We start from the raw sequence: 110141 nt of genomic DNA, 5'->3' as shown, positions 1-110141 counted from the left end.
CACAAGCGGATGGCTGATACATCGAATGCTTTCACCAAATAAAATTCGGCACTGACATTCATCGACACACTGTTGAGTTCTCAAAGAACACGCACACACTCGAACCCCACGAACACACAGTCCGTCGGCCTCAAGGGCAACTGTTCCAGCCTATCCCAGCTTGGTCTCGGACACAAGGCCCGACTCTTGGGGGATAAAACCTGCCGAGCCACACGTCCAACCTCGTTCACCCAGTCCGTGAAGACCGGGTCGGTGTCCGTCGCTCTGACTCGACAAAAGTTACGCCACCAACCCCACACACGCAAATCGGCAGGTCAGGGCGCTGCAGACGCGTCGAGCCGGCCGAGACGGCACCGAACGCCTCGGAATCGGCGGTCAACTGGACAAAGCGTCGCGTGCAAATCGACGGGACCAACTCGGTGAGTCCGTTACGGCTTCCCGAAAGTAGAAGCTCGGGCCATGGGCACCGATGAGGTCGAGAAAGCTCATGGTCGTCTGAGCAGCAAACTTCGCGTCGAACACACCGGAATCCTCACTGGCCCAGCCCAATTCGGAGACCGTCTCGATCAGCATCTCGTTGCGGTGGGCCGCTGAGGCCGATGCGGCCAGGGAGATCAGGAACAGCGTCGCGGCATCGGTCTCGTATGTCTCCCTCCCCAGCGGAAGCCGCGAGGCCGCATGCCGCCACATGCCGATCGGGTCGTCGGCCAGTGATTCGCCGAGCTTCGTGCGCAGCAGCCGCCCCTTCGCGATGCGGGTCAACCCGAGGTGTCGGACCGCCTCGCGCAAGTCGGTGACCTGATGGTGGTCGATCTCGCGGCTGCTCGACCCCACCCACCCCAGACCCCAATCGAGCTCGTCGCGGATCGCTGCCACGAACGCGGGCTTGAGGTAGCCGGCATCGGTGAGGACAGCGCCGCCGTCGCCGACCTTTCGGAGGAACCAGGTGAGCTTGGCCATCGCGATCTCGGCAACCGGCAGGTCCACCGAGCTCTCGACGGTGAGCTCGCACCGGGGCAGCAACGCCATCAGTGACGGCACCTGGGTGGGTCGTACTCGGTCGAACAGTCGCCCGATGGCCGGTGCGGCCGCGACAGCTTCGGCGAGCGTGGACCTACCGACATCTGCGGATTGCAGCACGCGGTTGACTGCATCGACCTCGAAACGGGCCGGGTCGAACGTCGGACCCCACTGGGAGAGAAGTTCGGAGTGTTCGGGGTCGGACGAGTCTGCCGCGATGTCCAGCGCCTGGGTATAGCGCGACGGACCGCCCGACGACTCGGGAGGACACGCGCGGGCACCGTCGAGACAGATCGAACGAAGGTCGTCGATATCGGAGTCCTCGTGTTCCAGCTCGACCGTGTGGGTCCACCCGTCACCGAAATCGTATTCGTACGTCATGACGGATCCCGGGTGCGTCAACACCTCGTCGACGCGTACCCGCTCCTCGCTGGAGGCATCGTCGTCCGGTTCGTCGTCGAGGGTCTCCTGCATTTCGAACCGTCGGGTCGCCCCCGCGGTTCTGACACTGAATGCGTGCAGGTGTCGGTCTTCCCAGCCCACGGCGATCTGCAGTACCGAATGCAACTCGGACAACAACAGATCCGATCGCACGCGCACTCGTCGCCAGATCGACGGCCGCGTGTGATCGATACTCACCCTCAGCACCAGATTCGCCAGGCCACGCGCGGCACCCTCCGTTGCGCTGGGTTCGGCCGGCTCGTCGGCTTCGGGGATATCCGGCACCACCGACAGGTGCCGAACGCGGCCGGTTCTGATCGACATGCGAACGACCCTAGCCGGATCGGTGCGGCATACCCAGGTGTCGCTGCCCGGCGCACTCGGACGCCGTCTGCGGCGATAGAGCGGACAGGCATCGCCTACTCTCGCGCGGGGCAGACTCCGTGCGCCCTGGACTGCTGCGGCTCGGTCGCCGGGGCGTCCGCCCGACTGCATCTTTCCCGGCCCGACAGCACGGGGTTGGCATAGAAAATCCGAGTGCCTCTACGCCGCGGGAAGCGTCAGTCCGTCGTTGATCGCGGACACGTCGAATGCGAGCGCATCCAGCTGAGACTCGAGCGTCGTCACGGTCAACTGGACCAAGTACTGGGCTCCCTCGCCGACCACTGCGTAGCGCGTCGTCACCGCAGCCGCGAGCCCTTGGGCGACGTAGGTGCCCCGAATGAACCGTGACGGCCAACCGACCCACGACGCCGTACTCGCCTCCCGCTCGACCCACCCGGGCATCGCGCGCCCGTCACCGAAACCCAACGCCATCAACGCTTCCGGGTCGATGGAGTGAGAGAGCTTCCCGACCAGCAAGACAGCATTCGGCGCGAAACCGTTCTCCACCAGGTTCGGCTCGACCGTCACTTGGGTCGCACCGGGAAACTGTGCCGGATCGAGCGTCTGCCACCCCGCGGGAACCGGCACCGTGATGCCGAGATCGGCCGCCGCAGCGCCGTCCAGCGGCAACACCTGCAGTGCATGAGCGTCGAGATACTCGGCGATCGTGGTGGGTTCGGACGGTCGGGTCGTGGGAGAGTCGTTCACTGCAGGCCCTTCGTGGTGGTCGATTCGGCACGACCGAGGCTACCGGCGTCCGCCGAACCTACCTCGACGACTCCACACAGCAGGTCACTGTTGTTCGGAGACAAAGCGATCTGTTCCGAGACAACGCCATCCGTGATGTCGGACCCAGATGGGTCGAAGGCCGGTCGACCGAGAACAGTATCGCGAACGACTACCGCTGCACTCGACGCTCGGTGAGTTCTTCGAGATAGCGGGCAACCGCATCGTCGTCGTGCGAATGCAGTACACGATCGGCCACAGCGCGCACCGGCTCCGCAGCATTCGATGGACACAGCGCGGTACCGGCCCACGCCAGCATGGGAAGGTCGTTGCGCGCATCTCCCACCGCTGCCACGTCGTCCTGAGCTACGCCCCACTGTTCGCACAACTCCGCCAGAGCAGTGGCCTTGGATACCCCGGCGGCGGACATCTCGATGTACGGTGCCCCGGAGTGCGTCAGCTCCACACCGACGAGACCTGCCTCGGCCACCAACGCGTACAACTCCTCGCTCGGCGTATCACTGTGTCGTGCAACAATTTTGACTGTCGGCTCGATGTCGGCCGACAGACCGTCCTCCGACAGCTCCATCTCGTGCGGGTGGCGGTGATGGTCGGCGAAGACACACAGCTCCGCGTATCGCGACTCGGCGACGAAACGAGTGGCACCCACAGTTGCGAACGCCACGCCGGGAACCAGAGATCGAACGGCGGAGGTGACAGCCGCGACCGTCTCCGTCGGCACCGACCTGGTCGCGACGATGACCGGGCTGCCATCGGCAAGGTCCAGCACCACCGCACCGTTCGCTCCCACTGCCGTACCGGTGAACCCACACGACGCCGCAAGCTCGGCGATGGAGTGCCGCGCCCGCGCCGTCGCCCACACCACCCGGATGCCGGCGGCTTCGGCCGCGGCCATCGCATCTGCCGTCCGCGCCGACACCGTTCGATCCGAACGAAGTAGCGTGCCGTCGAGATCGGTTGCGACTACCTGGATCTCTCCCGTGTGCCTCACCCGTCCGATACTGCCAGGTGCCGACGCGTCAGCCTGCCACCAACGTCAGGACCGAGATCTCACTCGGTGCGAACACCCGGAACGGCGGCCCCCAGAATCCCGACCCCCGACTGGTGTAGAGCTGCGTACGCGCTCCATGCCTGCTCAATCCGTGCACCACCGGCTGGTCCAGTCGAACCAATGCCGCGAACGGCCAGATCTGACCGCCGTGGGTGTGGCCGGACACCTGCAGATCGACGCCCGCTCGGACGGCGTCGCCGATCTGTTTCGGCTGGTGGGCCAGCAGCAACACCGGGATCGACGGATCGGCCCCGGCCAGTGCCCCAGCCAGATCGGCACCGTGGCCGGGGGCACCCGACCCTGCTGCCGTGGCGTCGTCAACACCGGCGATGACCAAGGCATCGTCACCTCGATGCAGCACGACATGACGATTGTGCAGCGCGTTCCACCCGATGCTCTGCATGTGGTCCAGCCACTCCTGCGCCTCACCGAAATACTCGTGATTACCGGTGACGTAGACGCGGGCGGCGGACGCGCGCATCGATTCCAGCGGCGCAGCCTGTTGCCTGCGCGTGGACACGGAACCGTCGGCAATGTCGCCGACGTGCGCGAGCACGTCCGGTTCGAGCGCGTTGACGGCGTCGGTCAGTCGCCTCGACCACACGGTTCGGTTCACCGGACCGAAGTGGGTGTCGGTGACCAGGACGACTCGCAGGCCGTCGAATCGGGCACCGAGCCGGGCAATGCTGACGCTCGTGTGCCGAACGCGCGGAGTGCGCATGGCCTCGTAATGGCCCCAGAGGGCAAGGCCGACGATCACGGTCACCGTCGCCGCCGCCGTTATTCGCGACCGCAATGGATCGTCGACACCGGCCGCCCACAGCCCGAGCCTGAGCAACAGTGAGAGCGCCGACCATACGAACGCGATCCAGGCGAGACCCAACAGGACGTCGCCGAGACGCGCCCAGGCGTCCTTCCTGTCCCCCTCGATGCCGGGCCGGTGACCGAGATACATCGCGGTGGGCAAGGCGAGCGCGGCAGCGATCACCAGTGCCGCGCCGAGCAGCCGAACCACCGGCGGCCAATGCGCACCCGCGAACAGCACGGTCCACATGGGCAGCCCGAACAGCACCGCACACAGGGCAACGACCGTGGCCGGCAGCATGATTCGCCGACGAAGTGTTCGGTCGGGCCGTTCGGGCACCGCCCTGTCGGCGTGCAGCCCCTGCGTCTGTCGATCTGCCATCGGCGGAGACCCTCTTTGCTCGAACGTGCGCGAATACCGCGAACCAGACTACGACGGTAACGAGCTGCACGCTGACGGGCCGCGACTCCCGCGGACTACACCTACGGGCTGCGGCGCGTGGTGTATCCCCGCAGTCCGTTGAGAGGCAGTTGGTGCTCGGCGACCACCTCGTCGACCGAGCTCTCGGACTCCTCGACGCCACCACTCGATTCGACACCGTCGACCGCGCCCCGCACTTCTTCGGAGCTGTCGACCGAATCGGATGCACCCGGTCCGTCCGAGTCCGCATCTGCGGCACGCTCTTTCGGTGCTGTCGGGGGTGTGGACGCGCGCGGACCTCCGGTCGCGTCGATCGTGCTCGAACCGTTCGCAGCACCGGTTCCGTTGGTCGACCCCGACCGTCTGGATGTGCCGGTTCCGTTCGTGGTGTCGGTGTCGGCGGTGTTGTCGCTAGGTATGTCGAGGCGGGGCATCGTCCACAGAGACAGCACCGAATCATGCCGAACGGGTGCGTTCGTTCGTGTCGCAGCCTCGAAAGCCCCGGAATCGTCGAACTGCGAGGACTCGAGCGGTACCGGTGTCCAGGTCTCCTCGGACGCCGTTCCGCCTTCCGCACCAACGGCACCGGGCTTGATTCCCAATCGCGCGAGGGTGAACCACAGACTGTCGAGAGCACCGTCACGATCGAGGTGGTACTCCGATTCCCGCACGCGCCAGAACGTCCACCCGCATCGCTTGAGTTCCTGCTCGCGTTGCAGATCCGCCGATCGTTGCGCGGGGGTGGTCGAGAACGAATCGACGTCGCATTCGACGGCGAGACGTGAGGATTCACCCGTGACGACAAGGGCCAGACGCCGATTGTTCACTTCCACACCGGGATTGACGTGGAACCCGCGCTCGACGAGGTCGTTCCACAACTGCTGCTCCAGCAGCGTCTCGAAAGGGGCCTTCCGTATCTCGCGTGAGACGTTCACCGGCATCGGATCGGCAGGCGCGGGCGAGACGGAGGTGACGTAGCTCAGCAACGAGTTGCGAAGATCCGCGCGCTTGAGCCGATCGACCGTCACCGAGTGGAACAGCCACAGCTGATCCTGTGCTCGCGACGCTGCCACGTTGAACCGCCGCTTGTACTGATTGGCTGTCAGAGTGGCGAAATTCTGATCGGGTGCCACCACCATCGACAGGAACACGACGTTGCGTTCGTCGCCCTGGAAGTCCGGTGGCGTCCCCACGCGAAGCCTGCGCTGTTCCCACTGTTCGATGCCGATGCGTTTGATCAGTTCGTTGCGAATTTCGTCGACCTGCGATTGTCCCTGCAGCACAACCACTCCGAAGGTCAGGTTGTCGTAGGCAGAGTCCTCGAGACACTCGGCGATCTGGTCGGCGATCGCGATCGCCTCGGTGCGGTTGACGAGCGAAGCATTCTTTCCGCTGACCGTCGCTCCGCGAACGTACGTGTGCCGCAACGGCGGCAGCCTGTCCGCGCCGAACTGCCGCACGGGAACGAGCGGGGAATCTCCGTAGAACTGCTGACTCGACCAGTTGATGATCTCGGGCATCGACCGGAAGTGCTCACGCAACCGCACCACCTGACCGAACCTGGTGCGCAGCATGGAGAACAGGCTCGACCTGGGCGTCAGCGTCGCACGCACGTGTTCGGGTAGATCGGGCAGGTAGACGTCCAACCGATCGAACACGTCCTCGAGAGTTCCGGTCTGCGGAACTTCGGCTGGCGCACACTGCCGGTCGTCACCCACCACGATCACGCGGGGAGCAAGGTACAGCAGGAAGAGACTGGTGATGTCGGCCTGACTCGCCTCGTCGACGATGACCACGTCGAAACTGTCCGGCACCGGCGGAATCGATGCCAGCACCTGCGAGAGTGGCATGACCCAGGCGGGCACGGCGCTCTGCGCTTCACGCATCGCCGATCGCGCTGCGCTGCGGTAGGTTTCGGCGTATTTGCCGGCCCCGGAACCGATGCTCGAGATGTGCTCACGGTACGTCTGCAGCGCACGCACCTCGACGGCGGTCATTCGTTCGAGACTGTTGCGCCAGGCACTGGCTGCGGCGAGACGCGTTGTGAGGTAGGCGATGTCGGTATCCGCAGCGGTCAGCTCGGCTTCCAGTTCCTGCTCGAGACCGCCGTGGTGCTGCTCACCGACCCACTCGCGTGCCCGACGCCACGCCCAGGCCTTCGACATCTGCCAGCTCAGCTCGTCCCATTCGACATCGCCGGCGGTGTCCCTGACCAGTTCGAACAATGCGGGTGCCACCTCGGACAGCGACGCCGACATCGAGTCGAGCAGAAACTGATCCTCTTGCTCGGCACACGCCTGCGAATACGCTGCGACAGCGGCCGCCAGTTCCAGCGGATCGGCAGCACTGAACGCACTCACCAGATTCGATCCCTCGGGCGAAGGCCCGGCATCGATGCGAGTGGCCACTGCGTATTGCAGGGCATCGAGCTCGGCACGCGCGGCATCGATGTCGATGCGCGTGGCGATGGCACGGGCGGCCCCGGCGATCTCCTGAGCTTCGGCCAAGCTCCGAATCCACGGTGCCGCAGGCGAAATGGCGTACAGCCGGTGCACCAGGGCATCGCGAGCGGAGACCAGTGCAGACACCAGGCCCAGCCGGTCGGCAATTCTCGCCACGTTGTTGACTCGAATCGAACGCGTGCCGTCGAGCGGAACGACGATGGCAAGGTCGGCCAGCAGCACAGCTGCGGTCTGCACGGTCTCGAGCGCACGGATGTGTTCGGCCACCAGGCGTACAGCCATCGCCGTCGTGGCGGGTTGCCCGTCCACGGTGGCGACGATGTCGAGAGCCTCGACTGCCTTCTGTTCCTCGCTGCGACGGAACCGGGGCTTCCATTCGATACCCGACTCGAGCGCGCCGGCGAGTGCATCCATCGCGGTCAGAGCCGTGGGCGAACTCGAGGAGCACTGGACATCGTGGGCACCGACGTAGCGGTCGGAGGCAGCGGCCGTCTCGACCATAGCGTCGATCCCGCTGACCCGAGACCACAGGTGGGAGGCTTCGCCGGACAACACGGAATCGGTCAGTCGCACGTAGGAACCGTCCAGTTCGGCGACCGCTCGAACCCGGGCCGAAAGCTCCTCGCACAGCTGCCTGATCTCGGAGGACACCGCTGGTTCCACACCGTCGAGCAACGCGACGAGATCGGCTGCGTGCGTCGAGAGAGCATCGATCCGTGCCCCTGCTCGCAGGCAGAGCGACGCGAGTTCGGCCGAGTTCGGCAGCATTGTCTCCGGACGCGGGAGCACCTGACGCGCGCGCAGTTCCCGAGTGCCGTCGGACCCGACGATGAGCGTGCGCAGCCGATCGACCTGGGCACCGTCGAGCGGTGGCCGATCGGCGAGCAGGGGGCCCGGCAGCCATTCGTGGGCGCTCTCGGCCGCTTTGACCTTGCGAACTATCGATGACACCGTGCCGTCGTATCCGTCCGACACGTACTCGTGCACAACGGTTTCGGACTCACGGAGAGCACGGACACGATCGAGCAGGTCGGCCCGCCGAGTCAGAGCTGCTCCGCGCTGCATCGTCAGCGCCTCGATCTTCTGCACCTCACTGGCCTCGTCGAAGGAGGTCTTCCGCTCGGCGATCTTGGCAACGCTTCGGTTGAGCTCGTCCGATCCACCGCGCGAGAGGTCGGTGATGGACACGCAGAGCTCCTGCAGCTCCGGTGGAAGCTTGTCCCGCAGCACCCGCAAAGCTTGTGACTTTTCACTAGTGACCAGGACCCGCTGACCGCGCGCCAACAGCCCGGACATCAGATTCGCGATGGTGTGTGTCTTGCCCGTCCCCGGCGGGCCCTCGACCACGACGCCGCTGTCACGCCCGAGCCGTTCGATGATCTGCGACTGCTCCGCGTTGGCGGGCAGCGGAAACAGCGGGTCCTCGGCCAGTACCGCCGACTCCCCCGCCCCGGTGCGTTCGAGCCACGCCAACCGTTCGGCGGGCTCGATGGCGTCGACCAGCTGCGCGAGCCCCAGAGGCACGGGAGAACCGGCGAATTCGAGGTCGGCGAGCATCTGCTCGTAGTACTCCACCAGCGCGAACGAATCGCGGACCCGGAGAACCAACGCCGGTGAGATGGTCAGAGTTCGGTCGTCGTCGATGTAGGCCAGGGCTCCGGGCGGTCCGAGGTGATCGAGCACCTCGATCTCGTGCCGCGGAATTCGCGCAGCCCAGTTCCTCAAGAACTTCTCGACCCCGGCACCGATCGGCGACGCGACCGTGTCGTGCAGTTCTTCGGCCATCGCCACCGAAACGGACGTATCGAAATCGTCCGAACCCGTCAGCAGCTGGCCGTCCTCCAGCCGCGGGGTGGTGCTGGCCGCGAGGCGAACCAGAAGATCACCGGTACGCACGTCCCGTTCGATGCTGGCCGACTGCGTGATCAGGTGGGTTCGGACGCTGCGCTGCGGATCGGGGCTGCTCGACGTCAGCAGCCCCGAGGCCACCACCAGTTCGATCGACTCGGGTCGCGACGCGAGCTCCTGCATCATCAGTTGCAGAGCCTGGTACAGCGCGGCCTGCGGACGCCGGTCCCGATCCTCCTGCGCCCATTCCTTCCACGACTCCGAGTACTCCTCGAAGGCCTGCTTGATCTCGTAGGCCTTGCGAATATCGAACTCGGCATCGGATTCCTGCGCCTCGGCCCGACGGCGGGACGTCACCGACGCCGCGTCGGCCAGCTCGAGTTCGCGATAACGACTGTCTGCGACGACCTGGGGATCGAGCCAACCCGACAGCAACGCGGGCGGCTCGGGCGGCTCGTCGACGGCGATCCGCGGCGCGCGGAGCACCACACCACCCTGTTTGGCTCGCGGGTCGAGCTGCATGGGAACGTCCCCGGCGTGCACCCACTCGACCTGCACGTGGTCGTCGAAACGCAGCACCGGGTTCGAACGCGCCTCGACGATTTCGCGAAGGAAGCGCAGCAGGCGTTGAACCCTGCTCTTGAGCTCGTCGTCGTGTTCACGACCGGTAGCCGCTGCAGCCGTCACAGTTTCCCCACAGATACTCGAATGGTCGTCCATTTCAGGGACGGTGTTTGCACACCCGGGCCACACTAGCCGTTGAAAACCAGTTGTTCGTCGCGTCCTGAGCGCACAAAATACGTTCTAGTGCTGGGTCACAAAGACCCACTTCGGTCGCTGGATTCACCACAGCGGACGCGTCGGCCCACGGACTTCCCACGGGCCGAACCACGACAGGAGCCGAATGCGCAAGCTGGTCTACTACATCGCCGTCACCCTCGACGGGTTCATCGCCGCGCCGGACGGCACCTACGACAGTTTCGTGATGGAAGGCGATCACCTCGAAGCGATCAAGACCGAACTGCCCGAGACGTTGCCGGTTCACGTACGGGCCGCATTCGGCCTGGACGCTCCGCCCGCTCGATTCGACACCCTCGTCATGGGCCGCGAGACGTTGCAACCAGCGCTCGACGTCGGGATCGCCAGCCCCTATCCCCACCTGCGCCAATACGTTCTCTCTCGCACCCTCGCCCCGTCGGACGACCCGACTCTCACCGTGGTGAACGAGGACCCGATCGGACTCGTCAGAAGTCTCAAAGCCGAGCAGTCCGAGCTCGACGTCTGGATCTGCGGCGGCGGAAATCTGGCCGGTCAACTGTTGCCCGAGATCGACGAACTGTTTCTCAAGGTCAACCCCGTGGTGCTCGGCCGCGGCATCGGCCTGTTCTCGTCCGGCATCGGCCCCGATCCGTTCCCCGCCCAGCTGTTCGAGCACGTCGAATCACGCCAATTCGACAGCGGGGTGAGATTCACCCGGTTCATCCGCCCGGATGCTCGCGAACAATGACGTATAAAGACTGAATGCCTGCCGCGACGGAGCCAGACCGTGAGCTGCCGAATCGGGAGCTGCCGACCACCCCGCGCGGACTGCGAACCCGATCCTCGCTCGTTGCGGCCGCGCGTCGAGTCTTCGAGGACAGCGGCTACCTCGACTCTCGCCTGATCGACATCACCCGCGCCGCTCGATGCTCCGCCGGCACCTTCTACACCTACTTCACCAGCAAGGAAGAGATCCTGGCCGCAGTGCTCGAGCAGGCCAGGGACGACATGCTGCATCCCGGTACCGAGCGAGTGGACCCGCACGACGATCCGGTTGCCGTCGTGGCCGCAAGCAACCGCGCCTACTTCGAGGCCTACCAGCGCAACGCGAAGCTGATGGCACTGCTCGAGCAGGTCTCGAACATCGATCCCGAGTTCCGACGTCTCCGACGCGAACGCGCCGATGCCTTCGTCAGACGCAACGCCCGAAGCATCGAGAGCCTGCAGAGCCGGGGCCTGGCCGACGCCGAACTCGATCCTGTGCTCGCCTCCCGCGCTCTGTCGTCGATGATCAGCAGGCTTGCGTTCAATCACTTCGTCGTCGACGCCGCGGACGACCGCGCACCTGCGGAGTACGAGAGCCTGCTCGCGACGGCTACGAGGCTGTGGGTCAATGCGCTGCGACTGCCGAATACGACCGAAAAGGGCGGGTGAGGGAGACCGCACTCGGCGACCGGACGAGCAGTTTCAGCCGGCGGCTCGGGTTGTACCCGCCGGTAATGTACTCGCCGGTAGCAAACTTGTTCCTCGAATCGCGAATTACGCCTCCCGCCAACGCTACTCGCGAGTACGTTGGCGGGACGTGCAGATGCTCGCGATCCATCTCGAACGAAAGAGCCTGCCACAGAATAGGATTCGATACTTGGTGATCAATCACACTCACGCCGAACGCCGTTGGCGATGCACAGGGCTTGATTGCCGTTAGAATGAGCCAATCGGGGTGCCACATGATGAGCAAGAAATCGACATGCCCGGCACCGATTCACGTTCCATCGAGTGCACCGAGGCGGTGCGCCCACACCGAGCGAAGAGAGATACGTTGTTCAAGCGGATTGCAGTAGTCAACCGAGGCGAGGCGGCTGTACGCCTGATCCGAGCCGTCCGAGAGCTCAACGCCGAACACGATTACGGCATCCGCACCGTAGCGCTGCACACCGAGGCGGAGAAGCGGGCGATGTTCGTCCGCCAGGCCGACGAAGCGGTCACGCTGCGTAAGCCTGCCACCGGATCGGCGTACCTGGACTACGACGTACTCGAAGCAGCGCTGGTGGAGTCCGGTGCCGACGCGGTGTGGGTCGGCTGGGGCTTCGTTGCCGAGGACCCGACGTTCGCGGACCTCGTCGCTCGCCTGAACATCACCTTCATCGGCCCGTCCGCCGACGCGATGCGTCTGCTCGGCGACAAGGTCGAGGCCAAGATCCTCGCAGAAAAGGTCGGCGTCCCCGTCGCACCGTGGTCCGGCGGACCCGTCGAGACCCGCGCGGACGCTCGTCGTCACGCAGCGGCGATCGGCTACCCGCTGATCATCAAGGCCCGCTCGGGCGGCGGCGGTCGCGGTATCCGCAAGGTCTTCCACGAGGACGAACTCGAACTCTCCCTCGAACGCACTCAGGGTGAGGCCGAGCGCTCGTTCGGTGACCCCGTCGTCTTCCTCGAACGTCTCGTCACCGATGCCCGCCACGTCGAGGTTCAGGTGATCGCCGACAGTCACGGCAACGTATGGGCCCCGGGCGTGCGCGACTGCTCGATCCAGCGCCGCAACCAAAAGGTCATCGAGGAGTCCAGCTCACCGCTGCTGACCAAGGAGCAGGCCGATCAGCTGCGCACCGCCTCGGCCGAGCTCGTCAAGGCCGCCGGATACCAGGGCGCAGGCACCGTCGAATACCTGTACCAGCCCGAGCAGAAGATCTTCACGTTCCTCGAGGTCAACACCCGCCTCCAGGTCGAGCACCCCATCACCGAATACACCACCGGCATCGACCTGGTGAAGCTGCAGATCCTCGTCGCCGACGGCCAGGCACTGCCCGGCGAGTGCCCCACCGAATTCGGCCACGCCGTCGAGGCCCGCCTCAACGCCGAGGACGCAGACAACGGCTTCGCTCCGGCTCCCGGCACCGTCGAGCTGCTCAAGTTCCCTCTCGGCACCGGCATCCGCGTCGACACCGGCATCGCGCAGGGCGACGTCATTCCTCCCGACTACGACTCGATGGTCGCCAAGGTCATCGCCTGGGGCCGCGACCGCAGCGAAGCGCTCGCGCGACTGCGCAACGCGCTGCGCGAGACCACCGTCGTCATCGACGGCGGCACCACCACCAAGTCGTTCCTGCTCAGCTTGCTCGACCGCGAGGAAGTCATCTCCGCCTCCGCCGATACCGGCTGGCTCGACCGCACCGAGGCCGGCTCGCAGGTGGGCCCGACGGCCGTGGCCGACATCGCGATCGTCGCCGCAGCGATCGACGCGTACGACGCCGAGGAAGGCCGCGAGCGCACCGCGTTCCTCAACTCCGCCCGCGGTGGCCGTCCGCGCGCCACCCATGCCATCGGCCGCACGGTCGAATTGAACTACCAGGGCCAGGCCTACAAGCTCGAGGTCGGCCAGACCGGCACCCACCGCTACAGCATCGACGGGGACGGCATCGGTGATTTGCAGGTCGACGTCGAACGCCTCGGCGTCTACGAGAGCCGTCTGGTCATCGGTGACCGTCGCTACCAGGTGGTCACCGTCGCCGGACCCGCGCACTTCCTCGTCGAGGTCGACGGCATCAGCCACCAGATCTCACAGGACGAGGCCGGCCTGGTCCGCGCACCGGCACCCGCCGTCGTAGTGGCCGTGCCCGTTGCCGTCGGCGACGAGGTCGAGGCGGGACAGACACTCGTCGTCCTGGAGTCGATGAAGATGGAAACCGCCGTCCGGTCCCCGTACGCGGGCACCGTGCGCGAGGTACTGGCCTCGGTCAACGGACAGGTCGACGCCGGAGCCGCGCTGCTGCGCGTCGATCAGGCCGGTGAGCAGAAGGTCTCCGAGCAGGCACCACGCGTACAGTTCCGCGGTATCGACGACGCAGCGCAGCGTTCTCCGCAGCGTCGCGCCCTGGACCGACTCGACGAACTCGCCGCCCTCATCACCGGCTTCGACGTCAGCGGAGCCCGCGCACGAAACCTGTTGTCCACCTACGAAACTCTGCGCGCCGACGTGCCGCGCAACGATGCAGGGTTGGTCTCCGCCGAGCTGGATCTGCTCAACACGTTCGCCGATATCTGCGAGCTCTCCCGCAACCGGCCGACGATGGACGAGGAGAGCACCGACGAGCGCGTGCACTCCCCGCGCGAGCACTTCCACTCGTTCCTGCACTCGCTCGACGCAGACGTGCAGGGTCTCCCGGATTCGTTCCGCGCCAAGCTCACTCGCGCCCTGGCGCACTACGACGCTGCCATCGACGAGGGTCGTACGCCCGAGCTCGAAGAGGCTGTCTACCGCGTCTTCCTGGCTCTGCAGCGCATGGAGAACCAGGTTCCGGTCATCGCCGCCCTACTCGGCCACTGGCTCAGTGACTGCTCGGCGCAGCCCGAGGCGACTCCGGCCATGGCCGAGGTACTCGAGCGACTGATCGGTGCCACCCAGGCCCGTTACCCGGTGATCGGCGACGTCGCGCGCAACCTGCGCTTCCGGTTGTTCGACGAGCCACAGATCCGCAGTGCACGCGAGAAGATCTACGACGGCGTCCGCGGCAGCCTGCAGTACCTCGCCGAGAACCCCGACGCGGCCGACTACTCGGCCCGTATCGCCGCGCTCGTCGCCACCCCGGAACCGCTCATCGAGCTACTGGCACAACGGATCACCGATCCCGGTGCCCTGCTCGAGGTGATCACCCGCCAGTACTACGAGATCCGCACCCTCGAAGACGTCAAAGCCTTCGACCGCGACGGCAAGCACTTCGTCACCGGCAACTTCGAGCTCTCGGGTGAACGGCTGCATCTGGTGTCCACCGCAACCGATTTCGACTCGCTTGCAGCGACTCTGGACTCGGTCGACGACATCGCCGGACCGGCACCGGAGAACCTGGCCGTGGACCTCTACCTGTCCTGGCCGGACGCTCCCACCGACGGCGACGAGCTCTCGGCCCAGCTTCAGGCCGTCCTCGCCGCCCACCCGGGCACCGGCCGCTGGCGTCGCGTCACGGTGACCGCCTTCGGTTCCGCCGCGCGAAAGATGACCTACCGTCGCACCACGGTCGAGGGGTCCGAGCCGCTCGCCGAGGACACGATCATCCGGGACATGCACCCGCTGACCGGTCAGCGACTGGACCTGTGGCGACTGAAGAACTTCGACGGAGTTCGCCTGCCCGCCAGCGCCGGAACGTACCTGTTCCACCTGACGTCGAAGGACAACCCGTCCGAGGAACGACTGGTCGCACTGGCCGAGATCCGCGGCATCACAACACAGTTGGACGACGCCGGCAACATCGTCGCGGTACCCGAGATCGAACGGACAGTCGCGGCCTGTCTCGACGGAATCCGGCGCGCCCAGGCCGGGCGCGGCAAGAAGCGGCTCGACGCCAACCGCGTCGTGCTCTACGTCTGGCCGGTACTGAACGTTCCCGCAGACCGCATCGCCACCATCGCCCGGCACATCGCGCCGCTGACGATCGGTGCTGGCCTCGAGGAGATCACGCTCATCGCACGTCTGGCCGAAACGCCGGGCGCGACGCCACGCGAGGTCGCACTGCGCCTGTCGTACCGCTCCGGTGCAGGCATCGTGGCCAAGGTGACCCCGCCGCCGACCGAGCCGATGCGTCCGCTCGACGAGTACACCCAGAAGGTGCAGCGCTCGCAGGCCCGCGGCACCGTCTACCCGTACGAGCTGATTCCGTTGCTCAGCAGCAACGGCGGCACGTTCACCGAGTACGACTTCGGCTCCGACGGCGTGCTCGCACCGGTCGACCGCCCCTACGGCCGCAACACTGCGGGCGTCATCGTCGGCGTCGCGACCACACCCACTGCCAAGTACCCCGAGGGCATCACCCGCGTCGCGCTGTTCGGTGACCCGACCAAGGCACTGGGCACCGTTGCCGAGGCCGAGTGCTCGCGGATCGTCGCGGCCATCGACCTCGCCGAGCAGCTCGGCGCACCCGTCGAATGGTTCGCATTGTCCTCCGGCGCAACGATTTCCATGGAATCGGGCACCGAGAACATGGACTGGGTCTCGCGTGGTCTGCGTCGCATCATCACCTTCACGCAGGCCGGCGGAGAGATCAACATCGTCGTCGCAGGCATCAACGTCGGCGCGCAGCCGTACTGGAACGCCGAAGCCACGATGCTCACCCACACCAAGGGCATCCTGGTGATGACCCCCGACAGTGCGATGGTGCTCACCGGTAAGCAGTCGCTCGACTACTCCGGTGGCGTCTCGGCCGAGGACAACTTCGGTATCGGTGGCTACGACCGCGTCATGGGCCCCAACGGCCAGGCGCAGTACTGGGCACCGAACCTGAGGGCCGCGTGCGACATCCTGTTCGCGCACTACGACCACGCGTATGCCGCTCCGGGAGAACGCTTCCCGCGCCGAGCGGCCACCGCAGACCCGACCGAGCGGGACGTGCGCACCTACCCGCACGTGCACCCGTCCAGCGACTTCACCACCGTCGGCGACATCTTCTCCTCGGTCACCAACCCGGACCGCAAGAAGCCGTTCGACATTCGCACCGTGATGCGCGCCGTGGTCGACCAGGACCACTCGGTACTCGAGCGGTGGGCCGACATGGCCGACGCCGACACTTCGGTGGTGTTCGACGCCCACCTCGCCGGGATCCCGGTGTCCGTGATCGGCATCGAGTCGCGGGCCATCCCCCGCAAGGGCTGGTTCCCCTCCGACGGCCCGGATCAGTGGACCTCGGGAACCCTGTTCCCGAACTCGTCGAAGAAGACGGCCCGCGCCATCAACGCCGCCAGCGGAAGCCGGCCGATCGTGGTGCTGGCCAACCTCTCCGGCTTCGACGGATCGCCGGAATCGCTGCGCAACATCCAGCTCGAATACGGAGCCGAAATCGGCCGCGCCATCGTCAACTTCGAGGGACCGGTCGTGTTCTGTGTCGTCTCGCGTTACCACGGCGGCGCGTTCGTGGTGTTCTCCGGAGCACTCAACGACAACATGGAGGTCCTCGCGGTCGAGGGCTCCTTCGCCTCCGTACTCGGCGGTGCCCCGGCAGCCGCAGTGGTGTTCACCCGCGACGTCAACGCCCGCACCGCAGCGGACGCCGACGTCAAGGAGCTCGAAGCACGACTGAACGCAGCCGAGGACGACGCCACCCGCTCGGCACTGCGCGTCGAGCTGGCAACCGTGCGAGCGAACGCCCGCAACGCCAAACTGGGTGAAGTGGCGGCCGAATTCGAGGCCATCCACAACATTCAACGCGCACAGAGCGTCGGATCGGTGCACCACATCGTCCCCGCCGCCGAACTACGACCGCAGCTGGTCGCCGCCGTCGAACGCGGAATGGCGCGGTCGCTGGCGAAGTAGGGCTCAGGCTCCACGCACACGCGCGCGCGTTTGCTGGATGCGAGCGGAATGGTCACCTATTCCGCGAGCGTCCGGCGAACGCGCGCGCGTTTGTCGGTTCAGGGGTTTAGGCGGAGGGCTCGGCTCAAGGCACGCGTTACCAGTAGGTCACGTCCGTTGCGACGATTCCGGTGCACTGTCCGGTGAAGATGGTCACCGAGCAGGCCTCCCAGAGCCGCGACAGCATCTCGAAACCGCCCAACGCACCGCTCGCGCTACCGGTGCTCACGCTTCCGGTATCGGCCACCGCGACCGCTGGCGACGCTATGGCGATGACGGCAGCTCCCAACACAACAGCAATACGACGCTTCACGCAGTTCTCCTCTGTTCTTCCATCGGACATATCTGCCCGTCACGCTAACCTCGCGCCCGAATTGTCACCATCGTCCGAACGAACGATTCCTGAGCGTCAGAGCTGGAGTTCTCGGGCGCTGGCGAATCGCCGCTGTTCGCCGGTGAGCGGGTCGGTGAAGTCCAGTGCCCGGGCCAGGAGTTGCAACGGCCGAGTGAAGTCGTCGGCTGGAGTCGATGTGTACACCGGATAGTACGGATCGTTGACGATGGGAATCCCCAACGACGACAGATGGATTCGCAGCTGATGGGTCTTACCCGTCTTGGGAAAGAGTCGATAGCGGGCGAGGTCGCCGAGAGTGTCGATGAGCTCGATTCTGGTTTCACTGTTTAGCTCCCCCGGCTCCTCGTACGCCGTCATGACACCGTGTTCCTTGAGGATCCTGCTCTGCACGACGCACGGAAACTGCAGTGCTGCATCGAAACCCGCGACGGCCTCGTATTCCTTGGTGACGTTCCGCGAGGAGAAAAGTTCCTGATACGGCCGTCGGGCATGCTTGGTCTTGGTGAAGAGCAGCACTCCCGCGGTGGCGCGATCGAGTCGATGCGCGGGCGTGAGGTCGGGGTAGTCGAACTGCCTGCGTAGGCGCACGGTCGCGGTTTCGGTGACGTGCCGACCACGCGGGATGGTGGCGAGGAAATGTGGCTTGTCGACCACCAACAGGTCGTCGTCCTCGTGCAGGATGCCGATCTCGAACGGCACCGGAACCTCGTGCGCCGGAACACGATAGAAGTACACCTGGCTACCGGCGCGGTAGCGAGTATCCAAAGTTATGGGCCGACTCTTCTCGTCCACCAGTTCGGCGTCGCCGATTGCCCGACGCCAATCGTCGTCGGGCATCTCACGTTCGAGATATTCGACGATGGTGGTGGCCGGATCACCATGCGGCAGAAGCAGTCTCAGAGGCGCAAGACCGTCTCGAAAGGGCAGCATCACTCAGGCGCAGTCGAGACAGATCAACCGCAAACCACGGCCGGCATCACCGTCGAAGTCCTGGTACCGCGAAGTCGGATTGCCACAGGCGCTGCAGCGACCGATGACGGCGGTGTGGTCGGAGAAGTTCTGCGCCATCCGCTTGTCGAACACGAACAGCGAGCCCTCCCAGAGCGCGTCGTCGCCGAAAGTCTCTGCGTACCGGACGATTCCGCCGTCGAGCTGATAGACCTCCTCGAACCCGCGAGCCACCATCAGCGAGGACAACACCTCACACCGCACTCCCCCGGTGCAGTACGTGACCACCGGCGACTTCTTCAGATGGTCGTAGGCACCGGAATCGAGCTGGGACACGAAGTCTTTCGTTGTCTCGACGTCGGGCACCACCGCGTTCTTGAACTTGCCGATCTGCGCCTCGAAGGCGTTGCGGCCATCGAAGAAGACCACGTCGTCGCCACGGGAATCGACGAGCTCGTGCACCTGCTCCGGACTCAGATGAGTGCCACCGCCGACCACGCCGTCGGCGTCGACCTTCAGTTCCCCGGGGGCTCCGAACGTGACGATCTCGTCGCGCACTCGCACGCTCAATCGCGGGAAGTCGTTGCCGAGCCCGTCGGACCACTTGATGTCGGCCGACTTGAAGGCCGGATAGCTGCGGGTGCCGCGGACGTACCTCTTGACGTCGTCGACGTCGCCGCCCACCGTCGCGTTGATGCCGTGTTCGGAGATGAGGATGCGTCCGGTCAGGTTGTTGGACGCGGCCAGCGTCTGCTGCCACAGCCGGATCGCCTCGGGATCTGGCAATGGAGTGAACACGTAGAACAGGACGATTTTCGGTACAGCCACGTCGTCCAGTATGGCGGGTCAGCCCAGTGGCGGTGCCGCCGCCCGAAGCCGCTGGGTGCCGGAGTCGACGGTGTAGCCCGCTCCCCAGTACACGCCGGTCCGCGGATCCTCCTTGGCGGTGAGGAACCAGTGGTCCATCCGAGCCGCCGTCTTGGTGACCTCGAAGACGCCGAAACCGTGACTGTCGAGGTCGACGAACTTCACGTGCTGGTTGAGCGCCTTGAACGCTTCCTCGGCGACCCGGCCCAGCGTGTGCGGCGGAGTGTGCGTCAGATCGTCGATGTTGGCCGAGCTCACCGAGGTGACGACGAGCTCGGTGGCAGCCGGTTCCGTCGTTGCGTAGTGCGCTGCGTCGAGGGGTACCTCGCAGGCCCAAGCGGAGTGGATGTCGCCGGTGATGAAGACGGTGTTGTCGACGCCTGCGTCCACGATCGCACCGAGCAGCTTGCGGCGGTCGGCCGTGTAGCCGTCCCAGGGATCTGCGTTGTAGGGCAAGCCGCCCTCCGGGATTCCGAGGAGCGAGGTGACGGCCTCGGCTGCGTCTCGATCGAGCGGTGGGATCAGAGTGGGCGTGATCATCACCGGGTTGCCGACGATCTTCCACTGCGTCGGCGACGACACGATGCCGTCGGTGAGCCACTGCATCTGCTCGGCACCGGTGATGGTGCGGTTCGGTGAATCGACCTCGGGGCCGTTGAACGGCAACACCTGCTGCGAGCGGTAGGTGCGCAGATCCAGCATCGAGAGTTCGAGCAAGTTGCCGAACCGCAGCCTGCGGTACAGGTGACGGTTGGTGGCAGTGCCTGCTGCGCGGACCGGCATCCACTCGTAGTAGGCCTTCTCGGAGTTGGCCTTGCGCGTGTACCAATCGCCCTCGGTGGCCGGCGTGTGGTTCTCGGCGCCGCCGTCGTACGCGTCGTTGGCCGACTCGTGGTCGTCCCACGTGCAGATCCACGGAACGTCGACGTGGGCGGCCTGCAGATCCGGGTCGGACTTGTACTGACCGTGCCGCTGGCGGTAGTCGGCAAGGGTGACGATCTCGTGGGTGGGCGAATGCTGCCGGACTACGCCGTCGCGCCCCGGAAAGCCGCCCGTCTCGTACTCGTAGATGTAGTCGCCGAGATGGACGATGGCGTCGAGGTCTCCCCTGGCTGCCAGGTGGCGATAGGCACCGAAGTACCCCGATTCCCAGTTGGAGCACGAGACGACGCCGAAACGCACCGCATCGATGTCGGCATCGTTGGCCGGGGCGGTGTGCGTGGTGCCGACGGCCGATGCCGCGTCGCTCGTCCGGAAGTCGTAGAAGTACGTGGTGTCTGCGCTGAGGCCGTCGACGTCGACTTTCACGGTGTGATCGGTGTCGGGGCCAGTGGAGACGGTTCCGGAGGCGACGACGTCGCTCATGTCCACGTTCCGGGCGATGCGCCAGGTCACCGATACCTGCGGGCCGACGCCGGAGCCCGGGGTGGCGTCGGGCGTAGGGGTGATGCGGGTCCACAGAATGATCGCGTCGGGCAACGGATCTCCCGATGCCACCCCGTGCAGAAAGCCTCGGTCGCTGCCCTGGGCGTGGGCGACCGCGGGCAGTGTCGTGACGACTCCGGCCACGGCAACGGCCACCGACGACGAGCGAAGAAACGTTCTTCTGGACAGCGCAGAATCAGCGGGCATCGGGTCAGTCCATGCGATGGATCGTCGGTGGTCAAGTAAGGCGCGCCTGGGTCGGCCACAGTGTTCACCAGCCGGCCATGCTGCGGACGCTGGTTTGCCGTCGTCGCTGCGGGAGAACACTCCGAGAATGGACGCTCTGTGGTTGTTCGGTGATCAGCTCGGCCCGCACTTCCACTCTGTGGACGAGCATGCCGAGCGTGACGTGCTGATGATCGAGTCCCGGCGCGTGTTTCGACGCCGGCGATACCACCGACAGAAGCTCCATCTCGTGCTGTCGGGGATGCGTCATCTGGCCGACGAGCTGGGTGATCGCGTCACTTATCTGCAGACCGAGACGTATCGCGAAGCCCTGGCCGAGTACGGCAAGCCCGTGGTGGTGTTCGAGCCCACCTCGCATGCGGCGGAGAAGTTCGTCGCTGCCTTGCACGAGGAGGGTCTGGTCTCGGAAATTCTGCCGACGCCGATGTTCGCGCTCCCCCGGGCCGAGTTCGCCGACTGGGCGGCCGAGCGCGGCACCTTTCGCATGGAGACGTTCTACCGCGAGCAGCGCAAGAGATTCGATGTGCTGATGGACGGTGCCGACCCAGTCTCTGGCAAATGGAACCTCGACGCCGAGAATCAGTCGCCACCCCCTAAGGGACGGCTGACCCTGGGCGTGGAAGAACCGTGGTGGCCGACCGAGGATGCCATCGACGACGAGGTGCGTGCCGATCTCGATTCGTGGGAGCTGGACACCGTCGGTGTGGACGGGCCTCGCGTGTTTGCGGTGACTGCTTCTGAGGCGTCGGAAGCGTTGTCGCACTTCGTCAATTACCGCTTGGACGACTTCGGCAAATACGAGGACGCGGTGATGGCCGACGACTGGACGATGTCGCACTCGCTGTTGTCGGTCCCGCTCAACCTCGGTCTGCTGCAACCGTTGGACGTGGCGCACGCCGCCGAGGACGCCCATCGCGACGGCACCCCGCTGGCGAGCGTGGAGGGTTTCGTTCGGCAGATCCTCGGCTGGCGCGAATACGTGTGGCACCTCTACTGGCATATGGGGCCGGAGTACCTCGAACGGAACAAACTCGAAGCCCATGAGCCACTACCGGATTGGCTTCTCGAGTTGGACGGCGATGCGGTGGTCGCGAAGTGCCTCTCCAGTACCGTCGACGGCGTACGCGACCGCGGCTGGGTGCACCACATTCCGCGGCTGATGATCCTGGGAAACTTTGCGCTGCAACATGCCTGGGACCCACGAGCGCTGACCGAGTGGTTCGCCACGGCTTTCGTCGACGGATTTGCCTGGGTGATGCCGGTGAACGTCATCGGCATGAGCCAGCACGCGGACGGTGGACTGATCGCCACCAAGCCCTACGCTTCGGGTGGGGCGTACCTGAACCGCATGACCGACTACTGCGGCACATGCGAATTCAATCCGAAAAAGAGGCTGGGTGACGACGCCTGCCCCTTCACCGCGGGCTACTGGGCCTTCGTCCACCGACACCGCGAGATGCTGGCACTGAACCACCGCACCGCGCGACAGGTGTCGTCGATGAACCGATTGAACGACCTCGAGCAGGTGCTGGAACAGGAACGCCAACGCGAGGTGTACTGACGCGCCCTCGACTATCGCGAGCATCGACTCGGGAGGAGGCTCGGCGGCAGTGAGATCAGCCCTGCCTTGCGCGGCGTCGTGGGCACCGACTGCGCGACGCCCACCACGCCGGCTGAGACGCTGCCACGAGGACCGAGCGTGTTCCACCTGTCGCAGCCGACAGTGCATTCAGTCCGCCGCGCACAGAGGATCCCAGAACAACTGAGTAGAGCAGCAGAATTGGCAGATCGCTCGAGCGCAGGTTCGGGCGTCGCCGTCGGCGATACCGAGCGGACTCTTGGGGGCATTGCGCTCCGCACCGAATCGTCATCGCGAGATCACACCGCCGCAGAATTTGACGTCTCACCCCGGCTCGGCACTCGGGCAACGTTCGGGGTCGATGGGTCCGGTCCACATGCACCGATGCTCGGGTGTACTTCTCGTCGAAGTATCGCGGTCTTGTGCGGTCGCCGGAGAGATCGAGCCTTTACCATGCGCCACCGACAGGTTCGGATTATCGAATCCTTATGCACAGCAATAGTTTTCGATTGCACCATCATTGCGTATCGAACGCACGTTCGATACACTTCTTCCTATGACCACGGAGATCTGGCAACTGAGCGAAGCAGAACTGCTCGCCGACGCTGCCGCGGTCTCCCACGACATCCAATTGCTGGAAGCCCGGCGGATCGCATTGGTCGCCGAGATCGACACCCGCGTCTCGCGGGAGAAACTCGGCTTCCCCGGGCCCGCCGGTTGGCTGACTTCGACCACCCTCCTCACCCCCAGCAAAGCGAACAAGATCGTCGCCCTCGCCCGCGGACTGAAGAACTTCCCCGACATCGCCGACGCTGTGAACACCGGCAGCATGTCCGTCGACCACGCCGCCCTGATCCTCACCTTCGCCGAAACACCACCGAAGAACCTCCCGCAAGAGGGTCGCGATATCGCCCGCACCGCGATGATCACCGCCGCCACCGGGCCCGGGGCACGCACCGACAAGATCCGTGAAGCGATCACCAAACTCGAGGACACCTACGGCAGCGACAAGCCGCCCCCTGAGGACACCGACCGCAACGAACTGTTCGCATCGAAGATGCTTAACCAACGCCTCTGCCTCAAAGCCGACTTCGATGCCGTCACCGCAGAAAAGCTATTCACCGCACTCTCACCGCTGACCGAACCCCGGCCCGCAGCCGACGGCACCCCCGACGAACGCAGTCCCGCGAGGCGACGCGCCGAGGCATTCGGGCAGATCCTCGACCACTACCTTGCTACCAAGGATCGCCCCACCGAAGGCGGCGAAAGACCGCACATCAACCTGCACATCCGGTTGCAGGACCTCCACAGCCTGAGCGGTCAGAACACCGACGACATCACCGACGACGAAACCACCCGCACAGCAGCAGAATCCGACAACGCCGATCCAGCCGACCCGGTGGACATCGACGCCGGCAACCCGATCCACTCCGACCCAATACACTCCGACCTGACCGAGTCGGACGCGGCGGATGAACTCCAGACCGGCAGCGCTGTCGGACCGAGCCAGGATCGCAGCGCGTATCGGGACCTGTTCGGCGATGGCACCACCGTCGGGTGGCTGCCCTGGATGGGACCACTCTCGCGCAACACCTCCCGCCAACTCGCCTGCGACTGTGTTCTCACCGCGATCGTCATGGACGAGAACGGCAACCCGTTGAACCTCGCCCGCACCGCCCGGACCGTCACCGCGAAACAGAAACGAGCATTGACTGCCCGCGATCACGGTTGCGCGTTCCCGGGCTGCGGAAAACCCGCCGCCTGGACCGAAGGTCACCACATCTGGCACTGGGCCGATGGTGGCCCCACCGATATGGACAACCTCGTCCTCCTGTGTGGATTTCACCACCGACTCATCCACCACTCCGAGTGGGAAGTGTTCATCGGCACCGATCAGCACCCCTGGTTCGTACCGCCGGCATCCGTCGACCCGTACCGAGAACCCCGGCAATCTCACGCCCGAGCAGGCCCCCACATCGCATAGTCCCCTCGAACGCACACCAGCCCCGCACCGAGAACACGGTGCGGGGCTGGAAGAGATTGCTCAACAGATTGATTCGAGTAGACCACCGTGGGCTTTCTGCACCGTCTGCGGGTCTGGGACTCGATGGGGTCGAGATCAACCGTCTCTTCTACGCTCCGCTCAATTGGTCGAAGACATGCCGGCGTCGACCTTCGCAACAGCCTCGTCGATCATCGGCACGTATCGCTCGAGTGCCCACGGCACTGTCAGCGGGTTGATGATCGACGACCCGGTGACGAAGGACTGATCCGTCGGCGCAACGACCGACCCACGGGACACGGCCGGAATCTGCTTGTACGCAGGCTGATTCTCTGTGTCGGTGCGGTTCTGCGGATCTGAGTAGAAGGTGAAGATCAGATCGGAGTCGTTCAACAGATTCGCGTTCTCCAAGCCGATCACCGATGAGTCGGTGCCCTCAGTCTCGTCGAGCGTGTTCACCACCGGATCGACCTGCAGCCCGAGGCCGCGGACCATCGCGACGCGCTGCTCGTCGGCGAGGAACACTCCGAGCGTTCCGGGGCCGGTGTTGTAGATGTAAGAGAAGCTCACGTCCGAATACTCGGGGTGCTGGGCGGCAGCGTCGGCGAAGCGGTCCTCTATCTTGTCGATCTCATCCGCCGCCTTCTGCTCCTCGCCCATGGCCTTGCCGATGACGGTGATCTGGTCCTGCCACGTCGTGGTCCACGGCTTCTCCTCGTAGGCGACCACCGGGGCGAAGGCACTGAGCTTGTCGAACTGATCCTGCGTGACGCCGGACCACGGTGCCAGAATCAGATCCGGTTCGAGAGCCGCGACGGCCTCGATGTTCAATTCGGTTCCGCCCGTGAACTGCTGAGGAAGCTCGGCACCCAATTCGGTGACCGCGTCGTGCACCCACGGGAGGTAGCCGGTGTCGTCGGCACCCCAGGAATACTCCTCGACGCCCACCGGGACGGTACCCAACGCGATCGCCGTCTCTGCCGAACCCTGCCCGAGCGTCACGATGCGCTCCGGCTTCTCGGTGATGACGGCCTGACCCAGCGCCGAATCGATGGTGACGGCCGCGAAGTCGCTGCCCGCCTGTGGTTCCTCAGCGGTATCGGTACTCGAACACGCACCGACCACAAGGGCCGACACCGTGAGCGCGGACAGCAGGGTTGCGCGGCGCGCAGTCCGTCGACCGGTCGGTGAAACAGAGAACATGGTTACCTTTCGACAAGCAAAGGGACTTTAAAGTAACCCTAGGCTAACCTCTCATCCGGATTCAAATGCGCTGCACAGCGGGCGTTCGCTACGGTGGAGGCATGAGCCTTCCTCGCCCCGCACCCGACCGGACTGCCGTCGTGACCGGAGCGTCTTCCGGAATCGGTGCCGCCATCGCTCGCGAACTCGCCTCCCGAGGTCACGGACTCACCCTCGTCGCCCGCCGCGCCGACAAGCTCGACGAGCTTGCGGACGAGCTCCGCTCGCGGGGAGTTCGCGCCGAGGTGCTCGCAGCAGACCTGTCCGATCGCACCGCCCGCGCCGAATTGCTCGGGCGCATCACCGAACTCGGACTGATACCGGACATCCTGGTGAACAACGCCGGGCTGTCGACGCTCGGCCCGGTCGTCGAATCCGACCCCGAAGCAGAGATGAACATGATCGAGGTCGACGTGGTTGCCGTCGCCGATCTCTGCACTCGCTTCCTCCCCGGCATGACCGAGCGACGACGCGGAGCTCTGCTGAACGTGGCCTCCACCGCCGCGTTCCAGCCGCTTCCCGGCCAAGCGGGCTACGGCGCATGCAAGGCGTTCGTTCTCTCCTACACCCAGTCTCTGACCGGAGAACTGCGCGGAACGGGAGTGACAGCCACCGCGCTGTGCCCAGGACCGGTACAGACCGGTTTCGGCGAGGCCGCGGGCTTCGCGAAAGACGACGCCGAGAAGGCACTACCTTCGATCATGTGGGTGTCGGCAGAAACGGTGGCCAAGACCGCCGTCGACGACATGGCCAAGGGACGGATGGTGTCGATCCCCGGGCCCGCCAACCGCATCGGATCGATCTTCGCCCAGATCACCCCGCGTACATTGTTGGTGCCCATGCTCACTCGTATTCATCCAGGCCTGAAGAACGGCGCATCCTCATGAGCCGCGAGTTCACAGTGTCCGACAGCGTCGTTGTCAACGCCGACGCCGACACCCTCTACGCAGCGATCAGCGACCCCACCAAGATGGGCCGGTGGAGTCCCGAAAATACCGGTGCCACCGTGCACGATCCTCGCGAGAGCGCCTACGTGGGAATGGTATTCGACGGAACCAACAAGCGCGGCCGGGCGAAGTGGATCACTCGCTGCACCGTGACCGCAGCCGACCCGGGCAAGACCTTCGAGTTCCGCGTCCACGCCATCGGTAAGAGCGCTCCGAAGATCAAGGGCGCTAACGCAACCTGGCGATACGACTTCGAGCCGGTCGCGGGCGGCACAAAGGTCACCGAAACCTGGACCGACGACAGAACGAAATGGCCCGATGCCCTGGCGCTCGTGTTCGACAAGATCGTCACCAGCGGCAAGACGTTCCCGCAGTTCCAGCGTCGCAACATCCGAAAGACGCTGGAAAACCTGCAGAAGCGTTACGCCTGACGGCTAGGCCTGCCGGGTGTACAGGCCGAGAACGTACGACGCCTGCCCGGCATGCTGAAGGTCGTCGGAGACCACGGACACCAGGCGCGCACCCAACGTGACCGGCGGATCCCAGTTCTCGTCGACGATCCGGTCCAGATCGTCGGTCGAGATACCGCTCAGGTACGCAACGGTTTTCGAGTGCACGGCGTCGTGGTATTCGCGCAACAACTCGGCGCTCGAGGTGACCTGAGCGACGTCGGAGGACGATTGGCCGAACCCGATGTCGGACTTGTCGAACGGCAATCCGAAACGCTCGAACCACGAGTCCGACGTCCAGACCTGTTCGCTCCCGGCCACACCCGCGATGTGGTCGTCCTGCACCCGCGTGAGGTGCCACAGCAACCACGCGATGCTGTTGGCATCGGCGTCGGGCCGATAGGTCAACGCGGCAGCGGGGATGTCGTCCAACACCGAGTGAACGAGTTCCTTGATCCGGCCGAACGCGTCGGTCAGCAGGTCGTTGTGGTTCATCGAGTACGCCTCTTTCGTCGAGCACTGATAGCCAGCCATGCATACCCCGATTGCCGCGAAGGGAACATCGGGGCCCTCCAGGCGCGTTGAACCCGGTATGACTTCTCCAGCAATTGTGTACACCCGCACCGGCGATTCGTCCGTCCTCGAACCGAAAGATCGCGAGGTGACCGAGCCGGCCGCAGGCGAAGTGCGCGTGCGCGTCGTGGTCTCGGGCGTCAATCCGACGGACTGGAAGAACAGGACCGGTTCCGGACCGGGCGAGAAGCTGGCGTTCGACGAGGTGGTTCCGAACCAGGACGGTGCCGGAGTGATCGACGCCGTGGGCCCTGAAGTCGAGGGGCTGGCCGTAGGAGATCGCGTCTGGGTGTACCTGGCCCAGCATCAGCGCCCGACCGGAACGGCGCAGAAGTTCACCAACCTTCCCGCGTCCCGTGTGGTGGCTCTGCCCGACGGCGTCAGCTTCGACGTCGGCGCGAGCCTCGGCGTACCCGCGATGACGGCACACCGCGCATTGACGGTGTCGGAGGACGGCCCGTCTCGCTTGCATCCCGGGGCGTTGGAGGGCAAGTCGGTTCTCGTCGCCGGTGGCGCCGGTGCCGTCGGCCATGCCGCGATCCAATTGGCCCGCTGGGCAGGCGCGACCGTGGTGACGACCGTCAGCGGACCGGAGAAGGGCGCACTGGCCACCGCTGCCGGCGCGCACCACGTGGTGAACTACAAGACCGGAGACGCCGCCGCTGACATCCGCGAATTGGTGCCCGGCGGAATCGATCTGGTGGTCGAGGTCGCTCCCGCACAGAACGCCGCACTCAACGCGGCCGTGGGAGCGAACCGAGCATCCGTAGCCGTCTACGCCAACAACGGCGGCGACACCATCACCCTCGACGTCCGGCCGAACATGGTGCTCAACACTCGCTACCAGTTCGTGCTGCTCTACACCGTGGGCGACGAGGCTCTGCGCAACGCCGAGGCGGACGTCAGCGCAGCGGCGGCAGCAGGTGTGCTGGAGGTGGGCGAAGCCACCGGCCTCCCTCTGCACCGCTTCCCGCTGAGCGAGACCGCGGCTGCTCACGACGCCGTGGAGAACGGAACCGTCGGCAAAGTGCTGATCGACGTCTCCACCGAATAACTCAGGTGATGACCGGCAACGTGGACCATGGGAAATTGATCCACTTGTCGGTCTCTCGCCACGAGTAGTCCGGCTGCACAATGGTTCTGGGCTTGGTGTAGATCACGGCCGACCGCACTTCGGCCGTGTGCGCCTTCAGTAGATCGATCACCAGCGCCAGGGTGCGGCCGGAATCGGCGACGTCGTCGACCACGAGCAGCTTCTTGCCGACGATCGCGTCGGTATCCAGAAGTGGTTCGAGCACAACGGGATCAGGCAGGGTCTCTTCGATATCGGAGTAGAACTCGACGTTGAGGGTGCCGGCAGCCTTGACGCCCATGGCGTAGGAGATGGCACCGGCAGGGATGAGTCCGCCGCGGGCGATCGCGATGACGATATCCGGAACGAACCCGTCGCCCACGATCTTCTTCGTCAGATCGCGCGAGGCGTCTCCGAAGGTCTCCCACGTCAGTACTTCGCGTTCCGGTTCGGTCATGACGGATTACTTTACCCAAGGCCTATTTTTGCCGAATGAGCAAATTCGTTTGCGCTCGGGGACGACAGCGGGCAGTCTCGAACCATGGCCGACCACACACCTGCGCACACTCATCCAGCCGACCCGACCCACCCGGAACCGGATTTCGAGAACGGTGCCTTCGACGAATCGTTCTGGGACAACCTCTACAACCAACGCACCGCCATCTGGAGCGGAAATCCCAACGCCGTGTTGGTACAGGAAGCGTCCGAGCTGATTCCGGGCCGCGCCCTGGACATCGGCTGCGGTGAAGGTGCCGACTCACTCTGGCTGGCCGGCGAAGGATGGAACGTGACCGGCGTCGACATCTCCGATGTGGCTCTCGGCCGCGCTCGCGCCGCACAGCAGGCACTCGGGTCACAGACGCTCGCGGTGGATTGGCGTCAGGAAGACGTTCTGGACTGGACTCCCCCGGCCGCGGCGTTCGATCTGGTGTCGGTGCACTTCTTGCAGGTGCCGCCGGACGAATTGGAACTGACCACCCGCAGGTTCGCCGCGGCGGTCGCGACGAAGGGCCGTCTACTGATCGTCGGGCACAGTCCCAGCGACAGCCACGCCTCGCAGCATCCGGCCAAGCACCGACTGTTCGCACCGGAACCGGTCGTCGCTGCGGCGGGCGACGGGTTCGAGGTGATCCACGCCGAACACCGCACCCGGACGACGCCGGACGGCGACGAGCGAATCGACACAGTGGTGGTGCTGCAGCGCCGGTAAACTCTTCGCAGTGATCTCGCAGTCGACGTACCGAATTCCCCTGGCCGTCACGTTCGTCGTCGCGCTGATCGTTCTCTTCACCCCCGCGTCCGGGGTGCCTTCCGGCTTTCAGCACAGCGACAAGATCATTCATTGCATCCTGTTCGCTGCTCTCGCCTACACCTCCCGACTCGCCGGCGTCGGCTGGGTCAGCACCGCACTGTGGGTGTCGGCGTTCGCAGTGGTATCGGAGTTCCTGCAGGCGATCCTGCCGCTCGGTCGCTCCGGATCGGCCGCCGACGCACTCGCCGACGCCGTCGGTATCGCACTGGGCCTGGTCGCAGCGAGCAGGGTTCTACCGCAGCGCGTCCGCAAGGCACCGCACCTGCACTAGACTGAGACGGCACCGGGGTTCCTCGGCCAGCGCGAACACTCCGGAAGGAACGTCATCACCTCGTCTTCTGCCCCGCACGATATCTACCTCGTTCCACCGGAGCACGAGACCAACGATGCCGTCACCCGAGAATCCGACGCTGCCGCCGCGCGCTTGAGCGAACGGTCCGACGTCGTCAGCCACGACGGCCGCTACGCACTGACCATCACCTCGACCACCCCGCACCAGGCGATGGTCGAAGATCTGCTGTTCGTGCGCGCCGTGCTCGACGCCGCGCGGATCAAGTACCTACTGGTGCGCGGCAACGACGAGCGTCCCGTCATCGCCATAGAACTGGCCGCTCGCGAGGCACTGACCACGGCCCTGGTGCATGCCTGCCGCGCCGAGCCCTTCTACTCCAAGACCGTCGACGCCCGCGGAAAAGCGGTACTGGTAGCCGATGGCACCTTGTCGCCGTCGTCGAACGCGCGCATCGTGCGGCTCTACCGCCCACGTGTCGAGCCGTTCAGCGGGCTCTACTACGGCGCATCGACCGCGGTGCAGATCGAGCTGTGGTCGTTCTCACCGTCCGAGATCGTGCTGCCGATCGAGAACTCGCTCACTCGCCGCAACATCCGGCCCGACGAGGCCGTCCGCGGCACCGTCGAGCGCTTCGGCCGAACCTGGCCGACCATCGAGAACATGTTCGCCGACCACGCGTCGGACATCAATTTCGACATCGACATCGTGTTCTCGTGGGTCGACGGTTCGTCCGCAGAATTCCAGGCTCAACGCGCCCGCCGGATGGCGAACTACGTCGTCGGCGAAGGCGACGATTCGGCCGCCCGGTACCGGCAGATCGACGAACTGAAGTACGCACTGCGGTCGATTCACCTGTACGCGCCGTGGATCAGGCGCATCTTCGTCGCCACCGACTCACCGAGGCCGGCGTGGCTCGCCGACCATCCCAAGGTGACGTTCGTGCCGAGCGAGGCGTTCTTCGTCGATACCTCCGTACTGCCGACGCACAATTCGCAGGCCGTCGAATGCCAGCTGCACCACATCCCCGGGTTGTCCGAGCACTTCCTGTACTCGAACGACGACATGTTCTTCGGTCGCCCCGTCAGCCCGTCGATGTTCTTCTCCCCCGGCGGAATCAGCATGTTCATCGAGGCGACGACGCGAATCGGATTGGGCTACAGCGACGCCGACCGCAGCGGCTTCGAGAACGCGGCACGCGTGAACCGTCGGATCCTGCAGGACCGCTTCGGGATGACGACCACCCGGCACCTCGAGCATGCGGCAACGCCGTTGCGCCGCAGCGTGATGCAGGAAATGGAGAACGAGTTCCCCGACGAGTTCGCCTCCACCGCTGCCAGTGCATTCCGCGCGAGTACGAACATCTCGGTCACGAATTCGCTGTACCACTACTACGCGCTGATGAGCGGACGCGCCGTGGTCCAGAAGGATGCGAAGGTTCGGTACATCGACACCACGTCCGTCGCGGGTCTCGAGTTGATGGAGAAGCTGCTGCCCAAAAGATCGGTCGACTTCTTCTGCCTCAACGACGGCAGCTTCCCGGAGGTCGACCTCGATCTGCGCACGCGCACCGTGACGCAGTTCCTGGACAAGTACTTCCCCATCGTCGCCCCCTGGGAACGCACCCAGAACTAGGCGTCGCTGAACAACTTTCGACGGGCGCTGTCGGCAATGGTCACTCCCGCTGCGTCGAGCCGACGCGCGGTCTCCTCTGCCGACACTGCCTCTCCCACAGTGTCGTACGAGCCCGTCGGTACCACCGAATGGACGACGGTGTCGTCGTAGAGGTGAACCAGGTTGTAGCCCTGGGCTCCGTCGCGACCGCGCAACCCGCCGGCGGGGACATTGAGATCCTGGGTGTAGCACGTGGCCGACGCGACCGAGACGGGAATGCCCGCGAACGTCGCTGTCGTCGAATAGTGCAGATGTCCAGCGAGTATCGATCGCACGTCGCTGCCGCGCAGCACGTCCGCCAGGCGCGGCTGATCGATGAGCTCGACCAGAACTGCGAGATCGAGCACGGTCGGTACCGGCGGGTGGTGCATCGCCAGGATCGTGCCGAACTCGGCAGGGGTTACGAGAGTGTTTGCGAGCCAGGCCAATTGCTCGTCGGCGAGCTCACCGTGATGCTTTCCGGGGACGGTCGTATCCAGGGTGACGATGCGAAGCCCGTCGACGTCGTGCACGCGATCGATGGACTGCCCGCTCGGTTCGGCGTCGAGCAGGGTCCGACGGAACGTCGCGCGGTCGTCGTGATTGCCCATCGCCCAGACGATCTGCGCGCCGAGCTCCTCGGCCACCGGCTCGACCAGAGCGCGGAGCTTCTCGTAGGCGCCCGCCTCGCCCTTGTCCGTCAGATCACCGGTGAACACCAACGCATCGGGCCGCACCCCCGAGTTCCGAACATCGGTCATCACCTGTTCGAGCCGCAACTCACTGTCCACGCCGCCGTACAAGCGACCGCCGCCGTCGACGAGATGCGTGTCGCTGATGTGCAACAAGCAGTGATGGGGACGTGGGTACTCGGCCATCCGAGACTTCATCGAACTCTCGCTCACGATCGGACCTACCGTTTCACGATCACCCGGTCGGGCGAACGCCACTGCCACAAGCCAAGCATACGAGCGTTCACTGAGAAAAAGCTGGTCGAATCCGGACGGTGAACACCGTGGAAACTCCTGGCGTGTGGCAGGTTGAGAACATGACGTCTTCCAAGTGGACCTCCCTGCTCGCAGCCGCGGCACTGACCGTGGGCACGATGCTCGGGATCGGGGTGGCTCCGGCCGCTGCGCAGGGCCTGCCGACCGTTGTCCTCGTGCACGGTGCCTTCGCCGACAGCACCAGCTGGGACGGTGTCGCGGCCAACTTACGCGGCTGCGGCTACCCCGTCGTCACCGCCGAGAACTCACTGCGCGGCCCCGCGATCGATGCGGCCTCGGTGACCGACGTCGTCGAGAACATCGACGGGCCCGTGGTGCTGGTCGGCCATTCCTACGGCGGCACGGTGATCAGCAACGTGCACGCGGACAACGTGGAGGCTCTGGTCTACGTCGCGGCGTTCATGCCGGTCGAAGGCGAACCCGTCGCCCTCGAACTCGACCCGTTCCGATTCCCCGTGACGGCTCTGGTCCCACCCGTGATCGGGCTGTCGATCGTCGACGATTCGACCAACCTGATCGGCAAGAACGTCGACTCGTACATCACGCCCGCGCTCTTCCGTCCGTTCTTCGCCCCCGATGTCACCGAGGAGCAGGCCGCCCGCATGGCGGCGCACCAGAAGACCATCGCTGCCGGTGCCTTGCTCGAACCGAGCGGTCCGCCGTCCTGGGCGCATACGCCGTCGTGGGCGCTGATCCCCCAGCAGGATCAGATCATCCCGACGTCGGCCGAGCGGTTCATGGCGCAGCGGGCCGGCGCCCGGGTGACCGAGGTGCCGGGCTCGCACGCCATCCTGGTCTCGAACCCCGCGGCTGTGGCCGACCTTGTGGTGCAGGCGGATTCGGGTAGCTGACGCGTCCGACAGACGACAACGGGCCCGACCACCTGGACGAGGTGGCCGGGCCCGTGTTCTTCTACCGGATCAGATTCCGATGAGGTCGTGATCGCCGACCTTGTCCGACAGGATGCGCAGGTGCTCGTCGGCCCCACCGAGAGTGTGCTCGATGGCCACGAGCCGACTGGTGTAGTGCCCGACGGGATATTCGGCCGTGACGCCGATTCCGCCGTGCAGCTGAATTGCCTCCTGGCCGATCTTGCGACCGGAACGCGAGATCTGCAGCTTGGCGCGCGAGGCGATGGTCGTGTCGACATTGCCGTCCGCCAACGACATCGTGGCGTAGAGGCTCATGCTGCGGGCCAGCTCGAGTAGCACGTACATGTCCGCCGCACGGAAGGTGAGCGCCTGGAACTTGGCCAGCGGAACCCCGAACTGCTTGCGCTGCTTGAGGTAATCGGTGGTCAGCCGCAGCGCCTCCTCCATTGCTCCCACTGCCTCGGCACACAGTGCGGCCTGTGCGCGCACCTCGGCACCGGTGATCGCAGCGGCTGCGTTCTCGGCCGAACCCAGCGGTTCTGCAGCAACGTCGGAGAATTCGATCTGCGCGGCGCGCTGCCCGTCGTGGGTGGCGTACGACTTGCGGGTCAGCCCGGTCGCGTCGCCGTCGACGACGAACAATCCGGTTCCACCGCCGGGAAGCACGGCACTGACGACGATGACGTCAGCGCTGCCGCCGTGCGGAACCGGGTTCTTGACGCCGCTGATCGACCACGATCCACCGTCCTCGGTCGCCGTGGTGGCGACCTCGACGTTGGGCCAGCGACTGCCGGATTCGTTGTGCGCGAACGCCAACATCGACGAGCCCTCGGCCACGGGTGGCAGAAGTCGCTTGCGCTGATCGGCTGAGCCGAGCTCGGAGATGAGCCCGCCGGGCACGAGAACGGCGTCGAGAATGGGCTCCGGCGCGAGCCGGCGTCCGACCTCGGTCATGACCGCCATGATCTCCACGGGACCGGCATCCATCCCGCCGTCGTCCTCGCTGAACGTCAGACCCAGCAGACCGACCTCGGCCAGTTGCTTCCAGACGTCGGTGCTCCACCCCAGCTCACCGGCCACGATCTTGTTGCGCTTCTCGGTGTCGTAAGCGCGCGAAAGAACCTCACGGGTGGTGTCGCGCAGCAGTTTCTGCTCTTCGTTGAGTTCGAAATCCATGTCTTCAGATGCTCCCTTACAGTCCGAGAATCGCCGACGCGATGATGGTGCGCTGAACCTCGTTCGAGCCGCCGTAGATCGAGACCTTGCGATAGTTGAGGTAGTTCGGTACCGACCGCTGCGCCCAACCGTCGCTCTCGATGTCCTCGCCTGCCTCGTAGGGCAAGGAGTCCGGCCCGGCGATGTCCATCAGCAATTCGGTTGTGGTCTGCTGCAATTCGGAACCCCGCAGCTTCAGAATCGACGATGCCGGGTTCGGCTTGCCGTCGTCCGAGCTCGAGACCATCCGCAACTGGGTGAGCTCGAGGGCGAGCAGTTCGTTCTCCACCTCGGCCAGCTTGGCCGCGAACAGTGGATCCTCGAGCAGCGTCCCGGTGCCGACCTTCGTCTGCGCGGCGTGCTTCTTCGCCTGTCCCAGTCGAACTTTGGTGTGTCCGGCGCGGGCGACGCCGGTGCGCTCGTTGCCGAGCAGGAACTTCGCGTAGCTCCAGCCCTGGTTCTCCTCGCCCACGAGGTTCTCGGCCGGGACGCGGACGTTGTCGAAGAACACCTCGTTGACCTCGACGCTGCCGTCGACCAGCTTGATGGGACGCATCTCGATGCCGGGGGTGTTCAGATCGATGAGCAGGAACGAAATTCCGGCCTGCTTCTTCGGTGCATCGGGGTTGGTGCGTACCAACGCGAAGATCCAGTCGGCGTACTGGCCGAGAGTGGTCCACGTCTTCTGGCCGTTGACGATGTAGTCGTCACCGTCGCGGATGGCAGTGGTGCGCAACGACGCCAGGTCGGATCCGGCCTCGGGCTCGGAGAACCCCTGACACCACCAGATGTCGAGGTTCGCCGTCTTGGGCAGGAACTTCTCCTTGATCTCCTGCGAGCCGAAGGTCGCAATGACCGGGCCGACCATCGAGGCGTTGAACGCCAGCGGCTCGGGTACCGAGGCCAGCTGCATTTCGTCGAGCCAGATGTGCCGCTGGACAGCGGTCCAGTCGCGCCCGCCGAACTCAGCAGGCCAGTGCGGCACAGCCAGGCCGTTCTCGTTCAGGATTCGCATGGTCGTAACCACCTCGTCCTTGCTCAACTCCTGACCCGTCGCGTTCTTCTCGCGAATCTCGGCGGGGATCTTCGTGGTGAAGAACGTCCGCATCTCGTCGCGGAACGCGGCCTCTTCTTCTGTCAGGGCAAGATTCATCGACAATCCTCCGTGCTCGTTCGCTTATCTCGGTATCGACCGTACTCCCTGGTAACTCTGGGATATTCTCCGCTCACTATGACTTTTCTGGCACTGGTTCGGCACGGTGAAACGAACTGGAATCTGCACGGGCGTCTACAGGGCTCTTCGGACATTCCTCTCAACGACACCGGCCGTGCTCAGGCCCGTGAGGCCGGCTACCAATTGGAGTTCCGTACGTGGGATCACCTGATCAGTTCGCCGCTGATCCGGGCCTCGGAAACCGCGGACATCATCGGCGCTCACCTGGGCCTGACCCGCACCGTCGAATTTCCCGATCTGGCCGAACGACACTTCGGCGACGCCGAAGGATTCACCGACTGGGACGCGTACTCGCACTGGCCGGACGGCCGGTACCCGGGCTTGGAGCCGCGTTCGAACCTGATCGTGCGCGGTGTGCGAGCCGTCGACGAGATCGCCTCGCGCTATCCGGACTCCGCGGTGATCGCCGTGGCCCACGGCGGCGTCATTCGAGCCATCTTCGACGCCATCCGTCGACGACACTCCCCCCGAATACTCAACGCCGGTGTGTCCACACTCGAACACGACGGCACCCGATGGACGGTTCGCACCATCAACGGCGTTGCGGTCTGACAGGATTTTCGTCCATGGAGATCGAACGTCGCATCGCCGAACTCGGCTTCGAGCTGCCCGGTGAACCGAGCGCACCACCGGGATTCGAGTTCTCCTTCGACTGGGTTCGCGTGCGCGGCAACCGAGTCTTCGTCTCGGGTCATTCGCCGCTCGCACCGGACGGAACCCTCGCCGGTCCGTTCGGTGCGGTGCCGTCCGAAGTCGACCTCGACGCCGCCACCGACGCCGCGCGTGACACCGCCCTCGCGGTTTTGGGCAGCCTCGCCCGTGCCATCGGAGATCTCGATCGAATCAGCGCGTGGCTGACCGTCACCGGCTCGGTCAATGCCGATCACGGCTTCACTCAGACCACCACCGTCGTCAACGGGTTCTCTGATCTGGTGTTGGCGATCTTCGGACCCGAAATCGGTGCGCATGCGCGGACTGCGCTGGGAGCGGCCGCATTGCCGATGAACAACACCGTCGTCGTGTCAGCGGAACTGGAGATCGACGGGTAGGTTTTTCTCCACTCGTCATTACAGCGAAAGCAGGCCTAGATGGTGCGCAGATCCACTCTGGTTCTGGTCGCGATTCTGATCGGCATACTCGGATTGTCCGGGTGTAGTTCGTCGTCGCAATCCCTCCTGGACCGAGTGCGCGACGACGGTGTACTCGTCGTCGGCACCGAGGGCACGTACAGCCCGTTCAGTTATCAGGGCGGGGACGGCCAACTCACCGGCTACGACATCGACGTCATCAACGCGGTCGGCGACGAACTGGGCGTCCGCGTCGACTTCGTGCAGACCCCCTTCGACTCGATCTTCGCCGGGCTGCAATCGCAACGCTTCGACCTGATCGCGAACCAGGTGTCGATCACCCCCGCCCGGCAGTCGACCTACGACCTGTCCAAGCCGTACACGGTGTCCGAAGGCCAGATTCTCACCGCCGCGAACAACACCACGATCACCTCGACGGCCGATCTGGCCGGCAAGACCACCGCCCAATCGTCGACGAGCAACTGGGCCGAGGTCGCTGCAGACGCGGGCGCGAACGTCGAGGCGGTCGAGGGATTCGTCCAAGCGGTCGCGCTCGTCAAGGACGGCCGGGTGGACGCCACCGTCAACGACTCGCTCGCCATCGCGGAATACCTGCAGCAGACCGGCGACACGGGAGTGCGGGTCTCCGGAAACACGGGCGACACGACGCTGCAGTCCTTCGTGGCCCGCAAGAACAGTGGCCTGATGGACGAGGTCGACGCGGCGATCGACACCCTCCGTGACAACGGCACCATCGCCGAGATCTCGAAGAAGTACTTCGGCAGCGACGTCGCGGCACCGACCTCCGACACCGCGGCACCGGTGAGCGAGGACGCAGGAACCACTGCGCCGTCGAAGATGCAGTTGGTACTCGACAACCTGTGGCCGATGCTGAAGGCGACGGTCACCATGACGATCCCGCTGACCGCCGTCAGTTTCGTTGTGGGACTGGTCATCGCGCTGGCCGTGGCACTCGCCCGGATCTCGTCGATCAAGCCCCTCGCCGCAGTGGCCCGGTTCTACGTCTCGATCATTCGCGGCACTCCCCTACTGCTGCAGCTGTTCATCATCTTCTACGGCCTGCCGCAGTTCGGCATCGTGATCTCGCCGTTTCCGGCGGCCGTCGTGGCGTTCTCGCTCAATGTCGGCGGCTACGCGGCCGAAGTCATTCGCGCTGCGATACTGAGCGTGGCCAAGGGCCAGTGGGAGGCCGCGCAGACGATCGGCATGGGTTACCGAACCACGTTGCAGCGCATCGTGCTTCCGCAGGCACTGCGCACCGCCGTGCCGCCGCTGTCGAACACGTTGATCTCGCTGGTCAAGGACACCTCGCTGGCATCGACCATCCTGGTGACCGAACTGCTGCGCGTCGCGCAGCTGGCGGCGGCTCCGACGTTCGACTTCTTCACGCTGTACTCCGTTGCCGCCCTGTACTACTGGGTGATCTGCATAATTCTCTCGTTCTTCCAAGGTAAACTCGAAGTCCGACTCGACAGGTACGTGGCGAAATGACAGACCTGCTGGAAGTATCCGCACTGAAGAAATCGTTCGGACCGATCGAGGTACTGAAGGACGTCTCGTTCACCGTGCCGTCGGGCACCGTCACCGTCATCATCGGGCCGTCCGGCTCCGGCAAGACCACAGTGCTGCGAACGCTCAACGCTCTCGACCGAGCCGATGCCGGCCTGATCCGCATCGGCGACGTGTCGGTCGACTTCGCCGAGCCCGTGGACGCCGCGCGACTGCGCCACTTCCGCGCGCAGAGCGGCATGGTGTTCCAGAGCCACAATCTGTTTCCCCACAAGACCGTGCTGCAGAACATCATCGAGGGACCGGTGATCGTCCAGAAGCGGTCCAAGGACGACGCCACTCGCGACGCACACGCGATCCTCGACCAGATCGGCCTCGACGCCAAGTCAGATCAGTACCCGTTCCAGCTTTCCGGTGGCCAACAGCAACGCGTCGGAATCGCCAGAGCCCTCGCCTTACGACCCAAGCTGATGCTGTTCGACGAGCCGACCTCCGCGCTCGATCCCGAACTGGTCGGCGAAGTACTGGGCGTCATCAAAGGCCTTGCCGCAGAAGGATGGACGATGGTGATCGTCACCCACGAGATCCGTTTCGCCCAGCAGGTGGCCGATCAGGTGTTGTTCCTCGAGAACGGCATCGTCGTCGAACGCGGGACACCCGAGCAGGTTCTCGCGAACCCGACCGAGCCCCGCACCCGACAGTTCCTACAGCGGATTCTGGCGTAGAGGGGCTGCGCCCCCTGTGAGTGGAGCCTGCGAAACGAATCCGTTGAGGCAGGTGAGTGGAACTTCGTAGCAGGGGTCGAGTTTCCACTCACATGCGGCGACGACGCTCTAGAGGTGCGGTAGCACCTTGTCCAGGGTGATCGGGAGGTCGCGGACTCGGACACCGGTGGCGTTGTAGACCGCATTGCCGATAGCTGCCGACGAGCCCACCGCACCGATCTCACCGATTCCCTTACCGCCCATCGGTGCGAGCTCGGTGTCGACCTCCTCGATCCACACGGCCTCGAGATCGGTGACGTCCGCACAGGCCGGGATGTGGTACTCGGCGAGGTCGTGGTTGGCGAAGCCGCCGAATTCGTGATCGACGACGCCGCTCTCCATCAACGCCATTCCGAGTCCGAACGTCATGCCGCCGATGAGCTGCGACCGGGCCAGTCGTGGATTCATCACCTTCCCGATGCCGAACACCCCCAACATCCGGCGCACGCGTACTTCACCGGTGTCGACGTCGACTGCCACCTCGGCGAACTGGGCACCGAACGCCATGCGCGCCAACTCTTTCTGGGCCTCGACGTCGTCGGTTGTATCGGCCTCGGCGGAGTTACCCGGCTGCAACGGTCCCTGGTCCCGCAATGCGGTGCAGACCTTGGTGACCGCCCAACCCCAGGAGGAGGTTCCCGAGGATCCACCGGCACCGGGGGCCTTGGGCAGAGCGCTGTCGCCCAGTTCCAGTGTGACGGCATCCGCGTCGACCTCGAGCGCATCGGCGGCAATCTGTCGCAGCACGGTCCGCGCACCGGTTCCGATGTCGGATGCAGCGACGGACACCGTGATCGTGCCGTCCTGCTCGACGCGAGCCGCCGCGGTACTCGGCGAGATCAGCACCGGGTAACTCGCTGTGGCGACGCCCATTCCGAGCAGAGTATTGCCTTCTCGGCGTCGGCCCGGCGTGGAGTCTCGACGGTCCCAGCCGAATCGCTCGGCACCCTCGCGCAGGCACTGCACCACACTGCGGGAGCTGAACGGATTCCCACTCGCGGGATCGACGTCGGGTTCGTTGCGGATCCGAAGCTCGATCGGATCGATTCCGGTGGCCGTTGCCAATTCGTCGATCGCCGTCTCGACTGCAAACATGCCGGGTGCCTCACCCGGGGCTCGCATCCAGCGCGGGGTGCCGACATCCAGCGCGGCGAGCCGATGCGTTGTGGCGCGGTTGGGCGAGGCATAGATGTGCCGGGTCGATTCCGACGTCTGCTCACAGAACTCGAAGATCGTGCTCGTCTGTTGGAAGGAATCGTGAGCGATGGCCTGCAGCCTGCCACTCGAATCCGCACCGAGGCGAACGTGATTGAGGGTCGGGGTGCGGTATCCGACGACATCGAACAGGGCCTGCCTCGGCAGAACCAGCTTGACGGTCTTGCCGGTTGCTCGCGCCGCCATCGCAGCGAGAACTGCGTTGGGCCGAGTACTGCCCTTCGCTCCGAAGCCTCCGCCGACGTTCTCGGCAATCACGCGAACATTCGCGGGTTCCAGTCCGAACGCCGTGGCAAGATCCCCCTGAACTCCCGACGGTGCCTGCGTCGAATCCCAGACCGTGAGTACACCATCGGACCATTGAGCCGTCGTGGCATGCGGTTCCATCGGACTGTTGTGCATCGGAGCCGTCGAGTACCAGTTGTCGACGACGTGCTCGGCCGTCGTCAATGCAGCGTCCGGATCACCGACCGTGACGTCGGTGGGGAACCCCGCGTTGACGGACTCGGGCGCATACAGCGAGCTGTGATCGGCGCTCAGGGTGTTGTCGGGTGAGCGAACGTCGGCGTATCGCACCTGTACTCGGGCAGAGGCCGCGCGGGCATCCTGGAGGGTGTCGGCCAGAACGACGGCCACGATCTGGCCGCGGTAAGCAACGGAATCCGATTGCAGCACATGCAGTTCCGCATCTTCCACCTCGCCCAGCTTCTCGGCGTTGCCGTGCCACAGGAGCGCGTGGACCGCCGGGCCCCCGTCAGCGAGTTCAACGTTCTCGACCGTCCCGACGGGAACCGTCGCGGGCACGTACCATGCGTACACCTGGCCGGCGATCGGCGGCTGCTCGGCGGCGTAGCGCGCTCGGCCGGTGACCTTGTCGACGGACTCGGTGCGCTGAATCGACTGGCCGATCGACGCAGTCATGACCGATCTCCCAACTCTTCGTGTGTGCCCAGCTCTGCCAATTCCACCAGAGTGCGCGTCACCAGATTCGTGACCAGCGGAACTTTGAAGGCGTTGTCTCGCAGGGGCTCTGCTGCCTGCAGTTCCTCGGTGATCGCAGCCCGGAACGACGCCTCGTCGGGCGCGGTTCCGAGCAGTGCATGTTCGGCGGTTCGGGCCCGCCACGGTCGATGCGCGACGCCGCCCAGCGCGATCGACACCCCACGTACGATTCCGTCCTCGACGTCGAGCACAGCACCGATGGACGCGACCGCGAACGCGTACGACTGCCTGTCCCGTACCTTGCGATACGTCGAGACAGTGCCGTCGGCAGCCTTCGGAATTTCGATGGCGGTGACGATTTCGTCTCGGGCGACAGTGTTGTCCCGCGTCGGATCATCGCCGGGCAAACGGTAGAACTCGTCCATCTCGAGTTTCCGTTCACCGTCGACTCCGCGGACGACGATGCGCGCGTCGAGAGCCGACAGCGCGACGGCCATGTCGGACGGATGCGTCGCCACGCACGACGACGAGGCTCCGAGGATGGCGAGGTTTCGATGCTCGCCGTTACGTGCCGGACAACCCGAGCCGGGTTCGCGCTTGTTGCACGGCTTGGATGCGTCCATGAAGTAGACGCATCGGGTGCGCTGGAACAGGTTTCCACCGGTGGTGGCCATGTTGCGTAGCTGGCCCGAGGCCCCGGACAGCACTGCCCGCGAGAGCACCGGATACCGCTGGCGGACAACCGGATGCACCGCGAGATCACTGTTGGACACCCCGGATCCGATCCGCAACGCTCCGTCGTCGGCGACGTCGATGTCGTGCAACGGCAATCGCGTCACATCGATCAACGCCGATGGTGCGGCCACACCCAGCTTCATCAGATCGACCAGATTGGTGCCGCCACCGAGCAACATTGCGTTCTCGTCCCCCGCCAGGCGTTCGAGAGCGTCGTCGATCGCAGTGGCGGTTCGGTATTCGAAGGTTCTCATGACGCGTCCTGCACTGCGGGAACGATGTTCGCGTACGCACCGCAGCGGCACAGGTTGCCGCTCATGCGTTCGCGCACTTCGCCGGAGTCGAGTTCGACATCGGTGGCCTCGAGGTCGTTGGTGACCGCGCTGGGCCAGCCCTGTTTCGCCTCCTCGATCACCGCGACCGCCGAGCAGATCTGCCCGGACGTGCAGTACCCGCACTGGAACGCGTCACGATCGACGAAAGCCTGCTGCACGGGATGCAGAGTGTCGCCGTCGGACAGTCCCTCGACCGTGATGATCTCGCGCCCGACCTGCGCGACGGCGAACGTGAGGCAACTGTTGATTCGCCGGCCGTCGACCAGGACGGTGCAGGCACCACACTGACCGTGGTCGCACCCCTTCTTGGCCCCGACGAGATCCAGGTTCTCGCGAAGTGCGTCGAGCAGAGTGGATCGAGTGTCGCAGTCGATCTCACGATCGGTTCCATTGACACGCAGAGTGACGTTGGTCATGCACGTGCGGATACCCGGGGCCTGAGCCATCAAACGCTCGAGCCGGCGGGTCGTGCGCGGAACTTCGTAGCGGGCTACGAAGTTCCGCGCACGTGGTGCTAGCGCTTGCCCTTGAACTTTCCGCCGCCGCGCGGACCGCCACTGCGTCCGGGAGGACCGGAGTCGGGCTGCAGCTGAATCAACACGCCGCTGATGCGGGTGCGGCGCAGCGCCTCGACCGTCTCGTCGGCGAGGTCGGCAGGCAACTCGACCAGCGAATGGTCGGGACGAATGCTGATGTGCCCGAAGTCGCTTCGACGCAGACCGCCTTCGTTGGCGATGGCACCGACGATGGCACCGGGAGCGACGTGATGACGCTTACCGACGCTGATGCGGTACGTCGCCATTTCCTGGCCGGTCTTGCGGTGGTGCGAGCTGGCCGCATCCTCGTCGAACGTCCGCGGTGGCCGCGGCTCCCGAGGCTCGCGGGGTGCCCGCGGCGGGGCAGGCGGCTCGGGCTTGAGCAGGAAGGCTTCGCCGTCGCGCGACTGGATGGCCAGCGCTGCTGCGATGTCGACCAGCGGCACGTCGTGCTCGCGCTCGTAGTCCTCGATGAGACGGCGGAACAGCGCCAGATTCTCGTTGCCGAGGCTCTCGGTGATGGAGTCCTTGAACTTCGTCACGCGTTGCGCATTGACGTCGTCGACGCTGGGGAGCTGCATCTCGGTGATGGGCTGCCGCGTCGCGCGCTCGATGGCCTTGAGCAGGTGACGCTCCCGGGGCGCGACGAACAGCAGAGCCTGACCGGCGCGACCCGCGCGGCCGGTACGACCGATGCGGTGCACGTAGGACTCGGTGTCGTGCGGGATGTCGTAGTTGATGACGTGCGAGATGCGGTCGACGTCGAGACCACGAGCCGCAACGTCGGTGGCCACCAGAATGTCGATCTGGCCGTTCTTGAGCTGGCCGATGGTGCGCTCACGCTGTGCCTGCACGATGTCGCCGTTGATCGCGGCGGCGGAGAATCCCCGGGCGCGCAACTTCTCGGCAAGCTCTTCGGTGGCCTGCTTGGTGCGCACGAACATGATCATGGCCTCGAACTCTTCGACCTCGAAGATTCGAGTGAGCGCCTCGAGCTTGCGCTGATGCGCCACCTGCACGTATCGCTGCGTGATGTTCGGTGCCGTCGACGTCTTGGTCTTGACGGTGATCTCCACTGGATCGTGCAGGTACTGCTTGGAGATCTTGCGAATCGCGGCCGGCATCGTGGCCGAGAACAACGCGACCTGCTTGTACTCGGGAGTGTCGGAGAGGATGCGCTCCACGTCCTCCTGGAACCCCATCTTGAGCATCTCGTCGGCCTCATCGAGCACGAGGTACTCGAGCCCGGACAGGTCGAGCGTGCCCTTCTCGAGGTGGTCGATGACGCGACCCGGGGTGCCGACGATGATCTGCGCACCCTTGCGCAGGCCGGACAGCTGGATCCCGTAGGCCTGGCCGCCGTAGATGGGCAGAATGTGCAGACCCGGGATGTGGGTGGCGTACTTGCCGAACGCCTCGGCCACCTGCAGCGCGAGCTCGCGGGTCGGTGCCAGCACCAGCGCCTGCGGCGTCCGACGCGAGACGTCGAGACGGGACAGGATCGGCACTGCGAACGCAGCGGTCTTACCCGTTCCGGTCTGCGCAAGGCCGACGACGTCATTGCCCGCCATCAACGGCGGGATGGTGGCCGCCTGGATGGGCGACGGGCTCTCGTATCCGACGTCGCGCAGGGCCTTCAGGACCCGCTCGTCTATTCCGAGATCGGCAAAAGTGATGTCGTCATCCGCTGTCGAAGAAGACTCACCTGCGTGGACGGGAGGGGAGGAACTCGTCTCGTCAGACGTCACGGCGGCATCCTGATCAGATTCTGAAGTGCTCATATACACCCGAGTTTAGTACCTGCCCGGCCCCCGCGACTCCTTCTGCGCTGATCAGGTGACGAAAACAGCGGTGATGGGGGCACGCACACACGGCCCTGCAAGGGCGACCCGACGGAGACACACGACCGGACACCGTTATGTTGTACCCCGAGTCACACTCACCTCCCCCGAAAAACGACCGAAAATTCACAAAGCGGACAACCTCGGTGGTGCGTTACGGACTCGGGTGTGATGAAATGCACAACTACCACGCTATTTATCCGTAAGGGGTCCAGCAGTGCGCGAATATTCTGTGCCGGCGTCATTCACCATTCCCGACGACGCATCCATGGCCGACACCGTCTTCCGGTACCAGAAGGAAGCACCGAACTTCGTCCCGTTCCAGCGCCTGGTGAACGGCACCTGGACCGATGTCACCGCGGGTCAGTTCGCCAAAGAGGTCACCGCGGTGGCCAAGGGCCTGATCGCGTCGGGCGTCGAACTCGGCGACCGCGTCGCCATTCTCAGCGCGACCCGCTACGAGTGGGTCGTCCTGGACTACGCCATCTGGACCGCCGGCGGATGCACCGTCGCGATCTACGAGACCTCGTCTGCAGATCAGGCGCAGTGGATCCTCGAGGACTCCGCGACCAAGCTGCTGATCGTCGAGACCGCGTCGCACGTCTCGAACCTGAAGGACGTCACCGACGGGGCCGCCGACTTGCGTGAGGTACTCCAGATCGACGGCGGAGCCATCGACGAACTGACCACGCGCGGCGCAGGAGTCAGCGACGAGGACGTCCATACCCGTCGACACCAGGTCACTGCCGCCTCCCCCGCGACCCTGATCTACACCTCGGGCACCACCGGCCGCCCCAAGGGTGTGCAGCTGACACACGCGAACTTCTACGCCGAGGTCCAGGCCACCCAGATCGCGCTGCACGACTCCATGCGCGAGGGCAACCGCACCTTGATGTTCCTGCCGATGGCGCACGTGTTCGCCCGCGCGGTGTCGTTCGGCTCGTTCGAGTCGAAGGTGACCGTGGGCCACACCTCGGACGTATCGACCCTGGTGGATCAGTTCGCCGTCTTCAAGCCGAACTTCATTCTGTCGGTGCCGCGCGTGTTCGAGAAGGTCTACAACTCGGCCAAGCAGAAGGCACACGACGGCGGCAAGGGCAGCATCTTCGACAAGGCCGCCGCGACGGCCATCGAGTGGAGCGAGGCCCAGGAGAAGGGCGGCGCAGGCCTGGTCCTCAACCTCAAGCACACCGTCTTCGACAAGCTCGTCTACTCCAAGTTGCGGGCTGCGCTCGGCGGCAACTGCGATCGTGCGGTCTCGGGCGGCGGCCCCCTCGGCGCTCGCCTCGGCCACTTCTTCCGCGGCGCAGGGGTACCGGTCTACGAGGGCTACGGACTGACCGAGACCAGCGCGGCCGTCACCGTCAACACCACCAAGGAACAGCGCGTGGGCACCGTCGGCAAGCCCATCGACGGCCATGCGGTCAAGGTCGCCGAAGACGGCGAACTGCTGCTCAAGGGGCCGGTGGTGTTCAGCGGCTACTGGCACAACGAGAAGGCCACTGCCGAAGCGATCGTCGACGGCTGGTTCCACACCGGCGACCTCGGCTCGATCGACCAGGAAGGCTTCGTCTCGATCACCGGCCGCAAGAAGGAAATCATCGTCACCGCAGGCGGCAAGAACGTCGCCCCCGCGGTGCTCGAGGACGCGCTGCGCGCCAACGCGATCATCAGCCAGTGCCTCGTCGTCGGTGACGCAAAGCCGTTCATCGGTGCGCTCATCACCCTTGACCCCGAAGCAATGCCGGGCTGGCTCGAACGCCACAACCTCGCTGCCGACATCCCGTTCTCGGAGCTGTCGAAGAACGCCGACCTCGTCGCCGAGATCGACAAGGCCGTGGCCGAGGCCAACAAGAAGGTCTCCAACCCCGAGCAGATCAAGAAGTACACGATCCTCGAGAACGACTTCACCGTCGAGACCGGCGAGCTGACTCCCACGATGAAGCTCAAGCGCAACATCATCCACACCGAACGTGGCAGCGACATCGAGGCCATCTACTCGTAGATCTCCCAGCACGAGTGCCGAAGGGCCCGACGCGAGCAATCGCGTCGGGCCCTTCGTCGTACAGCATGTGATCGTCAGTGCATGTGGTCGTCAGTGCATGTGATCGTCGAGGAATTCGGCGACCACCGTGGTCACGGCCTGGTGAATCTTTTCGTGCAGCAGATCGTGTCCGCCGTCCTCGAACTCGCGCAGGCTCGCCTGCGGAACGCGTCCGATCCATTCACGCACGGCATCGACCGGTGCCAGACGATCGTCGACGCCGTGCACGGCCAGCAACGGGATGACGTTGTCGGACAGGTCGTCGACAGAACCGGTCACGGACTTGGGCGTGCCGCACAGGATTGCGCATCGGACGGCCTCGGGATGCGCACCCAGCGCTGCGATGGCCGTCGCGGCACCGAGCGAGTGGCCCATCAGGGCGAACGACAGCTCGGGGTGCTCGGCCTCGGCGATGTCGATCAACTGCAGCGCGTTCTGGGCGAGACCGGGGATCTGTGCTGCGTCGGTCAGTTCACCCTCGGTCAGGCCGTGCCCCACGTGATCGACCGCCCACACGTCCACCCCACGCTCGTTCAGCAGCCGCGCGAAGCGGTGGTAATGGGCGCTGTTCTGGCCGAGACCGTGCAGGAAAACGAGACCGAATCGAGCGTCGGCGACGGTCCAGGTTCGATAGTGGACAGCACCGGTGGCTCCGTCGAAAAAAGGCATTGGATCATTTTGCCTGTTCCCGCCGGCTTCCGCGCGCAACGTGACCGGTGCCGCTGTCGCGGGTCGCTAGGGTGGACGCTTGTGTTCCTCCTCGGCGATCAGGTCGTCTACAGCGCCAGCGACCTCGCCGCGGCGGCGTCCTGCGAATTCGGCCTGCTCCGACGACTGGACGCTGTCACCGGCCTGATCCCCCGGCAGAGCGTCGCAGCCGACCCGATGCTCGACCGCACGTCCACGCTCGGATTCGAGCACGAACGACGCCAACTCGAGGCGTTCGAGCAGCGTTTTCCCGGTGGCGTCCTGACCATGGACCGACCGGGCCGCACCGCACAGGAACTGGCGGACGCGGCGTCGGAGACCTTCACTGCCCTGACCTCACGCACGCCGGTGCTGTACCAGGCCACCTTCTTCGACGGACGGTTTCTCGGTTTCTGCGACTTCTTGGTTGCCGACGGTTCTCGTTACACCGTCTACGACACGAAACTGTCGAGACATGCAAAGGTGCCGGCGCTGCTGCAGTTGGCCGCGTACGCCGACGCGCTGCAGGCCGGGGGTATCACTCCGAGCGAACAGGTGCATCTGATGCTCGGCGACGGCAGCGACTCCGCGCACGCGCTGGCCGACATTCTTCCGGTCTACCGGCAGTCGAGAGCACACCTGCAGCACATTCTCGACGAGCATCACGCCGAGGGCTCCGTCGTCGAGTGGTTCGATCCGCGGTATTCGGGATGCGGGCAGTGCGATGCCTGCACCGCCGAGGTGGAGCAGCATCGCGATCTGGTGCTCGTCGCCGGCATGCGCGGCAGCACCAGGGACCGCCTACTGGACGCAGGTATTTCATCGATCGACGAGCTCGCCGAGTCGAGTACCCCGGTGGACGGCATGTCCTCCCGGACACTGGAGAACCTGCGGTCGCAGGCGGCCTTGCAGGTACGCCAAGAGCGCAGCGGGGCAGCCGAATTCGAGATCTTCGACGCCGAGGCACTGGGGGTGATTCCCGAGCCCGACGACGGGGACATCTTCTTCGACTTCGAGGGAGATCCGCTGTACGCGGAATCCGGTTCGTCCGACTGGGGTCTCGAGTACCTGTTCGGCGTCTACACCGCGGACGGCGACTTCCTGCCGTTCTGGGCGCACGACCGTGCGCAGGAACGTCGTGCGCTCATCGACTTCCTCGACTACGTCGCCGCCCGCCGAGTCGAGTATCCGAAGATGCACGTGTATCACTATGCGCCGTACGAGAAGACGGCTCTGCTGCGGCTGGCCGGCCGGTACGGGGTGGGCGAGGACGCCGTCGACGATCTGCTGCGAGAGAACGTTCTGGTGGACCTCTACCCCGTCGTGCGGTCGGCTGTTCGGATCGGTGCCCGCTCGTACAGCATCAAGAAACTCGAACCGCTGTACATGCCCGCGGCCCGTGACGGAGACGTCACCGACGCGGCGGCGTCGATCGTCGAATACGCGCACTGGTGCGAACTGCGCGACCGAGGCAAGGACGCCGAGGCGGCAGCTCTGCTCGCCGACATTGCCGAGTACAACCGCACCGACTGCGAATCGACACTGCGACTGCGTGATTGGCTGCTCGATCGGGCGTCGGACGCTGGAGTGGCACCGCGGTCGCCGCAGCAGCTGGACCTCGAGGAGGTCGTCGACCGCACCGCGACCCCACTCGAACTCGAACTGGCCGAGCACTCCGGACTGCCGTGGGATCGCACGCCGACGCAGCACGCGCTCGGATTGTTCGCCGGTGCCATCGGATATCACCGACGAGAGAACAAGCCGTTCTGGTGGGGCCACTACGACCGTCTGACCCATCCGCTCGACGAATGGGCCGACGCCGCGGACGTATTGAAGGTCGAGCGCGCCGAGCTGGTGCACGACTGGATGAAAACTGCACCCGGACAACGGGTGCTGCGTCGTCAGGTCAAACTGGTCGGGCACCTGAGCAACGGCGTGCTGTCCGGCTCGAAGGTGAAGCTGCTGTACGAGAACCCGGCGCCGGAGGGGTTGACGAAGCAGCAACCGACGCATCGGGCCACCACATCGGTCGAGATCGTGCAGACCGGGTACGAGGGAACCCTGGATGTGGTTGTCGTACAAGAGAATCTACGCAAGGGCGTGGAGGAGTACACCGATTTCCCGGTTGCCACCGCCCCCGAGCCGCCGCCGAACACCAAGCATCTCGAGCAGGCGATCGTCTCCGTCGCAACCGAGGTTCTCGGCGGGTTGCCGGAACTGCCGCGAACTGCCGTCGCCGATCTGCTGATGCGCTCGACGCCTCGAACCCGTTCCGGCTCCGGCCTTCCTGCGGTCCACGACAACGACTACGCACACGCGATCACGGCCGCGCTGCTCGATCTCGACCATTCGTACGTCGCGGTGCAGGGCCCGCCCGGCACCGGGAAGACCTACACGGCGGCGCGCGTCATCGAACACCTGGTGAACACCCATCACTGGCGGATCGGGGTGGTCGGCCAGTCGCATCACGTGGTGAACAACCTGCTCGACACCATCGTCGGGGCCGGGGTCGACGCCTCGAAAGTGGGCAAGAAGGCCCCGACCGCGCACACCGTCGTGGACATCGCCGGATACTCGCACTTCGTCACCGAGGCCGACGAGGGCTGCGTCATCGGCGGCACCGCTTGGGATTTCTCCAACCCCGGCCGAATACCACCCGGCTCCCTCGATCTACTCGTCGTCGACGAGGCCGGTCAGTTCTCCCTCGCCAACACCATCGCGGTCTCGGTATCGGCGCGCAATCTGCTGCTTCTCGGCGACCCGGCGCAGCTCCCCCAGGTCAGTCAGGGCACCCACCCCGAGCCCGTCGACGAATCGGCCCTCGGATGGCTGACGACCGGGCACGCCACCCTGCCCGCCGACCGCGGCTACTTCCTGGCGACGACGTGGCGGATGCATCCGGATCTGTGCGCGCCGGTGTCGACGCTGTCGTACGAGGGCAAGCTCGAATCGAACAAGCATGTGACACAGTCACGTTCGCTGTCGGGTCTGGAACCGGGCCTGCACGTCGTCCTTCTGGACCACCACGGCAATTCCACCGACTCGATCGAGGAAGCCGACGAGATCGTCACGCGGGTCCGGTCGTTGCTCGGTCGGCCGTGGGTGGACCCCGCACACGGCAGCGACCCGCGACCGATGCAGCAGTCCGACTTTCTGGTGGTCGCGGCCTACAACGCGCAGGTCGCCGTCATCGTCGAGCAACTCGCAGCCGCCGGGCTCGACGAGGTGTCGGTGGGAACCGTCGACAAATTCCAGGGCCGTCAAGCGCCCGTGGTCCTCATCTCCATGGCAGCGTCGGCCATCGAGGACGTGCCCCGGGGAATGGGATTTCTGTTGTCGCGCAACAGACTCAACGTCGCCATCTCCCGCGGTCAGTGGGCCGCGATCCTGGTGCGCTCGCGCGCGCTGACCCACTATCTGCCGTCGACCCCGGACGGACTCGTCACGCTCGGCACGTTCATGCGGTTGTGCGAGAACGCACGTCAGCCGAACGCCATACCCTCGCCGCGGTAGGTGGGAACGGCGTCGACCGATCCGTCGGAATGCACCAGAGTCAGGGTGTCGAACCGCTCGCACAACTCCCCGGCCTTGGCGTGGCGGAACCAGATTCGATCGCCGATGCGCACCTCCTCGGCGCCGCTCACCGGGGTCTGCACCTCCCCCGCGCCCTCGTTGCGCAGCAGTTTCAGGCCCGACGCGACAACGCCCGCTGCCCTCCTGGACCAGCCCACCGGTCGGGGTGATCGCGACCAGGACGCCGGGCCCGACGCGATGTAGCCGCCGCCGAACGCGGTGGCGATCCGCGGAGTCGGCTTGCGCACCACCGGCAGTGCGAAGAACAGCGAGGGTTCGGCCGAGAACGCGCGATACCGATCGAACAGGGTCGGCGCGAACAGACCCGAACCCGCGGTGACCTCGGTGACGGCCGGATCCGCGGCAGAGAAATCGATCGACCCGGTACCACCGCTGTTGACGATCTCGAGCGGCCCGATCGCCGCGGTCACGGCGTCCACCACTGCTGTTCTCCGCGCACCGATCTCACGAGACGACAGCGACTTCATCAGCTCGACAGCGACGTTGGCGTCGGGAACACCGGCGATCTGCGCCTCGTAGAACATCAACCCCACCACCCGGAACCCCCGCGAGCGAGCCTGACGGGCGAACTGCGCCACCTGCTCCGGATCCCGAAGCGGAGAGCGCCTGACCCCGATGTGCAGCGGCCCCACCCGCAACGATGCGTCCACGTCGATACAGATGCGGGGCTTGAGCAGGTCGCTCCGAGCGGCGTCTCGGACGAGGTCCAGTTGCGCGACGTCATCGACCATCAACGTGATGCGCCCCGACAGCACGCGGTCGTTGACCACCTCGGCGAGCGCCGTTCGATCGACCGTCGGGTACCCCATCAGAATGTCGTCGACGCCGTCCCGCGCCAACCAGATCGCTTCGCGCAGCGAATAGGCCATCACTCCGGATACACCCTGCGCCGCGAGGACCCGATTCAACACGGCTCGGCACCGCACCGACTTGCTGGCGATCCTGATCGGTACACCGTTCGCGCGGGCGCGCAGTGCTGCAGCATTGGCATCGAGAGCTGTCAGATCGACTGCTGCCGAAGGAGATTCGAGACCCTCGGTGGCTGCGGCAATGCGGGACAGCGGGGTCGTAGCGGTGGTGGTGTCACCGGCGATCGAACTCATTCGGCACATTCCTTCGTCGTCGTTGCCGGGCCGACACAGTCAAACACTCCGCAGCCGAGAAGTCCCGTCGAGCGGTTTTCCACTCAGCGATCTTCTGCCTTCGCGGCGATCAACCCGGACAGGTCGTCGATCTGGGCCAACACTTCGAGATCGTCGCCGTCGACCAACCACCGCAGCACCAAACCGTCGAGGGTCGCCATCCCGAAGCGGGCGATCGACTCCACCGGTTCGAGCCACCGCGTGCCGGTGTGGTCGGAACAATTCTCGAAGAACAGCTGCGCCTCGGAATCCCGGATTCGATACTGCCCGCTGGCGATCTCGGCGGCCGTGGCCGAACCCAGTGCGCGATGCCGCAACAGATACGTCTTGATCTCGTACGCCAACAGCTGCCGACCGTGCGATTTCTCGATCAGCAGCCACACCGCGCTCAGCCCGCTGTGCACCAGCTCGCGCAAACCCCGAACACCGGGTAGTTCGTGTGTTCCGACCGCGCTGTCCAACGCGGCATGCAGTATCTCGGTGACGTCGACGATGAGGTGCTCGCCCATCGCGATCACCAGATCCTGCTTGGTCTCGAAGTGGTATTGCACGATGCCTTTGGTGACGTCGGCATATTCCGACAGCGCCCGAACGGTGAGCGACTCGATACCGACCCGCTCGGCGACATCGATTGCCGACTGCACCAGTTGTGCGCGGCGCACGTCGGCGGGCAGCCTCGATTGCATGACCCGATACTAGGTCGCGGTCGACATCTGTGCCTTGGATTGCCCCAGGGGAGCGCGCTGCGAGATAGTGATTCGATGATCGAGCGGTCGTGGCAGAACTGGGCGGGCAATCAACATGCATTCCCGGCGCGTCGAGCCGAGCCCTCGTCGGTCGAGGAGATGCGTGCGATTCTGCGCGATGCCGCCGAACGCTCTCTGCCGGTGCGCTGCGTCGGGGCAGGGCATTCCTTCACTCCCATTGCCGTCACCGACGGTATCCAGATCGCCTTGGATGCGCTGAGCGGTATCGAATACGTCGAACGCGCCGACGACGGATCTGCCCAGGTGACGGTGCTGGCCGGCACTCGACTCCGGGAGTTGTCGGCGCGGTTGTGGGAGCTCGGTCTGGCGATGACCAACCTGGGCGACATCGACGAGCAGTCCGTCGCCGGGGCCATCTCGACGGGCACTCACGGAACCGGTGCCCGGTTCGGCGGCATCGCCACCCAGGTGCACGCGCTGGAGCTGATGACCGCGGACGGACAGTCGGTGCAGTGCTCCCGAGACGAGAACACAGAACTGTTCGACGCGGCCCGCATCGGTCTCGGCGCTCTCGGCGTCATCACGCGTGCGACGTTGAACTGCGTCGGGGCGTTCGCGCTGCAGGCCGTCGAGACGCCGTCGACGCTGACGGCGACGCTGCGTGATCTCGATGCCACCGTCGCCGGCGTCGACCATTTCGAGTTCTATTGGTTTCCGCACACCGATCGTGTGCTCACCAAACGCAACACCCGCCTGCCCGGTGACACCGATCTGCGTCCGCTGGGCAAGGTGCGCTCATATCTCGACGACGAACTGCTGTCCAACACGGTCTTCGAGGGCCTCAACCGAGTGGTGACGCGAGTGCCTGCGTTGATTCCCAGGGTGAACGCGGTCTCGGCCCGAGCACTGTCGGCTCGCGAGTACACCGACCGCTCGTACCGGGTGTTCGCGTCGTCGCGGACGGTCAAGTTCGTCGAGATGGAATACGCCGTGCCCGTCTCCGAGATCGCCTGGGTGCTCCGCGAGGTGGATCGCTGGCTCGAGCAGTCCTCGATATCCATCGCGTTCCCCGTCGAAGTACGATTTGCCGCCGCCGACGACATCTGGCTCTCCACGGCCTATGGACGCCCGACGGCCTACATCGCCGTGCACCAGTACCACCGCCGCGATCACCGGGAGTATTTCGACGCCGTCGAGACCATCTGCCGCAGTGTCGGCGGCAGGCCGCACTGGGGCAAACTGCACTCTCTCGGCAGCGCCGAGCTGCGTGATTCCTACGAGCACTTCGACGATTTCCTGCGCATCCGCGATTCCCTCGACCCGACGCAGCTGTTCCGCAACGACTACTTGGCGCACCTGCTGTCGTGAGCGGTATCTCGTACCCTGCTACGAAATACCGCGCACGACGAGTTCGCTTACATTGGACTCGGTGAGCACAGGAAAACGCGCGCTGTCCGGCATCATCGCCGCCGGAGTCGTCCTCGGCGTCGGCGAATTGATCGCCGTCCCCATCGGACCGAACTCGTCACCACTGACCGCCGTCGGATCCTCGGCGGTCGACAACAGTCCGGCACCGGTCCGTGAATGGGCCATCGACACGTTCGGCACCTCCGACAAGCTCGCCCTGTTCCTCGGTATGGCCGTGGTCATCGGCGCTATCGCGGCCGCGGCAGGAATCGCTCGCAAACCGATCGGGGCCGCGGTGTTCGCCGCCTTGGGCGTAATCGGCGTCCTCGCCGCGGTGACCCGACCCGACGCGACGGTGTTCTATGCAGTCCCGACCATCGGCGGCGTCATCGTCGGCATCGTCGTGCTGCACGCCCTCATCGGATCCGCCACCCCGGCGACCGACGGAATGAACCGACGCAGTTTTCTGACCCTCGCCGCCGGTGCCGCAGTACTCGGAGTCGTCGCAGGGACGGCCGGACGAATGCTCACCTCGGCGCGAGCGGTCACCGCCGATCGACTCGGCTTCATGCTCCCGACCCCGACGCCGCAAACGCCGATACCGGCGGGGGCGGACCTGAAGATCGACGGCCTCGCGTCGTACATCACCCCGAACGAGGACTTCTACCGCATCGACACCGCGTTGGTCGTGCCACGCGTGGCGTCGGATACGTGGTCGCTGCGGATCCACGGCATGGTGGACCGCGAGATCGAGTTGACTTTCGCCGATCTGGCACAGCGTCAGGCGGTGGAGAAAACAGTCACGTTGACGTGCGTGTCCAACATCGTCGGCGGCGACCTGGTCGGCAACGCGACGTGGATCGGCTACCCACTGAAGGACATCCTCGAAGAAGCGGGCATCTCCCCCGACGCCGACATGGCCCTGTCGTCCAGCAGCGACGCCTTCACCGCAGGCACTCCCCTCGAGGTGCTGCTCGACGGCCGCGACGCACTGTTGGCCGTCGGGATGAACGGCGCCCCGCTACCCGTGGAGCACGGTTACCCGGCCCGACTGGTCGTGCCCGGACTGTACGGATACGTCTCGGCCACCAAGTGGGTCACCGACATCGAGATCACCCGATTCGACAAGGTGACGGCATACTGGACCGACCGCGGCTGGGGCGTACTCGGTCCGATCAAGACCGCTGCCCGCATCGACACCCCGCGCTCGGGCAGCTCCGTGTCCGCGGGAAAGACCGTGTTCGCGGGCGTCGCCTGGGATCAGCACACCGGCATCGAGGCCGTCGAAGTACAAGTGGACGAGGGCAATTGGATGCCGGCAACCCTGTCGGAGGAGTACTCCAAGGACACGTGGAGGCAGTGGATGATCGAGCTCGACCTGCCGGCGGGCCAGCACGCGATCCGCGCCCGGGCCACCAACTCCGCCGGGGAGCTGCAGACCAACAAGACTGCAGACACCGTCCCCGACGGAGCAACCGGCTACCCGAAAATCTCGGTGACGGCGAACTGATTCAGGTTGTCGCGAAGCTGGCGCGAACCGAGTTCTCCGCCAACTGCTTCCGCTCGTCCGCGGTCAGACCCATGCCCTCTTCCAGCGCGACGAAGTTGTCGTCGACGTACCCGCCGAAATAAGCGGGGTCGTCGGAATTGATCGACACCGACAACCCACGGTCGAGCATCTGCCGTAGCGGCAACTGCGCGACGTCGTCGATCACCTTGAGCCGAACGTTGGACAACGGGCAGACGGTGAGCGGAATCTGTTCCTCGACAAGTCGATTCACCAGCGCCTCGTCTTCCAGGCACCGGACGCCGTGATCGATGCGCTCCACGTTCAGCAGATCCAGTGCCTGCCAGATGTAGTCGGGCGGGCCTTCCTCACCGGCGTGGGCGACCACGTGCAGGCCCTCGGCGCGTGCCTTGGCGAACACGTCGACGAACAGCGACGGCGGGTAGCCGACCTCGGCGGAGTCGAGACCGAGGCCGATGATCGGTGCCTTCATCGCCAACAGGTCGTCGAGCAATTGGTTGGCGTGCAGCACCGGCTTGTCTCGCAGGATCGACGCGATCAACCCGCTGGTGACGCCGAATTCGCGCTCACTGGTCGCGCAGGCGTCGGCCAATCCCTCGACGACGGCCTGGAGCGGTACACCGCGCTCGGTGTGCGCCTGTGGATCGAAGAAGATCTCCGCATGCGTCACCCCGGCCTGCGCGGTGCGGCGGAAGTACGCGCGCGCCAGATCGGCGAAGTCCTCGGCGGTGCGTAACACGGCCATGTTCGCGTAGTACAGATCGAGGAAGGACTGCAGGTCGGTGAACTCGTACTTCGCCTGCAGTTCGTCGATATCGTTGTACGGCAGCGTGATTGCGTTGCGCTCGGCAAGATCGAAGATCAGCGGAGGCTCGAGCGACCCTTCGATGTGCAGGTGCAGTTCGGCCAATTGATCAATACTCACTCATACGATTCTACTTGCCGGTGTACGTCGCCTTACCCGGGCCGACCTCGAGGAAGCTCGTCACCGCACCGCGCAGATCCTCGGTCTCGAACAATGCGCCCGACACCTCCGACGTGATGTCGTCCGCGTGCGCCACACCGCCCGAACGCCACGCCGCCACAATCTGTTTCGTGGCCGCATGGGCGACGGTAGGGCCGTCGGCCAGTCGGTGTGTCAACGCGAGCGCCGCGGCATCGACGTCGTCGTGGATCTGGTTGACCACGCCCCACTCCTTCAACGTCTGGGCGTCGTACAGATCACCGGTCATGACGAATTCACGTGCCCGACCCGACCCGGCCCGCTCGGCCAGACGCTGCGGTCCGCCCATCGACGGCGTCAACCCGACGACGGTCTCGACCAGACCGAACTTCGCCTTGGGTCCGGCCAGAACGATGTCGCAGGCCAGCGAGATCTCGAACGCCGCGGTGAGCGTCAAACCGTGCGCGGCGTAGATCACCGGACACGGCAACGCCTCGAGCGGGTGAATGATGCCGGCGAACAACCCACGCCACAGATCGGCACCCTCGGCCGCGGACAATCCCTCGAACACGTGCACGTCGACGCCCGCCGAGTTGACCTTGCCCTCGGCACGCAGCAGAACCGCACGCGGCGGGTTCGCGGCCAGATCGGCAACGTTCGCGGCCACCGCGTCGAACATTGCCTGATCGAACAGATTGAGGGGGCCGTGATCGAACGTCAGGACAGCGACCTCGGCGCCGGCCGCAGTGGTCGATCGGACGAGCGAGGTAGGTGCGTCAGCCATGCCTCGCATAGTGCCATACGCGTTCCGGGGCGTAGTTACCGACGAGTATTGTGCGCGTATCAGCCGTTACCGAGAGGAACAAGTAAGTGAAGCGCAGCCTGTTCGAGTCCGACCACGACGACTTCCGCGCATCGGTACGCGAGTTCGTCACCAGGACGATCACACCGGTCGAGGAAAAGCTGATCGAACAGCGATACATCGACCGCGAGATCTGGCTCGAAGCAGGACGCAACGGTTTCCTCGGCCTCGAGGTGCCCGAAGAATACGGCGGCAGCGGAGCCGAGGACTACCGATTCAACGCCGTCCTCGGTGAGGAACTCGCCCGCTCGAGTGCCGCGGTGGCGTCGTGCTTCGGTATCCACGTCGACATCGTCGCGCCCTACCTCGTCAAGCTCACCACCGAGGAGCAGAAGAAGCGCTGGCTGCCCGGGTTCTGCAGCGGCGAGATCCTCACCGCCATCGCCATGACGGAGCCCTCCGGCGGCTCGGACCTCGCCGCGCTGAAGACCACCGCCGTCAAGGACGGCGACGACTTCATCATCAACGGCTCGAAGACGTTCATAACCAACGGTAATTCCGCCGACCTCGTCATCGTCGCCACGCGCACCACGCCGGAGAAGAAGGCCAAGGGCATCACGCTGTTCGCCGTCGAGAACGGAACCGAAGGATTCACCCGCGGCCGCAAACTCGACAAGGTCGGCCAGCCCGAATCCGACACCGCGGAACTGTTCTTCGAGAACGTGCGAATACCCAGCGCCAACATGATCGGCGAATTCGACGGCGGCTTCATTCACATGATGCAGCTGCTCCCCCAGGAACGCATCAGCTGCTCGGTGGCCAACCTCGGACACGTACGGCCCATTCTCGAAGAGACGCTGCAGTACGCCAAGGACCGCAAGGCATTCGGTCAGCAGATCGGCTCGCTGCAGTGGAACAAGTTTCTGCTCGCCGAGCTCGTCACCAAACTCGATGTGGCACAGGCATACATCGACAACTGCATCGTCGCCCACGGCCAGGGCGAGCTGACGGCCATCGATGCAGCCAAGGCCAAGTGGTGGAGCTCGCAGGTGCAGAACGAAATCCTCGACCACTGCGTCCAGCTGCACGGCGGCTACGGATTCATGAACGAATACCGCGCCGCCCGCGCCTGGAAAGACGCTCGCGTGACCAAGATCTGGGCCGGATCGAACGAAATCATGAAGGAACTGATCGGCCGGGATCTGGGGCTGTAGAGCGGCTTCGCCGCATGTGAGTGGAACTTCGTAGCAGGGGTCGAGGTTCCACTCACATGGGTTTCTCGAACGCGGGCCGGGCGTAGAAGCAGACCGCGACCATGCCGACCAGGAGCACGACGGCGGGCAGAATCAGCGACTGCGCCATGGCGGTGGTGAAGCCGTCACGCAGCATCTCGGGCACTCGGCCGGCGAATTCGTTTGCCCCCGAAGCCGATCCACCGGTAGGTAGTTCGGCGGCCAAGCGCGATTGGATGAGCGCGCCGATGCCCGCGCTGCCGAGCACGGACCCGATCATGCGGGTGGTGTTGTAAATTCCCGAACCTGCACCCGCCTGGCTCATCGGAAGATTACGAGTGGCCGTCGCTGCCAACGGAGACCAGATCAACGCATTCGCCACACCCATTGCAGCGACGGGGAGCAGCAACTTCCAGATGGCCGTCGTGGGCGTCATCTCGTAGGCGAACCACAGCAGCGACGCGGCGAGGATGAACAGTCCCGATCCGGCGATGTACCGCGGATGCGTCCTGTCGACGAGCTTGCCGATATTGGGTGCGAGCAGTCCGGTGAGCAGCGCCATCGGAACGAACAGCAGTGCCGATCGGGTGGGCGTCAGACCGGTGACGCTCTGCGCGTAGAACATGATCGGCAGCATCATGCCGGACATCGCGAAACCCATTGCGGCGATACCGATATTGGACAGCGAGAAGTTGCGGTCGCGGAACAGGGCCAAGGGCACCAGCGGCTCGCTGGTGTTCACGGACTGCCAGTAGACGAACCCCGCGAAGACCAGCAGACCGACACCGATGAGGATCCACACGCCGGTACCCCAGTCGTACTTCTGACCTTCCTGGATACCGAAGACGATGCAGAAGAGTCCGACAGCGCTGAGCGCAACGCCCAGCAGATCGAACTTGTGATCGTGGGTCGGCAGCACCGGAACGAACTTCAGCGCCAACGCAATTGCGAGAATGCCCACCGGCACGTTGATGAAGAAGATCCATTCCCAGCCGAGCGAGTCGACCAGCACACCGCCGAGAATCGGCCCGACGAGCGTAGCGACGCCTGCGACGGCACCCCATGCCCCCATCGCCGTTCCGCGCTTCTCCGCCGGGAACACGCGAGTGATCACCGCCATCGTCTGTGGGGTGATCATCGCCGCGCCGAGACCTTGAACCGCGCGCGCCGCGATGAGCATGTCGATCGATCCCGACAGCCCACACCACACGGACGCGAGAGTGAACAGCACCAGGCCGGCGATGTACAGATTCCGCGGACCGAACTTGTCACCCAATCGGCCCGTGACCAGCAGTGGAACGGCGTAGGCGAGGAGATACGCGCTGGTGACCCAGATGACGTTGTTGATGTCGGTGTTCAGCCCGGTGAGGATCGCAGGTTGCGCGACCGCGACGATCGTCGTGTCCACCAGGATCATGAAGAAGCCCAAGCACAGTGCCCACAGCGCCGGCCACGGTCTGATCTCGTGCTGCGACGGGGCAGTCTCGACGGAATTCATGTAGCGCTCCCTATCCCCGAAGTCGGGTTCGTGTGATGTGCGGAGATGTGATGCGGCCAGTCGAGCTCGCCGCTGTCGATCCGATCGAGGTAGCGCGTCAGCCACTGCACTTCTGCGCGCAGCATGTGGTGAATGTAATCGATTCCGGCCCAATAGATTTCGGATATCTGGCGATCTGCTGCGAGCTGTTGATAGCCCGACAGTTCGTCGATGTCCGCGGTCAGGTCCACGATTCGCTCCCGCAACAGGGCGGTCGCGTCGGATGCGGGTAGGTTGTGCATTTCGGACAGGCCGAGGACGAACTGCGGGTATTCACGCACCGGGGTTCTCAGAATTTCGGTCAGCCGATCGGTCAGCACGTGCCGTCCGGCCGAGGTGATCCGATAGGTGGTGCGCTCCGGACGGTTGCCACCCCGGTCGGTTCCGACCTCGTCGACCAGTTCCTGCTCATGCAGACGTGCGACCGCGTGATAGAGCGAACCCGGGCGAATCTTGACGATTCGATCTTCCTTGCGGGAGAGCAGCAATTGATACATCTCGTAGGGATGCATCGGGCCCTCCGAGAGCAGAGCCAGAATCGAGACGCCCAGCGGATTGACGGTTCCAGCTCGCATCGATCCCCCTGTCACCTATCCCGCGCGAATTATTCCAACTGGAATATAGGGCCGGCGGCAGCCTCGGAGCAACCCGGACAATGCGCCCACCAGGGAACAAAGGCATCTTTCGACGCAAAATGGGCACCGACCGCGGTCGATGCCCTCACCGAACAGACGAAGGCCGGACACTCGGAATTACTTCCGTGTATCCGGCCTTGTCACCGAGTTTCTGGTGCTGAAAAAATCTAGAGTTTCAGTCCACCAGGAGAAATCGGGTTACGAAGCTTGAATCAGATGGCGCGGACGCCGGTAGCCTGGGGGCCCTTCTGACCCTGGCCCACCTCGAACTCCACGCGCTGGCCCTCGTCGAGCGACTTGAAGCCGCTACCCTGAATCTCCGAGTAATGAACGAAAACGTCCGGTCCGCCACCATCCTGCTCGATGAAGCCGAAGCCCTTTTCGCCGTTGAACCACTTCACACTGCCCTGCGTCATTCTGTAAACCTTCTGTAAGCGAGCTAGATCTTCACGTCGAAGCTCTAATCTCAAAACCGAGTCTGCCATCTATCGGCGCTGAGCGAAACACCGGGGGCGAAAAAGTTCGAAAGATTGCTTTGGGACGGTGAAACAGAAATGCCGCCACAGCTGCCGCAGCCCGTCGGTTCAAGTGCCGTCGCTACTGTCGAACCGTGGAATTGCCTGCCTACGATGCCGACCGATTCGATCCCCACCGACTCGACATCGTCCGACTCGCCTGGTGCCGACGGCTGTCGTTGGACGACCGTGCCCTCGATACCACCGCGGACCGCGTCGAACATCGGACCGACACCGAGAACATCGTCGTACTCCGACTGGCGCAGACCACCCTGATCGTCGGGCCGTCCTGGGCCGTGGACGCCGCACGCGGCATCGAGGGCCAGGCAGACACCGGTCGGACGTGGTTGTCGACGCTGCTGGGCGATCGCGTCGAGCAGTACGAGATCGACTCCCACACGCTGGCCTACGGATCCGAGATCGGCCACACCATCGACGTCCACGATCCGCTGATCTCCCACGACGCAGAGCACGCCCGCGCTCTGGCGGAGCACTGCAGCGAGGCCGACGTGACGGAGGCATTCGGCGAGCCGGTGTCGCGGCACTGGTTCACTTTGCTCGGAGACGACCGACCCGCGGATTCGGCGCGATCCCTGGCCTCGGCCGGGTACTCGGAAGAAAACATGATCCTGGCCGACATGCGCGTTCTCACCGACCCGGACCACCGACGACACGGATACGCCGCGGTCGTCGGGCGGCTCGCGACCAACGATGCCATCGACGACGGCCTGATACCGCAGTGGCGCGCGCGACCGGAGAACACGACCGCTCGACGCCTTGCCGCCCGGCTCGACTACGTGGAGATCGGCGCCTGCCACACCGCCGTGCGTCGAACCTAGGCGCTTGAATCCGGTCCGGACTGGGTAGCGTTCGTGAGACCGACCGATGTGAGGAGTTCGATCATGGCCGAGGACGCCACCTACGTGAAGCCGGGCGAGGAATTCAAGCGCGATACCAACTACATCCCGACGCGCATCACCGCCGACGGCCGGGACGGGTATCCGGTGGAGCCCGGGCGTTACCGGTTGATCGCGGCGCGGGCCTGCCCGTGGGCCCATCGATCCATCATCGTGCGTCGACTCCTCGGACTCGAAGATGTTCTGTCCCTTGGCATTCCGGGTCCGACCCACGACCCGCGCAGCTGGAACTTCCAGGAGGAGCCGGGCGGCGTCGACTCGGTTCTACAGATCCCTCGGCTGCAGGACGCCTACTTCGCACGGTTCCCGGACTACGAACGAGGCATCACCGTGCCGGCGATCGTCGACGTTCCCACCGGCCAGGTCGTCACCAACGACTACCCACAGATCACCCTCGACCTCAGCACCGAGTGGACGCAGTACCACCGCGAGGGCGCGCCCGATCTGTACCCGGAGGCGCTCCGCGGCGAGATCGACGAGGTGGCCGATCTGGTGTTCAAGGACGTCAACAACGGCGTCTACCGCTGCGGATTCGCCGGCTCGCAAGAGGCCTACGAGAAGGCGTACGACCGCCTGTTCGCTCGCCTCGACTGGCTCGTCGAACGGCTGTCCACCCGGCGGTATCTCGTCGGCGAGCACATCACCGAGGCCGACGTGCGACTGTTCACCACCCTCGTCCGTTTCGATCCCGTCTACCACGGCCACTTCAAATGCAACCGCAGCAAGCTCACCGAGATGCCGGTGCTGTGGAACTACGCACGCGACCTGTTCCAGACCCCCGGATTCGGTGACACCGTCGACTTCGATCACATCAAGCGGCACTACTACGAGGTGCACACCGACATCAATCCGTCGGGCATCGTGCCGAAGGGGCCCGATCTGGCCGGCTGGCTCGAACCGCACGGACGTGAATCACTCGGCGGATCGCCCTTCGGCGACGGCACCGCGCCGCAGCCGCCGAAGCCGGACGAACTGGTCCCGCCCGAGCACTGGGTGTAACAGTGACGGCTATGCCCCGGCGTAGGTACCGAAGCTCCAGTAGACCCCCTCGGCGTCGCGGCAGGTGAAGCCGCGGCTGCCGTAGTCCTCCTCGCGCAGGCCCTGCGTGACGGTGCCGCCCGCCGCGACGACGCGATCGTGGATGCCGTCGGGGTCGTCGGTGACAATGTAGATCGACCCGACACCCGGCGGCAGTTCGCCGATGGCACTCCCGTCGCGAACACTGCCCAGCATCACCCCGCCGCCGTCGGGCCAGCGCAGTTCCGCATGATCGACGCGGTCGCCTTCGCCGTGAACCGCGCACTCCTCGAATCCCAACACGTCGACGATGAATCGAATTGCGTCGCGTGCGTTGTCGTACTTCAGAGTGGGCCAAATGTGTGTGGTCATGACGCCATACCTTCCTCGTCGGCCGCGCGGATCGTCACCGGCGACGCCGCGATGGGACAGAGTCTCGAACATGCCCCCACCCCGACGCGGCGCGCGCCACCGGACACCACCCAGCTCGCAGGAATCTGCACGCCACGAGTCTAAATTGCCCCGTACGTGTGCATTCAAGAATTCGCGGGTAACTCCCCCGACCAGCGTCACCGACGCTCGCAACCGAAAGAGGTATCGATGGCAGGCAAGAAGGACGACGCTCAGGTCGAGATCTCGAGCGGAGGCAAGCTCGAACGGGCCCTGGTCAACATCCTGGACAACGCCAGCCGCCTACAGGGACCCGCCGTCGACAAATACGTCGCGCACGTGCGTCGAGCACACCCGTACGACACCCCGGCCCAGATCATCGAACGGCTCGAAAAGCGATTCCTGCTGGCGGTCACCGGCAGCGGATCGGCAGTGGGAGGCGCAGCGGCGGTCCCCGGAATCGGTACGGTCGCATCGCTCGCCGCCGTCGGTGCCGAGACCGCGTTCTTCATCGAGTCGTCGGCTCTGCTGACGCTGTCGGTCGCGTCCGTGCACGGCATTCCCGTCGAGAATCACCAGCAGCGACGCGCGCTGGTGCTCTCGGTGGCACTGGGCGAATCGGGCATGCAGATCGTTCAACGAACAGTGGGCAAGACAGCCAAGAACTGGGGCCCACTCGTCACCTCGCGCATCCCGGGCGGCTCGATGGCCAGCATGAACAAATCGCTGGTGAAGAAGTTCGTCACCAAATACCTGGCCAAGCGCAGTGCACTGCTGGTCGGCAAGATGCTTCCCGCCGGAATCGGCGCGGCGATCGGCGGCGCGGGCAACCGAGTGGTCGGCAAAGGCGTCATCAAGAACGCCCGTGACGCCTTCGGCCCGCCGCCCGCACGGTTCCCGGAAAATCGCATCATCGAACCGGACGAATGAGAATGCCCGGAATCTTCGAGAGGCTGCTGCGTTGACTTCGAACATGACTTCCACACCTGAACTCGGCAAGTACGGCGTCTGGCGACTGCACTCGGCGTTCACGCCGGAGTTGTCCCGCGCCATCGAGTCCTTCGGCTACGGGACCATCTGGCTCGGCGGATCCCCGCCCGCGGACCTGACGACCACCGAGGAGATCCTCGACGCCACGGACACCATCGTCGTCGCCACCGGCATCGTCAACATCTGGTCCGATGCAGCCGCCGACGTCGCCGCGTCGTATCACCGCATCGAGAGCAAGCACCCCGGACGGTTCGTCCTGGGCATCGGTGCCGGTCACCCCGAGGCCACCCAGGAGTATCAGAAGCCGTACGACGCATTGGTGAGCTACCTCGACGACCTCGACGAGGCCGGAGTCCCGATGGAGCGTCGGGTCCTCGCCGCGCTCGGCCCCAAGGTTCTCGCGCTGGCCGCGAGCCGTACCGCAGGCGCGCACCCCTATCTGACCACTCCCGAGCACACCCGTGAAGCCCGAGAAGCAGTGGGGCCGAACAAGATTCTCGCTCCCGAGCACAAGGTGGTGCTCGAGACCGATCCGGAGAAGGCACGCGCGATCGGTCGGCCACCGGTGAACAATCCCTACCTGCATCTGCGCAACTACACCAACAATCTGAACCGGCTCGGCTACTCGGACGAGGAAATCGGCGACGGCGGCAGCGACCGACTGATCGATGCCCTCGTCGCACACGGAGATGCCGACGCCATCGCTGCTCGACTCGACGAACACCTCACCGCCGGCGCGTCGCACGTGACGCTGCACGCGCTGCCCGACGACGCCGACCCGCTCGAGACGTACCGGGAGATCGCTGCGGCGTTGCATCGCTGAAACCGGGGTCATCCCGCCCGTCGGTTCCACCCCGTAACCTCGTGTACCGGTTGCCGCCAAGCAACCGGCACACGAGGTGCACCGACGGCCAGGGGGACACCGCACAGATGACCAGCTACTCGGCTCCGGCGCTGGAAGCGCAGGCTCTGACGAAACAATTCGGTACCGTTCGCGCGGTCTCGGACCTTAGCTTCGTCGTTCCACGCGGAACCGTCACCGGCTTTCTCGGGCCGAACGGCTCCGGCAAGTCCACTACACTGCGGATGCTGCTCGGCCTCGTCGCCCCGACCTCGGGCGTCGGCCTCGTCAACGGCGTTCCGTTTCGTACGGCGACCCACCCGGCCCGTACCGTCGGGGCCGTTCTCGACTCGCTGAGTTTGCACCCCAAACGCAGCGCCGAGCACCACCTGAAGATCTACACCGCGGCGATCGGGGTACCCGACAGCCGCGCCCTCGACGTCCTGAACCTCGTCGGTCTGGGCGACGCCGCACACCGCGCAGCAGGCGGGTTCTCTCTCGGCATGCGTCAGCGACTGACCTTGGCAACAGCTCTACTCGGCGATCCCGAGATCCTCGTACTCGACGAACCCGCGAACGGCCTCGATCCCGAGGGGATCGCCTGGCTTCGAGACTTCCTCAAAGCGTTCGCGGCATCGGGGAGAACCGTCCTGGTATCGAGCCACATCCTGCGCGAGATCGAGCAGACCGTCGACACTCTCGTCATCGTCAGCGCCGGCACCCTGATGTACCAGGGATCCATCGCTCAGCTGCGATCCACCCGCCCGAGCCGCGTGCTCGTCGCCGCGTCCGACCCGGCGAAACTGGCTCTGGCTTTGGCGTCCACCGGACTCACCGACACCCAACTGCTGCCCGACGGCCGCATCGGCGTCGCGGGTGCCGACGCCGCCACCGTCACGCGCATCGCGGCCGACGCTGGGGTCACGGTCTTCGGCACCACCAGCGAACACGTCGACCTCGAGCAGGTGTTCCTGTCCATGACCGCCGGGCAGTACACCGCAGCACCCGTCCAACCCACTGCATACGGACCGCCTCCTGGATATGGGCCGCCGCCTGGTTACAACCAGGGGTACTCACCGCCGCCACAGAACTACGGACCACCGCAGAACTGGAACGGGGGTTCGCGATGAACGCGCTGTTGACATCAGAGATCCGCAAGGTCACCACACTGAAGTTCTGGTGGGCGCTGGCGATCGCACCGATCGTTGTCGGCGTGTTCGCGTCCGTCATCACCTCGGTGATCGCGAACCAGCTGGGCGAGTTCGAGGAAGATCTTCAGATCGCCGGCGGTGTCGCCTCCATCGGCCTGTACGTCGCCGCCGGTGCCGCCATCCTGTTCGCCGGCATCTTCGGCGCAGTCAACGCCGGAACCGAGTTTCGACACAAGACCATCACCACCAGCTTCCTGACGGCCCGCGGCAGGGACGGCGTCGTTGCCGCCAAACTCATCGTCACCGCGCTGTTCGGCCTGGGGTACGGCCTCGTCGTGCTCCTGGCGAGCCTGGTGTGTCTGCTGATCTTCAGCCAACGAACAATCGTCCTCGACGGCGCTTTCATCGGCGTCGTCGCGTCGTGCTTGCTCGCCGTGGTGCTGTGGTCGCTCATCGGAGCCGGGCTGGGACTGCTGCTCAAGTCCCCGACCTGGGCCGCCATCGTGCTCGTCGCCTGGCTGCCGTTCGGTGAAGGACTGCTGTCCCTGATTCTGTTCGGAGTCGGTTTCGGACCGGTGGCAACCGCGCTGCCGTCGAACCTGACATTGCCGACGATGGCCGCGACACAATTGGACGATGCGGGCGACCTCGCGTCGTGGCCGTGGGCTCCGCTCGGACTTGCCCTGTGGGCCGTGATCCTCACCGGTGGCGGGTGGTTCCTGGCCCGTACCCGGGACATCGACTGACCACCGCATCGGCGGGGATGTTCGCCCGATCCTGCTGTCGGTAGCCGGGTCTACCGTGTGAATCGATGGCACACAGCGAATACGTGAAGGATCGAGCAGCGTCGGGCAGCAATACGGGCAGTACCCGTCTGCTGGAAACCGACCCCGGCTCGTCCGGCGTACCCACCGACTCCCGGCCGACCACCGCGTCGTCGATCACCGCGTCGTCGATCACACGGCGTGGCTGGATCAGACGTCTGCTCGCGCAGTGCATGTTGCACCGGCGGACGGCACTCGGCGCACTGGGCGTGACGATGATCGCCGCCCTCATCGACATCTCGTTTCCGCTGCTGACGCGCCTCGCGATCGACGACGCCAGCGCAGGCAAGAACGACGTGATCGCCGGAGTCGCGATAGCCATCGCACTGCTGGGTGCTCTCCGGTTCGCCTGCCAATTCGGTCGGCGCATGCTCGCCGGGCGCCTGTCGATCGATGTCCAACACGATCTGCGGATGGACCTGCTGGCGTCGCTGCAGCGACTCGACGGTCGCAAGCAGGACGAAATCCGAACCGGCCAGGTCGTGTCGAGATCGATCACCGACCTGCAGTTGGTGCAGGGTCTGCTCGCCATGGTGCCGCTGTCGGCCGGGGCAATTCTGCAGTTCGTCCTGGCCCTGGTCGTGATGGCCTACCTCTCACCGCTGCTCACCCTTGTCGCGGTCGTCATCGTTCCCGCGGTCAGCGTCGTCGTCTACCGAATGCGACCCACCCTCTTCGCTGCCACCTGGTCAGCACAACAGCGCGCCGCCGATCTGGCCCAGCACGTGGAGGAGACCGTCACCGGAGTCCGGGTGGTCAAGGGCTTCGGGCAGGAAGCGCGTGCGGTGGATCGCATCGAAGCTCTCGGGCGCAGGCTGTTCGCCGAACGCATGCGCTCGGCCCGCATCAATTCACGGTTCGCACCGACCATGGCAACCATTCCTCAGCTCGGACTGGTCGGCGTCATCGCTCTCGGCGGCTGGTTGGCACTGCACGGCCACATCACCATCGGCACCTTCCTCGCCTTCGCCACCTACGTGGCCACGCTGTCCGCCGTCACCCGAACCGTGTCGTCGGTGGTGATCATGGCGCAGCTCTCCCGCGCGGCCGTCGAGCGCGTCTACGAAGTGGTCGACACCGAGCCGACCGCACCGGAACCGGCGCACCCCATCGCACTGCCCGACGGCCCCCTCGGCGTCCACCTCACCGGCGTCACGTTCGGATTCGAGGCAGAGCGCAACGTTCTCAGCGACCTCGACCTGAGCATCGCCCCCGGGGAGACGGTGGCCGTCGTGGGACACGCGGGCTCGGGAAAGACCGCGCTCTCCCTGCTGCTCCCCCGCTTCTATCGCCCTACTCGCGGCCGGATCGCGGTGACCTCCGGGGACACGTCCATCGACATCGACGACCTGGATTCCGCGTCACTGCGCGAAGCGGTGTCGTTGGTCTTCGACGAGCCGTTTCTGTTCTCCGACACCATCGCCGCCAACATCGCGCTCGGCAGGCCCGAGGCAAGCGCGGAGGAGATCGAACACGCGGCTCGGCTGGCTCAGGCCTCGACCTTCATCGACGCTCTGCCCGAGGGCTACGACAGTCTCGTCGGCGAACGCGGCCTCACCCTCTCGGGCGGGCAACGCCAACGCATCGCCCTGGCTCGCGCCCTGTTGGTCGAGCCGCGGATTCTCGTCCTCGACGACGCCACCTCCGCCGTCGACGCCGAGACCGAGGCCGCCATCTTCGACGCACTGCGCGGCGTGCGTACCCGGGCGACCCTCGTCCTCGCACACCGCCGATCGACGCTGACGTTGGCCGACCGAGTAGCCGTCCTCGACGGTGGACACATCATCGACACCGGCACAGTCGACGAACTCGACGAGCGCTGCCCACTGTTCCGCGCTCTCCTCGCGGGCGGAGACGAGAACGAACACAGCGACGCCGCACCGGAACCGCGCACGGAACCGTCGGCGGCGATGCTCTGGCCGGACGATGCTCTGGAAGCCGCATCGAACCCCGGTGGCGCGATGCCGCCCGCAGGTGCCGGAGGCGGAGGCACCCACGGCGCAGCGATGGCCGGCGCATTCGGCTCGTTGGCACCGACGCAGGCCATCTCCGACGCGGTGGCAGCCCTGCCACCGGCAACGGAGGAACCAGGCGGATCGAGACAACAGTTGCGTCGACCCGACCCGGAATTCCGGCTCTCACGACTGCTGAGTCCTGTCCGGCTGCTGCTGGCAGGTGTCGTGGTGCTGCTGGCGCTGGACTCCATCGCCTCGATCGCCTTTCCCTCACTCGTCCGGTACGCGGTGGACAGCGGCGTGGCCCGCGGGGACTCCGACACCCTGTGGATCGCAACGTCGATAGGCGTCGCCCTGGCTGCTGCCAGCTGGTTCGTGGTCTGCGCGACGACCGTGCTCACCGCACGAGCCGGCGAGCGGGTGCTGTTCGGATTGCGAGTACGCAGCTACGCGCACATTCAGAGACTCGGGCTGGACTACTACGAACGCGAGCTGTCCGGGCGCATCATGACGCGAATGACCACCGACGTCGATGCGCTGTCGTCGTTCATCCAGACCGGCGCGTCCACGGCCGTGGTCAGCGTGCTGACCGTCGTCGGCATCGCGATCGCACTGCTCGTCACGGATACGACACTCGGGCTGGTCGCCCTGGCGGTCGTGCCGCCGCTCGCCGTCGCAACCGCCGTCTTCCGACGCATCTCCTCGGCTGCGTACTCGACCTCGCGCGAACGCATCTCCATCGTCAACGCCGATTTCCAGGAGAACGTCACCGGACTGCGCGCAGCGCAGGCATACCGACGTGAGGAGTACGCAGCCTCTCGCTTCGCCGAACGCAGCAACCGCTACCGAGCGAGCCGCATGCGATCGCAGACCGCAATCTCGGTGTTCTTCCCGTTCATCACGCTGCTCTCGGATGCCGCGCTGGCCGTCGTCGTCTTCGTCGGTGCGCATCAGATCGCCACGGGCACCGCCACCGCGGGCACCCTGGTGGCGTTCGTGTTGTACCTCGGACTCCTCTTCGGCCCGATCCAGCAACTCTCGCAAGTATTCGACGGCTACCAGCAGGCCCGCGTCGGCGTCGGCCGAATCGGAGACCTCTTACGCACGACGAGTTCGATCGAAACAGCGACAGCGACCGGGTCCGGTGCAGTCGTCGGCGATCGCCTGCACGCCGACATCGACCTCGTCGACGTCAGCTTTCGGTATGCCGGAGCGCACTCCGACGCGCTCAGTGAGGTATCTCTCAGCATCCCGGCAGGCACCACCGTCGCATTGGTCGGCCGCACCGGGGCAGGCAAATCCACCGTCGTGAAGCTGCTCGCTCGGTTCTACGACCCGACCTCGGGATCGGTACGCGTGGGTGGCCACGACCTCCGCGACTACCGGTTGTCCGACTACCGCCACCGGCTGGGCGTCGTACCGCAGGAAGCCCACCTGTTCACCGGAACCATCGCGTCGAACATCGCGTACGGCAGGCCCGACGCCAGCAGGGCCGACATCGAGAACGCGGCACGCTCGGTCGGGGCCCTCGACACCATCGCTGCACTTCGCGGCGGTATGCAGCAACCTGTCGGAGAACGCGGCCAAGGGTTGTCGGCCGGCCAGCGACAGCTGATCGCACTGGCCCGCGCCGAACTGGTGGATCCCGATCTACTCCTGCTCGACGAAGCGACCGCGACCCTCGATCCGGCCACCGAACGCAAGGTCCTCGAAGCCAGCAACGCCGTTGCGCGGACCCGCACCGCAGTGGTCGTCGCGCACCGATTGGCCACCGCCGCACGAGCGGATTTGATCGTGGTCGTCGACGGTGGTCGTATCGTGGAAGTCGGACGACATTCCGAACTTCGCAAACGGGACGGCTTCTACGCCACATTGTGGGCTGCAGCCGAAACGAACCGGGGGAATAATTCGATAGTCAACGGGGTCATCGACAACGAGGCCGATGGTTACCGGTGAGTACATATCACAGCTACGTCCCGGACGCACGCGATCTCGACCGGAGGTCTAGCCTGGAGTCGTACGCGCGCTGATCGGGAACGAAGACAGAAACGAGGCGAACTACTGCCGTGAGCAGCAGCTCTACTACCCAATTCGGACAAAATCAATGGCTGGTCGACGAGATGTACCAGCGGTTCAAGCAGGACCCGTCCTCCGTCGACGCGAGCTGGCACGAGTTCCTCACCGATTACGACCCCGAAGCCGTGATCGACGAGAACCCCATCTCCAACGGTAAGTCCGGTTCCAACGGCTCGGCCTCGAACGGCAGCTCGGCCAAGTCCGCTCCTCCCGCAGCACCCGCGCCTCCTGCGAAGCCCGCCGCCTCGGCCGCGAAGACCGAAGCCCCGAAGACCGAAGCTCCCAAGAAGACCGAAGCCCCCGCGAAGGCCGCAGCTCCCAAGTCTGCTGAATCCAAGCCTGCTCCGGCGAAGTCGGCCCAGGCCAAGCCGGCCGAGAAGAAGGCAGCCCCGGCCAAGCCCGCCGCTGCCGAATTCGGTGAAGAGTCGAGCAAGATTCTGCGCGGCGCAGCTGCAGCGGTTGCCAAGAACATGTCCGCTTCGCTGCAGATTCCGACAGCTACCAGCGTGCGAGCCATCCCGGCCAAGCTCATGGTCGACAATCGCCTCGTCATCAACAACCACCTCGCGCGTACCCGCGGCGGCAAGATCTCGTTCACGCACCTGCTCGGCTACGCCATCGTGCAGGCCGTCAAGGCGTTCCCGAACATGAACCGCCACTTCGCCGAGGTCGACGGCAAGCCCAATGCCGTCACTCCGGCGTCGATCAACCTCGGTCTGGCGATCGACCTTCCCGGCAAGGACGGCAACCGTTCCCTCGTCGTCGCGGCCATCAAGAACACGCAGGACTTCACGTTCACGCAGTTCTACAACGCGTACGAGGACATCGTCCGGCGTGCCCGCGACGGCAAGCTCACCGGCGAGGACTTCCAGGGCGTCACGATCTCGCTGACCAACCCCGGCGGAATCGGCACCGTCCACTCCGTCCCGCGCCTGATGAACGGCCAGGGTGCCATCATCGGTGCCGGTGCCATGGAGTACCCGGCGGAATTCCAGGGTGCCAGCGACGAGCGTCTCGCCGAGTTCGGCGTCGGCAAGCTCATGACGCTGACCTCGACGTACGACCACCGCATCATTCAGGGTGCGGAGTCGGGCGACTTCCTCAAGACGATCCACAATCTGCTGATCAGCGACGAGTTCTACGACGAGCTGTTCCATTCGCTCAAGATCCCGTACGAGCCGATCCGCTGGCGCAAGGATCTGCCCGAGGGCACCGTCGACAAGAACACCCGCGTGCTCGAGCTCATCGCGGCGTACCGCAACCGCGGTCACCTGATGGCCGACACCGACCCGTTGCAGTTCACCAAGGACAAGTTCCGGATGCATCCGGACCTCGACGTGATCAGCCACGACCTGACGCTGTGGGATCTCGACCGCGAGTTCAAGGTCGGCGGATTCCACGGCAAGGACAAGATGAAGCTGCGCGACGTGCTCAGCGTCCTGCGCGACTCGTACTGCCGCCACGTCGGCGTCGAGTACACCCACATCCTCGAGACCGAGCAGGTCTCGTGGCTGCAGGAACGCGTCGAAGCCAAGCACGTCAAACCGACTGTGGCGCAACAGAAGTACATCCTCAGCAAGCTCAACGCAGCCGAGGCCTTCGAGACGTTCCTGCAGACCAAGTACGTCGGACAGAAGCGCTTCTCGCTCGAAGGTGCCGAGTCGGTCATCCCGATGATGGACTCCGTCATCGACCAGAGCGCCGAGTACGCCCTCGACGAGGTCGTCATCGGCATGCCGCACCGCGGTCGCCTGAACGTGCTGGCCAACATCGTCGGCAAGCCGTACTCGAAGATCTTCACCGAGTTCGAGGGCAACATGAACCCGGCTGCCGCACACGGCTCCGGTGACGTGAAGTACCACCTCGGTGCCGAGGGCACGTACATCCAGATGTTCGGCGACAACGACATCAAGGTCTCGCTCACGGCGAACCCGTCGCACCTCGAAGCCGTCGACCCCGTTCTCGAAGGCCTCGTCCGGGCCAAGCAGGACCTCCTGGACAAGGGCACCGGCCAGGGCGGTTACTCCGTGCTGCCGCTGATGCTGCACGGCGACGCGGCCTTCGCAGGCCAGGGCGTCGTCGCGGAAACGCTGAACCTGTCCGATCTGCGTGGCTACCGCACCGGCGGAACCGTGCACATCGTCGTCAACAACCAGGTCGGCTTCACCACCTCGCCGGAGTTCTCGCGCTCGTCCGAGTACTGCACCGACGTGGCCAAGATGATCGCCGCGCCGATCTTCCACGTCAACGGCGACGACCCCGAGGCATGTGCCTGGGTGGCTCAGCTGGCAGTGGACTTCCGTCAGAAGTTCCACAAGGACGTCGTCATCGACATGATCTGCTACCGCCGTCGCGGACACAACGAGGGCGACGACCCCTCGATGACCCAGCCGGCGATGTACGACGTGATCGACACCAAGCGCAGCGTCCGCAAGAGCTACACCGAATCGCTCATCGGCCGTGGCGACATCTCGCTCAAGGAAGCCGAGGACGCGCTCCGCGACTACCAGGGTCAGCTCGAACGCGTCTTCAACGAGGTACGCGAACTCGAGAAGTACACCCCGGAGCCCAGCGAATCGGTCGAACTCGACCAGCAGTTGCCGACCAAGCTCACCACCGCCGTCGACAAGGCCGTACTGCACCGCATCGGTGATGCGCACCTCGACATTCCCGAGGGATTCAACGTGCACCCCCGCGTCAAGCCGGTGCTCGAGAAGCGTCGGGAAATGGCGTACGAGGGCAAGGTCGACTGGGCCTTCGGCGAACTGCTCGCACTCGGCTCGCTCGTGGACGAGGGACGTAACATTCGTTTCTCGGGCCAGGACACCCGCCGCGGCACGTTCACGCAGCGGCACTCGGTGATCATCGACCGCAAGACCGGTTCCGAGTACACGCCGCTGCAGAACATCGGCAGCGACAATCCCGGCAAGTTCATGGTCTACGACTCCGCACTGAGCGAGTTCGCGGCCGTCGGCTTCGAGTACGGCTACTCCGTGGGCAACCCGGACGCACTGGTGATGTGGGAAGCGCAGTTCGGCGACTTCGTCAACGGTGCCCAGTCCATTATCGACGAGTTCATCTCGTCCGGTGAAGCCAAGTGGGGACAGCTCTCCGACGTCGTGCTGCTGCTCCCGCACGGCCACGAGGGTCAGGGTCCGGACCACACGTCCGGACGCATCGAACGCTTCCTGACGCTGTGCGCCGAAGGATCGATGACCGTCGCACTCCCCTCGACCCCCGCGAACTACTTCCACCTGCTGCGTAGGCATGCGCGTGACGGAATCCGTCGCCCGCTGATCGTCTTCACCCCGAAGTCGATGCTGCGCAACAAGGCAGCAGTGAGCAACATCGAGGACTTCACCGACGGCAAGTTCCACTCGGTGTTCGACGAGCCCACCTACGACACCGGCACCGGCGACCGCAGCAAGGTCAAGCGCGTGCTGATGGTCAGCGGCAAGCTCTACTACGAGCTCCTCGCTCGCAAGCAGAAGGACAACCGCGACGACGTCGCCATCGTCCGAATCGAGCAGCTCTACCCCGTGCCGACGCGTCGAATCCGGGAAGCACTCGAGAGCTACCCGAACGCAACGGAATTCCGCTGGGTTCAGGAAGAGCCTGCGAACCAGGGTGCCTGGCCGTTCTTCGGTCTCGCACTGCCCGAACTCATGCCCGAAAAGCTGGTCGGCATCAAGCGCATCTCCCGTCGCGCCATGTCCGCACCGTCCTCGGGATCGAGCAAGGTGCACGCCGTCGAGCAACTCGAAATCATCGACGAGGCCTTCAACAAGGTCGGCGAAGACTAGATCTCCGACAGCGACAAGCGGCCCACTCCTTCGGGGGGTGGGCCGCTTTCGTCGTTTCTGTGCGCTCCCGGGTTGGGATCAATGTGGGATTCAGTCGGTCAGACTGCAACAAAGCCGCATTCATTCGGCTGTGGCCTCGGCCGCACTTCGGATGAATGCGGGATTCAGTCGGTCAGACTGCAACAAAGGGACATTGATCCCAACTGGGGAGGACCTGCAACCGGGGAGGACGTCGAACCGGGAGGACGCACACTAGGGCGGGGCTCAGGCGTCGGCGTCGGCTCCCAGGAGTGCGGAGATCATGCCCGGGGCCAGGGCCACAGCAGGTAGGGCGTTGACGTTCAGGTCGATCAACTCGTCGCGAGTGATCTGTGGATTTCTGAGCCAGGTGATGGTGGCTTCTTCGACGAAGGCGATCCACCCGCGGACGGCGAGATCGATGGTGGCGGTGACATCGACGTCGAGTTGAGCGAGTTGGACGAGAGTGCGATCGGCCATGGTGGTGCGGGTCTGCTCGAACACCTCGCGCATCTGGGGGTCTCCGCTTGCCGTGCCGCGGAGCAGGGAGATGAAGGTGTCGCGTTTCTCGCTGACGTAGTCGACGTAGTTGGCGATGGAGTCGCGCAGAATCTCGAAGGGTTCGAGGTCGGGGTCGGGTGCGGTCCGTTCGATCATCGACCGCGACGCCTCGCGGACTATTTCGAGGTGAAAGTCCTGCTTGGACGCGAAGTAGTGGAACAGTAGACCTCGGGAGACTCCGGCCTGATCGGCGATGTCCTCGACGGAGATCTGTTCGAGTGGCCGATCGGCGAGCATCTCGGTGCCGAGCTCGATCAGCTGCGCTCGTCGTTGCTGCGGACTGAGTCTGGTCCTTTTCGTCGTCGATACTCCAGCGCGGTTCACATCCGCCATGCAATCATCCTATTGAATAGTAGTCAATAACTATTGACTCACACTCAGTAAGCTTCTAGTCTGCTCTACATGAGTCTTCCCGTAACAGATACTTCGGACCGCGCAACGTCGCCGCGTCACGTCGATACGCTGATCATCGGCAGTGGTTTCGCCGGGCTCGGAGCGGCGATCAAGCTGACCAAGGCAGGCAAGAAGAACTTCGTCGTCGTCGAACGCGGCCACGATGTGGGCGGTACCTGGCGCGACAACACCTACCCCGGTGCAGCCTGCGACGTGCCCTCGCATCTGTACTCGTACTCGTTTGCGCTGAACCCGGAGTGGACTCGTTCGTTCTCCACCCAGCCCGAGATCCAGAAGTACATCGCCGGAGTTGCGCGCAAGTACGGCGTCATGGACAAGCACGTCTTCGGCACGGACGTGACGTCGGCGCGATGGAACGCCTCCACCAGCCGCTGGGACGTCGAGACGACCACCGGCAACTACACCGCCAAGATCGTCGTCTCGGCCGTCGGCGCACTGTGTGAGCCGAACCTGCCCGATATAAAGGGAATTCACGACTTCGAGGGCGACGTCTTCCACTCCGCTCAGTGGAACCACGACGTCTCGCTCGCCGGCAAGCGCGTCGCCGTCATCGGGACCGGCGCATCGGCGATCCAGATCGTTCCCGCCATCGCAGGCCAGGTCGAGCACCTCGACGTCTACCAGCGCACCGCGCCGTGGATCCTCCCTCGCGCCGATCGCCCGTACACCAAGCTCGAGCGCTTCGCCTTCAAGCACGTGCCCGGCTTCCAGCGCCTCGCCCGCGCCGGCATCTACGCGATGCGCGAGACCCAGGTCGTCGGGCTGGCGAAGAACCCCGCGTTCATGAAGCCGCTGCAGTGGGCGTCGGAGAATCATCTGCGTACACAGATCAAGGACAAGGCGCTGCGCGCGAAGGTGACCCCGAACTTCCGCATCGGCTGCAAGCGCATGTTGATCTCCAACGCGTACTACCCGGCTCTCGCGCAGAGCAACGTCGACCTCGTGACCGACGGCATCGCCGAGATCCGCACGGGATCGATCGTCACCAAGGACGGCACCGAGCGCCCGATCGACGCACTCGTCGTCGCCACCGGCTTCCACGTCACCGATTCGCCTGCCTACCAAGCCATCGTCGGCAAGGACGGCCGAACGCTGGCGCAGACGTTCGACGACGGCGGACAGCAGGGCTACAAGGGCGCTGCGGTGGCGAACTTCCCGAACATGTTCTTCCTCGTCGGCCCCAACACCGGCCTCGGGCACACCTCGATGGTCTTCATGATCGAGTCGCAGATCAACTACCTGGTCGACGCCTTGAACACCATCGACAAGCACGACATCGGGACCATCGAAGTGCGCAAGGACGTGCAGGACGAGTACAACGTGACCCTGCAGGACCAGCTCGCCAAGAGCGTCTGGATGAACGGCGGCTGCGCCAGCTGGTATCTGGACAAGCACGGAAACAACACCACCCTGTGGCCCGGGTTCACGTTCGAGTTCCGTCGTCAGACCAAGCATTTCGATCTCGATGCGTACCGTAGCGTCGCAACCGCAGATCTGACCTCCGCGTCGGCGAGCACGGCCGCCGGCAACAACACAGACAAGGTGTCCGCACGATGAGCACATTCACAGGCAAGGTAGCCGTCGTCACCGGCGCGGGTTCGGGAATCGGCCGGGCCCTGGCCCTCGAGCTGGCCGGACGCGGAGCCAAGCTCGCACTGTCCGACGTCGACACCGCCGGACTCGACGAGACGGTGCGCCGCGTCGAAGCACTCGGAGCCGAGGTGAAGTCCGATTTCCTCGACGTCTCGCAGCGCGAGACCGTGCTGGACTATGCCGAGGCCGTCGTCGCGCATTTCGGCAAGGTCAACCAGATCTACAACAACGCGGGCATCGCCTACCACGGTGACGTGGAGAAGTCCTCGTTCAAGGACATCGAGCGCATCGTCGACGTCGATTTCTGGGGTGTCGTCAACGGCACCAAGGCATTTCTGCCGCACATCAAGGCCTCCGGCGACGGCCACATCGTCAACATCTCCAGTCTGTTCGGCCTGTTGGCGATGCCGTCCCAGTCCGCGTACAACGCTGCGAAGTTCGCCGTCCGCGGATTCAGCGAGTCGCTGCGCATGGAGATGTTGATCGCGAAGGCTCCGGTGAAGGTGACCGTGGTGCACCCCGGTGGCATCAAGACTGCCATCGCCCGCAACGCCACCGTCGCCGAGAATTTCGACCAGGCCGACGTGGCGAAGTTCTTCGACAGCAAGTTGGCGAAGACCACCCCGATCGACGCGGCCAAGACCATTCTCAAGGGCGTCGAGAAGGGCCGGGGTCGCGTGCTCATCGGTTCCGACGCCATCGCGCTCGATCTGCTGCAACGCATCACCGGCTCGCGGTACCAGGGCCTGATCGCAGCGGTGTCCAAGCGGGCCATGCCACGGTCGAAGAAGTAGGCGGGTCGCGTCGTGAAAGCCTTCTACGTTCCACTGCCGATCGTTGCGGCGGCGCTCAAGCCCTTCTACCGCCTCGCGCTGAATCCGCGTCTGTCCTTCCGGGCGCAGCGGGCGGTCCTCGAGGCCGCGGCTCCCGTGCAGACGCTCCCACACGGGACCGTCGCGCAGAAGCTGACGCTCGCGGGCAGGCGAGCCGAGCGCATCACCGTCGGAGCCACCGAACGCGACACCGCCATCCTGTACCTCCACGGGGGCGCGTTCACGATCGGTTCGATCAACACCCACCGATCGCTCGCCGCCCATCTGGCCCGAGAGTCGGCCAGCGCCGTGTACGTACTCGACTACCGACTGGCCCCGGAGAACCCGTACCCGGCCGCGCTCGACGACGCCGTGGCGGCGTTCCGAGAACTCGTGCGTTCGCACGGCTTCACCCCGGATCGCATCGCCATCGCCGGCGATTCGGCAGGCGGTGGTCTGACCGTCGCGACGGCGAGGCGGCTGGTGGACGACGGCGCGAGGCCGGCAGCCCTCGGATTGATCTCACCGTGGGTCGATCCGGGCGCACGCGATGCGGTCAAGCCGCGCGACCTGGTGGTCAACACCGGGTGGTCGAACTCCTCGGCCGACGCATATCTCGGGGCGGGCGACCCACTGGATCAAGGCTTCGCGCCGCTCCAGGGCAACCTCGACGAGCTGCCTCCGGTCGTCATGCACGTCGGGACGGACGAGGTGCTCTATCCGCAGATCACCGCATTCGCGGACAAGCTGCGCCTGTCCGGCGTCGAACTCGAGTACATCGAGTACAAGAAGCTCTGGCACGTGGCGCATCTGCAGGCGTCGATCCTGCGGGAAGCAGCCGAAGCCGTCCAGCACATGGGTGCGTACCTGGGCCGCAAGCTCAGAGCAGAGCAGAAGTCCGACGTGTCAGAGGCTGTGCTCGCCGAGCCAGCGGCCGGCGACATCGCCTGACGCAGCACCGCCGCGGACCTCGCCGATCATGTCGGCGAGGTCCGCTGTCGTCAGCTCCCCCGCCACCACCGAGAACGACTTCACCGCACTCTCGTCCAGCACACCGGTGCGGTACAGCGGAACGACGTTCTGCGCTGGATACACGTGATCGTCGTCGGGCAGAGTCGTCAGATCCTTGGCCAGCGGACCGAACGACGCAGTCCGAATCGCGAGAGCATCCACCGCACCGGAATTCAGGTCGTCGACGGCGAACTGCGCATCCGGGTAGACCATGAACTCGGAGAAACGGGCCCTGGTGAAGCTGGGACTGCCCATGCCCTCCGTCCTTACGTCCATCGGATCGACCTCCCCCTCGACCGTTCCGACGGTCACGTCGTCCCGACGCAGAAAATCGGCGACGTTCGGCACCTCGTCCGAGATCGCGTCTGGAGCGATTGCAAGGGCCAATCGATCCTCGGCGGTTGCGTAATCTCCCACCGACAGTCCGGCGGGCAGCGATCGGTTCAGTTCGGTGAACACGTCCTCCGCTTCGGTTGCCCCGGCCAGGGTGTCGAAGGTGCGCAACAGGTCCCCGGTCAGGTCGGGGATCATCGATACCTCGCCGCGGTCCAGCGCCGCGAGGTACGCCGTCCGATCCCCCAGGTTCTCGGCGACGGAGACCTCGGCTCCCGTCGACCGGAGTCCTCCTGCGTAGATCTGTGCGAGCAACCGGGAGAGGTCGGAATTCCCGGCTCCGACGACGACGGGCATGTGCCCGGGTTCGGCCCGGTCGGCCGCACTGCACCCACCGACGGAACCTGCAATAGTGACCGCGAGGGCCGCTGCCAGAATCGACGAACGCACTCTCATTTTCTCCTGTTCACTGCCCGTGGGGTTTACCGATCCCGACCGCGGGGCACAGATGCGAACGAGAGGGTAGTCGAACCAACCTTATGGGCACGGCGACGTCGACTACCATCCCGAGCAGCCCGAGTCCTGGTTCGGCGGTGTCCCCGGTGATCGGGCGGCACCCGTCGGAGTTGGGGCTTCGTCTGTGCCCGAACCGATGGAAGGACACCATGACCACCTCCCGAATCACGCGCGCGTTCTCCGCCCCGAAGGCAGTGGCGGCCGTTGCCGCGCTCGCCCTGTCGGTCACCGCACTGACCGCCTGCGGCGGAAATTCGGATCCGCTCTCGAGCGGAGGCGGCGAGAGCAACGACGACACGAACTCGATCATCGTCGGCTCGGCCAACTTCCCGGAGTCCGAGACCGTCGCGAACATCTACGCAGAAGCATTGCGCGCCAACGGTTTCGAGGTGAGCACCAAGCTCAACATCGGTAGCCGCGAGGCGTACATTCCCGCCGTCCGCGACGGCTCGATCGACCTGATTCCCGACTACACGGGCAACCTGCTCCAGTACTTGGACGAATCTGCCACGGCCACCTCGTCCGAGGACGTGCTGGCGGCACTGCCCGCCGCACTCGGCGACGACCTCTCGGTGACGGCCCAGGCACCCGGCGAGGACAAGGATGCCGTCGTCGTCACCCGCGCGACCGCAACCGAGCGCAATCTCAAGACCGTCGGCGATCTCGCACCGTTCTCCTCGGAGGTGACGTTCGCGGGCACGCCGGAATTCCAGGAGCGCGTCGGCGGACTGCCGGGCCTGAAAGCGAAGTACGGCCTGGACATCTCCCCCGGTAACTACGTGCCCATCTCCGACGGCGGCGGACCGGCCACGGTCGAGGCACTCGTGTCGGGCCAGGTCGTCGCGGCGGACATCTTCACCACCTCGCCTGCCATCGCGCAGAACGATCTCGTGGTTCTCGAAGACCCGGAGAACAATTTCGCCGCTCAGAACGTCATCCCGGTGCTGCGGGCGTCCAAGCAGTCCGACAAGCTCACTCAGGTTCTCGACGCCGTCTCGGCGCAGATCACCACCGAAGAGCTCATTGCACTGAACACGTCGGTGTCCGGCGACCAGAAGGTCGAACCGGCTGCGGCGGCAACGGCGTGGGTCAAGGACAAGGGTCTGGACCAGCCGGTCAGCTGATGATCACCTTCGAGAACATCACCAAGACGTACCCGGACGGCACCACGGCAGTCGACTCGTTGGACCTGGTGATCCAGCCACACTCGTTCACCGTGTTCGTGGGGCCGTCCGGCTGCGGCAAGACGACGTCGATGCGGATGATCAACCGGATGATCGCGCCCACCTCGGGCGTCATCACGGTCGACGGCCGCAACATCGCCGACACCGACGCGGTGAAGCTGCGCAGGGGAATCGGCTACGTCATCCAGAGTGCCGGGCTGCTGCCCCACCGTTCCGTCGTCGACAATGTTGCGACGGTTCCGGTGTTGAACGGTCAGTCCCGGCGCGCGGCCCGCAAGGCGGCGCTCGAGGTACTGGAACGAGTGGGCCTGGATCCGGCTCTCGCGTCCCGCTACCCGGCACAGCTGTCCGGCGGGCAGCAACAGCGCGTCGGGGTGGCCCGCGCGCTCGCCGCGGACCCACCGATTCTGTTGATGGACGAACCCTTCAGCGCCGTCGATCCGGTGGTGCGTGAGGATCTGCAGACCGAGATGCTCAGGCTGCAGGCCGATCTGAAGAAGACGATCGTGTTCGTCACGCACGACATCGACGAGGCCGTGCGGCTGGGCGACCACATCGCAGTCTTCGGACCGCAGGGTCGTCTGCAGCAATACGACAAGCCCGAGACCGTGCTCGCGGCACCGGCGACGTCGTTCGTGGCGTCGTTCGTCGGCCGCGACCGCGGCTACCGAGGCCTGTCTTTCCGCTCCGCGCAGTCGGTGACGATGCATCCGATCCATACCGCGACCGAGGACGAGATGAGCACCCTGCGACTCGACCAAGGGCAGTGGGTTCTGGTCGTGGACTCCCAGCGTCGTCCCCTCGGCTGGATCGACGCCACCGGCGTCGAGAAGGTACGCGGCGGCGGCAGCCTGGACGAGAGCACCGCGGCCGGTGGGTCGCTGTTCCTCGAGGGCGGCGATCTACGGCAGGCGCTCGACTCGGCGATCTCGTCTCCGTCGGGAATCGGCGTCGCCGTCGATTCGACCGGTGCCGCCGTGGGCAGCGTCGACGGTGCGGAGATTCTCGAAAACCTGGCCGTACAGCGCAAGTCGGAGGACGAGGAGCGCAATCGCCACCACTTCGGCGCGACCGGGAACGACGCACAGTGACCTGGCTGTTCGACAACTTCGGCGTCGTACTCGGGTACACGAAGACACATCTGTATCTTTCGCTCGTGCCCCTGCTCATCGGACTGCTCATCGCCGTTCCGGTCGGCACCCTGATTCGCAACACGCGGTGGGTCCGCCGAATCACGTTGACGGTGGCCAGCATTGCGTTCACGTTGCCGTCACTGGCACTGTTCGTCACCATTCCTGCGGTCGTGGGACTGCCTGTGCTCGATCCGCTGAACGTGGTGATCGCACTGACGGTGTACTCCACGGCTCTGCTCGTTCGCGCGGTTCCGGAGGCACTCGATTCGGTTCCGTTCGCCGTCGTCGATTCGGCTCAGGCCATGGGCTTTTCGTCGTTACGCCGGGCGGTGACCGTCGAGCTACCGCTGTCCTTGCCGGTGCTCATCGCCAATATTCGAGTTGTCACGGTCACCAACATCTCGTTGGTCTCGGTGGGTTCGGTGATCGGTATCGGTGGTCTCGGCCAGCTGTTCACCCAGGGCTACCAACGTGACTATCCCGATCAGATCTTCGCCGGCATCATCTCGATCGTGTTCTTGGCGTTGATCTTCGACGCCGCCCTGTATCTGGTGGGCCGTCGACTCACGCCGTGGACCCGGCAGGGCACGAGCCCGTCGACGAGGAAGGCGCGCGCATGAATCTGTTCTCCGAAGCGTTCTCGTACATCCTCGACGGCGCGAATTGGGCCGGGCCGACGGGAATCGGCGCTCGATTGCTCGAGCACATGTGGTATTCATTGTTGGCCGTTGTGCTTTCGGCCGCTGTCGCGATTCCCATCGGACTGATCATCGGTCACCTGCGCCGCGGCGAAGCAGTGGTCGTCGGACTGGTCAACGCTCTGCGCTCACTGCCGACTCTGGGTGTGTTGGTGTTCCTGGTCCTGGTGATCGGATTGGGTCTGATCCCGCCGATCATCGCGCTGGTCCTGCTCGGGATACCGCCGCTGCTGGCGGGCACCTACTCGGGAATAGCCAACGTCGACGCTCACGTGGTCGACGCCGCCCGTGCAATGGGGATGACCGAATCACAGGTGCTGCTGCGGGTAGAGATCCCCAATGCACTCCCACTGATCCTCGGCGGACTACGGAACACCACCCTGCAGATCATCGCGACCGCGACCGTTGCGGCGTACGTCAACCTGGGCGGGCTGGGTCGCTACATCTTCGACGGTCTCGCGCTCTACGACTACGGCCGGGTTCTGGTGGGGGCGATCCTCGTCGCGCTGCTCACACTCGTCGTCGACGGCCTTCTCGCCCTTGCGGTGTGGACGTCGGTGCCGGGAACCGGTCGCCTCCGGCGGATGCCGACCGGACTGGCAAAAGTCTGACGGGCGACTCACACGAACGAAAAGCACCCCGAACCACCGGCCCGGGTAGGGCGGGGTTCGGGGTGCTTTTTTCTGTTTTCCTACGCGACGCCCTCGGCTCGCGCTGCTGCCGCAACTGCGTCCGCAACGGCCGGGGCGACGCGAGGATCGAGTGGGCTCGGGACGATTCGGTCCGCGGCCAACTCGTCGCCGAGAACCGAGAGGATTGCCTCGGCAGCGGCGAGCTTCATGCCTTCGGTGATACGGCGTGCACCGGCGTCGAGCGCGCCCTTGAACACACCGGGGAAGGCCAGAACGTTGTTGATCTGATTGGGGAAATCACTGCGTCCGGTCGCGACGATGGCCGCGTACTTCCTGGCCACCTCCGGGTGAATCTCCGGATCCGGGTTCGAGAGCGCGAACACGATGGACTCGGGGGCCATCGAGGCGATGACGCTCTCGTCCACCTTGCCTGCGGACAGTCCGAGGAACACGTCGGCTCCGGCCAGCGCATCGCCCGGTCCCCCGCTCAGTCCACGAGGATTGGTCCGTGCGGCGAGGTCGGCCTTGACGCCGGCGAGGTCACCGCGATCGGCCGAGACGACGCCCTTGGAATCGAGGACCACGACGTCGGAGATGCCGGCGGCGAGCAACATGTTCGCGCACGCAACGCCTGCAGCGCCTGCACCCGAGACGACCACTCGAAGCCCGGCCAGGTCCCGGCCCTGTACCCGTGCGGCACCCGTCAGCGCCGCGAGGACGACGATGGCGGTGCCGTGTTGGTCGTCGTGCATCACGGGGCAGTCCAGTGCCTCGACGACGCGTCGTTCCACCTCGAAACACCGCGGGGCGGAGATGTCTTCGAGGTTGACGGCTCCGAAACTGTGTCGCATCCGCACGATCGTCTCGACGATCTCGTCGACATCGTGGGTATCGAGCACGATCGGGATGGAATCGAGGCCGGCGAACTTCTTGAACAGCGCCGCCTTGCCCTCCATCACCGGCAACGACGCGCGCGGACCGATATCGCCCAGGCCGAGCACCGCGGAACCGTCGGAGATGACGGCGACCAGCCGGTCGGTCCAGGTGTAGCGCTTGGCCAGCGCCGGGTCGGCGGCGATGGCACGGCTGACCTGGGCCACTCCCGGGGTGTAGGCGATCGAGAGATCGCGCTGGGTCTCGAGCGGCGCGGCCAACTGGACCGAAAGCTTGCCGCCGAGATGCCCGGCGAAGATCTCGTCGTCGGTGATCGCGGCCGCAACTGCCGATGGTGTTCCTGTGGTGTCTTCGACTGCCGTCACGGTGAAAGCTCCTCGCACTGTCGGCCTCGACGAGGCAACACGTGTCTACGAAGTGATTGATGCTCGAAAGGGTCGCGGACTACCGGAGGGCGCCAGTACTGGCTGCCGACTGCCGAAAAGCGTGTCTCGCACGTGCGGCGGGTGTGCCTGCACAGTCAACGATGGGCTGTAGCCGCATCGCTGCAACGGCCCAAGTGTGCCATACCGCCCACCGAACTGACCACAGAGTCAGAAACCCAGCGTGAACCGCTGCCACCACTGCGCTACCGCCCTACTGCCACCATTGGGTCCACAGGACGAGACCGGTGACCACGAAGACCACGATCGCTCCGAGGAAGGCGGTGAATCCGCGTCGGTGATCGGCGATCCGCTGCGCTGCGATGGCGACGACAGCGGCAACGATGTGCACGGTGACCGACAGCGCGCCCGGTCCCGGGTAGCCGCGGGACTGACCGAGATATTGGGTGACGCCGACGCCGATCGCCAGCACCACCAGTCCGGCGGTGACGATGCCGCTGAGCCCCCGCAGGAAGCGCAGCCCGGCACCCGCTCCGGCCCCGCTCATGCTCCGGCCACGAATCCGCGGACGGAGTCCGCGATCAACTGCACCGCGATGGCGGCGAGCAACAGGCCTGCGATGCGCGCCAGCAGCGAAATGCCGCCTTCGCCGAGCAGCCGGATGAGGACGGTGGAGAATCGTAGAATCACGAAGAACAGGACGTGAATCGTGATGATGCCCAAGGCAATTGCGAGCAACGAGCTCGCGTTGCCGTCGGCCTGACTGACGTAGACGATCACCGCGGCGATAGCTCCGGGGCCCGCCATCAACGGCGTACCCAGCGGCACGAGTGCGACGTTGACGTCCTCGGCCGCCGCGTCGCCGCCCGCGCCCTTACCGGTGAGCAACGACAGCGCGATGAGCAGGAGCAGAAGTCCACCCGCGCCCTGCAGTGCCGGAATGCCGATGTGCAGGTAGCTCAGAATGGCCTGGCCGCCGATCGCGAAAACCGAGATGACGGTGAGCGAGACCGCGGGTGCCTGCCATGCGGCCTTGTTGCGCACTTCCTTGCTCTTGCGTCCCACCAGGGACAGGAACACCGGAATCGCGCCCGGTGGATCCATGATCACGAACAGCGTGATCAGAACCGTCAGGTACAGCGTCACGTCGAAGTTCATGACCGGGCCGCCGCGATCAGTCGGTCGTACTGCTCCGGGGCGGTGGTGTACTCGCCCAGCTTCACGGTCTTGTTGGTGCCGTGATAATCCGAGGACCCGGTGACGATGAGGTCCAGCTCCGCAGCCAACTCGGCCATCACCACGGTGTCCTCCGGCGAGTGGTCCATGTGGTGGACTTCCACACCGCCGAGCCCGAGCGGGGTGAGTTCTCGGATGTGGTCCAGATCCAGGATGCGTCCGCGCTTGCGGGCCCGGGCATGCGCGAGCACGCTGACGCCGCCTGCGGCGGCGATCATCTCGACGGCGACGTCGAGTGGAGTGTCGACCTTGCCCACGTAATACTTGCCACCCGTTGCCAGCGGACCGGCGAACGCCGCGTCCATGTCCGAGACGTAGCCGGCCTCGATCAGAGCCTGGCCCAGATGGGGACGACCGGCGGCCTCCCCGGCCGAGGCGAGAACCGCGTCGGGATCGATGGGTAGGCCGTCCGCGGCCATGTTCTCGGCGATGGCCCGCAGCCGGGTCACCCGCTCACCGCGCAGTCGTGCACGCTCGGCGGCGAATGCCTCGTTCTCGGGGTCGAACAGGTACGCCAGCAGGTGCACCGGGACGGGCGTGCCGTCCTCCCCACGACCGGTGCACGACAGTTCCATGCCGCGCACGAGCGTCAGGCCGGCGGGCGATGCGGCAGCGGCCTCGTCCCATCCCGCCGTGGTGTCGTGATCGGTGAGCGCCACCACCGACAGGCCCGCTGCCGACGCAGCGCGAACCAGCTCGGCCGGGCTGTCGGTACCGTCGGACGCTGTCGAGTGGGTGTGGAGATCGATGAGCACCAGAACAGTGTCCCAGGCGTACCGCCGTGATGTTCCGGGCCCACTGTTCTGTCGTTTTCCTGGCGTACGATTGCCCGCCATGCCGTCCCTTCCACCGCGTCCCTCACTGCCCTCGCTGCACCGACGAGGAAACAAGGCCGTTCCCGAGTCGAGTCCACGAATACCGGTGCCGACGGCGCGCGCCATCGTCGACTGCGCTGTCTACGTCGACGGCTCCCGGCTACCCGGCCGGTTCACTCACACTTCCGCGATCGCCGAAGTACGAGCCCGCGGCGAGGGGTTCGTCTGGGTGGGCCTGCATGCGCCGGACGACCGTCAGATGAACGCGATCGCTCAGTGTTACGACCTGCACGAGTTGATGGTCGAGGACACCGTGCACGCGCATCAGCGGCCCAAGCTCGAGCGATACGACGACGTCGCATTCCTCGTCCTACGCACGGTCAAGTACGTCGAACACGAGTCGGTGACGACGGCGAACGAGATCGTCGAGAGCGGCGAGATCATGGTGATGGTCGGTCGAGATTTCGTCATCACCGTCCGACACGGCGAACACTCCGGATTGGCCGGCGTGCGCCAGCGACTCGAGGACAATCCGGAGCAGCTCGCGCTCGGCCCGTCGGCGGTGCTGCATGCGGTGGCCGACCACGTCGTCGACGAGTACCTGGCCGTCACCGACTCGATCGAGAGGGACGTCGACGGCATGGAGGAGGAGGTGTTCTCCCCGCATCATCACGTGCCGATCGAGAACATCTATCTGCTCAAGCGGGAGGTCGTGGAACTACGCCGGTCGGTGACACCACTGTCGACGCCTCTCGCACGGCTGGTCCAGGAGCCCAGTGTTCCGAAGTCCGTCCGGCGGTACCTCCGTGACGTGCAGGACCATCACACCACCGTCGCCGAACGTATCTCCGAATACGACGAGGTACTCAGCTCGCTCGTCGACGCGGCCCTGGCTCGGGTGACGATGCAGCAGAACCTCGACATGCGCAAGATCTCGTCCTGGGTGGCGATCGCGGCGGTGCCGACCATGGTGGCCGGCATCTACGGCATGAACTTCGACAACATGCCGGAGCTGCACTGGACCTACGGGTATCACACGATCGTCGCGATCGTCGCCTGCGTGTGCGTCGGTCTGTGGCGCACGTTCCACAAGAACAACTGGCTGTAGATCCTGCGCCGGAGATCTACAGCCAGGGACGAACTCCGACAGAAGCGGGTAGCCACCGGAAGTCGACACCCTGTGCGCAGGAGCGCCCGATCAGAGGCTGGCTGCAGACCGGTTGGGGTCTCGAACGTCGATCCCCGCTTCCTTCCAGGCCTCGCGCAACGCATCCGCCCCGCGTAACCGCACCCAGGCGGCCTCGGTTCCGGTCAACGGCACCGCGGCGAAGAAATGAACCGGATCGAAAGGCTCCGGCAGCGGCAGGTCCGCGATGTCGCTCGGCCCGAGCAGCACGGCAGTGAACGGCGCGTTGGTCCACAGCGGCTCACCGAGATCGAGCAGGGCGTCCTCCACCAGCACGACGCCCTCCACCGCGGGCGAAGCCGCGAGCACGGCCAAGCTCTTGTGGACGCCCGACGCCACGCCTGCGCCACCGCGAAGGGTCAGTACCAGTTCGGCGCGAGGGCCACGGGACGGATCGGCGACCATGTCGTTCGGGTCTGCCATGGGATGACGCGAGCAGCCGAGGCTGACGTACCGCACCACCTCGGAGTCCGCTCCGAATCGCAGCACGTCCAGTGACTCCAGGCCGAGGAACGTCACGGACGCGGACGACGGGTTGTCGTCGCCGATCTCGGTCAGCAGATGTGCGCGTACCGCGGTAATGACACTCTCGCTCACGAGACCCATCCAACACCACCGGTGCCCGAGAAGTCCGTTCGGAGGTGCCACCGCGGACGAGGTGGGTACCGTCGTACCCGTGGTATCCGTTCTCGCTGTGTCCGACGAAACGATCGAATCTCTGTGGAGTCCGCAGGTGAAGTCGCTCGGCGTCGATCTGATTCTCGGCGCGGGCGACCTTCCGTTCGATTACCTCGAGTATCTGACCGACGCGTTGAACGCTCCGTGCGTGTTCGTGCCCGGCAATCACGACGCGGACCTGACGGGTTATTCGGCCGGGAAGGCCGGCTGGATGCGCGCAGGGCTGCCTGCCACCTGGCCGGGGCCGGTGGGTGCGATCAACGTCGACCGGCGGATCGTGTCCGCTGCCGGTCTGCGTATCGCCGGTCTCGGCGGGTCGATCCGCTACAACGGCGGACCCAATCAATGGACGCAACGTCAGCAGCGCAGACGCTCACGCACCCTCACTCGAACATTCGCGTGGAATCGCAACGTCCGCAAGGACGTACGGCCGGTGGACATTCTGCTCACTCACAGCCCACCCCTCGGAGTCGGCGACGACACCGACCCGGCACACGTCGGCTTCGACTGCCTGGACGAGGTGACGCGTCGACTCTCCCCACAGTTGTTGTTGCACGGCCACATTCATCCACACGGCCACACCCCGGACGATCTGGCCCTGCACGGGGCGGCGGTGATCAACACCGTCGGATACACCCTGCTCGACGTCGAACCGGGTGGGCAGCGACAGCACGTCGAAGCACCGAGGATCGTGAGGCGCAGACATGGCACGTGACACCGGATTTCCGGCCGCCGACGCGGAGAACGACTTCACCCGCCAGCGTCGACGCGCCGACGTGGCGAGACTCGTCGGGTGGCTGCGGCGTCAACCCGACGACGTCAACACCATCCTGCCGTTCGACGAGGTGGTCGCTGCCCTCGGCAAGGTCGGGGAACGGCACCTGGGTCTGCAGGTCATTCGCGTCGAGACCATCGTCGGCAGCGTCGACCGCACCCGGGACTTCGACAGATTCTTCAGGCCGACCTCGGCGCGGATCAGGGAACGCTGGCAGCGGTTGGCGGCGGCGCAGCGCCGCGGTGAAGCGATGCCGCCGATCCAGGTGTACCGCATCGGCGGCATGCATTTCGTCGTCGACGGGCATCACCGGGTGTCGATTGCGTTCGCGATGCATCGCACGACGATCGACGCCGTCGTCACCGAGATCATCACGCGTATCTCCCCCGAGGGCATCACCCGGCGCGGCGATCTGTTGATCAAGGATCATCGCCGCATCTTCCTGAGTCGGGTGCCCCTGGTGGGACGCGCAAGCGAGGCGGTACAGGTCACCGACCCGTTCGATTACGCGCAACTGAGCGAGTCGGTGGAGGCCTGGGGATTTCGGCTGATGCAGGAACTCGGGGAGTTCGTCGACCGCGGAACGGTCGCGCGACGCTGGTTCGGTGAGGAGTACCTGCCGGTGGTGCGCATGGTCCGGGCGGCCGAGATTCTCGAGGACCGCACCGATGCCGAGGCCTATCTGTGGATGAGCCGTGAGCGCTACCGCTTGGTGCGCGAGCACGTCTGGAACGATGAGATCGTCAGTGAACTCCGGCAGAAGGCCCTGGGGAAGCCCAACCGGGCGCAGTAGTCCGTCCGAGGCACCTCGGCTCACACCGGGGAAACCGGTACCCGATAATTAATTAGATGCGTTCAACATTTTAGTTCGATCGGTTCGTATTTTCGGTTGTCATAGGTAACGAGGTAGCTCTTCCATGTCCACCCGCCGCACACTGCTGCCAGGACTCTGTTTCATCGTCATGACCCTCGCCGTCCTGCAGACGATGGTCGTTCCCATCGTGGGCACCATCGGCACCCAACTGGGCGTCAGCACCACCGCTGCCGGGTGGGTGCTGACGGCGAACCTGTTGGCCGCGGTTATCGCCACCCCCGTCATCGGCCGACTCGCCGACCTGCACGGCAAACGCCCCGTGCTCATCGGCGTCCTGACCGTCGTGCTGGCGGGGTCGCTGCTGGCAGCGTTGACCGATTCACTGACCTGGCTGCTGGTGGGCCGCATTCTGCAGGGCGTCTCGTACGCCCTGTTCCCCATCGCCCTGGCGGTGTTGCGCGACGAGATGCCACCGCGCGCACTCGTCGGCTCGATGTCGATCCTGTCCGGCACTCTCGGCGTGGGCGGCGGATTCGGATTGGTGCTGACGGGGCTGCTCACGGCCAACGGTGCCGACTACCACCGCGTCTTCTGGCTCACCGTCGCCATCGTCGTGGTTGCACTCGGCATCGCGTGGTTCGGTGTCCCGGCCCGACCGCGTAGCGGCAGCGGGTCGGTCGACTGGTGGGGTGCCGTGCTTCTGGCGGGCACACTCCTGCTGCTGTTCCTGGCCCTCACCCAGGGCCGCACGTGGGGCTGGGGTTCGGTGGCCACCATCGGATGCGCTGTCGCGGGCGTGCTGCTGGGAACAGTCTGGTGGATCTTCGAGAAACGCATCGATGCCCCGCTCGTCGCACCCCGCATGCTCACTCACGGGCCACTGCTGGCCACCAACGTCGCCACCCTGTTCGTCGGCGTCGGAATGTTCGCCAACTTCCTGGCCTGCTCCTACTTCGTGCAGACCCCACGTGCCGTCGCCGGCTACGGATTCACCGCCAACGTTCTCGAAGCGAGTGTCGTGTACCTGCTGCCCGGTGCAGCGGTAGGAGTGGTGGCCGCGGTGATCAGCGGTCGCCTCATCGGATCGTTCGGGCCGCGCCGAGTTCTCGTCGGCGGTGCGGTGATCGGCGTTCTCGGATTTGCGTTCGTCGCGGTGGCCCATGATCACACCTGGCAGCTCATCACCGCGGGCATCGTCATCAACACGTTCGTCAGCCTCGCGTTCGCGGCCCTGCCCAACCTGCTCATGGCCGAGGTCAGCGCGGCGGACACCGGCGTGGCCAACAGCGTCAACTCGATCGTGCGCACCGTCGGCACGTCGATCGCGAGTGCGTCATTGTCCACCGTGCTGGCGATGTTCACCATCGACGGCACAAACGTGGCCCGCGAGAGCGCGTACACCGCAGCCTTCGTCGCCGGTGCCGTGGCCTGCGCCGTCGTCGCCGCGGCAGCCCTGGCCATCAGAAGCACCCCGGCAACGCGGCAATCGGTGCGGGTTGCCGAGTCCGAACCGAACACCACGTCGAACGTGCCACTGTGAGCCTGCGGCATGTGAGTGAAACTTCGTAGTGGGCTACGAAGTTCCGCTCACATGGGCGTAGCGCTCTACAACGTCAGGTTCGCACCCGACGCCTGGTCGAACACCGAGATCTTGCCCGGGTCGAACCACAGTTCCACCTGACCACCCTCGGCGGCCTTGGATTCGGCTGCCAGACGCGCAACCACCTGTGCGCCACCGAGATCGGCGATGCCGGCATCGGCGGCCAGCTCCTGGAGTTCGCTGGACTCGACCTTGGCACCCTTCAGCGTGAAGTAGACGTACTTGTCGCTGCCCATGGACTCGAGCACGTCGACGGTTGCGGTGAAGGTGGCGCCGCTCATCTTCTGGTAGCCGTCGATCAGTGCCGCGTCCTCGAAGTGCTCGGGACGGATACCGACGACCACCTCGCGGCCCGGGTTCTTGGCCTTGATCGCGTCCATTCGCTCGAGCGGGATCTCGATGTCGCCGAGGGCGGTGGACACTCCGTTCGAGGTGAGCTGTCCCGGAACGAAATTCATCGAGGGCGATCCGATGAAGCCGCCCACGAACAGGTTTCGCGGCTTGTCGTAGAGCTCCTGCGGAGAACCGATCTGCTGCACCAGCCCGCCGCGCAACACCACGACGCGGTCGCCGAGGGTCATGGCCTCGGTCTGATCGTGCGTGACGTAGACGGTGGTGGTGCCCAGGCGCTTCTGCAGCCGCGAGATCTCGGCGCGCGTCTGGACTCGCAACTTGGCGTCGAGGTTGGACAGCGGCTCGTCCATCAGGAAGGCCTTGGGGGTGCGAACGATGGCGCGGCCCATCGCAACTCGCTGTCGCTGACCACCGGAGAGGTTGGCGGGCTTCCGGTCGAGGTGCTGACTGAGATCGAGGATCTTGGCAGCCTCTTCGACCTTGTCGTTGATCTCGGTCTTGGAGAGCTTGGCGAGCGTCAGCGGGAAGGCGATGTTCTGCCGGACCGTCATGTGTGGGTACAGCGCGTAGGACTGGAACACCATCGCGATGTCGCGATCCTTCGGTGCCTTCTCGTTGACGCGCTCCCCCGCGATCCGCAGCTCACCCGACGAGATGTCCTCCAGCCCGGCGATCATGTTGAGCGTGGTGGACTTTCCGCAGCCGGACGGTCCGACGAGGATGATGAATTCGCCGTCGGCGATGGTGATGTCGACGTCGCTGACGGCAGCGGCGCCGTCCGGGTAGAGCTTGGTGACTTTGTCGAGAACGATTTCGGCCATGACGGTTATCCCTTCACTGCGCCGGACGTCAAGCCCGCCACGATACGTCGTTGGAAGAAGAGCACGAAAATGATGATCGGGATCGTGATGACGACGGCGGCTGCCGCGATCGATCCCGTGGGCTCCTCGAACTGAGAGCTACCGGTGAACTGCGAGATGGCCGCCGGGACGGTGACCGAACGTTCCGTCGCCGTCAGCGAGATGGCGAGCAGGAGGTCGTTCCAGGCGAAGATGAACACCAGGATCGATGCGGTGACGATGCCCGGTGCCGCCAGCGGGGCGATGACCTTGCGGAAAGCCTGTGCGGGCGTTGCTCCGTCCATCTTCGCCGCCTTCTCCAGCTCCCACGGGATCTCGCGGAAGAACGCGGAGAGGGTGTAGATCGCCAACGGCAACGCGAAGGTGATGTACGGGATGATCAGACCCGGCCAGGTGTCGAACAGACCGAGCGAGCGCGAGATGTCGAACAGCGGTGTCACCAGCGAGATCTGGGGGAACATCGCGATCAGCAGAGCCGCACCGACCAGGAGCTTCTTGCCCGGAAAGTCCAGCCGGGCAACGGCATACGCGGCCATGGTGCCGATCACGACGGCGATCACCGTGGTGATCAACCCGATTCCGATGGAGTTCACCAGCGCCGAGGTGAACTGGTTGGTGGAGAAGATGCCCTTGTAGTTCTCCAGAGTGAACGACTGCGGGATGAACTTTCCGTCGGCGATCGTGGCCGTCGATTTGAACGACAGGCTGATGATCCACGCCAACGGAACGAGCGCGTAGAGGAGGACGAGGACGTTGACGACCGTCCAACCGACCTTCTTGCGAGGCGTAACAGTGGTCATTACTTGCGGCCTCCGTCGTCGGATCCCGGTGCCGAGGCACCGAACAACTTGATGAACACGAACGCGATGATCGCGACGCAGAAGAAGATCAGGATGCTGATCGCCGACCCGAGTCCGAGGTTGAACGCGCCGAACAGGTTGTTGTAACCGAGAATCGACACCGATCCTGTCTCGTTGCTCCCTCGGGTGAGGACGTAGATGTTGTCGAAGATGCGGAACGCGTCGAGCGTGCGGAAGAGCACCGCGACGAGAATTGCCGGCTTCATCAACGGAATGGTGATCCGCATCAGCCGCGTCCAACCACCCGCTCCGTCCACCTCGGCGGCCTTGAGCAGATCGTCGGGCACCAGAGCCAGGCCTGCCAGCAGCAGCAGAGCCATGAACGGGGTCGTCTTCCACACCTCGGCCAGAACCACGATCGCGAGCGACGGGAACTGCTCGGTGAGTGGCGCGCTGCCGTCGGGCAACAGGTTGGCGAGATAACCGGTGCCCGGGGTCCAGGCGTAGTACCAGCTGTACGCGGCGGCGACGGTCACGATGCCGTACGGAATGAGCACCACGGTGCGGACGAGTCCGCGGCCGAAGATGGTGCGGTGCATGACCAGAGCCACTGCCAGACCGAGGATGAACTCGATGATCACCGAGATGATCGTGATGCCGGCGGTGACGCCGAATGCCGTCCACCAGTAGCCGTCGGACAGCACGGTCACGTAGTTGGAGATGCCGACGAATTGGCGATCCTCGGGGAACGCGAGGTTGTACTTCTGCAGACTGAGCCAGAAGGCGTACACGATCGGGTAGCCGGTGACCGCGAGCATCAGGATCGCCGCGGGTGCGACAAGGAGCAATCCCAGGCGTCGTTCGGCTTTCTTACCGTCGGAGATGTTCTTCAGAGCCGCCTGCCGATCGGCGGGCTGCGGCTGCGATTCGGTGGGATCGCTCATGGAATCAACCCTTCGGAATTGACGGCCTTGCTGACCAGTTCTGCGAGCTTGTCCACGTCGGCAACCGGATCGATGTTCTGCGGCGGGTTGAGGGCATCGGTCAACAGAATCGAAATGCTCTGGTAGGCAGGCGAAACGGGCCGCACTGCCGCGGACTCGATGGAACCGAGCACCCCTTCCCATGCGGGATAGACGGCCTGGAACTCCGGATCGGAGTACAGCGACTTCAGCACCGGGGGCACGCCGCCGTTGACGGCGTTGTTGCGCTGATTCTCCTGGTTGGTGAGGCACTCGACGGCTTCCCAGGCGAGGTCCTCGTGCTGAGTGGTCTTCGCGACGCCGATGTTGAAGCCGCCGATGGTGACCTTGGCGGGCTCCCCCGCGTTCACCTCGGGGTACGGAGCACTGCGGAAGACCTCGGCGATGCGTGCATCCTGCTGATCGGCAGGCACATTCGCCAGATCGAGGAACGACACTGCCCCGGCGACGGCGTTCTCCTTCAGGCCGGGAAGCACGAACGGGTAGTTGACCTGGAAGGCCATCCGTCCCGACTCCATGCCGAGTCGAGCTGTCGCCTCGTCGCTCTGCGAGACCGATGGATCGCGGCCGTCGGCCGTGGCCACCCGCTTGATGATCTCGAGGGCCTTCTCGGTGGCGGCGCGATGCTCGGGAGTGTCGTTGAGTGTCACCGTCGTTCCGTCTTCGGCGACCACCGACCCACCCGCGCTCTCGAGCAGCGAGTTGAACCAGACCATGAAGCCCTCGTACTGCTTGGCCTGCACACCGATCTGAGCGGGCTTACCGGCGGCCGCGTTGGCCTCGGCCACGTCGATCAGCTGATCCCACGTCTGCGGCGGGGTACCGCCCGGCACCTCGTCGGGCCGGTACCAGAGCAACTGGGTGTTGGAGTTGAGCGGAACGGCGTAGAGCTGGTCCTGCCATTCCGCGGTGGCGAGCGGGCCTTCCAGGGTGGACCCGTCGCGCAGCTTCGCCGAGAGGTCGTCCGGGACGGGCAATGCCCATCCGGCCTCGGCGAATTCGGCGGTCCAGACGACGTCGAGCGTCATCAGATCCAACGTCTGGTCGTTTCCGGCGAGACGCCTCGCGAGCTGCAGGCGCTGATCGTTGGCACTCTTGGGCAGTGTTCGCTGCTCCACCCGATACCGGCCGTTGGAGGCGTCCGAACACACCTGTGCCGCAGCGGCGTACTGCTCTGCGCCGTCTGCGGCAGTGTAGAAACTCAGAACCGGAACCGAACTGTCGGACGAACCACACGCTGCGAGCAACGGACTCGTCACCAGAGCCGCTGCCGCCAACACCCCTATCCTCGTTGCTTTTCCACGCCTACGACCACGATGTCTCGGCACTGTCCCGCCTCCGTACGTTCGGTTACTCGCGCAGCCCTTGTGTCGGCACTGCCGTGCACGAGAGAAACGTAACCGAACTCACTGGCCTCGAGGGCGATTTGGGGCTATTCCGTTACCTGTCGGTTGCCTGGTCGTCCAACCGTTGTGATCAAATCGACAGTTTGGCGAGCAGGTCGCGTGCTTTCTCTGCCGTCCGGGGCTCGCAGATGACGTCGTAGCGTCCGGCGACCAACTGCATGCTCGACGCGAAATCACGCTGACCCTTGGTGGCCGCATACGGAATGGACGCCGAAATCAGGCCGAAGATGATGCCGCCGCCGACGCCGATGAGCAACGCGCCGAAGATGTTCTCGCTGAAGATACCGAGGACGAGCCCGAGGAACACGCCCAACCATGCACCCGAAACAATGCCTCCGCCAATGACTTTGGGCCAGGTGAGCCGGCCGAGAACGCGTTCGACCTGCATCAGATCGACGCCGACGATGGTGACGTCCTGTACCGAGAATTCCTCGTCGGAGAGGAAATCGACTGCGCGCTGCGCCTCGGCATAGGTGGGGTAGGAACCGATGGGCCAGCCGGACGGCGGCGTCGGCAGTCCTTGCCCTGGGCGGCCCGGCTGTGAGAGGGGATTGGTCATGCCCCCATTGTGCCCCGAAACGGACTTTTCTGGTCGCTTCTGCAGGCTCCGCTCCGGCACCGTCACACCCATTGTTCGGCCCTCGGACAACCGCCTCGATCAGGAGATCGGCGGCTCGAACGTCGTCGTGCGTGTCAGACCGGCCGCGCGGCCCTTCGCCGAGACGACCAGCGCCATCTTGCGGCTCGCCTCGTCGATCATCTCGTCGCCGAGCATCACCGCACCGCGAGCGCCGCCCGCCGCCGAGGTGTGGAACTCGTACGCGTCGAGAATCAGCTCGGCCTTGTCGTAATCGTCCTGTCGTGGCGCGAAGATCTCGTTGGCCGCCTCGATCTGCGTCGGATGCAGCACCCACTTGCCGTCGAACCCGAGGCCGGCCGTCCGTCCCGCGGCCCGGCGAAACGCATCGAGATCGCGTATCTGCAGGTACGGTCCGTCGATTGCCTGCAATCCGTGCGTCCGAGCCGCCAGCAGGATCGTCATCAGAATGTGGTGATAGGCGTCGCCGGTGTCGTATCCCACCGGCTGTTCCCCGACGACGAGGGTGCGCATGTTGACGCTCGCCATCAGGTCGGCCGGCCCGAACACCAACGTCTGCACCCGGGGGCTCGCGGTTGCGATCTCGTCGATGTTGCGCAGGCTGCGTGCGCTCTCGATCTGCGGCTCGATGCCGATGGCCCCGACGTCGAGACCGTGCTCCTTCTCGAGCTGAGTGAGCAACAGATCCAACGCCTGTACGTGCGCCGCACACTCGACCTTCGGCAACAGGATGGCGTCGAGATTTCCACCCGCCCCGGAGACGACGTCGATGACGTCGCCGTACGTCCACTGCGTCGTCCAGTCGTTCACGCGCACGACCTTGAGCTGATCGCCCCAACCGTCGGAGTTCAACGCGTCGACGATGCGTGCGCGGGCCTCGACCTTGGCGATCGGCGCGACGGCATCCTCGAGATCGAGGAAGATCGCGTCCGCAGGCAGGCCCTTGGCCTTGGCGATCATCTTGTCCGAACTGCCCGGAACGGCCAGTACCGATCGACGCAATCCCGAAGCACCCATCGAAAGCACTACCCCTGTCTGATTCACCCGCTGTATTGCCCTGCCTCTAACCTTGCCATCATGGCAGCACTGAGCAAGGTATTCGCGGCCAGGCTCGCCGGCCTCGGCGTCCTGGGCCCCGACGGCGAATCGATCGGGCGAGTGCGCGACGTGGTGGTCTCCATGCGCGTGGGCAGGGCACAGCCGCGAGTCCTCGGGCTCGTGGTCGAATTGGCAACGCGCCGAAGAATTTTCGTCCCGATGCTGCGAGTGACCAGCATCGAGCCCAACTCCGTTCAGCTCACCACCGGAAACGTCAGTCTGCGCCGATTCACTCAGCGCGCGAACGAGATTCTGGTGTTCGCGCAGATCCTCGACTCCAAGGTCCGCGTCGACGATCCCGAGCTCGACGAATTGCACGACACCGATTCCGTCGTCGTCGATCTCGGCATCGAGCTCACCCGAACTCGAGACTGGAAGGTCGCACGCGTGGCGGTGCGTAAGCAGCGCCAGCGCCTTGCGCGACGCGGTGCCATCCATGTCGTCGACTGGCAGCACGTGCAGGGGCTCACGCAGAACGAACTGTCGATGCCCGACCAGGGTGTGGCGCAGCTGTTGATGCAGTTCGAGGACCTGCGCGCCGCCGACGTGGCGAATGCGATGCGCGAGCTCCCCGTCAAGCGCCGCATGGAGGTGGCGCGGGCATTGGACGACGAGCGCCTCGCCGACGTCGTCCAGGAATTGCCCGACGACGATCAGGTGGAGCTGATGCACTACCTCGGAGTCGACCGTGGTGCCGACGTGCTCGAGGCCATGGACCCCGACGACGCTGCCGACCTCCTCGGCGAGCTGCCCGAGACCGAAGCGGAATCGCTTCTACGACTGATGGATCCAGAGGACTCCGCGCCGGTGCGCCGCCTGCTCGAGCACTCCCCCGACACCGCCGGCGGTCTGATGACGCCCGAGCCCGTGATCCTCACCGCGTCGACGACGGTGGCCGAGGCCCTCGCTCGGGTACGCAACCCCGACCTGACGCCTGCGCTGGCCTCACTCGTGTTCGTGGTGCGGCCGCCGACCGCAACACCGACCGGCCCATATCTGGGCTGTGTTCACCTGCAGCAACTGTTGCGAGAACCCCCGGCGAGCCTGGTGGGCGGAGTCGTGGACAGCGCACTCCCGCGGCTGTCCCCCGAGGACAGCCTGACCGCGGTGACGCGGTACTTCGCGACGTACAACCTCGTCTGCGGCCCGGTGGTCGACGACGAGGACCACCTGGTCGGGGCCGTGACCGTGGACGACGTCCTCGATCACCTGCTGCCCGAGGACTGGCGAGATCAGGAAGTGGCCGGACAGTGAAAGAAACAGCACGCCAAAGAATGGACACGCCGCGCGGTTCGCGGCTGTTCAACGTCAACTTCGACTTCGATCTCGGCAAGTCGGGTGAGAAAGCCGCCAGGTTCTTGGGCACCGGACGCTATCTGGCGATTCAGACCGGCATCGTCATCGTCTGGATCTTCCTCAACGTCGTGGCCGTCAATCTGCAGTGGGACCCGTATCCCTTCATCCTGCTCAACCTCGCCTTCTCGACGCAGGCCGCGTACGCCGCGCCGTTGATCCTGCTCGCCCAGAATCGGCAGGACGATCGCGACCGCGTCTCTCTCGAAGAGGATCGGTCGCGGGCTCAGCAGACCAAGGCCGACACCGAGTTTCTCGCGCGGGAGCTCGCAGCCCTGCGTATCGCCGTCGGTGAAGTCGCCACCCGTGACTATCTGCGCCGCGAACTCGACGACATCAGGGCGTTGCTGGAACAAGCGACGGGTCAACCCGCCAACGCACCGAAGAAGGCGCGCAAGAAAGCGGCCGCACGCCTGGCCGACGACGCGTCGGGCGAGACCGACCCGCAATAGACCGCGCACCCCTCCGCGCCTGGTAACGGCCCGATAACGGAACAGTCTCGAATCAGGTACCCTCGATCCCGGTCATCAGGTCGGGCCCCGGAGATCATCCGGGGAAATCAGGAGGTACAGCGCGCGTGGGTCGTCACAGAAAAGCATCGAATTCCAAGGTTCGACGGAACTCGGTGATTGCTCTGGCAGGCCTCGTCCCCGCGGGACTCGTCACGGCCGCGACCAGCGCCGGAGCCACCGAATACATCCCGTTCGTCACCGCCAAGACGGCCCCGGCCGCACAGGAATCGAACTCCGTGGTCGAGACCCCGCAGCCGATCGCCCAGGACCAGCAGGCGCAGCCGGTGGCTCAGGCCGAGCTGCCGACACCCGCCCCGGTCCCCGCACCCGCGCCGGTTCCCGAGATCCCGCCCACACCCGAGCTGCCCACCAACCTTGCGGTCAGCCCCATCGCGATCCCGGTCGTCAACGTCTCCGCCTACAAGAACGCCGAGCGCATCCTGGCCCAGCAGCAGCCCGGCTGCGGCATCAGCTGGACCGTCATCGCCGGCATCGGCCGCGTCGAGTCCACCCACGCCAACAACGGCAAGGTCGACGACTCGGGCGAACTGCACGAGCCCATTCTCGGACCGGTTCTCAACGGCACCCTCGCCGGCAATCAGGTGATTCGTGACACCGACGGCGGCGCGCTCGACGGCGACACCCAGTACGACCGTGCAGTCGGCCCCATGCAGTTCCTGCCCTCTACGTGGAACCTCTACCACGCCGACGGCAACGGCGACGGAGTCTCCGACCCACAGAACCTGTACGACGCGGCCCTGGCCACCGGCATGTACCTGTGCGACGACGGCACCAACGCCCGCGACCTGGCCTCGACCACCCGGGCAATCCTGCGTTACAACAATTCGATGGCCTACGTGGCAAACGTGCTCGCGTGGTCGGCCGGTTACGCCACCGGCATCGTGCCCTCCTCGGACCAGCTCCCGCGGATTCACTGAATTCAACGCAGCACTAGATCGAGCTGCCCTGCTGTTCATCGGGAGTCGGCGCACCGCCTAGCATGAAGCAATGGCTGTACTGACCGAATCCGACGTTCGGACCGCGCTGACGAAGGTCATCGACCCCGAGATCCGTAAACCCATCACCGACCTCGGCATGGTCAAGAGCATCGACATCGCCCCCGACGGAGCCGTCGGCGTCGGCATCTACTTGACGACCTCCGGTTGCCCGATGAAGACCGAGATCAGCGATCGCGTGAAGAACGCCGTCGCCGACGTCGCCGGGGTCGGCACCGTGACGGTCGAACTCGACGTGATGAACGACGAGCAACGCACCGCACTGCGCAAGTCCCTGCGCGGCGATTCCGCCGAGCCCGTCATTCCCTTCGCGCAACCCGGATCGCTGACGCGCGTGTACGCGGTGGCGTCGGGCAAGGGCGGCGTGGGCAAGTCCAGCGTGACGGTCAACCTTGCCGCGTCCCTTTCCGCCCGCGGCCTGTCGGTGGGTGTGCTCGACGCCGACATCTACGGCCATTCCGTTCCCCGCATGCTCGGCAACGACGCGCGACCCACGCAGGTGGAGAAGATGATCATGCCGCCGCAGGCGCACGGCGTGAAGTTCATCTCGATCGCTCAGTTCACCGAGGGCAACACGCCGGTCGTCTGGCGCGGACCCATGTTGCACCGGGCCTTGCAGCAATTCCTCGCCGACGTGTTCTGGGGCGACCTGGACGTGCTGCTCCTCGACCTTCCGCCCGGCACCGGCGACGTGGCAATCTCTGTCGCACAACTGATTCCGAACGCAGAGATCCTCGTGGTCACCACCCCGCAGCAAGCCGCTGCCGAGGTCGCCGAGCGCGCCGGAGCGATCGCACTGCAGACGCGTCAGCGCGTTGCGGGCGTCGTGGAGAACATGTCATGGCTCGAGCTGCCCGACGGTACCCGGATGGATATCTTCGGATCCGGTGGCGGACAGGACGTATCGGATCGCCTCACCAAGGCCGTGGGCGCCAAGGTGCCTCTGCTGGGCCAGATTCCGCTCGACACCGCCGTCCGTGAAGGCGGCGACGCCGGCACTCCGATCGTGTTGGGCCACCCGGATTCGCCTGCGGCACAAGCACTCGAGGCGGTCGCCGGAAAACTTGCAGTGCGCGAGCGCGGACTGGTGGGAATGTCGCTGGGAATCGACACAACTCGGAAACTGTAGGGCAGGCGCTTATACCCGACAAACGACGCGGGGAACAGGGTTGGAGCCTTATGATTTGCCTTCAATCCTACTGTCGATAGAGAGTGGCCTTCATGAAGAAGCCGCATCGGGTCAGGCCGGTCGTCGTTCCGGTACTGATCGCACTGCTGATGACCCTGCTGGGATCCGTACTCGGTCCCGCGCTGGCGTCGGCACAACCTGCCCCGCCAGCCCAGAATTATTCGATCGCGACAGACACCACGTTCGCGCCCTTCGAATTCCAGGACGAGACAGGCAAACTCGTCGGAATCGACATGGACCTGCTCGCGGCCATCGCCGTCGACCAGGGCTTCGACTACACCGTCGAGCAGGTTGGATTCGACACCGCACTCCAGGGCGTCACCAGCGGCCAGTTCAACGGAATGATCGCCGGCATGTCGATCACCGACGAGCGCAAGGCCACCTTCGACTTCTCCGATCCGTACTTCGATTCCGGTGTCCAGATGGCAATTCTGGATTCGAACGACGAGATCAAGGGCTACGAAGACCTGCGCGGTAAGTCGGTCGCGGTCAAGAACGGCACCGAGGGTGCGACGTTCGCGACGTCGATCGCCGATCAGTACGGCTTCACCATCCGCAGCTTCGACGACTCCGCGACCATGTTCGAGGAAGTGCGTACCGGAAACTCCGCAGCGGCCTTCGAGGATTACCCGGTTCTCGCCTACGGCATCACCCAGGGCAACGGCTTCAAAACGGTCACCGAGAAAGAAGCCGGTGCCAGTTACGGATTCGCCGTCGCCAAGGGCACCAACGCCCAGTTGCTCGACCAGTTCAACACCGGCCTCGAAAACCTGCGCGCCAACGGCCAGTACGACGAAATCCTCGACACCTACCTCAACGCCGACGCGTCCACCGCCGACACCTCGATCCCCGGCCTGATCGCCAGCAGCTGGCAGTTGCTGCTCAAGGGTCTGTGGCTCACGATCGTGCTGACCGTCATCTCCATCGCCATCGCGTTGGTACTCGGCGGCATCTTCGGCCTGTTTCGCGTCTCGACCAACATCGTGCTCCGCGGCATCGGAACCACCTACGTCGACATCTTCCGTGGCACACCGCTTCTGGTGCAGGCATTCTTCATCTACTTCGGCGTACCCGCGGCACTGAACTTCCAGATGTCCGCGTTCACCGCAGGCATCATCACACTCTCGCTCAACGCCGGTGCGTACATGGCCGAGATCGTCCGCGGCGGCATCCTCGCCGTCGACAAGGGCCAGATGGAGGCGTCGCGCAGCCTCGGCATCAGCTACCTCAAGTCGATGCGAAAAGTGGTGATGCCACAGGCAATTCGCACGATGATCCCGTCGTACATCAATCAGTTCGTCATCACGCTCAAGGACACGTCGCTGCTCTCGGTCATCGGCCTCGCCGAGCTGACGCAGACCGGTCGTCTGATCATCGCCCGCAACTTCGAGTCGTTCAACATGTGGCTGATCGTCGGCGTCCTGTACTTCATCATCATCATGGCTCTCACCAAGCTGTCGAACCGGCTCGAGAAGAGGATCAACAAATGAGCACCGAACTGACCAAGGACCTGCCGGTCGACAAAGGTCCGGGAACGAAGATCTCGATCAAGGCCCTGCAGAAGGCGTTCGGCGACAACACGGTTCTCAAGGGCATCGACGCCGAGATCGCCAACGGTGAAGTGGTCTGCGTGATCGGACCGTCCGGCTCCGGCAAGAGCACGTTCCTGCGTTGCCTCAACAAGCTCGAGGACATCACCGCCGGATCGGTCGTCGTCGACGGCACCGACCTCACGGCCAAGAACGTCGACCTGGACAAGGTGCGCCAGAACATCGGCATGGTGTTCCAGCACTTCAACCTCTTCCCACACATGACCGCCCTCGAGAACGTCATGCTCGCGCCCGTCGAGACCAAGAAGATGTCGAAGTCGCAGGCCAAGGATTCGGCCGTGAAACTGCTCGAACAAGTGGGCCTGTCCGAGCGTGCGAACTACAAGCCGGCCAACCTCTCCGGCGGGCAGAAGCAGCGCGTCGCCATCGCCCGGGCACTGGCCATGAGCCCGTCGATCATGCTGTTTGACGAAGCCACCAGCGCCCTGGACCCCGAAATGGTCGGCGAAGTTCTGCAGGTACTGCGCGACCTCGCCAAGGGCGGTATGACGATGGTGGTCGTCACCCACGAAATGGGCTTCGCGCGTGAGGTCGCGGATCGAGTGATCTTCATGGCCGAGGGCGTCATCGTCGAAGAGGGAACACCCGACGAGCTGTTCGGGAATCCACAGAACCCACGCACCCAGGACTTCCTGAACAAGGTGCTCTAGCCACTGGCCCGCCCACTCCTGCCGCCCGCCCCGCCGCGGATCAATGCGCCTTTGTTGCACTCAGAGCGACTGAATCCCACATTCATCCGACGGGGGGCGCAGCGGTCGGGCGGGCGCAGCCTGCAGACTGGGTGGTTCGTCGGGCCGGTTGGGGCTATGCCTACGTGGCGTCCGCGTCGATGGGCGGGGTATCGCCCGCCGCGAGTTTCGGTTCGTTCTTGCTCATCGACACGGCTCCCCCGGATGTACTGCCCGAGGACACGCCGTTCTGCGGGGTGGGCCCGCCGACGTTCTTCGGCTTGGTGTCGAAGGGCTTGCCTTTGAAGGTGTCGTCCAGCGGATTTTTGAAGATCGAGTCGTCGCCGTCGAGCAGGTGCTTGGTGATCACGGCTCGGGGTGTCATGCCGCGGAGTTGGTTGAGGTCGGCGAGGGGCTTACGCAGGTCCTCGAAGTCGGTGCCGAGCTCGTCCTTGAGTTGTTGGCTCGCGCCGTTGGCGTAGTCCTTGACCTGGCGGAGCGATTTCGACACCCAGCTGATGGCACCGGGGAGACGATCCGGGCCGAGGATGACCAGAGCTGCTACGAGGAGAATGACGAGCTCTCCCCAACCGATGTTGCCGAACACGGGTGCCAGCCTACGTCGTCAGTCGGAAACCGGCGTGACGGACAGGTCCACCAGCCGTCCGGAGCGGACGAGTTGCACCGGCACCGCCTGGCCGATCGTGGTTTCCTGCACCGCGACGACGAGCTCGTCCGCGTCCCCCACCGAGCGGTCGCCGACCTTGGTGATGACGTCCCCTTCGACGATTCCGGCTTGCTGGGCCGGCCCACCGGCCCGGACGTTGGCGACTTCTGCGCCCGCCGAGGTTTCGTTGATCACCGAACGCGCGTTGATCCCGAAATCCGGGTGCCGCATGACGCCGTCCCGAATCAGGGCCTGCGCCACCTCGGTGACCTCGTCGACGGGTATCGCGAAGCCCAGTCCCACCGATCCGCCGCTCTCGCTTCGGATGGCGGAGTTGATGCCGATGACGCGACCTTCGAAGTCGATGAGGGGGCCACCGGAGTTACCCGGGTTGATGGCTGCGTCGGTCTGTACCGCGTCGATGACGGCGTTGGTGTCGGTGCCCTCCCCCGACAGCGCGACGGGGCGGTCGAGCGCACTGACGATGCCCGAGGTGACCGTCTTGTTCAGGCCGAGCGGCGACCCGACGGCGATGACGTCCTGGCCGACGCGGACGTCGTCGGAGCGCCCGAGCTGAGCCTCGGTGAGGTTGCCGACGTCGGTCTTGAGCACGGCGAGATCGGTCTTGGTGTCGCGGCCGACGATGCGTCCGGGCACTTTGGTGCCGTCAGAGAAGGTGACTTCGAGGGTCGACTTGTCCTCGTCGGATGCGGCGAGCGAGATCACGTGATTGTTGGTCACGATGTAGCCCTCGTCGGCGTCGATCACGACGCCCGAGCCGGTGCCTCCGGTCTCGCCGAGGGTCACCTGAATCGAGACGACCGACGGCAGGACCTCGTCGGCCACCTTGCTGATCTGGCCGCGTGGGACGTCGTCGCCACTGGACTGGGTCAGTGTCACTTTCTGGCTGGTCAGTGCGCCGGTCACTTCGGCGGTCAGGCGGCCGAACAGTCCACCGACCAAGCCGATGACGAGGGCAAGGACACCGAGTACGACGAGCGCCCGCACGGATACCGATCGCCCGAACAAGACGTCGCGCACGCCGAGCTTGGTTCCAGGCGGGAGTACAGGAGGTGGTGGGGTGTCGAGGGCCGCGCCGCCCATCGACACTCGGGACGCGGGATCACGCCACGGATCGGCCGGGACCTGGGGGCCGGCGTCGGACTCGTCGACGGCGTCGGGGTCGCGCTGCAGTGACTCGGTGGCGTCGTCGGGACGTCCGAAGGCCTCGGCCAGGACGGGGTCCGGCGGCCGGACCGACAGCCGGGAAGGCAGTTGTTCGTCGGGGCGACGTGGGGAGAACGAACCGCCGACGTCATCGGGACGTCCGAACACCGAGGCCGACACCGGATCGACGGTGGGTCGATGGACCGGACGCGGCGGCAACCGTGGACCTTCGTCTGCTGTGCCTGTGGTCTCGGTGCTGGTCGAATTCGATGTCACGCGTCCGGTTACCCCTCGCATACGTCGGTGTGAGAGTTCAGTATCACTCGAGCGGTCGGGGCAGCTCGATGCAGGTGAGGACTCGTCGGGCAGAAAACGCGGCGGTCAGCGTCGACGACGGCGCACGGCCTCGACGGACGCCATGAACGACCGCTTGGATCGAGCGGGCCCGTCTTCGCCTGCACAGGACGGAATCTGGCTCAGCAAACCGAGGAGCGAATGTGGCATCGGCATCTCGCCCGCTCCGCGGAGCGCTCGACGCGCCTGCTGCTGCGCCTCGACCTCGGCCGAGCATTCCGGGCATTCGGAGAGGTGGTGAGCGGCGCGGAGGTGAGCGGGCATTCGTAGTTCACCATCGACGTAGGCTGCGACGGCTTCACTGGCCAGATGTTCGGTGGAGCTGAATTGCCGAGGCTTGCGTGCCTGCGTCATCCAACCCTCCTCGTAGCTAGTGGACACTTGCGTGACCCGAGTCGACCTTCCCGTGCACTCGAAGGTACTCCCGTAGCGCGTGACGGCCACGGTGAATGCGACTACGAACCGTTCCGAGCTTGACGCCCAGTGTCGCACCGATCTCTTCGTACGACAGTCCTTCGATGTCGCACAACACGATTGCGGCGCGAAACTCGGGTGCCAGTGAATCGAGCGCAGACTGCAGATCCGGGTCGAGGCGAGCGTCGTGGTAGATCTGCTCGGGGTTGGGCCGGTCCGACGGAACGCGGTCGTAGTCCTCGGGCAGTGCTTCCATGCGGATACGGCTGCGGCGACGAACCATGTCGAGGAACAGGTTGGTCGTGATGCGGTGCAGCCAGCCCTCGAACGTTCCCGGCTGGTAGTTCGACAGGGAGCGGAACACGCGGATGAAGGTGTCCTGAGTCAGGTCCTCGGCGTCCTGGGCATTGCCGGAGAGGCGGTACGCGAGTCGGTAGACGCGGTCGCCGTGTTCGCGAACGAGCTCGTCCCAGGACGGCATGGTGGAGTTCTCGCCGGTCGCATCGAACACTGCGGTGCCGCTGAGGTCGTCGGGGGTGGGCACGGACTCGGGTAGACGTGCGATGTCGCGATCGCCGTTGATCTTGTAAATAGTTGGATCCTCCTGCTCAGGACTGCGTACGTCCTTCTGATTCAACCGACGACTACCCTCGGATGTTCCAGCTCACACTTCGCAATCGAGACGGACCTGCGATTCCTCCATAGCCTGACCGACCCGCGTGTGGGTCCGGTATGAATCACCTGAGGCCCACCTGAGAATGTGTGCGTGAGATCGAGCCCCGGGCACGATAACCTCGGGACGTGCCGACCAACGCCGAGAAGATGCTCGCTTATGCCGAAGACTCCGCTCAGGAGGACGAGGTTCTGATCGCAGCCAGAGAGCGAGCCGTCGACCTCGGTGCCGCTCCGGTGCCGCCGTCCGTCGGTGCCATCCTGAGCATCTTCACTCAGATGCTCGGCGCGAAGACTGTCGTCGAAATCGGAACGGGCGCGGGAATCAGCGGCCTGTGGTTGCTCGACGGGATGCGAGCGGACGGTGTACTGACCACCATCGACACCGAGCCCGAACACCAGCGGGCAGCGCGAGAAGCATTCCGGGCAGGGGGAATTGCGCCGTCCCGCACTCGGCTCATCAACGGCTGGGCCTTGGACGTACTCCCCCGATTGGCCGACGACACCTACGATCTGGTCTTCATCGACGCCAGCCCTGCGGACCATCCACACTTCGTCGCCGAGAGTGTGCGGTTGCTACGCCCCGGCGGAGTTCTGGTGCTGCACAACGCATTGCTGGGTGGACGGGTGGCCGACCCGACTCAACGAGACGCGACTGCGGTGGCCGTTCGATCGGCCGCGCGAGCCATCGCCGAGGACGAGCGCCTGACGACGGTGCTGCTTCCTCTGGGCGACGGGTTGATCTGCGCGTCGCGGGCGTGAGTGCGCTCCGCGCAGTGGTGCGGTTAGGTGCCCTCTGGGGGCTGTTGCATTTTGTGTGAGCGGTAGTTCGACGTTGTAAAGGGGTGGCTCGGGTTCGATGCCCGGGTCAC

The 110141-nt window shown here is 65.1% G+C and carries 93 protein-coding genes; 47 read left to right on the top strand and 46 right to left on the bottom strand.

Annotation, left to right across the window (positions count from 1 at the left end; translation table 11 throughout):
• Positions 1-375 precede the first annotated feature (375 nt).
• The 5 genes from CH268_RS21360 to CH268_RS21340 all read right to left on the bottom strand — a co-directional run bounded on the left by CH268_RS21360 (position 376) and on the right by CH268_RS21340 (position 9898).
• Entirely contained in the window at positions 376-1785 is a 1410-nt protein-coding gene (locus tag CH268_RS21360; RefSeq protein WP_094665827.1) for a plasmid pRiA4b ORF-3 family protein, read from the bottom strand.
• Positions 1786-2004: 219 nt separating this feature from the next.
• Entirely contained in the window at positions 2005-2553 is a 549-nt protein-coding gene (locus CH268_RS21355) for an LpqN/LpqT family lipoprotein (protein WP_052061704.1), read from the bottom strand.
• Between the two features lie 190 nt (positions 2554-2743).
• Positions 2744-3583 carry an HAD family hydrolase gene (locus CH268_RS21350; RefSeq protein ID WP_027497968.1) on the bottom strand — a complete coding sequence of 280 codons (840 nt, stop codon included), beginning with the start codon at positions 3581-3583 and terminating at the stop codon, positions 2744-2746.
• A gap of 28 nt (positions 3584-3611) precedes the next feature.
• Positions 3612-4829 (bottom strand): metallophosphoesterase, encoded by a 1218-nt coding sequence (locus tag CH268_RS21345; protein WP_094665826.1) that lies wholly within the window; start codon positions 4827-4829, stop codon positions 3612-3614.
• A gap of 101 nt (positions 4830-4930) precedes the next feature.
• Entirely contained in the window at positions 4931-9898 is a 4968-nt protein-coding gene (locus CH268_RS21340; protein WP_094665825.1) for an AAA domain-containing protein, read from the bottom strand.
• 184 nt (positions 9899-10082) lie between these two features.
• On the opposite strand from CH268_RS21340, the gene CH268_RS21335 reads away from it, so the two are divergent.
• From CH268_RS21335 to CH268_RS21325, 3 genes are all read left to right on the top strand, one after another.
• The gene (locus CH268_RS21335; protein ID WP_094665824.1) at positions 10083-10685 is read left to right on the top strand and encodes a dihydrofolate reductase family protein; all 603 of its coding nucleotides are present in this window, start codon (positions 10083-10085) and stop codon (positions 10683-10685) included.
• A gap of 14 nt (positions 10686-10699) precedes the next feature.
• On the top strand, positions 10700-11371 hold the full coding sequence (locus tag CH268_RS21330) for a TetR/AcrR family transcriptional regulator (RefSeq protein ID WP_094665823.1): 672 nt from the start codon (positions 10700-10702) through the stop codon (positions 11369-11371).
• A 385-nt stretch (positions 11372-11756) separates the two neighbouring features.
• Positions 11757-17234, top strand: a complete 5478-nt coding sequence (locus CH268_RS21325; protein ID WP_094665837.1) for an ATP-binding protein — start codon at positions 11757-11759, stop codon at positions 17232-17234.
• Between the two features lie 136 nt (positions 17235-17370).
• On the opposite strand, the gene CH268_RS21320 is transcribed toward CH268_RS21325, so the two are convergent.
• The 4 genes from CH268_RS21320 to CH268_RS21305 form a co-directional block, all read right to left on the bottom strand.
• Entirely contained in the window at positions 17371-17586 is a 216-nt protein-coding gene (locus CH268_RS21320; protein ID WP_094665822.1) for a hypothetical protein, read from the bottom strand.
• Between the two features lie 96 nt (positions 17587-17682).
• Positions 17683-18558, bottom strand: coding sequence for a pseudouridine synthase (locus tag CH268_RS21315; protein WP_094665836.1), 876 nt, complete (start codon positions 18556-18558; stop codon positions 17683-17685).
• Positions 18559-18561: 3 nt separating this feature from the next.
• Complete coding sequence (gene trhO, locus CH268_RS21310; RefSeq protein WP_032385049.1) at positions 18562-19404, bottom strand: oxygen-dependent tRNA uridine(34) hydroxylase TrhO; 843 nt, start codon at positions 19402-19404, stop codon at positions 18562-18564.
• An 18-nt stretch (positions 19405-19422) separates the two neighbouring features.
• Complete coding sequence (locus CH268_RS21305) at positions 19423-21075, bottom strand: alkaline phosphatase D family protein (protein ID WP_094665821.1); 1653 nt, start codon at positions 21073-21075, stop codon at positions 19423-19425.
• Between the two features lie 127 nt (positions 21076-21202).
• Between CH268_RS21305 and CH268_RS21300 the strand changes: the two genes are divergently transcribed.
• Together CH268_RS21300 and CH268_RS21295 are read left to right on the top strand one after the other, a co-directional pair.
• The gene (locus tag CH268_RS21300) at positions 21203-22675 is read left to right on the top strand and encodes a cryptochrome/photolyase family protein (RefSeq protein WP_063216010.1); all 1473 of its coding nucleotides are present in this window, start codon (positions 21203-21205) and stop codon (positions 22673-22675) included.
• A gap of 574 nt (positions 22676-23249) precedes the next feature.
• Positions 23250-24677, top strand: coding sequence for an HNH endonuclease signature motif containing protein (locus tag CH268_RS21295; RefSeq protein ID WP_094665820.1), 1428 nt, complete (start codon positions 23250-23252; stop codon positions 24675-24677).
• Positions 24678-24836: 159 nt separating this feature from the next.
• On the opposite strand, the gene CH268_RS21290 is transcribed toward CH268_RS21295, so the two are convergent.
• The gene (locus CH268_RS21290) at positions 24837-25898 is read right to left on the bottom strand and encodes an iron-siderophore ABC transporter substrate-binding protein (protein ID WP_094665819.1); all 1062 of its coding nucleotides are present in this window, start codon (positions 25896-25898) and stop codon (positions 24837-24839) included.
• 101 nt (positions 25899-25999) lie between these two features.
• Here CH268_RS21290 and CH268_RS21285 point away from each other — a divergent pair, with 101 nt between their 5' ends.
• Entirely contained in the window at positions 26000-26824 is an 825-nt protein-coding gene (locus CH268_RS21285) for an SDR family NAD(P)-dependent oxidoreductase (RefSeq protein WP_094665818.1), read from the top strand.
• A complete protein-coding gene (locus tag CH268_RS21280; RefSeq protein WP_027497982.1) occupies positions 26821-27315 on the top strand; it encodes an SRPBCC family protein in 495 nt (164 codons plus the stop codon). Before CH268_RS21285 ends, CH268_RS21280 begins: the two co-directional genes overlap by 4 nt.
• A 3-nt stretch (positions 27316-27318) precedes the next feature.
• On the opposite strand, the gene CH268_RS21275 is transcribed toward CH268_RS21280, so the two are convergent.
• Positions 27319-27828, bottom strand: a complete 510-nt coding sequence (locus CH268_RS21275) for a mycothiol transferase (protein WP_094665817.1) — start codon at positions 27826-27828, stop codon at positions 27319-27321.
• A 97-nt stretch (positions 27829-27925) separates the two neighbouring features.
• Here CH268_RS21275 and CH268_RS21270 point away from each other — a divergent pair, with 97 nt between their 5' ends.
• On the top strand, positions 27926-28960 hold the full coding sequence (locus CH268_RS21270) for an NADPH:quinone reductase (protein WP_094665816.1): 1035 nt from the start codon (positions 27926-27928) through the stop codon (positions 28958-28960).
• Between the two features lies 1 nt (position 28961).
• On the opposite strand, the gene CH268_RS21265 is transcribed toward CH268_RS21270, so the two are convergent.
• Positions 28962-29435, bottom strand: a complete 474-nt coding sequence (locus tag CH268_RS21265; protein WP_094665815.1) for a phosphoribosyltransferase — start codon at positions 29433-29435, stop codon at positions 28962-28964.
• A gap of 84 nt (positions 29436-29519) precedes the next feature.
• On the opposite strand from CH268_RS21265, the gene CH268_RS21260 reads away from it, so the two are divergent.
• From CH268_RS21260 to CH268_RS21250, 3 genes are all read left to right on the top strand, one after another.
• Positions 29520-30188 (top strand): class I SAM-dependent methyltransferase, encoded by a 669-nt coding sequence (locus tag CH268_RS21260; protein WP_081701651.1) that lies wholly within the window; start codon positions 29520-29522, stop codon positions 30186-30188.
• 10 nt (positions 30189-30198) lie between these two features.
• A complete protein-coding gene (locus tag CH268_RS21255) occupies positions 30199-30561 on the top strand; it encodes a VanZ family protein (protein ID WP_048315843.1) in 363 nt (120 codons plus the stop codon).
• A 153-nt stretch (positions 30562-30714) separates the two neighbouring features.
• A complete protein-coding gene (locus tag CH268_RS21250; RefSeq protein ID WP_027497987.1) occupies positions 30715-32214 on the top strand; it encodes a stealth family protein in 1500 nt (499 codons plus the stop codon).
• Here the strand turns inward: CH268_RS21250 and CH268_RS21245 are convergent.
• Positions 32211-33122: a phosphodiesterase gene (locus CH268_RS21245; protein ID WP_094665835.1), complete on the bottom strand. Its 912-nt coding sequence runs from the start codon at positions 33120-33122 to the stop codon at positions 32211-32213. The genes CH268_RS21250 and CH268_RS21245 overlap by 4 nt on opposite strands.
• A gap of 158 nt (positions 33123-33280) precedes the next feature.
• On the opposite strand from CH268_RS21245, the gene CH268_RS21240 reads away from it, so the two are divergent.
• A complete protein-coding gene (locus CH268_RS21240; protein ID WP_094665834.1) occupies positions 33281-34090 on the top strand; it encodes an alpha/beta hydrolase in 810 nt (269 codons plus the stop codon).
• Positions 34091-34159: 69 nt separating this feature from the next.
• Here the strand turns inward: CH268_RS21240 and CH268_RS21235 are convergent, their stop codons facing one another.
• Both CH268_RS21235 and CH268_RS21230 read right to left on the bottom strand, forming a co-directional pair.
• Positions 34160-35287, bottom strand: a complete 1128-nt coding sequence (locus CH268_RS21235; protein WP_032375479.1) for an acyl-CoA dehydrogenase family protein — start codon at positions 35285-35287, stop codon at positions 34160-34162.
• 16 nt (positions 35288-35303) lie between these two features.
• Complete coding sequence (locus CH268_RS21230) at positions 35304-36479, bottom strand: acyl-CoA dehydrogenase family protein (protein ID WP_094665814.1); 1176 nt, start codon at positions 36477-36479, stop codon at positions 35304-35306.
• A gap of 78 nt (positions 36480-36557) precedes the next feature.
• On the opposite strand from CH268_RS21230, the gene CH268_RS21225 reads away from it, so the two are divergent.
• Genes CH268_RS21225 through CH268_RS21210 form a run of 4 tightly spaced genes read left to right on the top strand, consistent with a single transcriptional unit; the run spans position 36558 to position 39882 of the window.
• On the top strand, positions 36558-37112 hold the full coding sequence (locus tag CH268_RS21225; RefSeq protein WP_094665813.1) for a histidine phosphatase family protein: 555 nt from the start codon (positions 36558-36560) through the stop codon (positions 37110-37112).
• Positions 37113-37126: 14 nt separating this feature from the next.
• A complete protein-coding gene (locus CH268_RS21220) occupies positions 37127-37609 on the top strand; it encodes a RidA family protein (protein WP_094665812.1) in 483 nt (160 codons plus the stop codon).
• Positions 37610-37648: 39 nt separating this feature from the next.
• Positions 37649-39139: an ABC transporter substrate-binding protein/permease gene (locus tag CH268_RS21215; protein ID WP_094665811.1), complete on the top strand. Its 1491-nt coding sequence runs from the start codon at positions 37649-37651 to the stop codon at positions 39137-39139.
• The gene (locus CH268_RS21210; protein ID WP_094665810.1) at positions 39136-39882 is read left to right on the top strand and encodes an amino acid ABC transporter ATP-binding protein; all 747 of its coding nucleotides are present in this window, start codon (positions 39136-39138) and stop codon (positions 39880-39882) included. The genes CH268_RS21215 and CH268_RS21210 overlap by 4 nt, the downstream gene beginning before the upstream one ends.
• Before the next feature lie 108 nt (positions 39883-39990).
• On the opposite strand, the gene CH268_RS21205 is transcribed toward CH268_RS21210, so the two are convergent.
• From CH268_RS21205 to CH268_RS21190, 4 genes are all read right to left on the bottom strand, one after another.
• Positions 39991-42057 (bottom strand): xanthine dehydrogenase family protein molybdopterin-binding subunit, encoded by a 2067-nt coding sequence (locus CH268_RS21205; RefSeq protein WP_094665809.1) that lies wholly within the window; start codon positions 42055-42057, stop codon positions 39991-39993.
• Entirely contained in the window at positions 42054-43067 is a 1014-nt protein-coding gene (locus CH268_RS21200) for an FAD binding domain-containing protein (protein ID WP_094665808.1), read from the bottom strand. Before CH268_RS21200 ends, CH268_RS21205 begins: the two co-directional genes overlap by 4 nt.
• Complete coding sequence (locus CH268_RS21195) at positions 43064-43564, bottom strand: 2Fe-2S iron-sulfur cluster-binding protein (protein WP_094665833.1); 501 nt, start codon at positions 43562-43564, stop codon at positions 43064-43066. The genes CH268_RS21200 and CH268_RS21195 overlap by 4 nt, the downstream gene beginning before the upstream one ends.
• Positions 43565-43662: 98 nt before the next feature.
• Positions 43663-45465, bottom strand: coding sequence for a DEAD/DEAH box helicase (locus CH268_RS21190; protein ID WP_032364895.1), 1803 nt, complete (start codon positions 45463-45465; stop codon positions 43663-43665).
• A gap of 277 nt (positions 45466-45742) precedes the next feature.
• On the opposite strand from CH268_RS21190, the gene CH268_RS21185 reads away from it, so the two are divergent.
• Entirely contained in the window at positions 45743-47530 is a 1788-nt protein-coding gene (locus CH268_RS21185; RefSeq protein WP_176458019.1) for an AMP-dependent synthetase/ligase, read from the top strand.
• Positions 47531-47620: 90 nt separating this feature from the next.
• Here the strand turns inward: CH268_RS21185 and CH268_RS21180 are convergent, their stop codons facing one another.
• Positions 47621-48238 carry an alpha/beta hydrolase gene (locus tag CH268_RS21180; protein ID WP_094665806.1) on the bottom strand — a complete coding sequence of 206 codons (618 nt, stop codon included), beginning with the start codon at positions 48236-48238 and terminating at the stop codon, positions 47621-47623.
• Positions 48239-48319: 81 nt separating this feature from the next.
• On the opposite strand from CH268_RS21180, the gene CH268_RS21175 reads away from it, so the two are divergent.
• Positions 48320-51769: a TM0106 family RecB-like putative nuclease gene (locus CH268_RS21175; RefSeq protein WP_094665805.1), complete on the top strand. Its 3450-nt coding sequence runs from the start codon at positions 48320-48322 to the stop codon at positions 51767-51769.
• Here the strand turns inward: CH268_RS21175 and CH268_RS21170 are convergent.
• Both CH268_RS21170 and CH268_RS21165 read right to left on the bottom strand, forming a co-directional pair.
• Positions 51739-52953 carry an alanine racemase gene (locus tag CH268_RS21170; protein WP_094665804.1) on the bottom strand — a complete coding sequence of 405 codons (1215 nt, stop codon included), beginning with the start codon at positions 52951-52953 and terminating at the stop codon, positions 51739-51741. The two genes, CH268_RS21175 and CH268_RS21170, sit on opposite strands and share 31 nt — an antisense overlap.
• A gap of 83 nt (positions 52954-53036) precedes the next feature.
• Positions 53037-53678: a TetR/AcrR family transcriptional regulator gene (locus CH268_RS21165; protein ID WP_027498003.1), complete on the bottom strand. Its 642-nt coding sequence runs from the start codon at positions 53676-53678 to the stop codon at positions 53037-53039.
• A gap of 75 nt (positions 53679-53753) precedes the next feature.
• Between CH268_RS21165 and CH268_RS21160 the strand changes: the two genes are divergently transcribed.
• Both CH268_RS21160 and CH268_RS21155 read left to right on the top strand, forming a co-directional pair.
• Positions 53754-55067 carry a D-arabinono-1,4-lactone oxidase gene (locus CH268_RS21160; RefSeq protein ID WP_094665803.1) on the top strand — a complete coding sequence of 438 codons (1314 nt, stop codon included), beginning with the start codon at positions 53754-53756 and terminating at the stop codon, positions 55065-55067.
• Between the two features lie 61 nt (positions 55068-55128).
• Positions 55129-56616: a molybdopterin-dependent oxidoreductase gene (locus CH268_RS21155; RefSeq protein ID WP_094665832.1), complete on the top strand. Its 1488-nt coding sequence runs from the start codon at positions 55129-55131 to the stop codon at positions 56614-56616.
• Position 56617: 1 nt separating this feature from the next.
• On the opposite strand, the gene CH268_RS21150 is transcribed toward CH268_RS21155, so the two are convergent.
• On the bottom strand, positions 56618-57559 hold the full coding sequence (locus tag CH268_RS21150; RefSeq protein ID WP_094665802.1) for an adenosine deaminase: 942 nt from the start codon (positions 57557-57559) through the stop codon (positions 56618-56620).
• A 10-nt stretch (positions 57560-57569) separates the two neighbouring features.
• Positions 57570-58361: an enoyl-CoA hydratase/isomerase family protein gene (locus CH268_RS21145; protein WP_032382504.1), complete on the bottom strand. Its 792-nt coding sequence runs from the start codon at positions 58359-58361 to the stop codon at positions 57570-57572.
• A gap of 86 nt (positions 58362-58447) precedes the next feature.
• Between CH268_RS21145 and CH268_RS21140 the strand changes: the two genes are divergently transcribed.
• Positions 58448-59593, top strand: coding sequence for an acyl-CoA dehydrogenase family protein (locus CH268_RS21140; RefSeq protein WP_094665801.1), 1146 nt, complete (start codon positions 58448-58450; stop codon positions 59591-59593).
• Positions 59594-59645: 52 nt separating this feature from the next.
• Here CH268_RS21140 and CH268_RS21135 read toward each other — a convergent pair whose 3' ends face one another.
• From CH268_RS21135 to CH268_RS21125, 3 genes are all read right to left on the bottom strand, one after another.
• Entirely contained in the window at positions 59646-61109 is a 1464-nt protein-coding gene (locus tag CH268_RS21135) for a DHA2 family efflux MFS transporter permease subunit (RefSeq protein WP_032390498.1), read from the bottom strand.
• Positions 61106-61723 (bottom strand): PadR family transcriptional regulator, encoded by a 618-nt coding sequence (locus tag CH268_RS21130; protein WP_052054800.1) that lies wholly within the window; start codon positions 61721-61723, stop codon positions 61106-61108. Before CH268_RS21130 ends, CH268_RS21135 begins: the two co-directional genes overlap by 4 nt.
• A gap of 272 nt (positions 61724-61995) precedes the next feature.
• A complete protein-coding gene (locus CH268_RS21125; RefSeq protein ID WP_008714360.1) occupies positions 61996-62199 on the bottom strand; it encodes a cold-shock protein in 204 nt (67 codons plus the stop codon).
• A gap of 194 nt (positions 62200-62393) precedes the next feature.
• Between CH268_RS21125 and CH268_RS21120 the strand changes: the two genes are divergently transcribed.
• Positions 62394-63137 carry a GNAT family N-acetyltransferase gene (locus CH268_RS21120; RefSeq protein WP_094665800.1) on the top strand — a complete coding sequence of 248 codons (744 nt, stop codon included), beginning with the start codon at positions 62394-62396 and terminating at the stop codon, positions 63135-63137.
• A gap of 63 nt (positions 63138-63200) precedes the next feature.
• Positions 63201-64214, top strand: coding sequence for a glutathione S-transferase family protein (locus CH268_RS21115; protein ID WP_045840759.1), 1014 nt, complete (start codon positions 63201-63203; stop codon positions 64212-64214).
• Positions 64215-64223: 9 nt separating this feature from the next.
• On the opposite strand, the gene CH268_RS21110 is transcribed toward CH268_RS21115, so the two are convergent.
• Positions 64224-64604, bottom strand: a complete 381-nt coding sequence (locus CH268_RS21110) for a VOC family protein (protein WP_094665831.1) — start codon at positions 64602-64604, stop codon at positions 64224-64226.
• Positions 64601-64735 (bottom strand): hypothetical protein, encoded by a 135-nt coding sequence (locus CH268_RS28310; RefSeq protein WP_255182468.1) that lies wholly within the window; start codon positions 64733-64735, stop codon positions 64601-64603. Before CH268_RS28310 ends, CH268_RS21110 begins: the two co-directional genes overlap by 4 nt.
• Before the next feature lie 97 nt (positions 64736-64832).
• Here CH268_RS28310 and CH268_RS21105 point away from each other — a divergent pair, with 97 nt between their 5' ends.
• From CH268_RS21105 to CH268_RS21080, 6 genes are all read left to right on the top strand, one after another.
• A complete protein-coding gene (locus tag CH268_RS21105; RefSeq protein WP_037219502.1) occupies positions 64833-65552 on the top strand; it encodes a hypothetical protein in 720 nt (239 codons plus the stop codon).
• 43 nt (positions 65553-65595) lie between these two features.
• The gene (locus CH268_RS21100) at positions 65596-66435 is read left to right on the top strand and encodes an LLM class F420-dependent oxidoreductase (RefSeq protein ID WP_094665799.1); all 840 of its coding nucleotides are present in this window, start codon (positions 65596-65598) and stop codon (positions 66433-66435) included.
• 107 nt (positions 66436-66542) lie between these two features.
• Positions 66543-67583 carry an ATP-binding cassette domain-containing protein gene (locus tag CH268_RS21095; RefSeq protein ID WP_094665798.1) on the top strand — a complete coding sequence of 347 codons (1041 nt, stop codon included), beginning with the start codon at positions 66543-66545 and terminating at the stop codon, positions 67581-67583.
• On the top strand, positions 67580-68350 hold the full coding sequence (locus tag CH268_RS21090) for an ABC transporter permease (RefSeq protein WP_032365398.1): 771 nt from the start codon (positions 67580-67582) through the stop codon (positions 68348-68350). Before CH268_RS21095 ends, CH268_RS21090 begins: the two co-directional genes overlap by 4 nt.
• 251 nt (positions 68351-68601) lie before the next feature.
• Positions 68602-72339 carry an ABC transporter ATP-binding protein gene (locus CH268_RS21085; RefSeq protein WP_094665830.1) on the top strand — a complete coding sequence of 1246 codons (3738 nt, stop codon included), beginning with the start codon at positions 68602-68604 and terminating at the stop codon, positions 72337-72339.
• 110 nt (positions 72340-72449) lie between these two features.
• Positions 72450-76262, top strand: a complete 3813-nt coding sequence (locus tag CH268_RS21080; RefSeq protein ID WP_094665797.1) for a multifunctional oxoglutarate decarboxylase/oxoglutarate dehydrogenase thiamine pyrophosphate-binding subunit/dihydrolipoyllysine-residue succinyltransferase subunit — start codon at positions 72450-72452, stop codon at positions 76260-76262.
• Positions 76263-76526: 264 nt separating this feature from the next.
• Here the strand turns inward: CH268_RS21080 and CH268_RS21075 are convergent, their stop codons facing one another.
• Positions 76527-77174 (bottom strand): TetR/AcrR family transcriptional regulator, encoded by a 648-nt coding sequence (locus CH268_RS21075; RefSeq protein WP_094665796.1) that lies wholly within the window; start codon positions 77172-77174, stop codon positions 76527-76529.
• A 69-nt stretch (positions 77175-77243) separates the two neighbouring features.
• Here CH268_RS21075 and CH268_RS21070 point away from each other — a divergent pair, with 69 nt between their 5' ends.
• Genes CH268_RS21070 through CH268_RS21060 form a run of 3 tightly spaced genes read left to right on the top strand, consistent with a single transcriptional unit; the run spans position 77244 to position 80611 of the window.
• Positions 77244-78812, top strand: coding sequence for a flavin-containing monooxygenase (locus CH268_RS21070; protein WP_032375499.1), 1569 nt, complete (start codon positions 77244-77246; stop codon positions 78810-78812).
• A complete protein-coding gene (locus CH268_RS21065; protein WP_032365394.1) occupies positions 78809-79642 on the top strand; it encodes an SDR family NAD(P)-dependent oxidoreductase in 834 nt (277 codons plus the stop codon). The genes CH268_RS21070 and CH268_RS21065 overlap by 4 nt, the downstream gene beginning before the upstream one ends.
• Before the next feature lie 12 nt (positions 79643-79654).
• Complete coding sequence (locus CH268_RS21060) at positions 79655-80611, top strand: alpha/beta hydrolase (RefSeq protein ID WP_032371669.1); 957 nt, start codon at positions 79655-79657, stop codon at positions 80609-80611.
• Here CH268_RS21060 and CH268_RS21055 read toward each other — a convergent pair.
• Entirely contained in the window at positions 80567-81460 is an 894-nt protein-coding gene (locus CH268_RS21055) for a glycine betaine ABC transporter substrate-binding protein (protein WP_094665795.1), read from the bottom strand. The two genes, CH268_RS21060 and CH268_RS21055, sit on opposite strands and share 45 nt — an antisense overlap.
• 209 nt (positions 81461-81669) lie before the next feature.
• On the opposite strand from CH268_RS21055, the gene CH268_RS21050 reads away from it, so the two are divergent.
• The 4 genes from CH268_RS21050 to CH268_RS21035 are packed head-to-tail and all read left to right on the top strand — an operon-like array spanning position 81670 to position 85146.
• Positions 81670-82644, top strand: a complete 975-nt coding sequence (locus CH268_RS21050) for an ABC transporter substrate-binding protein (RefSeq protein ID WP_094665829.1) — start codon at positions 81670-81672, stop codon at positions 82642-82644.
• Positions 82644-83795 (top strand): ABC transporter ATP-binding protein, encoded by a 1152-nt coding sequence (locus tag CH268_RS21045; protein WP_032365391.1) that lies wholly within the window; start codon positions 82644-82646, stop codon positions 83793-83795. Before CH268_RS21050 ends, CH268_RS21045 begins: the two co-directional genes overlap by 1 nt.
• Entirely contained in the window at positions 83792-84457 is a 666-nt protein-coding gene (locus CH268_RS21040; RefSeq protein ID WP_094665794.1) for an ABC transporter permease, read from the top strand. Before CH268_RS21045 ends, CH268_RS21040 begins: the two co-directional genes overlap by 4 nt.
• Complete coding sequence (locus CH268_RS21035) at positions 84454-85146, top strand: ABC transporter permease (RefSeq protein ID WP_027498027.1); 693 nt, start codon at positions 84454-84456, stop codon at positions 85144-85146. Before CH268_RS21040 ends, CH268_RS21035 begins: the two co-directional genes overlap by 4 nt.
• Positions 85147-85226: 80 nt before the next feature.
• Here CH268_RS21035 and CH268_RS21030 read toward each other — a convergent pair whose 3' ends face one another.
• From CH268_RS21030 to CH268_RS21015, 4 genes are all read right to left on the bottom strand, one after another.
• Positions 85227-86426 (bottom strand): NAD(P)-dependent malic enzyme, encoded by a 1200-nt coding sequence (locus CH268_RS21030; protein ID WP_027498028.1) that lies wholly within the window; start codon positions 86424-86426, stop codon positions 85227-85229.
• Between the two features lie 271 nt (positions 86427-86697).
• Positions 86698-86991: a hypothetical protein gene (locus CH268_RS21025; RefSeq protein ID WP_051365246.1), complete on the bottom strand. Its 294-nt coding sequence runs from the start codon at positions 86989-86991 to the stop codon at positions 86698-86700.
• On the bottom strand, positions 86988-87602 hold the full coding sequence (locus CH268_RS21020; RefSeq protein WP_027498030.1) for a MarC family protein: 615 nt from the start codon (positions 87600-87602) through the stop codon (positions 86988-86990). Before CH268_RS21020 ends, CH268_RS21025 begins: the two co-directional genes overlap by 4 nt.
• On the bottom strand, positions 87599-88435 hold the full coding sequence (locus CH268_RS21015) for a PHP domain-containing protein (protein ID WP_094621242.1): 837 nt from the start codon (positions 88433-88435) through the stop codon (positions 87599-87601). The genes CH268_RS21020 and CH268_RS21015 overlap by 4 nt, the downstream gene beginning before the upstream one ends.
• Positions 88436-88514: 79 nt before the next feature.
• Between CH268_RS21015 and CH268_RS21010 the strand changes: the two genes are divergently transcribed.
• A complete protein-coding gene (locus CH268_RS21010; protein ID WP_094665793.1) occupies positions 88515-89603 on the top strand; it encodes a magnesium and cobalt transport protein CorA in 1089 nt (362 codons plus the stop codon).
• 90 nt (positions 89604-89693) lie between these two features.
• Here CH268_RS21010 and CH268_RS21005 read toward each other — a convergent pair whose 3' ends face one another.
• The gene (locus CH268_RS21005; RefSeq protein WP_176458017.1) at positions 89694-90287 is read right to left on the bottom strand and encodes a suppressor of fused domain protein; all 594 of its coding nucleotides are present in this window, start codon (positions 90285-90287) and stop codon (positions 89694-89696) included.
• Between the two features lie 70 nt (positions 90288-90357).
• Here CH268_RS21005 and CH268_RS21000 point away from each other — a divergent pair, with 70 nt between their 5' ends.
• From CH268_RS21000 to CH268_RS20990, 3 genes are all read left to right on the top strand, one after another.
• Positions 90358-91074: a metallophosphoesterase family protein gene (locus CH268_RS21000; RefSeq protein ID WP_027498034.1), complete on the top strand. Its 717-nt coding sequence runs from the start codon at positions 90358-90360 to the stop codon at positions 91072-91074.
• A complete protein-coding gene (locus CH268_RS20995) occupies positions 91064-91927 on the top strand; it encodes a chromosome partitioning protein ParB (protein WP_094665792.1) in 864 nt (287 codons plus the stop codon). Before CH268_RS21000 ends, CH268_RS20995 begins: the two co-directional genes overlap by 11 nt.
• A gap of 124 nt (positions 91928-92051) precedes the next feature.
• Positions 92052-93488 carry an MFS transporter gene (locus CH268_RS20990; RefSeq protein WP_094665791.1) on the top strand — a complete coding sequence of 479 codons (1437 nt, stop codon included), beginning with the start codon at positions 92052-92054 and terminating at the stop codon, positions 93486-93488.
• 65 nt (positions 93489-93553) lie between these two features.
• Here CH268_RS20990 and CH268_RS20985 read toward each other — a convergent pair whose 3' ends face one another.
• The 6 genes from CH268_RS20985 to CH268_RS20960 all read right to left on the bottom strand — a co-directional run bounded on the left by CH268_RS20985 (position 93554) and on the right by CH268_RS20960 (position 99566).
• Entirely contained in the window at positions 93554-94723 is a 1170-nt protein-coding gene (locus CH268_RS20985; protein ID WP_032375493.1) for an ABC transporter ATP-binding protein, read from the bottom strand.
• A 5-nt stretch (positions 94724-94728) separates the two neighbouring features.
• The gene (locus CH268_RS20980; RefSeq protein WP_027498037.1) at positions 94729-95562 is read right to left on the bottom strand and encodes a carbohydrate ABC transporter permease; all 834 of its coding nucleotides are present in this window, start codon (positions 95560-95562) and stop codon (positions 94729-94731) included.
• Positions 95562-96506, bottom strand: a complete 945-nt coding sequence (locus tag CH268_RS20975) for a carbohydrate ABC transporter permease (protein WP_027498038.1) — start codon at positions 96504-96506, stop codon at positions 95562-95564. The genes CH268_RS20980 and CH268_RS20975 overlap by 1 nt, the downstream gene beginning before the upstream one ends.
• Positions 96503-97825 (bottom strand): ABC transporter substrate-binding protein, encoded by a 1323-nt coding sequence (locus CH268_RS20970; protein WP_048315910.1) that lies wholly within the window; start codon positions 97823-97825, stop codon positions 96503-96505. The genes CH268_RS20975 and CH268_RS20970 overlap by 4 nt, the downstream gene beginning before the upstream one ends.
• 196 nt (positions 97826-98021) lie before the next feature.
• Positions 98022-98510: a general stress protein gene (locus CH268_RS20965; protein ID WP_027498040.1), complete on the bottom strand. Its 489-nt coding sequence runs from the start codon at positions 98508-98510 to the stop codon at positions 98022-98024.
• A 99-nt stretch (positions 98511-98609) separates the two neighbouring features.
• Positions 98610-99566 (bottom strand): HpcH/HpaI aldolase/citrate lyase family protein, encoded by a 957-nt coding sequence (locus CH268_RS20960; protein WP_094665790.1) that lies wholly within the window; start codon positions 99564-99566, stop codon positions 98610-98612.
• 60 nt (positions 99567-99626) lie between these two features.
• Here CH268_RS20960 and CH268_RS20955 point away from each other — a divergent pair, with 60 nt between their 5' ends.
• The 6 genes from CH268_RS20955 (at position 99627) to CH268_RS20930 (ending at position 105977) form a co-directional block, all read left to right on the top strand.
• Positions 99627-100901 (top strand): magnesium transporter MgtE N-terminal domain-containing protein, encoded by a 1275-nt coding sequence (locus CH268_RS20955; RefSeq protein WP_027498042.1) that lies wholly within the window; start codon positions 99627-99629, stop codon positions 100899-100901.
• 20 nt (positions 100902-100921) lie between these two features.
• Positions 100922-101452, top strand: a complete 531-nt coding sequence (locus CH268_RS20950; protein WP_045840756.1) for a DUF1003 domain-containing protein — start codon at positions 100922-100924, stop codon at positions 101450-101452.
• A 125-nt stretch (positions 101453-101577) separates the two neighbouring features.
• On the top strand, positions 101578-102450 hold the full coding sequence (locus CH268_RS20945) for a lytic transglycosylase domain-containing protein (protein WP_176458016.1): 873 nt from the start codon (positions 101578-101580) through the stop codon (positions 102448-102450).
• Between the two features lie 70 nt (positions 102451-102520).
• Entirely contained in the window at positions 102521-103657 is a 1137-nt protein-coding gene (locus tag CH268_RS20940; protein ID WP_032365383.1) for an Mrp/NBP35 family ATP-binding protein, read from the top strand.
• Between the two features lie 92 nt (positions 103658-103749).
• A complete protein-coding gene (locus tag CH268_RS20935; RefSeq protein ID WP_027498046.1) occupies positions 103750-105207 on the top strand; it encodes an amino acid ABC transporter substrate-binding protein/permease in 1458 nt (485 codons plus the stop codon).
• Positions 105204-105977, top strand: a complete 774-nt coding sequence (locus tag CH268_RS20930) for an amino acid ABC transporter ATP-binding protein (protein WP_094665788.1) — start codon at positions 105204-105206, stop codon at positions 105975-105977. Before CH268_RS20935 ends, CH268_RS20930 begins: the two co-directional genes overlap by 4 nt.
• A 160-nt stretch (positions 105978-106137) precedes the next feature.
• Here the strand turns inward: CH268_RS20930 and tatB are convergent, their stop codons facing one another.
• The 4 genes from tatB to sigE all read right to left on the bottom strand — a co-directional run bounded on the left by tatB (position 106138) and on the right by sigE (position 109180).
• The gene (tatB, locus tag CH268_RS20925; protein WP_094665787.1) at positions 106138-106602 is read right to left on the bottom strand and encodes a Sec-independent protein translocase protein TatB; all 465 of its coding nucleotides are present in this window, start codon (positions 106600-106602) and stop codon (positions 106138-106140) included.
• Positions 106603-106620: 18 nt separating this feature from the next.
• Positions 106621-108126: a S1C family serine protease gene (locus CH268_RS20920; protein WP_094665786.1), complete on the bottom strand. Its 1506-nt coding sequence runs from the start codon at positions 108124-108126 to the stop codon at positions 106621-106623.
• Between the two features lie 84 nt (positions 108127-108210).
• A complete protein-coding gene (locus CH268_RS20915; protein WP_094665828.1) occupies positions 108211-108537 on the bottom strand; it encodes a hypothetical protein in 327 nt (108 codons plus the stop codon).
• Between the two features lie 16 nt (positions 108538-108553).
• The gene (gene sigE, locus CH268_RS20910; RefSeq protein ID WP_045840779.1) at positions 108554-109180 is read right to left on the bottom strand and encodes an RNA polymerase sigma factor SigE; all 627 of its coding nucleotides are present in this window, start codon (positions 109178-109180) and stop codon (positions 108554-108556) included.
• Positions 109181-109419: 239 nt separating this feature from the next.
• Between sigE and CH268_RS20905 the strand changes: the two genes are divergently transcribed.
• Positions 109420-110031, top strand: coding sequence for an O-methyltransferase (locus CH268_RS20905; RefSeq protein ID WP_032365496.1), 612 nt, complete (start codon positions 109420-109422; stop codon positions 110029-110031).
• Positions 110032-110141: the final 110 nt, after the last annotated feature.

The sequence above is a fragment of the Rhodococcus sp. 06-1460-1B genome (assembly GCF_002258475.1).
In the GTDB taxonomy this organism is placed as follows: Bacteria; Actinomycetota; Actinomycetes; order Mycobacteriales; family Mycobacteriaceae; genus Rhodococcoides; species Rhodococcoides fascians.
The sequence above is the reverse complement of the archived record's forward strand: the minus strand, read 5'-3'. Positions and strand labels throughout refer to the sequence as shown.

Bases quoted from the DNA above. Each gene is read 5' to 3' on its own strand.
- CH268_RS21330 (WP_094665823.1), top strand. From the start codon at position 10,700: ATGCCTGCCGCGACGGAGCCAGACCGTGAGCTGCCGAATCGGGAGCTG.
- CH268_RS20935 (WP_027498046.1), top strand. From the start codon at position 103,750: ATGAAGAAGCCGCATCGGGTCAGGCCGGTCGTCGTTCCGGTACTGATC.
- CH268_RS21230 (WP_094665814.1), bottom strand. From the start codon at position 36,479: ATGAATCTTGCCCTGACAGAAGAAGAGGCCGCGTTCCGCGACGAGATG.
- CH268_RS21215 (WP_094665811.1), top strand. From the start codon at position 37,649: ATGGTGCGCAGATCCACTCTGGTTCTGGTCGCGATTCTGATCGGCATA.
- CH268_RS21245 (WP_094665835.1), bottom strand. From the start codon at position 33,122: ATGAAGTCTCGGATGGCCGAGTACCCACGTCCCCATCACTGCTTGTTG.
- CH268_RS21360 (WP_094665827.1), bottom strand. From the start codon at position 1,785: ATGTCGATCAGAACCGGCCGCGTTCGGCACCTGTCGGTGGTGCCGGAT.
- CH268_RS21285 (WP_094665818.1), top strand. From the start codon at position 26,000: ATGAGCCTTCCTCGCCCCGCACCCGACCGGACTGCCGTCGTGACCGGA.
- CH268_RS21290 (WP_094665819.1), bottom strand. From the start codon at position 25,898: ATGTTCTCTGTTTCACCGACCGGTCGACGGACTGCGCGCCGCGCAACC.
- CH268_RS21305 (WP_094665821.1), bottom strand. From the start codon at position 21,075: ATGCCCGCTGATTCTGCGCTGTCCAGAAGAACGTTTCTTCGCTCGTCG.
- CH268_RS20915 (WP_094665828.1), bottom strand. From the start codon at position 108,537: ATGACGCAGGCACGCAAGCCTCGGCAATTCAGCTCCACCGAACATCTG.
- CH268_RS21070 (WP_032375499.1), top strand. From the start codon at position 77,244: ATGAGTCTTCCCGTAACAGATACTTCGGACCGCGCAACGTCGCCGCGT.
- CH268_RS20940 (WP_032365383.1), top strand. From the start codon at position 102,521: ATGGCTGTACTGACCGAATCCGACGTTCGGACCGCGCTGACGAAGGTC.
- CH268_RS21110 (WP_094665831.1), bottom strand. From the start codon at position 64,604: ATGACCACACACATTTGGCCCACTCTGAAGTACGACAACGCACGCGAC.
- CH268_RS21130 (WP_052054800.1), bottom strand. From the start codon at position 61,723: ATGCGAGCTGGAACCGTCAATCCGCTGGGCGTCTCGATTCTGGCTCTG.
- CH268_RS21335 (WP_094665824.1), top strand. From the start codon at position 10,083: ATGCGCAAGCTGGTCTACTACATCGCCGTCACCCTCGACGGGTTCATC.
- CH268_RS20955 (WP_027498042.1), top strand. From the start codon at position 99,627: ATGGCAGCACTGAGCAAGGTATTCGCGGCCAGGCTCGCCGGCCTCGGC.
- CH268_RS20905 (WP_032365496.1), top strand. From the start codon at position 109,420: ATGCTCGCTTATGCCGAAGACTCCGCTCAGGAGGACGAGGTTCTGATC.
- CH268_RS20995 (WP_094665792.1), top strand. From the start codon at position 91,064: ATGGCACGTGACACCGGATTTCCGGCCGCCGACGCGGAGAACGACTTC.
- CH268_RS21090 (WP_032365398.1), top strand. From the start codon at position 67,580: ATGAACGCGCTGTTGACATCAGAGATCCGCAAGGTCACCACACTGAAG.
- CH268_RS21200 (WP_094665808.1), bottom strand. From the start codon at position 43,067: ATGAGAACCTTCGAATACCGAACCGCCACTGCGATCGACGACGCTCTC.
- CH268_RS21085 (WP_094665830.1), top strand. From the start codon at position 68,602: ATGTTGCACCGGCGGACGGCACTCGGCGCACTGGGCGTGACGATGATC.
- CH268_RS20965 (WP_027498040.1), bottom strand. From the start codon at position 98,510: ATGACCAATCCCCTCTCACAGCCGGGCCGCCCAGGGCAAGGACTGCCG.
- CH268_RS21050 (WP_094665829.1), top strand. From the start codon at position 81,670: ATGACCACCTCCCGAATCACGCGCGCGTTCTCCGCCCCGAAGGCAGTG.
- CH268_RS21135 (WP_032390498.1), bottom strand. From the start codon at position 61,109: ATGAATTCCGTCGAGACTGCCCCGTCGCAGCACGAGATCAGACCGTGG.
- CH268_RS21005 (WP_176458017.1), bottom strand. From the start codon at position 90,287: ATGGGTCTCGTGAGCGAGAGTGTCATTACCGCGGTACGCGCACATCTG.
- CH268_RS20950 (WP_045840756.1), top strand. From the start codon at position 100,922: ATGGACACGCCGCGCGGTTCGCGGCTGTTCAACGTCAACTTCGACTTC.
- CH268_RS21095 (WP_094665798.1), top strand. From the start codon at position 66,543: ATGACCAGCTACTCGGCTCCGGCGCTGGAAGCGCAGGCTCTGACGAAA.
- CH268_RS21205 (WP_094665809.1), bottom strand. From the start codon at position 42,057: ATGACTGCGTCGATCGGCCAGTCGATTCAGCGCACCGAGTCCGTCGAC.
- CH268_RS21340 (WP_094665825.1), bottom strand. From the start codon at position 9,898: ATGGACGACCATTCGAGTATCTGTGGGGAAACTGTGACGGCTGCAGCG.
- CH268_RS20930 (WP_094665788.1), top strand. From the start codon at position 105,204: ATGAGCACCGAACTGACCAAGGACCTGCCGGTCGACAAAGGTCCGGGA.
- CH268_RS20960 (WP_094665790.1), bottom strand. From the start codon at position 99,566: ATGGGTGCTTCGGGATTGCGTCGATCGGTACTGGCCGTTCCGGGCAGT.
- CH268_RS21280 (WP_027497982.1), top strand. From the start codon at position 26,821: ATGAGCCGCGAGTTCACAGTGTCCGACAGCGTCGTTGTCAACGCCGAC.
- CH268_RS20920 (WP_094665786.1), bottom strand. From the start codon at position 108,126: ATGCGAGGGGTAACCGGACGCGTGACATCGAATTCGACCAGCACCGAG.
- CH268_RS21195 (WP_094665833.1), bottom strand. From the start codon at position 43,564: ATGACCAACGTCACTCTGCGTGTCAATGGAACCGATCGTGAGATCGAC.
- CH268_RS21225 (WP_094665813.1), top strand. From the start codon at position 36,558: ATGACTTTTCTGGCACTGGTTCGGCACGGTGAAACGAACTGGAATCTG.
- CH268_RS21075 (WP_094665796.1), bottom strand. From the start codon at position 77,174: ATGGCGGATGTGAACCGCGCTGGAGTATCGACGACGAAAAGGACCAGA.
- CH268_RS21235 (WP_032375479.1), bottom strand. From the start codon at position 35,287: ATGGATTTCGAACTCAACGAAGAGCAGAAACTGCTGCGCGACACCACC.
- CH268_RS21315 (WP_094665836.1), bottom strand. From the start codon at position 18,558: ATGCTGCCCTTTCGAGACGGTCTTGCGCCTCTGAGACTGCTTCTGCCG.
- CH268_RS20980 (WP_027498037.1), bottom strand. From the start codon at position 95,562: ATGACCACTGTTACGCCTCGCAAGAAGGTCGGTTGGACGGTCGTCAAC.
- CH268_RS20990 (WP_094665791.1), top strand. From the start codon at position 92,052: ATGTCCACCCGCCGCACACTGCTGCCAGGACTCTGTTTCATCGTCATG.
- CH268_RS20985 (WP_032375493.1), bottom strand. From the start codon at position 94,723: ATGGCCGAAATCGTTCTCGACAAAGTCACCAAGCTCTACCCGGACGGC.
- CH268_RS21010 (WP_094665793.1), top strand. From the start codon at position 88,515: ATGCCGTCCCTTCCACCGCGTCCCTCACTGCCCTCGCTGCACCGACGA.
- CH268_RS21180 (WP_094665806.1), bottom strand. From the start codon at position 48,238: ATGCCTTTTTTCGACGGAGCCACCGGTGCTGTCCACTATCGAACCTGG.
- CH268_RS21210 (WP_094665810.1), top strand. From the start codon at position 39,136: ATGACAGACCTGCTGGAAGTATCCGCACTGAAGAAATCGTTCGGACCG.
- CH268_RS21265 (WP_094665815.1), bottom strand. From the start codon at position 29,435: ATGACCGAACCGGAACGCGAAGTACTGACGTGGGAGACCTTCGGAGAC.
- CH268_RS21025 (WP_051365246.1), bottom strand. From the start codon at position 86,991: ATGAGCGGGGCCGGAGCGGGTGCCGGGCTGCGCTTCCTGCGGGGGCTC.
- CH268_RS21160 (WP_094665803.1), top strand. From the start codon at position 53,754: ATGATCGAGCGGTCGTGGCAGAACTGGGCGGGCAATCAACATGCATTC.
- CH268_RS21170 (WP_094665804.1), bottom strand. From the start codon at position 52,953: ATGAGTTCGATCGCCGGTGACACCACCACCGCTACGACCCCGCTGTCC.
- CH268_RS21020 (WP_027498030.1), bottom strand. From the start codon at position 87,602: ATGAACTTCGACGTGACGCTGTACCTGACGGTTCTGATCACGCTGTTC.
- CH268_RS21190 (WP_032364895.1), bottom strand. From the start codon at position 45,465: ATGAGCACTTCAGAATCTGATCAGGATGCCGCCGTGACGTCTGACGAG.
- CH268_RS21220 (WP_094665812.1), top strand. From the start codon at position 37,127: ATGGAGATCGAACGTCGCATCGCCGAACTCGGCTTCGAGCTGCCCGGT.
- CH268_RS21115 (WP_045840759.1), top strand. From the start codon at position 63,201: ATGGCCGAGGACGCCACCTACGTGAAGCCGGGCGAGGAATTCAAGCGC.
- CH268_RS21125 (WP_008714360.1), bottom strand. From the start codon at position 62,199: ATGACGCAGGGCAGTGTGAAGTGGTTCAACGGCGAAAAGGGCTTCGGC.
- CH268_RS21105 (WP_037219502.1), top strand. From the start codon at position 64,833: ATGGCAGGCAAGAAGGACGACGCTCAGGTCGAGATCTCGAGCGGAGGC.
- CH268_RS21035 (WP_027498027.1), top strand. From the start codon at position 84,454: ATGAATCTGTTCTCCGAAGCGTTCTCGTACATCCTCGACGGCGCGAAT.
- CH268_RS21145 (WP_032382504.1), bottom strand. From the start codon at position 58,361: ATGGCTGACGCACCTACCTCGCTCGTCCGATCGACCACTGCGGCCGGC.
- CH268_RS21260 (WP_081701651.1), top strand. From the start codon at position 29,520: ATGGCCGACCACACACCTGCGCACACTCATCCAGCCGACCCGACCCAC.
- CH268_RS21275 (WP_094665817.1), bottom strand. From the start codon at position 27,828: ATGAACCACAACGACCTGCTGACCGACGCGTTCGGCCGGATCAAGGAA.
- CH268_RS20975 (WP_027498038.1), bottom strand. From the start codon at position 96,506: ATGAGCGATCCCACCGAATCGCAGCCGCAGCCCGCCGATCGGCAGGCG.
- CH268_RS21100 (WP_094665799.1), top strand. From the start codon at position 65,596: ATGACTTCCACACCTGAACTCGGCAAGTACGGCGTCTGGCGACTGCAC.
- CH268_RS21240 (WP_094665834.1), top strand. From the start codon at position 33,281: ATGACGTCTTCCAAGTGGACCTCCCTGCTCGCAGCCGCGGCACTGACC.
- CH268_RS21270 (WP_094665816.1), top strand. From the start codon at position 27,926: ATGACTTCTCCAGCAATTGTGTACACCCGCACCGGCGATTCGTCCGTC.
- CH268_RS21045 (WP_032365391.1), top strand. From the start codon at position 82,644: ATGATCACCTTCGAGAACATCACCAAGACGTACCCGGACGGCACCACG.
- CH268_RS21065 (WP_032365394.1), top strand. From the start codon at position 78,809: ATGAGCACATTCACAGGCAAGGTAGCCGTCGTCACCGGCGCGGGTTCG.
- CH268_RS21300 (WP_063216010.1), top strand. From the start codon at position 21,203: ATGGACGCTCTGTGGTTGTTCGGTGATCAGCTCGGCCCGCACTTCCAC.
- CH268_RS21165 (WP_027498003.1), bottom strand. From the start codon at position 53,678: ATGCAATCGAGGCTGCCCGCCGACGTGCGCCGCGCACAACTGGTGCAG.
- CH268_RS21055 (WP_094665795.1), bottom strand. From the start codon at position 81,460: ATGAGAGTGCGTTCGTCGATTCTGGCAGCGGCCCTCGCGGTCACTATT.
- CH268_RS21345 (WP_094665826.1), bottom strand. From the start codon at position 4,829: ATGGCAGATCGACAGACGCAGGGGCTGCACGCCGACAGGGCGGTGCCC.
- CH268_RS21295 (WP_094665820.1), top strand. From the start codon at position 23,250: ATGACCACGGAGATCTGGCAACTGAGCGAAGCAGAACTGCTCGCCGAC.